This window comes from Mesorhizobium sp. WSM4312 (genome assembly GCF_002294875.1).
In the GTDB taxonomy this organism is placed as follows: domain Bacteria; phylum Pseudomonadota; class Alphaproteobacteria; order Rhizobiales; family Rhizobiaceae; genus Mesorhizobium.
Genome location: NZ_NSFU01000001.1, coordinates 230,687 through 341,104 on the forward strand (window position 1 = coordinate 230,687; position 110,418 = coordinate 341,104).

The window sequence follows — 110,418 nt, forward strand, 5'->3', positions numbered from 1 at the left end:
GCCTGCAGCGGCAAGAGCTCGATGACGGCCTTGCGGCCAAGCGCGCTTTCCAGCGCCTCGACATAGGCGGTCAGCCTCACCGGATTGTTGTTGCCGATGTTGAAGATACGCCAGGGCGCGGTGCTCGTTGCCGGATCCGGATGGCCGGAATCCCAGGCGGGATTGCTGGCTGCAGGGCTGTCGCTGGTCCGGACCACGCCTTCGGCGATGTCGTCGATATAGGTGAAGTCGCGCGTGTGGTTGCCATTGTTGAACAGCTTGATCGGCTCGCCGGCCAGGATGCTCCTGGTGAACAGGAACAGCGCCATGTCGGGGCGCCCCCAAGGCCCGTACACGGTGAAGAACCGCAGCCCGGTCGTCGGCAACCCGAACAGATGGCTGTAACTGTGCGCCATCAGCTCGTTGGCGCGCTTGGTCGCGGCGTAGAACTGCAGCGGATGATCGGCCGGGCGGTGCTCGGAAAACGGCATGTCGGTGTTGGCGCCGTAAACGCTCGAGGTGCTGGCATAGGTCAGGTGCGCAATGCCGGCATTGCGGCAGGCCTCCAGCATGTTGGTGAAAGCAACGATGTTGCTTTCGACATAGGCGCGCGGGTTTTCCAGGCTGTATCGCACTCCCGCCTGGGCGGCGAGATGGATCACCCGGTCGAAGCCATGATCGGCAAAGCAGCCGTCCACGATTTCTCTGTCGGCAAGATTGCCATGGATGAAATGATAGCCGGCATTGGTGCCTTGGCTGGCTTCGGCCAGCAGCCGCAGCCGCGCCTGCTTGATCCGCGGATCATAATAGTCGTTGACGCTGTCGATGCCGACAACCTCGTCGCCACGCTCCAGGAGCCGCCTGGCGACATGATAGCCTATGAAGCCGGCGGCGCCGGTGACCAGAACCTTCATCGGAAGCGCCCATCCTCGGGAATGGATCCCTGACGTCTATGGCACGCCAATCTTCCTACAGGCCTCAGGAGCGCTTCAGCAGCGACCAGACGGCCGGCACAAGGCTTGCCGCCAGCGCAACCTTGATCAGATCACCAACGATGAACGGCACGACGCCGAACTGCCAGGATTTTTCCGGGCCGATCAGCAGCGCCAGCCAGGCAAAGCCCATCGCCATCATCACCACTTCGGCGACCAGCATAGCGTTGAAAAGCTTGATCGGGTGGCGATCCCAGCCGCGATCCGCGGCCCAGCCGACAATCGCCGCCATGACGACAAAGCCCGCGAGATAGCCACCCGTCGGACCAACCATGTAGGCAAGGCCAATGCCCTTCTCCGGTGTGCCCTGGAAGACCGGGAAGCCCATCGCGCCCTCCGCCATATAGAGCAGCAGCGTGGCGACGCCGAGGCGCAGCCCGAAGGTGGCGGCGATCAGCAAGACGGCCAGCGTCTGCATCGAGATGTCGACCGGCCCCAGCACAACCTTGGTCTTGGCCGACAGGGTCAGCAGTAGCGTTCCGGCGATCGCCAGGAAAAGCTGTGTTGCCAGCCGCGCCGCGCCTTCCTGCGGCAAAGCCAGAGAAACAAGCGGGCGCATCGTGGTTGCAGTTGCCATGGTCTTCCCCAATCCGGTCCAGCGCGATCCGATAATCGCGATCCTGCGTTTTCCTATATTGGCTTGCGTGCTATGCGGCAATCGGTTTTGCCGTTCCGGGAACAATGTGCCGACATGGCTCTCAAATTCGATACCAGCTTCGATCCGCACTACGGCCAGGGCGTGAACGTCGGCCCGGACGTGCAGCGCGTCACGGTCCGGAACCCCAGCCCCTTCACCTTTCATGGCACCAACAGTTATGTCGTCGGGCGCGACACGCTGGCGGTAATCGATCCCGGGCCAGATGACGAGGCGCATCTTCAGACCTTGCTCGGCGTGATCGCCGGCAGGCCGGTCAGCCATATCTTCGTCAGCCACACGCATCGCGACCATTCCCCGCTGGCGGCCCGACTGAAGGAGCGCACCGGCGCCTTGGTGATGGCGGAAGGGCCGCACCGGCCGGCGAGGCCACTGCATATCGGCGAGACCAATGCGCTAGACGCCAGCGCCGACACCGCTTTCATTCCCGACATCGCACTGCCGGACGGCGCGTTGGTGGCCGGCGACGGGTGGGCGATCCGTACGGTTCTGACCCCCGGCCACACCGCCAATCACGCGGTGTTCGCGCTGGAAGAAACCGGCATCCTGTTTTCGGCCGATCATGTCATGGCGTGGGCGACATCGATTGTCGCGCCGCCGGACGGGGCCATGGCCGACTACATGGCATCGCTGGACCGCCTGATCGAGCGCGACGACCGCCTGCTGCTGCCTGGGCACGGCGGGCCGGTCGCCAAGCCGCGCGCTTTCATGCGGGGATTGAAGACGCATCGCAAAATGCGCGAGCGGGCCATATTGGAGCGGGTCAGAGCCGGGGACCGGACGGTTCCCGACATGGTCAAGGCGATCTACAGGGATACAGATCCCCGGTTGCATGGCGCCGCAGGACTGTCGGTGCTTGCCCATCTCGAGGACCTGGTGGCGCGCGGCGTGGTGTCGACGGATGCCGCCCCCGCCATCGACGGTATTTTCACGCCGGCTGGCTAATCCAAGACCTCGCCACGACCTTGCAATTGCCCTGCCTCAGAACCGGCTGGACCGTTCTTCTGGCTGAGGCGACTTCAAACCTTGGCAAGAGCATTCCGGATTGGCCGGGAGTCGTGCGGCGGTTTCCAGCGCGACCCGCGAGGCCGTCATGGACAGGTTCGGCAACACGTCTTCCTGCAGCAATTGCTGGCGATTGCGGTCCATATAGTCGTTGAAGCCTGCCGTCACGAACGCCAAAGGCACAAAACACGCGCCGATCTCGCGGGACAAAGTGGCCTCGGGCGCTATCGAATGGTTGAGCACGTCCGCCCCCATGCCGCGGAACGCCAGGGCCTCGGCCGGGGTCGTCAGCCGCGGCCCGTAACAGTGGCCAGCAACCAGTTGCTGTTCGATGCCATGAACACGGCATCCGGCCGGCCAATGACGGCGGGCGGTTTCGACCAACAATGCCGCGCATCTCGGGCAAACGATCTGCTTGCCCGAACAGTCGAAGCTCTGTCGGCCGGGAAGCAGCGAAAACGGCGTCTGCGTCAGTTCGATGATATCAGCGTTCACCACCATGTCGCCGGGCTTGATCGCCTTGTTGACGGCGCCAATGGTCGAACAGGACAGGACTTGCCTTACACCCGCGCTCATCAACACCCAGAACGCGCGGCGATGAAAGGAATGGTCGATATGGTCGCGGGGATTGCCGTGCGAATACATGCACAAGGCACGTTTCGGCTTGCCTTCGACGGTGATCGACGCATCGAACTCGAGCAGCTTCCAGTTGTCGGTGCGGCCGAAAGGCGTTTCAAAACTCATGTCGCGCTGCAAGGTGCGCACGCCATCGACCTGGACATCTTCAGGGAAGGCAAGCCCCCAGTTTGCCGACCCGGTGATGATCGCCAACCCCACCTGGGGTATGTCCGTTGATTGATCCGCAGCAGCACCGGCTGCTTGACGATCTGTAGGCATGTTTCCAGTCTCTGTCAGGATTTTTGGCGAAGGCTCACGATCAGGACGGCGACCAGGACGATGACGGTCCACAAGGTCGAGATCGCCGCAATGGTCGGATCGATCTGGTCGCGCAGCGACAGGAACATGAGCTTCGGCAGGGTGCTGTTGCGACCACTGGCGACGAAGATCGAAATCACAGACTCGTCGAGCGACGTCAGGAAGGCCATCAGTGTTGCCGACAACAGACTGATCTGAAGTTGCGGGACGATTATCCCGCCAATAGCTCTCGCCCAGTTTGCGCCGAGGCTGCGCGCCGCCTGAACCTGGTTCCAGTCAAAGCGGGCCAGAGCGGGCAACAACACAATGCAGGCGACTGGAATGGCCAGCACCACATGCCCGACCAGCACGCCGAACAGCGTTCCGACCAGACGTTGCGCCGCCAGCACAAAGAAGAGACCGATCGCAAGCAGGATGCCCGGCACGATGGACGGGGTGAGCAGAGCGCCCTGAATGGCCAAGGCGGTCCTTCCTCCGAGCCGGTTGATCGAGATGCAGGCCAGCAGCGCCAGGGGCACTGCGAGCGTCGCCGTCAACGTCCCAAGGATCAGGCTCGTCCTGAGCCCGGCCATCCATGTCGCCGAACCGAAGAAATTCTCGTACCAGCGCAACGAGTATGCGCGCGGCGGAAACTCGAGGAGATCGGACGCTGAAAAGGAGAGCGGCACTACCACCAGCGTCGGCAGCATCAGGAACGCCAATACGAGCGCGCAAAAGCTCCATAGGAGAATGCGGGCCAGCCTGTTGTCTGGATAGGCTTCAAGCATGGGCCGTACCGAATTTGTTGCGCGCCATCAGTCGGCGCGCCACCAGGAACATCACGCCGATCAGCGCCATAAGAACGAGGAGCAGAATGCCCAGGACGCTCGCCGACCCCCAGTCCTGAAAGGTCGACAGCGTGCGCTCGATGCGGATGGAGAGAGGATTTACCTTGCCGCCGCCCAGCACCGCCGGCGTGATGAAGAAGCCTATGGTGTAGATGAAAACGATCATCGAACCCGAGAAGATGCCGCCGGCCGAAAGGGGCAGGATGACGGTGCGGATCGTTTGCGCAAGTGTGGCTCCCATGCTGGCCGAGGCGCGAACAAGGTTGGCGTCGATATCGCGCATGGCGGCATAAACGGGCAGCAGAAAGAGCGGCAGCATATAGTGAACCATGCCGATCAGCGTTCCGGTGAAATTGTAGACCAGCGGCAATGGCTCCGCTGTCAGGCCCGAACCTGTCAAGGCCGTGTTGATCAGGCCTTCGCGGCGCAACAGCACCAGCCAGCCATAGGTGCGGACCAGAATGGAGGTCCACAACGGCAGCATGACGAAGGCCATCAGCAAATTGGCGACCCTTGGTCTGGCGCTGGCCAGAGCGAGCGCCAGGGGGGTGCCGAGAAGAATGCAGAACGCCAGCGTGCCAAAGGACAGCTCAACGGTTGTCACGAGTGCCGCCCATGTCAACCCGCTGGACAGCACCTTCTCGTAATTGCCGACGCTGTATTCGCCCCCTGTGGTCAGGAAGGATTGCCGGATGATCCAAACGATGGGCAGTATTGCCGCCAGTCCTACGATGAAAAGCGCAGGCAGTGAAAGCGAGAGGAAGAACCGCCGCTCGCGTCGAGCGTCTGCCGCCAGCGCAGGATCGGCAAGGACGGTCACGCTACCGCTCCCGGTATCGCGTGAACTTTCGCTGCTGGCGCATAGGCGGTCACCCGCTGACCGGTGGCGAGTTCGGCGCAGCCGCCGGCAAGTGCGGACGGTATGCAGACCAGGACCTCCTGGCCGCCATCAAGCGCCAGCGTCAAAAGCCAGTTCTCGCCGCGAAACGCCTTGGAGCGCAGCGTTCCCTCAAGCGCCACACCGTCTCGTCCGACGATTTTCGCATCAAGATGGAAGCTTTCCGCGCGAATCATCAGGGTCTCGCGTGACGCATCGGCGCCGTCGATTCTGCGTGCTGCTCCTGGGGCCACAATGTTGGCCTCGCCCATGAACTCCGCGACGAAGCGGGTCGATGGACGATCATAGATCTGCTGTGGCGTATCGATCTGCTGAATGCGGCCGGAGTTCATCACCGCAACCCGGTCTGACATGATCAGTGCTTCGCGCTGGTCATGCGTCACATAAATGGTGGTGATCCCGAGATCATCGTGCAGACGCCTGATTTCGTACTGCATGGTTTCGCGCAGATTCTTGTCGAGCGCCGACAGCGGCTCGTCCATCAGCATCACGCGTGGCTCAAAGACGATCGCCCGCGCCAACGCTACCCGCTGGCGCTGTCCGCCGGACAATGCGGCAATGTCGCGCTCCGCCAGACCGTCCAGCTTGACGCGGGCCAAGGCGTCAAGCGCTCGCCGACGCGCCTCCGCTTTCGGTGTCTTGCGCAGTGCCAACGGATATTCGACGTTCGCCAGGACGTTCATGTGTGGAAACAGGGCATAGTTCTGAAAGACTATGCCGATGTCGCGCTTGTTGGGAGCCAGGCGGGTGATGTCCCGATCCCCCAACAGAAGCTTGCCGGAATCGGGCCGGACAAACCCGGCCAGAGCCATGAGCAAAGTGGTCTTGCCCGACCCGGATGGCCCCAGCAATGTGAGGAATTCGCCAGCCCGAATGTCGAGTGAGACATCATCCAGCGCGACGTAAGACCCATAGGCCTTGCGCACGCTGTCGATGGTGATCGGGAGCGACTTCATCATGTGCTGCAACCCTGGAGTTGACGAATTCGAGGCTCAGCGGTTCATCATTTCATCGAAGGCTTTTTGGGCGGCCTCGCCGTTCTTGACCCACCAATCCGCGTTCGAGAACACCGAAGTTCCGGCATTTTCAGGCGCGGTCGCCAAGGTCTTCAGACGGTCCTGAGGAATAAGGCCACCCTCATAGCCGGCAGGATTGACCGGGCCATAGGCGATGAAGTCGGTCAGCTTCGCCACGCGCGCGGGCTGCGTCATCGCCGCGATGAGCTTCATGGCTGCTTCCTTGTTCGGCGCTCCCTTCGGCACCGCCAGGCAGTCCGTGCCGATAACCGAACCCTTGAACGTGTAGTCAACCGTGCCGCCATCGGCCTTCACGGTCTGCGCCCGGCCGTTCCAAGTCACGACCAGATCCGCCTCGCCGTCTTTCAGCAACTGCGCCGACTGCGCTCCGGAGGTCCACCACACGGAGACATTCGGCTTGATCGCCTCAAGCCGCTTGATGGCGCGATCCAGACCCTCTGGCGTGCTGAGCACGGGATAGACGTCCGCCGGCGCCACGCCGTCGGACAGCAGCGCGATCTCTATCAGATCCTGCGCATTGGCGCGCAGGGCGCGACGGCCCGGGAATTTGGCGACGTCCCAGAACTCAGCCCAGGTCTTCGGCGGGTTCTCGCCATAGGTCTTGGTGTTCCACGACATGACGGTGCCATAGGAGTCGAACGGATAGCAGTAGTCGGACTTTGCGCCGTCCGGCACGGACTTTGGATCGATGATCTTGTAGTCGAGCGGCTCCAGCAGAGACTGTGCGGCCGCCTGCGCGCCTTCCGGTGAGCCCAGGTGAATGATGTCTGTCGAGACCGCACCCGAGGTGACCTGCATCTTCAGGGCAGCCAGGCCGTCGCTCTGCGTCTCCTCGCGGACGTCGTAGCCAAGCTCCTTTGCAGCGGGGCCCCACATAGCCGTTTTCACGGCGTTGCCATAATCGCCGCCCGCGGTCGTGATGGTTACCGTCTGAGCACAGACGGGCAAGGCAGCGGTGACTGCGATTGCGGCCAAGGAAATGCGTAGCCAGGACATAGGTTCTCCTCCTAGGATTCATCGAAATGTCGCTCAAAAGAGCTATTTTCTTTTAATCGTAACGTTACGATTGCATCCAAAGGCGCCAGAGTCAAGGCGCTTTAGCAAGAGCTTGGATTGACCGTGAGGTGGAATCCGGTAACGTTGCGACGGTCAGCAAAATCAGCCGGCGCATTCGCAAATGAAGTCAGGCGACAATGGCCAATCTAAAACAGCTCGCGGCGGAACTTTCCCTTTCGGTGACCACGGTGTCGCGCGCTCTCAAGGACGGGCCGGAAGTGCATCCCTCGACCATGGCGCGCGTCAAGGAGGTGGCAAGGCGGGTCGGCTATGTCCCAAATCATCACGGTCGCGCGCTCAAAACCGGACGAACCCTGACGCTGACGGCAGTGCTGCCGATGGAAACGCGCGACTACCTCTCCGACCTGGCGAAGCTTCCCTTGATCGAGGGCATGACGCTGGCGACGAGGAGAGCGGGTTATAGTCTATCCATCTATTCCACCACGCCCGACGACGATCCCGTCGAAAGCGTGCAGCGTCTGCTTCAGGCGCGCAGCGCGGACGGCCTGATCATCACGCGCATGGTCTCGGACGATCCGCGCGTCAAGCTACTGCTGGATGAACGCATCCCGTTCGTGGCGTTTGGAAGAACCGACCTGGACATCGCGTATCCCTACGTCGATATCGACAATGAACAGATTGCCTACGAGGCCACCCGACGGCTCATGGACAAGGGCTGTCAACGCATTGCGCTGCAGCTTCTCGTTCCGGAGGATCAGGCGAGTGTCATGCGTCTTGCAGGCTATGCAAGGGCGATGGCCGAGGCCGGTATTCCGCTCGACCCATCGCTGATCGGTCATGGCACGCTCACGATGGAATCGAGCGCTGCATGGTTCGATCACCTGCTGGCGTCGTCAGATCCGCCGACCGGCCTGGCATGCGCCAACGAACTGGGCCTGCTGGGAGCATTGCACGCTCTCGGCAGGCGCGGTCTTGAGCCTGGCCGCGACGTCCACATCGTCACGCGCGACAACACCCGGCTGGCGCGCTTCCTGCCGGCGAAGATCGGCGTTCATTCCGTAGACATGGCAGACGTCGGGCACAAACTTATCGAAGTCCTCGAGAGCCGGATCGCCAATCCGCTTGGTCCAGTCGCGACGATCTTGCTGCAAGGCAGGTTCGAGCCGGCCGAATAGTCCATTCGCAGACTGAAGCCACATTTGTGCGGCACGGCGCAAATCCGCCTGGCCCAAGATGTTCTGGACTTCACTCGGCAGGCGCCGCCCCGACCTGGCCGGCGACTTCCTGATCCAGTTCCGCCAGGAAATCGGTGATGCGCGAGGCATTGTCGCCGAGGTCGTAGCGGCCGTAACGCGAAGCCGACCGCATATCGACGATCACGCTATCGCCATTGTCCGTCACGCGGATCGCCACATCGGCCGGAAGTCCGAGCACGAAGCCCTTGGCGACAGCGGTAATGGTCACGTCGCTTTGCCCGGCAAGGTCGGGATAGGGTTCGGAAAGATCCCAGCTGCGCCGGTCGAGCACGGTTTCGACGGCATTGACGATGGTCTCGAATGGCAGGTCGTAGCTGCGCGCGGTGACCAGCGGATAGCTGTCGGCCTGCAGCCTCTGTTCGCCCGGCGTCGATGGGGACAGCACATTCATGTCCTTGGTCCGCTCGCTGACGTCGAGCGCGGGCGGCTCATCGAAATCAGTCGAAATGTCCCTGAGCGGCGGGTAGATCGTCGCCCAGTAGGCGGCAACGCCATAGGGAACCAGCACCAGCATTGCCAGCAAGGCGCCGACGGTCAGGTCGCGGCCGCCGCGATCCCCGAATTTCCATAGTCTCGAAAAGGCGAAGGCGGCGAACAGCAGCGCCAGCGCCGCCAGCAACGCGACGATGCCGAGCACCCACAGGAACACCGGCGTTTCGACGAGATCGAAGCGGTGGCCGACGAAGTCGGTCAGCAAAAGCACCGCTGAAAACGCGGCCGTGCGGCGCGACCAGCCGGCAGCCTTCGACGTTCGCCGTTCGGGAATGCTAACCATGGTTCTCTGCGTTGCCCCAGCCCGGACGGAGGTTTAGTGCCTTTTCGCGGCGGCTTGAAGCCGAAACACGCAACATCCCCTCAATCCGTCGGCAGGCGGTAGTCCCTGAACTGCTGGCGCAAGGTGATCTTCTGGATCTTGCCGGTCGCGGTATGCGGTATTTCGCCGACGAAAGCGACATCGTCGGGCATCCACCACTTGGCCACCTTGCCGTCCATGAAGCCGAGAATATCCGCCTTGGTCGGCTCCTTGCCCGGCTTGGCGACGACGACCAGCAAGGGCCGCTCGCCCCATTTCGAATGATGGACGCCGATGGCCGCGGCTTCCGCGACGTCCGGGTGGCCGACGGCCAGGTTCTCGAGCTCGATGGTCGAAATCCATTCGCCGCCGGACTTGATGACGTCCTTGGCGCGATCGGTGATCTGCATGTAGCCGCCGGCGTCGATGTGAGCGACGTCGCCAGTGTCGAACCACCCGTCCTCGTCGAACTGCCCGGAGCCAACACCGCCATAGTAGGCGCGGGCAACGGCCGGTCCGCGCACTTTCAAACGGCCAAATGTCTTTCCATCCCAGGGCTGCGCGTTGCCGTCGTCGTCGGTCACCTTCATTTCGACGCCGAAGGGCGGATAGCCCTGTTTCTGCTGCACATCGAGCCGGGCTTCACCCTGGAGACCGGCATAGTCCGGCTTCAAGGTACACAATGTGCCGAGCGGCGACATTTCGGTCATGCCCCAGGCGTGGATGACCTGGACGTCGTAGTTCTCCTGAAACTTGGTCATGATCGCGCGTGGACAGGCAGAACCGCCGATGACGACCTTGTTCAGATAGGGAAGCTTCTTGCCGGTCTCCTCCAGATATTGCAGCAGCATCATCCAGACGGTCGGCACGGCGGCGCTGAAGGTCACCTTCTCGGTGTCGAGCAATTCATAGATCGAGGCGCCGTCCATCTTGCAGCCGGGCATGACCAGCTTGGCGCCGATCATCGGCCCGCTCTGGCCAAGGCCCCAGGCATTGGCGTGGAACATCGGCACAACCGGCAGGATCGTGTCGCGCGACGACAGGCCCATCGCGTCGGGCATGGCGGCGATCATGGCGTGCAGCACGTTCGAGCGGTGGCTGTAGACGACGCCCTTGGGATCGCCTGTGGTGCCTGATGTATAGCACATGCCGGCTGCGGTGCCTTCGTCGAAAGTCTTCCAGGCGAAGTCGCCATCGACCTCGTCAAGCCAGTCCTCATAGGCGACGGCATTGGGCAAGGTCGTCTGCGGCATGTGCGCCTTGTCGGTCAGCACGATCACCTTCTTCAGCGATTTGACGGCACCGACGATCTTCTCCAGCAGCGGTATGAAGGTGAGGTCGACGAAGACGGCCTTGTCCTCGGCATGGTTCATGATCCAGACGATCTGCTCGGGAAACAGGCGCGGATTGAGCGTGTGATAGATCGCGCCGACCCCCATGATGCCGTACCAGGCCTCGAGGTGGCGCGCCGTGTTCCAGGCCAGCGTGGCGATGCGGTCGCCCAACCCGTAACCGTCCCGCTCCAGCCGCTGGGCGACCTTGAGAGAACGACGATGGAGGTCGGCATAGGTGGTGCGCACGATCGGCCCCTCGATCGAGCGCGACACGATCTCGCGCACTCCATGCTGCCGTTCGGCGTTGTCGATAAGCTTGTGGCACAGCAGCGGCCATTCCTGCATCAGCCCCAGCATCCGGTTTCCTCCCTCGCGCATTTTGCGTCGTAGCTTTGGCGCATTGTGAAGCGAACCGGCGGATTGTCCAGTCACCCGCTCGCGCGGGACACGAATTTCGGGACCCGTGCCGCAACGGCAAGCGGTTGAATTTTGACATGTTTTGGATTTTGGACTGCTGGGCATTCGTGCCACCGCGATGGCAGGAGGGTCAAAAACATGTCAGCCGCGACGGTGTCCTATGCCACGAAATGACCGGGAAATCCGCCACAATCCGGCCATCGTCGGCGTTAAGCTTCGTTAACGGGTAAAGGGGGCGATTGGCGACTGAAAGAGGTTCGCATGGACACGCAGCTCGACGAAAAAGCCCTTGAGAGCACACTTGCCGAAAGCCTGGCCGATCTGGTGCCGGACGAAAAGACTGTTTCCGAAGACGAATTTGTTGAAGTTGTCGGCGGCGCGCTTGAAGCGGTCGGCGGCACGCTGCTGTTCAAGATGTGCGTCCAGAACGAAGGGGAAGGCCAGCACGTCGCGGCCGCATCCGTCGGCGCTGGAGGCAATCGCCAGTTCCTGCTGCTCACCTTGCCGACCGGCGGCGGCTCGCTGAAAGTCGAGACCGTTTCCAGAAGCAGCAACCCGGTTGCGGGCATCGCGGCCGCCTATGCCGGACTGATGGACGCATTCAAGACCGCGGCCTGAGCCTCGGCTGACGCTCGAAAGCCCTGTCGTGCCACGCCTCGGCGATTGGCGCGCCTGTTTTCGTGATCCGAACCCACCTTGCGCAACAGCTGTGCCCGCCACACTTTAAGGGGCCACGCAAGGAGAACCAGCATGGACAAGATCGCCAATCCGGCCCCCGGCTTCCAGCGCAACCCCGACAAGATCATCACCATCGAGCCCTATATCGGCACCGTCACGGTGCGCGCCGGCGATACGGTCATCGCGTCGTCCACCAAGGCCAAGGTGCTGACCGAAGCGCCCTATCCCGCCGTCTTCTACATTCCGTTCGCCGACATCGATTTCGACAGGCTGAGCGGCACCGAACACTCGACCCATTGCCCCTACAAGGGCGATGCCAGCTATTGGAGCGTGCTGCCTGCCGGCGAAACCGGTCAGAATGCGATGTGGGCTTACGAGCGGCCTTTCGACGAAATGACCGAAATCCGCGACCACGGTGCGTTCTACGCCAGCAAGGTCACGATCGAAGCCAAGCCGGGTTGAGCAAGAGTCAGCTCCAGCACGTGCTGCGGGATCAGTCCGTGGTACCGTGATTGCCCGTGCCGTCGGCGTCGTCGAGGCGCACGAAGGTCACGCCTTTGGCCTTCAGCGCCAGCAGACCCTGCACCACGCCCTCGCCGGCGGCGTGGGTCGGCTGGTTGATGTGTGAGATGATGACGTCGCCGTCCTTGGCCGCGGCGATGCGCCTGGCGGTTTCCTTGGCGCCGAGCAGCGAACCGCCATCGCCATTGATCGAGAAGCCGGCAATCTTGAAGCCGAGCTTGCGGATCATCGCGATCGCCGAGGGGCTATATTCGGCGGTTGCACCGCGGAACCATTTGGGCGCCGGCTCACCGGTCCTGGCAAGCGCCGCGGCCCCTGACTCGACTTCGGCCAGCACGGCATCCGGGCTTCCGGCGCTCTTTATGCCATAGATTTTTTGCGGCGAGTCGACCGCCGGAATGTGGCGGCCGCCGTGATTTTCCAGTTCGAAAAGGTCAGGATGCGCCCGCATGATCTCGACGGCCGCCGCATTGCGCTTCAGCCAGATTCCGGTGACGAAAATGGTGGCGGGGATCTTGTTTTCCACCAGCGCCGAGAGAATGCGCGTGTCGGTCTGTCCGTCGCAGGCGTCGAGCGTGAGCGCAACGCGGCCCACTCCGCTCGCCGCGGGCTTGATGTGCAGCGTGGGCTCGACCAGCGTCGCGGCATGGGCACTGCATACAGCCACCAACGACATGGCGATCGTGCAGAGATGTCTTTGCAGCAGACGCATCAAACCGAATTCCTGATTGGCGATTTCAAGCCGGCATCCAAAGACCCGCATAAAGGCGGAAATCGGACGATGGATAGCAGAAAAATGCATGGCGCGGCAATTTGACCGCACTGGTGCAAGCGCCATTCGGTAGCCTGACGATCAGTCGTCCTTCAGACAGCACGCTCCCGCTTCATCTCGGTGCGATTGCGCAATGCCTTGATCTCCCTATCCGCGCTCCGCTTTCGCCACCTGTACCGCGGCCTGCGCGGCCGCCAGCCTGGCGATCGGCACGCGATAGGGTGAGCACGACACATAGTCGAGCCCGACCTCCTCGCAGAAGCGGATCGATGCCGGGTCGCCGCCATGTTCGCCGCAGATGCCGAGCTTGATGTCGGGGCGTGTCGCCCTGCCCTTCTGCGCGGCCATGCGCACCAGTTCGCCGACGCCATCGATGTCGAGCGAGACGAACGGATCCTGCTCGATGATGCCTTTCTGGCGGTAGGTCTCCAGGAACGAGGCCGCATCGTCGCGAGAGATGCCGAACGTGGTCTGCGTGAGGTCGTTGGTGCCGAAGGAGAAGAACTCGGCTGTAGCGGCAATGACATGGGCACGGATCGCCGCGCGCGGCAGCTCAATCATGGTGCCGGTCAGGTAATCGATCTTGACGCCGCTCTCATCCATGACGCTCTTGGCGACCGCATCGATGCGCGCCTTGACGTAGTCGAGTTCCTTCACCAGGCCGACCAGCGGCACCATGATCTCGGGCACAACCAGCGCGCCGGCCTTCTGGCCGGCCTCGACTGCAGCCTCGAAAATGGCGCGTGCCTGCATCTCGGCGATCTCGGGATAGGAGACGGCCAGCCTGCAGCCGCGATGGCCAAGCATCGGATTGAATTCGTGCAAGGCCTCGGTGCGCTGCCTGAGCTTGTCGGGCGACACATTCATGACGGCCGCGACCTCGGCGATTTCGGCCTCGGTCTTGGGCAGGAATTCGTGCAGCGGCGGATCGAGCAGGCGGATCGTCACCGGCAGGCCGGCCATGATCTCGAACAGTTCCAGGAAATCCGAGCGCTGCATGGGCAGAAGCTTGGCAAGGGCGGCACGCCGGTCCTTCTCGGTGTCGGCCAGGATCATCTCGCGCATGGCGACGATGCGGGCACCGTCGAAGAACATGTGCTCGGTGCGGCAAAGTCCGATGCCCTCGGCGCCGAAGGAACGCGCCATGCGGGCATCGAGCGGCGTTTCGGCGTTGGTGCGCACCTTCATGCGCCGCACCGCGTCGGCCCATTCCATGATCGCGGCGAAATCGCCCGACAGTTCGGGCTGCAGCATCGCCACGGCGCCCTTCAACACCTGGCCGTTGCCGCCGTCGATGGTGATGATGTCGCCCTTGCGAAAGGTCTGTCCCATCGAGAGCAGCGTGCCGGCCTTGTAGTCGACGCGCAGGGACCCGGCGCCCGAGACGCAAGGCTTGCCCATGCCGCGCGCGACGACGGCGGCGTGGCTTGTCATGCCGCCGCGCGTGGTCAGGATGCCCTCGGCCGCATGCATGCCGTGGATATCCTCGGGGCTGGTCTCGATGCGCACCAGGATCGCCTTGCGGCCCTGTGCCTTCAGGTCCTCCGCATCGCCGGAGGAAAAGACGATCTCGCCGGTGGCAGCGCCCGGCGATGCCGGCAGGCCGACGCCGATGACGTCGCGCGCGGCCTTCGGGTCGATGGTCGGGTGCAGCAATTGGTCGAGCGAGGCCGGGTCGATGCGCGCGACGGCTTCCTCCTTCGTGATCAGGCCGTCCCTTGCCATTTCGACGGCAATCTTCAGTGCCGCCTTGGCGGTGCGCTTGCCCGAGCGGGTCTGCAACATCCACAACTTGCCGCGCTCGATGGTGAATTCGAGGTCCTGCATGTCGCGATAGTGCTTTTCCAGGCTGTCGGAGATGGTGACGAAGGACTGGAAGGCATCCGGCATCAGCTTCTGCAGCGACGGCTTGTCGGAGCCGGCGGCGATGCGGGCGGCCTCGGTGATGTTCTGCGGCGTGCGGATGCCGGCGACGACATCCTCACCCTGTGCGTTCACCAGGAATTCGCCATAGAGCTGCTTTTCGCCGGTCGATGGGTTGCGGGTGAAGGCGACGCCGGTGGCCGAAGTCTCGCCCATATTGCCGAACACCATGGCCTGGACGTTGACCGCCGTGCCCCAGCTTTCGGGGATGTCGTGCAGGCGCCGGTAGGTGATGGCGCGGTTGTTCATCCAGCTCGAGAACACCGCGCCGATGGCGCCCCAGAGCTGCTCCTGCGGATCCTGCGGGAACGGCCTGCCGAGCTCTTCCTCGACCTTGGCCTTGTAGAGCGCGATCACGCCTTGCCATTCGATGGCCGTCAGCTCGGTGTCGAGCTCATGGCCGAGGCTTGCCTTCTGGTCTTCGAGGATTTCCTCGAACACCTCGTGATCGAGGCCCATGACGACATCGGAATACATCTGGATGAAGCGGCGGTAGCTGTCATAGGCAAAGCGCGCATCGCCGGAATCGGTGGCCAGCGCCTCGACCGTTTCGTCGTTGAGGCCAAGATTGAGCACAGTGTCCATCATGCCCGGCATCGAGGCGCGAGCCCCGGAGCGCACCGACACCAGCAGCAGCTTCGACGGATCGCCGAACCGGCGCCCGCTCAGCCGGCCGATGTGATCGAGCGCGACCGCGACGTCGCCTTCCAGCCCCGCCGGATAGGCGCGCCCATTGGCATAGTAGGCATTGCAGACCTCGGTGGTGATGGTGAAGCCTGGCGGCACCGGCAGGCCCAGGCTGCACATCTCGGCCAGGTTGGCGCCCTTGCCGCCCAGCAGATTCTTGTCGCCGGCACGGCCTTCCGCCGCACCATCGCCAAAGGTGAAAACCCATTTGGTCATGCTTTGCTCTCCGGTTGCAGGAGATTGGAAAGATTGGCGAAACGGAAGGTTCCACCCTGATCCGACTTTGGAGCGATATGATGCTGCAGTGCGAAAGGCAAGCGCCGGCAGAGCCGTCCCGCCGCTACAATCGATTAAGAAAAAGCCTCGCTTGGGCATGCGTCAAAAAGACTTGCCACCTCACGACTTGATGACTAGAACATAAAGGGAACAAAAAGGTGCCCCATGAAGCTGACCGGAAAACTCGACTATCTGGAAATGCCGGCGACCGGCGGCACGCTGGACCGGTTGAAGGCTTTCTACAGTGCCGCCTTTGCCTGGTCGTTCACCGATTACGGGCCAACCTATTCGGCCTTTGCCGAGGGCCTGGATGGCGGTTTTCAGGCCGATGCCGCGGAAGCACCAGCCAAGCCGCTGCCCGTGCTCTATAGCGACGACCTCGAGGAAACCCTCGGCGCCGTCGAAAGTGCAGGCGGCACGATCATCAAGCCGATCTTCCCGTTTCCCGGCGGCCGGCGCTTCCACTTCGTCGATCCGGCCGGCAATGAGCTGGCTGTCTGGGGGCAATAGCCTACCCGAATGGGATCCGGCTGCCTTGTGGATTGCTCGATCGGGGCGTTCCTGCCCTCGCTCATAAGCATTGTGCTTTTCGGCTGCTCTGCTAATAACGCGCCGCACAAGCGACTCTGACGGCTATTGGGGCGTCGCCAAGTGGTAAGGCATCGGTTTTTGGTACCGACATTCCCAGGTTCGAATCCTGGCGCCCCAGCCAAGCGCACAAGGTCCGTTCTGGACAGATGAGGGCCGGCAAATCGGGGCCGCCATGTTGCACATGGCCTGAACAGTATCGCCTTGAACATCTCCCCCTTTCCATACAAGGTCATCGAAGGGGTGGCGGTCCAACGTGGAATTTCAATGAACCTTCCTATCTTCGCCATCAACCTCGATCGCCAAACCGGTCGCTGGAGCGAATTGTGCGCCAGCGCCGAGGCGGCCGGGCTGACCTTGCAGCGCGTTGCCGCCATCGACGGCCGGGCGCTCGCCAAGGAGGACTGGACGGAGATCGATCTTCCAACGGCGCGCAAGCTGAGCGGGCGCGACATCCTGCCCGGCGAATATGCCTGTTATCGCAGCCATATCCAAGCGCTGGAAACGTTCCTGGCCGGCGGCGGCGCCCATGGCCTGATTGTCGAGGACGACGTCTCCTTCGGCGAAAACACCATACGGCGCATCGAGGCCATCATTGCCGCGGTGCCGGATTTCGACGTCATAAAGCTGACCAACCATCGCATGAGCTTCTTCATGCGTGCCGTGGCGACGACGCAAGGCGACGAGATTGGTCGAGCGCTGCATGGCCCACAAGGCTCGGCCGCCGCCTATCTGGTGACACGGGAGGGGGCACAGGGGCTGTTGTCGGCGCTCGCGGTGATGAAAATGCCGTGGGACGTCGCACTCGAACGATTTTGGGATACCGGCCTGAAAGTCTATTCGGCTCGCCAAAACGTGCTTGGCTTTGCCAGGAGCAGCGCGATTTCCGACATAGCCGGCCCTTCGGGCAGCTATAAATCCGCAAGGCTTCGCGGGCCGAGTCGGCTAAGTGCCGGGGCATTGCGAGCCATCGACGAGCTGCGCCGCCTGCACCACGTGCTGCTGCGGCCGCCCTTGCCGCGGGAAACCGTGGACTACGCCAGGGAGGACACGCCGCGCAACACCCTGCTTCTGTTGCTTGCGGCACTCGCCATTCTGGCTTTGGTCTCGGCGGTCTGGCGCGAAGGCCACACCTATCGCTATGCGGGCCTGGCCCTGGCCTTGGTCGCGCTCATCCGCTGGTTCAGGGTGGATTTGTGGACCTACAGCAAGCCACTGATCGGTTGGGTCGGCGGTCTGTGCATGGGTTGGTCGCTCTATGCCTTCATCCGACTGGCGATCGTCTATTTAGGCACCCACCAGTTGGGCAGCGCCGAAGGCATCTATCTGTTTCCGCTGTTTTATGCGACGACCGGCTTCGCCCTCCTGCTGTTTGTCAGGCGGCCGGCGCGGCTCGTCCTCTGGTTCATGATCCTCAGCCTTGTCTTCCTGGCGGCTGACACCGGCTATTCGGACATGCTTCACGGCACCAGACCGGAGCCGTGGCTTTTCAACAATCCCATCCATGCGTCGGTGTCGGCTGGTTTCATCTTCTTGTGCACGCTGCAGTTCATGGCTTACACGGCCCAAAGAACCGACCTGGACAAAGTGACCAAAAGCCTGCACTGGGCGCTGTCGACAGCCGTCCTTGTGTTTGCTCTCGTCAACATCATTGCGCTGCGATCAAAGGGGGTCTGGCTCGCGTTGGCGCTCGCCCTGCTCGTGTTGGCAGTCATGACGCTGGCGAGAGGCCATCGCCGCGAGCTGATGGTCGGGGGCGGTGTGCTGGCAATCGTGGCAGCCGGCGTTGTCGCCGCACACGACATCTTCTGGTCCACGGCCGGCGACACCATGATCTTCGTCAGGGGGCTGGTTTCGGATGTTTTGAGCCATGGCGTCTTGCCGGCCTTCGACCGCGCCATCGCAAGCAGTACGGTCCCGCTCGCGGCCAGGGAAAGGCTCATGCTGTGGTACGACGCGATCGAGGTCTGGAAACGCCACCCGATCTTCGGAGCCAGTTCCAGCTGGCTCACCGAATGGCAGAACAGAACCTATCATCCGATGATCTTTAACGTCTTCCACAACGGTTATCTGGAGATAGCCGTGCGCTATGGCGTGGTCGGGCTGGCCTTCTTTGCCTTTCTCTACATCTGGTCGGCCAGGCAGGTCCTGCTGGCCGTGCGGGCCAGGCTCATCGCGCCGGCCGCCTGGCCCTGCTATATCTCAACGCTGGTCTTCTTTGCCCTCACCATCCTCAGCAATTCGAACAACCGGCTGGCGATGGGCGAGGCCTTCATGTGGTTTGCTGCCGCATTCGGCTTCTATTGTTTCTATCTGCGCCAGCAGAACAACCTTATCGCGCCGAGAACCTATTTCTAGGCGGCCGGCATGCCGCGTGTGCGGCGGTTCCAGATTGTCGTTGGAGCAGGATGAGATTTTTTTGTCGCCGGACGAATCCTGCCAGCGGCGATCCGGCAGCCCGGATGGATCAGCTCGCCTCGCGCATCGCCTCGGCGGCCTGAAGGTCGACCGAAACGAGCTGGCTGACGCCCTGCTCGGCCATGGTCACGCCGAACAGCCGGTCCATGCGCGCCATGGTGATCGGGTTGTGGGTGATGATGACGAATCGCGTCTCGGTGGTCTTGGCCATCTCGTCCATGAGATTGCAGAAGCGCTCGACATTGTGATCGTCCAGCGGCGCGTCGACTTCGTCGAGCACGCAGATCGGCGCCGGGTTGGTCAGGAAGACGGCGAAGATCAGCGACATCGCCGTCAGCGCCTGCTCGCCGCCGGACAGCAGCGTCATGGTCTGCGGCTTCTTGCCGGGCGGGCGGGCAAGGATTTCGAGGCCTGCCTCGAGCGGATCGTCGGATTCGATCAGTTGCAATTCCGCCGTGCCGCCGCCGAACAGATGCGAGAACAGACGCTGGAAGTGGCTGTTGACGACGTCGAAGGCGGCCAGAAGCCGCTCGCGGCCTTCGCGATTGAGGCTCTGGATCGCCTGCCGAAGCTTGCGGATCGCCTCGATGATGTCCTCGCGCTCGGTAACGATCGCTTCGAGCCGGTCGGAGAGCTCCTTCTGCTCTTCCTCGGCGCGCAGATTGACGGCGCCGAGCCGTTCGCGCTCGATCTTCAGCCGGTCGAGCTGGCGCTCAATCTCTGCCATTTCGGGTATTGGGTCGTCGGCTTCCAGGCCGGTGTGGCGGATGACCAGATGCGGCGGCGTGTTCAGCGTTTCCTGGATACGCGCCTCGACCTCCAGCCGGCGCTCGTCGGCCGCCGTCAGCCTTTCCTCGGCACGGGCACGGGTCTCGCGCGCCTCGGCCAGTGACTGGATGGCTGATGTGGCCAGCTTGTCCAGATCGGCCTGCCTGTTTTCCGCTTCCTGCAGCCGGTCGGCGGCCGCCTTGCGCAAGGTCTCGGCCTCGGTCAATTGCGACAGCAGCGCGCGCCGCTTGGCGTCGATCTCATCGGGCGCGTCGGCCAGCCGTTCGCGCTCGGCCTCGGCCTCGGCCTTGCGTTCACCGAGCGAGGCGATCTGGGTCGAGGCATTTTCGGCGCGTACCAGCCAGTTGCTGCGCTCGGCGCCGATGGCATCGAGCCGGCGCGTCCGCGCCTCGGCCTCGCGCCGCAGCCCTTCATGGACGGCCCGCGCGTCGGCAAGCGTGGCGCGGTCGCGGGAGACATTGGCCGAGGACTGTTCGAGCTGCAATTGCAGGTCGCCGAGATCCGGCGCGTCCTGCAGCAGCATTTCGGCCTCGACGAAAGCCGCCGAGGTTTCCTCATGGCTGTCGACGATGCGCGCGCGCCCCTCATCCAGCGCCGCGCGCCGGCTCGCCAGCTCGCCACCGGCCTTTTCGGCCTCGGCCAGCGCATTGCGGGCCGCGTCCAGCCGGTGCTGGGCATCGCGTCCGGCCTGGCGTGTGTTGCGTTCGGCCTCGCTCGCCTGGCGAAGCGCCTGCTCGGCCCGTGCCAGCGCTTCCTCGGCCTGGCGCAGGACAAGCGTCGCCTGCACCGCTTCGGCGTCAAGTTCGGCAAGCCGGTTCTTCTGCGCCAGCCTTTGTGCGGCGGCCGTCGGCGCATCGGCGCTGGCGGTCAGGCCATCCCAGCGCCACAGCGCGCCTTCGCGGCTGACCAGCCTCTGGCCAGGCGCAAGCAGCGCCTGCAGCCGGCGGCCGTCCGCGGCCTCGACAATGCCGATCTGCGCCAGGCGGCGGGCAAGCTGCGCCGGGGCACGAACCACGCTGGCGAGGCTCTTGATGCCTTCCGGTAGGGCCGCGTCGCCGGGTTGGATCTGGCTTTCGCCCCAATGCGCCGGCGCGCTGCGGTCGAGCGGCACGTCGAGGTCTTCGCCAAGGGCAGCACCCAGCGCCGTCTCGAAGCCGCGCTCGACGCTGATCTGCTCCAGCACCGAAGGGAAGAGATCGCCACTGGCGGCATTGAGTATCTTGGCCAGCGTGCGTGCTTCGGTCTCGATCCGCGCCAGTTCGGCCCTTGCATCCTGAAGCGGCGGGCGGGCAGCACTTTCGGCGGCGCGGGCATCGATGACCGATTGTTCGGCCTGCGCCACGGCGGCCTCGGATTCTTCTAGCAGTGCCATGGCCTGCTCGACCAGGACGCGCTTTTCAGCCGGATCCGGCAGGCCGGCGACCTTGGAGAGGATATCCGACAATTCGCGGTCGACCTCGGCGAGCTGGCGGGTGAAGCGATCGCGGCGCTCGGCGGTCTCGCGCAGCGTGCGCTCGATCTGATGGCGCGAAGCGGCGGCCTCGGCGCGTTCGGCGGTCAGCGTGGCGAGCCTGGCTTCGCTTTGCGCCAGCGTCGATGCCGCCTGTTCGAACACCGCGCGGGTGGTGGTCTCGCGCTCGGCCGCACCAGCGTTTTCGGAATTCAGCGTGGCTTCCTCGGTGCGCAACCGTTCGAGGACATCGGCATTGTCGCGCACCATCCGCTCTTCGCGGGCGATGTCTCCGTCGAGCTGCTGCAGGCGGCGCTCGATTTCAGCCTGGCGGTTGCGAATGCGGCCGGCCTCCTCCTCGATCTGCGACCTGGCGATCGACAGGCGCTGGAAGGCGGCGGCGGCGGCGGCTTCCGCATCGCGCAGATCGGGCAGGCGATGAGCGCTGATGCCCTGTTCCTTGGCCGCGTTCATCTGCGCGGCGGCGCGGTCGCCGACCAGTGCCGTGGCAACAGCCAGCGCAGAACGTGCCTCGCCTTCCTGCGTCTTGGCCAGCGTCCAGCGCAGATGCAGCAACGTCGCTTCGGCCTTGCGGATATCGGCCGACAGGTTCTTGAAGCGCGAGGCCTGGCGCGCCTGGCGCTTCAGGCTTTCGATCTGGCTTTCCAGTTCACCGACGACGTCGTCCAGGCGTTCCAGATTCTGTTCGGCCGCCTTCAGCCGAAGTTCCGCCTCGTGGCGGCGGGTGTGCAGGCCGGAAATGCCGGCCGCCTCTTCGAGCAGGGCGCGGCGCGCCTGCGGCTTGGCCTGGATCAGTTCGCCGATACGGCCCTGCCCGACCATCGAGGGCGAGCGCGCGCCGGTCGACTGGTCGGCGAACAGAAGCTGCACATCCTTGGCGCGCGCTTCCTTGCCGTTGATACGGTAGAGCGAGCCCGCCTCGCGCTCGATGCGGCGCGACACCTGCAACTCGTCGGCGTCGTTGAAGGCAGCGGGCGCCGAACGATCACTGTTGTCGAGGAAAAGCGTGACTTCGGCGGTGTTGCGGGCGGGCCGTGTGCCTGAACCGGAAAAGATGACATCGTCCATGCCGGACGCGCGCATGTTCTTGTAGGAGCTTTCGCCCATCACCCAGCGCAGCGCCTCGACAAGGTTCGACTTGCCGCAGCCGTTTGGCCCGACAATACCCGTCAGGCCGCGTTCGATGACGAACTCGCCGGGCTCGACGAAGGACTTGAAACCGAGGAGGCGAAGGCGCGAAAACCTCATTCGCGCGCCTCATAGGCGTGTTCAGCAAAAGTGTTCCGCGGCTTTGCGGAGAGAGCCCGCGGCAAGACAAAAGGCAGGGCAGCGCCGGAGCACTGCCGCTTCAGCGCTGAACTGATGTCAGAGCAGAGGGTCGATGATGGCCGACATTTCCTCAATCGACATCGCCCCTTTGTAGGTCTTACCGTTGATGAAGAAGGTCGGTGTCGAGTCGACCTTGAATTCATTGGCGCCGCGCTTCTGGACCGATCTCACATCGTCCAGAAGTTTCTGGTCCGTCAAGCAGGCCTCGAAGGACTCCTGTGTAAAACCGGCGAGCTTCGAGATTTGCAGCAGCGCATCCTTGGTGTTCGACACGCCAACCCAGTTCGCCTGCTGCCTGAACAGCACGTCCACCATCGGGAAATAGTTATCCTTGGCGCAGCGCGCCAGCATGAAACCGGCTTCCGCGCTCGGATCGAACGGGAATTCGCGCAGGATATAGCGCGCCTTGCCGGTGTCGATGTACTTCGTCTTCAGGTCCGGGAAGGTGGTTTCGGCGAAATGCGCGCAATGCGGGCAGGTCATCGAGGCGTATTCGACGATGGTGACCTTGGCGTCATCCTTGCCAAGCTGCTTGTCGGGCAGTGCGCCCGGCTTCAGCAGTTCCGCCATGTCGACATTGCCCTGGGACTCGGGAACCTGAGCGGCAGCCGGCGTGGCCGGCTTTGCGGGGGCGGCCGGATCCGCGGGCTTCACATCCGCCGCCTTGGCCTGTTCGCCGGAGTCGCTGCAGGCGGCGAGCAGGGCCACCGCCGGAATGGCGGCCAGCGAAGACAGGACGTTTCTGCGAGACAGACTTTTGCCGAACGGAGGACGGTTCATACGAATCACCTGACAAGGGTTGGATTTTGCAATGCAAAGGCACGAAAAGGCGAGAGTTGGCGCGAATTAAGGCATCTCCATCCCCAATCCAATCGCGAAACCTGACAAAGGTGATCACGAATGCGAGATGTTGACGACAAATCCATGACTGTCTTCAAGGGGTTTTTGGCTTCCTTTCACCCAAAATGGTTGCGCCAAGCCTTTCCAGCGAGGCACGCAGCCCGTCATCCTCGATCAGCTCGACCGTATTGGACAATCTGGTCTGCTCCGCCGCCGTCAACGGCCTGAAGGTCGGTTTAGGCCGTCCCTTGTCCGTCGTCACCGGTTTTTGCACGATCCTGATGCGGCCTATCGCCGTAAAGCCGAGGAAGGCGTTGACCCGGTTGATGATCTCGCCGGTTTCGTGCTGCAGATGAAGTGCCGCCATGCCTTCGCAGGCAATGACCAATACCGCCGGCTCGAACGGATCGTCCTCATGCAGGCGGCGCGGCCACTGAATTTTCTCAGGCCGCGAGCGGCTGGCGAGGCGCGGCCCGGCGATCTCTTCCCAGGACTGAACGAGACCAATCGAGATGCCTGCCCGCTTGCGCAGCACCGGGTCGAGGATTTTGGTGGCAAGATCGCTCACCGGGACGGGATTGCCGTAGGGCGTTCTCCCTGCCATGTACGTTCTCCAGCCACGACCCCAGCAGATTACCGGCCAGGCCAATACACGATCAATGGCACCAGCAGACCAGACCCGCAAGGCCCAGACACGCAAGCCAATGCCGGACGATACCGCGTCGCGCCTGCTCGCCTGGTACGACATGCATCATCGTGAATTGCCGTGGCGGGTGAGCCCGCGCGAGCATGCACGCGGTGTGCGGCCCGACCCCTACCGCATCTGGCTGTCCGAAGTCATGCTGCAGCAGACCACGGTCGAGGCGGTGAAATCCTATTTCCGCGTCTTTGTCGAGAAATGGCCCGATGTCGAGGCACTGGCAGCGGCACCGACCGAGGACGTCATGAAGGCCTGGGCGGGGCTCGGCTATTACTCCCGCGCCCGCAACCTCAAGGCCTGCGCCGATCTGGTGGCGGCGCGTGGCGGCCGGTTTCCCGACACCGAGGCCGGTTTGAGAGACTTGCCCGGCATCGGCGCCTACACCTCGGCGGCAATCACGGCGATCGCTTTCGACTGCCCCGCCGCCGTGGTCGACGGCAATGTCGAACGCGTCATATCGAGGCTGTTTTCGATCACCACGCTGCTCAGCGAAGCCAAGACCGAGATACGCGCCCATGTCGAGGCCATGGTGCCGACGGCGAGGCCGGGCGATTTCGCCCAGGCGATGATGGATCTCGGCGCCACGATCTGCACCCCGCGCCGGCCGCGCTGCATGCTGTGCCCGCTGCGCAAGAGCTGTAGTGCCGTCGTTTCGGGCGACCCTGAAAACTTCCCGGTGCGGCTGCCCAAAGCCGACAAGCCGCAGCGACGCGGCGCTGCTTTCGTCGCCATGCGCGAGGATGGTGCCATTCTTCTGCGCAAACGGCCGGAGAAAGGGTTGCTTGGCGGCATGACCGAGGTGCCGACAACGGGCTGGACCGCGCGGGTGGACGGAGCCACCACGCAGGCGGCGGCGCCCTTTCCCGGCGACTGGCGGCGCGCCGGGACAATCACGCATGTCTTCACCCATTTCGCGCTCGAGCTCGAAGTCTTTCACGCCCACATCAAAGGTGATGCGCCGGCAGGGCATTTCTGGTCGCACGCCCACGAGATTTCCGGCGAGGCACTGCCCACTGTCATGAAAAAGGCAATCGAGGCTGCGATACCCGGCGCGACGAAAAAGCAACGCCCGCATTGAAAGAGGCTTCATGACCGAGATCCGCCACATCGTTTTCGACATCGGCCGTGTGCTGATCCACTACGACCCGAACATTCCGTTCAGCCGCCTCATTCCCGATGCCGAAGAGAGGAAGTGGTTCTTCGACAATGTCTGCACGCATGACTGGAACATCGAGCAGGATCGCGGCCGGAGCTGGGAGGAGGCAGAGGCGCTGCTGATTGCCGAGCATCCCGACCATGCGGAAAACATCCGCAACTTCCGCCGCCACTGGCACGACATGGTGCCGCACGCCTATGACGACAGCGTCGCAATCATGCTTGGCCTGATCGAAAGCGGCCACGACGTGACCATGCTGACCAATTTTGCCTCCGACACTTTGGCGGAAGCCCGCGAACGCTTCGATTTCCTCAATCGGCCACGCGGGGTGACCATCTCGGGCGAGATCGGCAAGATCAAGCCGGATCGGGATATTTATGACCATCACGTGGCTGCGTTCGGGCTAGAGCCCTCCGCGACGCTGTTCATCGACGACAGCCAGAAGAATGTCGACGGCGCCAAGGCCGCGGGCTGGCAAGCCGTGCTGTTCACCGATGCCAGGACACTTCAAGCAGATCTTGAACGCTTGGGAATCAAGGCGCGATCTGAATCGCTTGCGGCGATCCGCTGAGATTTTGATTCAACGCGATACGCGATAATTCGGCAGGGGGTCAGCCCCCTGCCCGCTCCATGCCGAGACGGGCGATGCGGCGCAGTTCGTCGATCGGGGTCAGTCCGCCGCTGCGCTCATAATGCCAGAAGGTCCAGCCATTGCAGGCGTCCAGGCCTTGCACTTCGGCGCCGATCTTGTGGATCGAGCCGGCGCTGTCGCCGATCGCCACCGTGCCGTCGGCGCGCACCTTGGCCGCCCAGCGCTTCTTGGCGTCGTAAAGCGTGGCGCCCGGCGTCATCAGCCCGGTATCGATGAGGCTGACGAAGGCAACGCGCGGCTCGGCGCGCTTGCCGGTCAATACCGTCAAATCGGCATCCTCCAGCGGCCGCACCGCATCGATGCGTTCGTTGGCGGCATCGATATAGGCCTGCTCGCGCTCGATGCCGACGAAATGGCGACCGAGTCGTTTGGCGACCGCACCCGTCGTGCCGGAGCCGAAGAAAGGGTCGAGCACGATGTCGCCCGGCTTGGTCGAGGCCATCATGATGCGGGCGAGCAGCGCCTCCGGCTTCTGCGTCGGGTGCAATTTGTCGCCATTGTCGTTCTTCAGCCGCTCGCCACCGGTGCAGATCGGGAACAGCCAGTCCGAACGCATCTGGATATCGTCGTTGGACGCCTTCAGCGCCTCGTAGTTGAAGGTGTAGCCCTTGCCCTTCTGGTCCCGGGAAGCCCAGATCATCGTTTCATGCGCATTCTGGAAACGGCGACCACGGAAATTCGGCATCGGGTTGGTCTTGCGCCAGACCACGTCGTTGAGGATCCAGAAGCCCAGATCCTGCATCTTGGCGCCGACCCGGAAGATGTTGTGATAGGAGCCGATGACCCAGATCGTGCCGTTGGGCTTCAGCACGCGGCGCGCCGCCAAAAGCCAGGCGCGGGTGAAGGCATCGTAGGCCTCGAAATTCTCGAACTGGTCCCAGTGATCGTCGACCGCGTCGACCTTGGACTGGTCGGGCCGGTGCAGATCGCCGTCGAGTTGCAGATTGTAGGGGGGATCGGCGAAGATGACGTCGACCGACTTTTCCGGCAGCCGGTCGAGGGCCGCCACGCAGTCGCCCTTGAGGATCGTGTCCAGCCATTCGGATTGCTGGGGAGCGTGGGACAACTCGTGGAGAAGACGCACGGCAGACATTTTTACACCCAAGGCACGCGTTACTGTTTACTCCCCGTTATGGTTACCGATCAGCGTAAATATTCGGTGAAGGCTCGCGGATAGGCCTGCCAGGTTTGCGAAGGCCGGGCCATTGGTGTATGCCGCGCCGCCCGAGGCCCTCACGGCCGCTTCATCCTTTCCTTGTCCGGATCACCATGCCCCAGCCAGACCTTGTCATCTTCGATTGCGACGGCGTGCTCGTCGATTCCGAAATCATCGCCGCGCGGGTCGAGGCCGAGCTGATAACGCTCGCCGGATATGAAATCTCGGCCGAGGAGATTGCCGAAAGTTATGCGGGCCTGACGTTCAAGGACATACTGATGCGGATCGAGGAGAAGTCCAAGATTCCGTTCCAGGCGTCGCTGATCGACCGCGCCGAAGAACTCGTCGACCGCAAACTGCGCAGCGATGTGCGTGCCATCGAGGGCGTGCGCGAAGCGGTCGTATCGGTCACTGCGCAACGCTGTATTTGCTCCAACTCACGCTCGGAGCGGATAGAATTCATGCTGGAGAAAGTGCATCTGCTGCCGTTCTTCGCCGGCCGCATCTTCTCGGCACTGGAAATACCGAGCAAAAAGACCAAACCTGCGCCGGACGTGTTCCTGTTCGCGGCGGAAAGACTCGGCGCGAACCCGGCCAACACTTTCGTCATCGAGGATTCCGTGCACGGCGTCGCTGGCGCCAGGGCAGCCGGCATGCGGGTGATCGGCTTCACCGGCGCCAGTCACACCTATCCCGGCCATGCCGACGCGCTGACCGAGGCCGGCGCCGAAACGGTGATCCGCCGCTGGGCAGAGCTGAAAAGCGTGATCGCGGCGCTGTCGGAATGGTCGGCCGACGCCTGAGACGCGCGCCCGGCCGGGCGCACGCTGTATCGATGACCGCTCAGTTCGTCGCAGCGGCCTTCTTCCTGCGAGTCTTCTTCGGCTTGTCCGTCGTCGCCTTCGGCGCGGTTTCGTCATAGCCGGCATAGACCTGATAATCCTGCGCCGTCGGTGCTGGCACGACGACATTGGAATCGGTGAAGACGAACTGGGTGGCGACCGACGGATCGGTTACCTGGACCTGGTACTGGTGAATCTGCGAGTAAAGCACGTCGGTGCCGTGCATCACCGCGGTGCGGATCGGCATGGTGATGGTGCCGGGCGTAAACTTCGCTCCCGGCACGATCTTGCCGGCAACCGCGATCTTCATCGTCAGCTGTCCGTCGGCGCGGCTGCAATCGCGGGTCACGTCGGAAATCGACGCCTGGTAGATGATCCTCGCGGAATCATCGGGCGGCGTGGCGGCGACGGCGTCAGCCGCAGCCTGGGCTGCGGCATCTGCAGCGGCATCGCCGGTCTTCTTGAGCTTCGGCTTGGCCTTCTTGACCTCGTTGGCATAGGTGTTGAAAAAGGCCGTGCCGTCGCGCACCGTCACCCGCGGGCAATAGGCGTTCAGCTGGCTGGCCAGAATCTTGGGATCCTGCGGAGGCGGAGGCGCCGTCGGGTCCTTCTTGCCGAAACCGAGGTTGAGGATGCCATTGTCGCCCGATTGGCAGCCGGCGGCGGCGAGCATAAAGCCGGTGAGCGCAAGACCCGCCAAAAAGCGGCCACGTGATGAACGAAACGCCATGAAACTGCACTTCCCTCTCGTAAAGCTGGTGACGTATATCAACGGCGCGGCAAAAATGCGACTGGAGCCGGCACAGAAATTAACCACCTTGTGGTGAACGCAAAAGCCAAGCGGCAACGGGACTGAGACATGCAATATGTGAGTACGCGCGGGGAAGCACCCGCGCTTGGATTTTCCGATGCCGTGCTGGCGGGGCTGGCGCGCGATGGCGGGCTTTACGTGCCGCGCGAGTGGCCGCAGTTTTCAGCTTCCGAGATCCGCGCCATGCGTGGCCTTGCCTATCCCGATCTCGCGATCCGCGTGCTGTCGCCGTTCCTTGACGGCGAAATTCCGGCGCCGGTTTTCGAGCGCCTGATGCGCGAAGCCTATGCCACGTTCCGCCACGAGGCGGTCTGCCCGCTTGTCCAGACCGGCCCCAACACGTTTGTCCTCGAACTCTTCCATGGGCCGACGCTGGCATTCAAGGATGTGGCGATGCAGCTGCTCGCCCGGCTGATGGACCATGTGCTTGCCGAACGCGACCAGCATGCCACCATCGTCGGCGCCACGTCAGGCGACACCGGCGGCGCGGCGATCGACGCCTTTGCCGGGCGCAGCCGCACCGACATCTTCATCCTGTTCCCGCATGGCCGCGTTTCACCGGTGCAGCAGCGCCAGATGACGACGTCGAAGGCCAAAAACGTCCACGCGCTGGCGATCGAAGGCAATTTCGACGACTGCCAGGGCCTGCTCAAGGACATGTTCAACGACCACGCTTTCCGCGACCGGGTGGCGCTGTCGGGGGTCAATTCGATCAACTGGGCGCGCATCATGGCCCAGATCGTCTACTATTTCTCCTCGGCCCTGTCGCTCGGCGCGCCGGACAGGCCGGTGTCGTTCACCGTGCCGACGGGCAATTTCGGCGATATCTTCGCCGGCTATGCCGCCAAGAAGATGGGCCTGCCGATCGAACGGCTGGTCATCGCCACCAACGACAACGACATATTGGCGCGCACCTTCGCCACCGGCGAGTACCGCACCAAGGGTGTCTTTGCGACCACCTCACCGTCGATGGACATCCAGGTTTCGTCGAATTTCGAACGCCTGCTGTTCGAAGCCTCCAACCGCGACGCGGCGACCGTGCGACGCTACATGGACGGCCTGAAACAGTCCGGGGCCTTCACCATAGAAGCCAGCGAAATCAATGGGATGCGGTCCGAATTCGACGCCGGCCGCGCCACCATGGACGAAGTCGCCGCCACCATCCGTTCGACGCTCGCGGCCAGCAATTATCTTCTGGATCCGCATACCGCGGCGGCCATGCATGTCGCGGCCGGCAAGGCATCGGGCGCCGTGCCGATGGTGGTGCTGGGCACCGCCCATCCGGCAAAATTTCCGGCCGCCGTCGAGGCCGCCAGCGGTGTCTCGCCGGCCCTGCCCGCATGGCTAGGTGGATTGATGACATTTGAGGAAAAATACACGGTACTTCCATCCGACCTGAAAATGGTGGAAGATTACGTCAGCCGCCGTGCGCGAGCGGCGCGTTAGGGAGTACGAGCCATATGGGTGTTGAGGTAAGCCGTCTGTCGAACGGCCTGACAGTCGCCACCGAAACCCTTCCAAGTATCGAATCGGTTGCCTTGGGTGCCTGGGTCAAGTCCGGTGCCCGCAATGAGCGTGATGAAGAGCATGGCATGGCCCATCTGCTCGAGCACATGGCGTTCAAGGGCACGAAGCGGCGGACGGCCTTCGAAATCGCCTCGGAAATCGAGGATGTCGGCGGTGAGATCAACGCCGCCACCAGTGTCGAGACCACCTCCTACTACGCCAGGGTGCTGTCCGACGACGTGCCGCTGGCCGTCGACATCCTCGCCGACATCCTGCAGGAGTCCGAATTCGACCCGCAGGAGCTCGAGCGCGAGCAGCACGTCATCCTGCAGGAGATCGGCGCCGCGCACGATACGCCAGACGATATCGTCTTCGACCGTTTCACCGAGACGGCCTTTCGCCACCAGACCATCGGCCGCTCGATCCTGGGCACGCCGGAAACCGTCAAATCCTTTACTTCCAAGCAGTTGCACGATTTCATCGAACGCCAATATGGCGCCGAGCGGATGGTGATCGTGGCCGCCGGCGACATCAAGCACGACAATTTCGTGCGCGAGGTGGAGAAGCAGCTTGGCGGCTTCCGCAGCAAGGCCGACAGCACCATCCCGCAATATGCACAATATGTCGGCGGCGATTTTCGCGAGGACCGCGACCTGATGGATGCACAGATCGTGCTGGGCTTCGAAGGCCGCGCCTACCATGTGCGCGACTTCTACGCTTCGCAGGTGCTGTCGATGATCCTCGGCGGCGGCATGTCGTCGCGCCTGTTCCAGGAAGTCCGCGAGAAACGCGGCCTGTGTTATTCGGTCTATGCCTTCCACTGGGGCTTTTCCGACACCGGCGTCTTCGGCGTCCATGCCGCGACCGGCCAGAGCGACATCGCCGAACTCGTGCCTGTCATCATCGACGAGTTACAGAAGGCGGGCGAGAACATCCTGCAGGAAGAACTCGACCGCGCCCGCGCCCAGTATCGCGCCGGGCTGATCATGTCCGCCGAAAGCCCGGCCAGCCGCGCCTCGCAGATCGCAAGGCAACTGCTTTTGTTCGGCAGGCCGATCGCCAAGGAGGAATTGATGGAGCGCCTGTCGGCGCTGACGGTGGAGCGGCTGACCGACCTGTCGTCGCGGATGTTCTCGACCAAGCCGACGCTTACCGCTGTCGGGCCCGTGGGTACGCTGGCACCATATGAGGCGATCCTCGATTCGCTTCCGGGCACGCAGACCACGGCCCGCAGACTCGCCGTCTGAGTCCCCAAAGCGCCGTGTTCGCGCTCGCTTTCTTTCGCCGTGATCTGCCGGCGCTGAAGGGCAATCTCGTCACGCTGCGCGTGCCATACACCAACGACTATCGGGAATGGTCGACATTGCGCGGCGAAAGCCGGGCCTTCCTGGAGCCGTGGGAGCCGCGCTGGACCCCCGACGAGCTCGACCGCACGGCATGGCGGCTGCGCATCAGCCGCTATCGCGAAGACTATGCGCAGGGAACCGCGATCGCCTTCTTCATCTTCGAGAAGTCGAGCGGCAAGCTGGCCGGCGGCATCACGCTCGGCAACATACGCCACGGTGTCTCGCAAAGCGGCCATGTCGGCTACTGGATCGGCGAGCGCTTCGGCGGCCGTGGCCTGATGACGGACGCGGTCAAGGTCGTGGCCCGCTTCGCCTTCGATACGCTGAGGTTGCACCGGATCGAGGCGGCCTGTATTCCCGACAACATCCGGTCGATCCGCGTGCTTGAAAAAGCCGGATTCCGGCGCGAAGGACTGTTAAGATCCTATCTCAGGATCAACGGCATCTGGCAGGACCATTACCTCTACGCCCGGATCGCGGACGATCCGCTGGACGCAGGAACGAAGGACTGATTTTTGACGAATTTCCTGCGAAACGGGCCGCTGTTCGCCTTTGTCCTCGCGGCAATCCTGACGCTGTGCGCGGCTTCGTCGGCCCTTGCCGTCGAACCGATCAAGATTGCCCGCGACGACGTCGCGCTCGACCTGTCGCGCGCCTTCGAGATCTACCGCAACCAGGGTGAGAACTTCCAGGTGTCGACCGCGCCCGGGCCTGACGGCATCGTGCGGCGCATCGAGGTCGAGGCCAATGACGCGCGCTCGACCGGCGACTGGGCGGTGTTCGCGCTGGCCAACACCACGGACCAGCAGCTCGACAGGCTGATCGTGGCGCCGCATTTCCGGCTGGTCAATTCCGGCATCTTCTGGCCCGATCTCGGCGCCACCCGCATTGCGGCGATCACGCCCAGCGAGGGCTTCGCGCTCGACCGCCAGACCAGCCCCGACGCCGATGTGTTCCGGGTGACGCTGAACCCGGGAACGGTGATCACCTTCATCGCCGAACTCGCCTCGCCCAAGCTGCCGCAGGTCTATCTGTGGGAGCCCGAGGCCTACAAGGACTCGGTCAACTCCTACACGCTGTTTCGCGGCATCGTCATCGGCATTGCAGGCCTTCTGGCACTGTTCCTGACCATCCTGTTCGTGGTCAAGGGAACCTCGATGTTCCCGGCGACCGCGGCCCTCGCCTGGGCGGTGCTTGCCTATATCTGCGTCGATTTCGGCTTCCTCAACAAGGTCATCGAGATCTCGCCCGGCAACGAGCAGATGTGGCGGGCGGGAACGGAGGTGGCGCTTGCAGCGACCTTCGTGGTCTTCCTGTTCGCCTATCTCAACCTCAACCGCTGGCACGGCCATTTCAGCTACGGCGCGCTGGTCTGGATCCTCGGGCTGGTGCTGATTGCAGGCGTGGCCATCGTCGATCCGGCGGTCGCCGCCGGCATCGCCCGCATCTCCTTTGCCGCCACCGCGTTGACCGGGCTCGGCCTGATCATCTTCCTCGGCATTCGTGGTTATGACCGCGCCATCATGCTGGTGCCCAGTTGGGTCATGGTGCTGTTGTGGCTATGCGGGTCGTGGATGGCGATCACCGGCATGCTCGACAACGACATCGCCCAGCCGGCGCTCGGCGGCGGGCTGATCCTGATCATCCTGCTGATCGGCTTCACCGTCATGCAGCACGCCTTTGCCGGCGGTGCACTGCATCAGGGGCTGTTCTCCGACCTCGAACGCCAGGCGCTGGCCGTTGCCGGGTCGGGCGACACGGTGTGGGACTGGGACGTGCTGCGCGACCGCGTCGTCACCAAACCCGACGTGAGCATCCAGCTCGGCCTGGCGCCCAACAGCCTTGGTGGTGCGGCGCGCAACTGGCTGCCGGTGCTGCATGCCGACGACCGCGACACGTTCCGCACGACGCTCGACGTGGTGCTGGAGCACCGCCGCGGCCGGGTGGCGCAGAATTTCCGCCTGCGCGGCGCCGACGGGCATTATCACTGGTTCGCCTTGCGGGCACGGCCGGTCATCGGATCGGACGGCGAGGTCATCCGCTGCGTCGGCACCATGGTCGACGTCACCGAGCAGAAGAAGTCAGAGGAGCGGCTGCTGCACGACGCCGTGCACGACAATCTGACCGGCCTGCCGAACCGCGAATTGTTCATGAACCGGCTGGAAGCGATCATCTCGATCGCCCGCACCGAAGAGAAGGTGCGTCCGACCGTCTTCGTGATCGACATCGACCGCTTCAAGCAGGTTAATGACGGGCTCGGCATCTCGGCAGGCGACACCATCCTGCTCACCATAGCGCGCCGCCTGCACCGGCTGTTGAAGCCGAAGGATTCGCTGTCGCGCTTTGCCGGCGACCAGTTCGCGCTGATGCTTTTGTCCGAACAGGACCCTGCCCGCATTGCCGGCGTGGCGGACGCCATCAAGCATGCGATCAACAACCCGATCACCTTCGCCAAGCGCGAGATCGTGCTGACCGCCTCGATCGGCCTGATCACATGGACCTCGGCGCAGACTTCGGCCGAGGACATGGTCAAGGACGCCGAGCTTGCCATGCACCAGGCCAAGCGTTTTGGTGGCGACAGGATCGAGCCGTTCCGCCCGGCCTTCCGTACCGTCGGCACCGACCGGCTGCAGTTCGAATCCGACCTGCGGCGCGCCATCGAGCGGCGCGAATTCACGCTGGCTTACCAGCCGATCGTGCGGCTGGAGGACGGCAGCGTCGCCGGCTTCGAGGCCTTGCTGCGCTGGGACCATCCGCGCCGCGGCATGATCCCGCCGGCAGATTTCATTCCGGTCGCCGAAAGCTGCGGGCTGATCGTGCAGCTCGGCCTGTTCGCCATGCAGCAGGCGGCGGAAGACCTCGCCGGATGGCAGAAGCAGATCGGCGACGCACCACTGTCGGTCTCGGTCAATTTGTCCAGCCGCCAGCTGATCCGCCGCGACCTTGTCAGCGATGTCCGCTCGGTCATCGCACGGGCCAATCTGAAGCCGCGTTGCTTCCGGCTCGAGCTCACCGAGTCGCTGGTGATGGACAATCCCGAGCAGACCGCCCATGTGCTGACCAAGCTGAAACAGCTCGGCATCGGCCTGTCGCTGGACGATTTCGGCACGGGCTATTCATCGCTCGCCTATCTGACACGGTTCCCGTTCGACACGATCAAGATCGACAAGAGCTTTGTCGACGACAGCACGCCGAAGCGCGCCGTGCTGCTCAAATCCATGGTCAACATGGCGCATGAGCTCGGCCTGTCGGTGGTCGCGGAGGGCATCTCGGACGAACGCGATGCGCTGGAACTGCGCCAGATGGGCTGCGAATATGTGCAGAGCTTCATGTTCGGCGCGCCGATGCCGGGCGACCAGGTGCTGAAGACGTTGAAGGAACAGTATCCGCTGACTCAGGCTTAGAGCGCCTCCGATGCTCACAGACGTTAAGTACGCTCCGCTCCGGTTCTCGAAATCACCGTCAAATGACTCACATGAGCGAGTTTCGAAACGGCCTCTGGGGTCCGCGTGATAGGCTAGGCGTGTCCTGCGGCCAGGCTGAGATGGGCGAGGTCGATGCCGATCGAGGCGAGGATGCGATCGTATTTGCGCTCGATGTCGGCGTCGAAGAGAAGTTCGGGACTGGCCGGACAGGTCAGCCAGCCATTCTCGGCGATCTCGGTTTCCAGTTGGCCGGCGCCCCATCCGGAATAGCCGAGCGCCATCAGCGCGTGACGCGGGCCGCGGCCCGAGGATATGGCGCGCAATATATCGACCGTCGCGGTCAGGCAGATGTCGTCGGAAACGGTCAGCGACGATTCCACGCGGTAGTCGCCAGAATGCAGGACGAACCCCCGGCTGCGATCGACAGGTCCGCCATTGCGCACGACGAAATCGCGCGCCTGCGCCGGCAGGCGGATCGCCTCCTGCTCGTTCATGATGCCGAGCTGCACCAACAGATCCGGAAACAGCATCTGCTGTGTCTGGTTGATGATCAGGCCCATCGCGCCTTCGTCGCTGTGCGCGCAGATGTAGATGACCGAGCGCGTGAAACGGTCGTCCTTCATGCCAGGCATGGCAATCAGGAACTGATCGTCGAGAAAGCCGCGTCCAGCAGCCGTCTTTTTGTGGCGCAACAAATCCATGGCAGGAGGGTACCGTGTTTCCCGGGCGCCGAAAAGATGCGCCGCGCCGGATTCGACCAAAGCCCATGGTGCCAGGCCGCCACGGCTTGCCACCATGGGTCACGCAAATATGATGGCGGCAGGGCCACGAAATCATTGCACCGCCACGAACGGACGATCAAATCACCGCCATGCAAAGCTTGAAAATCCTGCTGCTCGGCACCGCCATCGGGTCGGCGAGCGTTCTCCCCGCCACCGCCTCCTCGTCCGCCTGGTACAACAGCGAGGGCGGCAAGGTGCGGCTGGTGACATCAGGCAAACCCGACGAGGCCGGCCGCATCCAGGGCGTTCTCGACATCGCGCTCAAGCCGGGCTGGAAGACCTATTGGCGTGATCCGGGCGACGCCGGCGTGCCGCCGCAGCTCAATGTTTCGGCCAGCACCAATATTGCCGATGCCACACTCTCGTTTCCGGCACCGCAACGCCACGACGATGGTTATGGCAAATGGGCAGGCTACAACTATCCGGTTTCGCTGCCGGTGGTGTTCAAATTGTCGGCAGCGAAGGATTCGGCCGTCATCGACGCCGACGTCTTCCTCGGCATTTGCGAAACGATCTGCATACCGGTGCAGACGCGGCTGACGGTCGACCCTGGTTCCGACCCCGACAATGCGGACGATGCAGCGCTGGTGAAGGCCAGTTTCGCGGCGTTGCCGGCGCCCGCGAGATCGGATTTCGGCATCAATGTCCTGCCGGGCGATCATGAGACGCTGGTTGTCGAGGCGAGTTTTCCCGGTGACCCCGACGCGGCGGATTTCTTCGTCGCCGGCGAGCAGGATTACATGTTCGGCGCTCCTTCCCGCAGCGAAAAGGACGGCAAGCTGATCTTCACCGTGCCGATCCTCGACCGCCCCTCGGCAACGCCAACGGATGGCGGACTTCACTACACGCTGACGAGCTCGGCCGGTGCCGTCGAAGGGCTGCTGCCTTTCCCTTGATCCAGCTTGCCCGAACGGTTGCAGGACGCCGCCGAGTTCGCTACGCAAGCATGCATCCTTCCCATTCTCCAAGCGAGGAACTCATGACCATTTCCGTCGGCGACAAGCTGCCCGAGGTAACGTTCAAGACGATGACCGATGACGGCGCCAAGACGATCACCTCAGCCGAGATTTTTCCGGGCAAGAAAGTGGTCCTGTTCGGTGTTCCCGGCGCCTTCACGCCGACCTGCAGCAACAACCATCTGCCCGGCTATCTCGAAAACCATGACGCCATCCTGGCCCGCGGCGTCGACACCATCGCCGTCGTGTCGGTCAACGACGTCCATGTCATGGGCGCCTGGGCGCGCTTCACCGGCGGTGAGGGCAAGATCCTGTTCCTCGCCGACGGCAGCGGCGATTTCGCCAAGGCGGTCGGCCTCGACAACGACCTTTCCGCCGCCGGCATGGGCCTGCGCTCGAAGCGGTTTTCGATGATCGTCGACGACGGCAAGGTCACCGCGATCAATGTCGAGACCAAGCCCGGCGTCGACGAGTCGGGCGCGGCTCATATTCTCGGACAGCTCTAGGCTTCAACGGTCGCGTCGGGCGGGCCGCAAGGCTGACCTCGCCCGAGGACCGCTTGCACCCCAGAACTGCCGGCTTTCGGGGGGACCCCAAGGATGTTTGACGTCTTCTGGCGCGCCGTCGTGATCGGCATCGGCGCCACGGTGCTGATGGATCTCTGGGCCATCCTGCTCCACAAGGCGTTTGGCCAGCCACGGCCGAACTGGGGACCGGTCGGTCGCTGGGTCTGGCATCTCACCGACAAGGTCTTTCACGATGATATCGGCGACGCGGCAGCCTACGCGCACGAAGTGGCGCTGGGCTGGGCGTTTCACTATTTCGTCGGCATCGTCTACGCCATCATCCTGGTAGTGCTGGCTGGAACGGACTGGCTTGCCGCGCCGACCTTCCTGCCGGCCTTTATCCTTGGGATCGTCACCGTCGGCGCCGGCTGGTTCCTGCTGGCGCCCGGCATGGGTGCCGGATGGGCAGCCTCGAGGCGGCCCAATCCGATGCGGATCCGGGCGCTGAACCTGGTGGCGCACACGGTCTTCGCGCTCGGACTTTGGGGAACGGCGCTGCTGATACGCTGAGAGTCTAGGGCTGTTCCAGCCTGTCGATCGGCCGCCATCCATGGATGACGCGGCGGGCGCCGATATCGTAGGCAAAATAGTTGCCGCCGCCGGCCGGTTGGTCCGCCTCGCGGCTGATCTCCCGCCCGCTAAGAGACAGCAGCAGGAGCGTTCCAACGCCTCCATGGCCCACAAACGCAATGTCATCGGCGTCATTGCCGTCGAGCACGACCGCGACCTCGCTCACGATACGGTTCTGAGCATCGATGGCCCGCTCCCACCCGCGAATGCTTTCGCGCGGGTGGGCGAAGAACTGGTCGGCGACCGCTTCGAACTCCGGCGGCGGCAGGAAGCCGGTCGCGGACCGGTCATTCTCATGCGTCCGCTCCCTGACCTCGACCGCAAGGCGGCGATGGCTTGCCAGGATTTCGGCCGTTTCTATTGCCTTGCGTTCGCCCGACGACACGATGCGCCGGGCTGCACCGACCCATGGCTGATCGAGCATGGCAACGGCTCTCGCCCGCCCGACGTCGGACAGCCCCCATTCCGGCACGGGAATGGCGGCATCAATCTGAACCTGGGGATGCGTGACATAGTAGAGGATCGGCACGATCGAGGTTCCTGCCTGAAAGTGGACCGGCTGCCGGAACTCAATAGCTCTGGGTCGACCGACGCGCCCTCGCGGCCATCGGCTGCTTCGGCTGGGCATCCGGCTTCGGCGCTGATACCGCCGGCTTGAAGGAGCCCTTCTTGAACGGCGCCATGCCTTCCCGCGCGAGCTCGTCGGCGCGCTCGTTCTCGGTGTGGCCGGCATGGCCCTTCACCCAGTTCCAGGTGACCTTGTGGCGTCGGTTGGCTTCATCCAGCGCCTGCCACAGCTCGCCGTTCTTGACCGGCTTCTTGTCGGCGGTCTTCCAGCCGTTCTTCTTCCAGCCATGGATCCATTTGGAAATGCCGTCCATGACATATTTGCTGTCGGTGTGAAGCTCGACCGTGCAGGGTTCCTTCAGCGCATTCAGCGCCGATATGGCCGCCAACAACTCCATGCGGTTGTTAGTCGTTTCGGCCTCGCCACCGGAAAGCTCCTTGGTGGTGCCGTTGAAGCGCAGGATGGCACCCCAGCCACCAGGGCCGGGATTGCCCGAACAGGCGCCGTCGGTGAAGATTTCAACCTGTTTGCTCATGACACCCATATCAGGCCAATCCATATTCCGAAGCAGATCTGATCGCCCGATGGAACCGCATCCGCCTGATATATTCGGTCGGGTCGCGTTTCATGACCAGGCCGCCATCGGGAACGGTCAGCCAGTCGTAGAGCCGGGTCAGCATGAAACGCAGCGCCGAACCGCGAGCCAGCATGGGCAGTGCCGCCTTTTCCTCTTCGCTCAGCGGGCGCACGCTCTGATAGCCGGCGAGCAGTGCCTTGCCCTTGGTGAGGTTGAAGGAGAAATCCTTCTCGAAACACCAGGCGTTGAGGCAGGTGGCGACGTCGTAGGCATAGAGGTCGTCACAGGCGAAATAGAAGTCGATCAGGCCGGACAGTTTTTCGCCCAGGAAGAAGACGTTGTCCGGAAAAAGATCGGCATGGATGATGCCTGCCGGAAGGCCTTTGGGCCAGTTGCGCGCGAAGTCGGCGAAGTCGGCGTCGACCTCGGCCGCCAGGCCTGGCTCGACCTCGTCGGCCCGGTCGCGGGCCGCGTTCCACAGCTTGCGCCAACCGTCGATGGCGAGCGCATTCGGGCGGGTCATCGGAAAATCGGCACCGGCCAGGTGCAAGGCGGCCAGCGCCTTGCCGACCTCGGCGCAGTGCGTCGCCGTCGGCCGCCGCAGTGAGAGGCCTTCGAGAAAGGTGATGATGACCGCCGGCCGGCCAGCCAGCGTGCCGATGACGCTGCCGTCATGCGCGGTCACCGGCAGCGGGCAGGACACGCCCTTGTGGGCGAGATGGCCCATAAGCCCGAGGAAAAACGGCAGATCCGCCTTGTCGACCCGCTTCTCATAGAGCGTCAGTATGTAGGAGCCGCTGGAGGTGTGCAGCAGGAAGTTGGAGTTTTCAGTGCCTTCGGCGATGCCCTTGTAGGACAGCAGATCGCCGACCGGATAGTGCTTCAGGAAAGCGCCGAGTTCGCCCTCCGCAACGTCGGTATAGACCGCCATCTGCCTTACGCGGCCCCATTGACGAAGGCCATGTCGGCCGGCGTCAGTTCGACATCGCGCAATACCCGCATGACCGGAAAATCCTCTGTTTCGGTGGCCGTGATGGCCAGGTCGATGGTGACATCGAAACGCTGGCGGAACGCGTCGACGATCTCGTCGACGATGATCTCCGGCGCCGATGCCCCGGCCGACAGGCCAAGCGTTGAAATGGTGCCGATGTCATTCCACGGAATTTCGGCGGCGCGCTGCACGAGAAGCGACATTGTGGCGCCGGCACGCTCGGCCACTTCGACAAGGCGCCGCGAATTGGAGGAATTGGGAGCGCCGACGATCAGATAGAGATCAGCGCCCGGGGCGGTGTCCTTGACCGCCTCCTGGCGGTTGGTGGTGGCGTAGCAGATCGATTCCGCCGCCGGCGCCTGCAGATCGGGAAAGCGCTCCCGCAACGCACGGATGATGCCGGCGGTGTCCTCGACCGACAGCGTGGTCTGGGTGACGAAGCCAAGCGCCTTCGGATCAGCGGGCACGAGCCTGGCGGCATCGGCCTCGGTCTCGACCAGCGTGACAGCGCCGTCCGGCAATTGCCCCATCGTGCCGATCACCTCGGGGTGCCCGGCGTGACCGATCAACAGCACATGGCGGCCAAGCCGCTGATGGCGCATCGCCTGTTTGTGGACCTTGGAGACCAGCGGGCAGGTAGCGTCGAGATAGAACAGGTTGCGCGCCTGCGCGTCCGCCGGCACCGATTTCGGCACACCATGCGCCGAGAAGACGACCGGCGACTGCCGGTGTTCGGCCGGGATCTCGGAGAGTTCTTCGATGAAGACGGCGCCAAGGCTCTGCAGCCCTTCGACAACGTAACGGTTGTGCACGATCTCGTGGCGGACATAGACCGGTGCGCCGTATTTCTTCAGCGCCAGCACAACGATCTGGATGGCACGGTCAACGCCGGCGCAGAAACCGCGCGGCTGGCAGAGCCGGATCGTCAGCGGAGGCTTGTTGGTTGTCTTATGCATTAAATCCTGGCCGGTTCGTCATCGCCGAAATGAGGTGCCTAGCCCTGCCCTGTCAAGGGCGTCGGTAGAAAGGCGGCGTCGGTAGAAAGGCGGCGTCGGTAGAAAGGGGGCATCGCGCGCGGTCATTCTTCTTTCGCGGGACGGCGAAGCCGCAGGATGAGCACTGCGGCGAGTGCCGCGGCAAGCCCATACCAGGTGACGGCATATTGCAGATGGCTGTTCGGCAGGTCGATGATGGTGACGCCGCCGATCGGCAGGCCGCCGGGATTCGACGTCTTGTCGGCATCGATGAAGATCGGCACCAGCGTGAACCCGGCCGGCAGGCCGGCGCTCGCCGCCATGGCGTCGCGGTCCTTCCAGTAGAAGATGTTCTTCGCCACGTCATTGTCGGGAAGCATCATCGAGGGCTTTGCGGGCAGCGGATTGCGGGCAAGCCCGGTGATGGTCACCTTGCCTGGGATCTGCCCCTTGGCGCGCTTGGCCGGGTCTTTCAGATCATAGGGTATGAAACCACGATTGATCAGCACGAAGCGGCCATCGTCGAGGGCAAGCGGCGTGTAGACGTTGAAGCCGGCGTCACCTTCCCAGGTCGCGTAGAAATGCCGTTCGCCCGAATGCAGGAACGTGCCGGAGACCGTGACCGGCGTGTAGTCGACGTCGCCGGTCGAGGCGAATTCCTTCTCGACTTCGGCCAGCGGCAGCGGCGCCGAATGCGTGCGCTGGTCGATGGTCTGCAGGAGACCTTCCTTCCAGTGCAGGCGCTTGACCTGCCATGTGCCGAGCGCCAGCAGGATCAAAAGCAGCACCAGACCAAGGCCGAGCAGCAATGCCGATCGCGACCGCGAACGGCCGCCACCTTTGACGGTTGCTTCGCTCATTCGCCGCGGTCCAGCCGGCCTTCGGCCGCCTTGTTGCGGTATTGCAGGGTCAGCAGCACACCCTTGATCAGCCGCAGCGCCGTCAGGCACAGCACCAGGGCCAGCGGGATCCAGACCAGCAGATGCAGCCACAGCGGCGGGCTCAGCGTCACCTCGACCCAGAGCGCCAGGCCGACGATGATGAAGCCGATGATCAGGATGACGAAGACCGCCGGTCCATCGCCCGCATCGGCGAAGGAATAATCGAGGCCGCAATTGACGCAGCGCTTGCCGACGGTGAGAAAACCGGAAAACAGCCGCCCTTCGCCGCAGCGCGGGCAGCGGCCGTGCAGGCCGGCCGAAATCGGTTCGATCGGAGGCCAGATCGCCTTGTCTTCACTCATCGCTACCGCTCGATCTCTATCGGTGTCCCATCGGCCACCAATGCCCAGATTTCGTCCATGTCGGAGTCCGTAACGGCAATGCAGCCATCAGTCCAGTCGACCAATTGAAGCAGCCAGCCCCACCAGCCTAAACCATTCGGCAATCATTGCGCCGAAAAGAAGAAGGCGGCCACGTCGCCGCGGCCGCCCTCCCTGAAATCCAAATCGCAAAGGCCGGATCAGTGGCCTTCGATCACCGCACCAGCCGATCCCCAGACATAGATCGCCGAGAACAGGAACAGCCAGACCACGTCGACGAAGTGCCAGTACCAGGCAGCCGCCTCGAAGCCGAAATGCTGCTTGGGGGTGAAATCGCCCTTCATCGCGCGGATCAGGCAAACCAGCAGGAAGATGGTGCCGATGATGACATGGAAGCCGTGGAAGCCGGTCGCCATGAAGAAGGTAGCGCCGTAGATGGAATCCTTGAAGCCGAACGGAGCGTGTATGTACTCATAGGCCTGCACCATGGTGAACAGCATGCCGAGGCCGACGGTCAGCACCAAGCCGTTGACAAGGCCCTTGCGATCGCCATGGATCAGCGAATGGTGCGCCCAGGTGACCGTGGTTCCCGACAGGAGCAGGATGATGGTGTTGTAGAGCGGCAGGTGGAAGGGATCGAGAACCTCCATGCCCTTCGGCGGCCAGACACCACCGGTAAATGTGTGGCGCGCATAGTTCTGCACCTCGCCTGCAAAAAGGCTGGCATCGAAATAGGCCCAGAACCAGGCAACGAAGAACATCACCTCCGAGGCGATGAACATGATCATGCCGTAGCGCAGATGCAGCGACACGACGCGCGTGTGATGACCCTCATGCGCTTCCTTGATCGTGTCCGACCACCAGGCGAACATGGTGTAGAGCACGATCACCAGGCCGATGAAGAACAGCCACGGATTGGCGATGTTGTGGCCGAAGATCGGGAAGGAGCCGCCCTTCAAATACTCCATGAGGCAGACACCGCCGAAGGCCATGACGAGCGCCCCGATCGAGCCCAGGAAAGGCCATGGGCTCGGGTTGACGAGATGATAGTCATGCTGTGGTTTTGCGTGCGCGTCTGCCATATCAACCCCCGAGATTTGCTTCGGTATCTGAAATTGTCTTGCTGGTGCCTTGGACCGGCTCCGAAGAGGCAACCGGCTTGTTCTTCTCGACCGGGAACATCGTATAGGACAGGGTGATCGTCTTCACGTCCTTCAGTTCCGGCACATTCACGATATCGGGGTCCACGTAGAACAGGACCGGCATGTCCAGCGTCTCGCCCGGCTTCAGCGACGTATCGGTGAAGCAGAAACACTCGACCTTGTTGAAATACGGGCCCGCCAGTTCCGGCTGCACGTTGAAGGTGGCGCGGCCGGTTACGGCGCGATCGAACTTGTTGGTCGCCTGATAATGCGCCTGCACGGTCTCGCCGATCTTCATCGTCATCGAGCGCTGGACCGGCTGGAATTCCCACGGCACGCCGGCAATGTTGGCATCGAAGCGCACGGTGATCTCACGATCGAGCACACGGCCGGCATATTGCTTCTCGACACGTTGCGTCGTGCCGCCATAGCCGGTCGCCTGGCAGAACATCTTGTAGAGCGGCACGGCGGCATAGGCCATGCCGATCATGCCGGTGAAGAAGGCAAGGCAGACAGCCGCGACGATGCGGTTGCTGTTCTTGCCGGCCGGCTTTTTGGACGTCTCGACGCTCATCACATCGTGCCCAGATTGTGGCCGAACTTGACGATCGTGGCGATGTAGAAAATGACGACCAGCACCGCCAGCGCCACGCCTATGGCGATGGACCGGCTGCGCTGGGCCTTCCTCTGACGCTCGGTCAAGGTGACCGTCTCGAGCTTTTCCCCGACCATGATCATGCCCCACCCATGGCAAGTGCGCGTTCGACAACGCTGTCGGCCAGATAGGCAGCGAAGATGGCGAAGAGATAAAGGAGCGAATAGGCAAACAGCGCCTTGGCCGGCTTCATGATGCGGTCGTCATCGGTCATGCCGAGCACTTTCCAGGCGTACCAGACGAAGCCAATACCAAGCAGGATGGCGGCTATGCCATAGAAAGGCGTCGTATAGCCGAGCAGCCACGGCGCCACGCCGACCGGGGCCAGCACCAGCGCATAGGCGAAGATCTGACGGCGGGTCGAAGCGTGGCCGGCGACATTGGGCATCATCGGGACGCCGGCACGCTCATAATCCCCGGACTTGAACAGCGCGAGCGCCCAGAAATGCGGCGGCGTCCAAAGGAAGATGATCAGGAACAGGACGATGCTCTCCAGGCTGACCGATCCGGTCACCGCCGCCCAGCCGATGACCGGCGGAATGGCGCCGGCCGCGCCGCCGATGACGATGTTCTGCGGGGTCCAGCGCTTCAGCCACATCGTGTAGACGACGGCATAGAAGAAGATGGTGAAGGCCAGCAGCGTCGCCGACAGCCAGTTGACCAGCACGCCGAGCGTCATCACCGACAGCACCGACAGCACTAGGCCGAAGCTGAGCGCCTCGTGCGGCTGGATGCGGCCGGACGGCACTGGACGGCTTGCGGTCCTGGTCATCACCGCGTCGATGTCGGCGTCGTACCACATGTTGAGCGCGCCCGAGGCGCCGGCCCCAATGGCGATGGACAGGATGGCGATCACCGCCAGCAGCGGGTTGATGGTCACCGGGGCGGCGACCAGCCCGACAAAGGCGGTGAACACCACCAGCGACATGACGCGCGGCTTCAGCAGGGCGAAGAAATCGCCCGCCGTCGCTTCCGACATGCGGAAGCCCGCTTCGTCAATGCTGGTTTCGTCGACTAGGGCCATGCGTACTCAGTCCATCATTCCGTTGGCCGAAACCGCCGGCGTGCCGGCGGTTTCGTATTCGGGCGGGAGCCGCCTTACTTGATCTTCGGCAACTGCTCCCACTGGTGGAACGGCGGCGGCGAAGGCAGCTGCCATTCGAGCGTGGTGGCGCCCTCGCCCCATGGGTTGGCACCGGCGATCCGCTTCTTCTGGAAGGCTTCGAACACGCAGTAGAGGAAGATCACCACACCGACGGCCGAGATGTAGGAGCCGATCGACGAGACATAGTTCCAGCCGGCAAACGCGTCCGGATAGTCGATGGTGCGGCGCGGCATGCCGGCCAGGCCAAGGAAATGCTGCGGGAAGAAGATCAGGTTGACGCCGACGAAGGTGACCCAGAAGTGGGTGTTGGCGATGACGGGCGAATACATGTAGCCGGTCATCTTGGGGAACCAGTAGTACCAGCCGGCGAAGATGGCGAACACCGCGCCCAGCGACAGCACGTAGTGGAAGTGGGCGATGACGAAATAGGTGTCGTGCAGCGAGCGGTCGAGGCCGGCATTGGCCAGCTGAACGCCGGTGACGCCACCGATGGTGAACAGGAAGATGAAGCCCAGCGCCCACAGCATCGGCGTCTTGAACGAGATCGACCCGCCCCACATCGTGGCGATCCACGAGAAGATCTTAACGCCCGTCGGCACCGCGATGACCATGGTGGCGAAGACGAAATAGCGCTGCGTGTCCAGCGACAGGCCGGTCGTATACATGTGGTGCGCCCAGACGATGAAGCCGACGGCGCCGATCGCGACCATGGCGTAGGCCATGCCGAGATAACCGAACACCGGCTTCTTCGAGAAAGTCGAGACGATGTGGCTGATGATGCCGAAGCCCGGCAGGATCAGGATGTACACTTCCGGGTGACCGAAGAACCAGAACAGGTGCTGGAACAGCAGCGGATCGCCGCCGCCATCGGGCGCAAAGAAGGTGGTGCCGAAATTGCGGTCGGTGAGCAGCATGGTGATGCCGCCGGCCAGGACCGGCAGGGACAACAGCAGCAGGAAGGCGGTGACCAGTACCGACCAGGCGAACAGCGGCATCTTGTGCAGCGTCATGCCCGGAGCGCGCATGTTGAAGATGGTTGTGATGAAGTTGATGGCGCCGAGGATCGACGAGGCACCGGCGATGTGGATCGACAGGATCGCCAGATCCATGGCCGGTCCGGGCTGACCCGAGGTCGACAACGGCGGATAGAGCGTCCAGCCGCCGCCGACGCCGAAGGCGCCCGGCGCGCTCGGCACGAACATCGAGGTGAGCAGCAGGATGAAGGCCGGTGGCAGCAGCCAGAAGGAGATGTTGTTCATGCGCGGGAACGCCATGTCGGGCGCGCCGATCATGATCGGCACCATCCAGTTGGCGAAGCCGCCGATCAGCGCCGGCATGACCATGAAGAAGATCATGATCAGCGCATGCGCGGTGGCAAAGGCATTGTACATGCTCTTGCCGCCGTCGACCGCGGCGTCGCCGTTCATGCCGTAGACCATCTGCGCCAGACCGCTGAAGATCTGGATGCCAGGCTCCTGCAGCTCCATGCGGATGGCGACCGATAGCGCGCCGCCGATGATGCCGGCCATGATCGCGAAGATCAGGTAGAGCGTGCCGATGTCCTTGTGGTTGGTCGAATAGACCCAGCGCACCCAGCCATGATAAGGCTTGTGGTCGTGGCTGTCGTGAGCTGCAGCGTCTGCCATGTTCCGCTCCGTTCCCTAAATCTTGCTAACCCGCGGCATCAATTGCCGGCGGCCGCTACCTTGTTCTGGCCATCGACCTCGGCCATCAGCGTCTTGTTGGCGCCGGGCAGATCGGTCTTGGCCGCAGCCAGCCAGGTCTTGAACTGCGCGTCGGAGACGACGCGGATGGCGATCGGCATGAAGGCGTGGTCCTTGCCGCAAAGCTGCGAGCACTGGCCGTAATAAAGACCTTCCTTCTCCGCCTTGAACCAGGTCTCGTTGGTGCGCCCCGGAATGGCGTCGATCTTGATGCCGAAGGACGGCATGGCGAAGGAGTGGATCACGTCAGTCGCGGTGACGAGAACGCGCGTCATCGTGTTGACCGGCACCACCAGCTCATTGTCGACGGCGAGCAGGCGCGGATAGACCTTGCGATCCTCCTTGCCGGCCTTGGCGCGATCGCCATCCTGGAGGATGGCCGAATTGAAGGAGAGCGTGTTGTCGGTCTGGTATTCGTAATCCCAGTTCCACTGGTTGCCGGTCGCCTTGACGGTGAGCTTGGCTTCTTCCGGCGGAGTGTACTGCGCGGTCAGGAGCTGGAACGAGGGAATGGCGAGGCAGAGCAGGACCACGACCGGGCCGACGGTCCAGATCACCTCGATCAGCGTGTTGTGGCTGGTCTTGGAGGGAACCGGGTTTGCGCTCGCGCGGAACCTGACGATGCAGTAGGCGAGGAGAAGCAGCACCAGAATGGTGATCGGGACGATGAACCACATCGTATAATTTCCGAACCATTCGATCTGCCGCATCATGTCGGTCGCCGGCGCCTGGAAGGTCGTCTCCCACGCCACGGGCTGATCGGCATGGGCGGACGTACCGGCGAAAAGCGCGGTGGCAGCCCCAGCACTGGCTAGAAACTTGGCGTCTGCTAGGAAATTTCTCATCGCCCTCTTCGTCTCCCAGTCCCTCGCGGCGGCGCCAACGAGAATAACGAACAATGCCGGGACGGGAATCCCGACAGTCTCAAGCTGGTTCAAACCATACTCTTTTTCCCTCCGCAAGAAAGGAGCGGGGGAAACTGTGCGGCATTTTTGCGCGCAAGCCGAGACGGCTCTTCCGGGGCAGCGGCGATGGCGGCGAATCGCGTATGTTCGGCCGGTTGCCCGGCTCATGTTGGCAAGGTGCGCGATGCGTCGTAATTCAGGCGAATTTGGCAGGGAAAAGCGCTGGATTGCCTGTTTCGGGACAGTTCGGCAGCGGTCTCGTCCTTTACTTGGCATTGGCGCGGCTTAAAGTGCCGTGATTCGCAATGGAGCCGTCATGAACTCTTGGCTTTCGAGACTGGGGCATACGAGACCGGGGCTTTCGAGCATCTTGGTCAAGGCCATGTTTCTTGCCGCCCTGTCCGCGGCCAGCCTGTTCGTCGCCGGTCAGGCCAATGCCGCCCAGCCGAGCGGCACGGTGCGCTCGACGCATGGCGCATGGTCGATCATCTGCGACACGCCTGCCGGCGCCACCTCCGAACAATGCGTGATGATGCAGAATGTCGTCGCCGAGGACCGTCCGGAGATGGGGCTGTCGGTGGTCGTGCTGCGCACCGCCGACAACAAGGCCGAGATCCTGCGCGTGCTGGCGCCGCTCGGCGTGCTTTTGCCGAACGGGCTCGGCCTCAATGTCGACGGCAAGGACATCGGCCGCGCCTATTTCGTGCGCTGCTTCCAGGACGGCTGCTATGCCGAGGTCATCCTCGAAAAGCCGCTGCTCGACACGTTGAAGACCGGTACGTCGGCGACGTTCATCGTCTTCCAGACGCCTGAAGAAGGCATCGGCATCCCCGTCGACCTCAAGGGTTTTGCCGACGGCTTCGCCGCCCTCCCCTGATCGCGTGCTTTGCGCGGAACCCGGTTCTGACTCAGCTTTCGTGAATGCCGCATGGGCCGGCCGTTGCCATTCGTCGACGCTGATCCTCATTGCCGATTGTGCGGGCGCGGCTTCGCGCCTACATCGGGGGAAAGCAATCTTCCCACGGACGGACGCGCCATGAACAGCCTGATCGGCCAATTCGATATTTCCGACGATCGCATCAAGCGGATCGTCGCCGATACCATCAACGGCGCCGATGACGGCGAACTGTTTCTCGAATACAGCGAGAGCGAGGCGCTGATGTTCGACAATGGCCGGCTGAAGACCGCCAATTTCAACACCGACCAGGGTTTTGGCCTGCGTGCGGTCGCGGGTGAAGCCAGCGGCTACGCACATTCGAGCGACCTCTCCGAAGCCTCGCTGCTGCGCGCGGCCGCTGCCGTCTCGACGGTCAAGGGTGGTTACTCCGGTACGCTTGCCGCCGCGCCCGCCCGCACCAACCGCCATCTCTACGGCGACGAGAACCCGATCCCCTCGCCCTCCTTCGAGGCCAAGGCAAAGCTGCTGCAGGAAATCGACGCCTGGCTGCGCGCCGAGGACCCACGCGTGCGCCAGGTGACGGCCTCGCTCGCCGCGTCCTGGCAGCATGTCGAGATCGTGCGCGCCGACGGCCAGGTGGTGCGCGATGTCAGGCCGCTGGTCCGTATCAACGTCACGGTCGTGGTCGGCGATGGCGACCGCCAGGAAAGCGGCTCCTACGGCATGGGCGGACGCAAGGCATTCGGCGACTTCCTGATCGAGGACAGTTGGAGGCATGCCGCCAAGGAAGCGCTGAGGCAGGCGCTGGTCAATCTCGAGGCCATCCCCGCCCCGGCCGGCACCTTCGACATCGTGCTGTCCAGCGGCTGGCCGGGCGTCATGCTGCACGAGGCCGTCGGGCACGGGCTGGAAGGCGATTTCAACCGCAAGAAGACGTCGGCCTTCGCCGGGCTGCTGGGCCAGCAGGTCGCTGCCAAGGGCGTCACCGTCGTCGACGACGGCACCATCCCGGAGCGGCGCGGCTCGCTCACCGTCGACGATGAGGGCACGCCTACGGCCCGCAATGTGCTGATCGAGGACGGCAAACTGGTCGGCTACATGCAGGACCGGCAGAACGCCCGGCTGATGGGCATGAAGGCCACCGGCAACGGCCGGCGCGAAGGCTATGCGCACCAGCCGATGCCGCGCATGACCAACACCTACATGACGTCGGGCGACATGGAGCCGGACGAGATCATCGCCTCGGTCAAGAACGGCATCTACGCCGTCTCCTTCGGCGGCGGCCAGGTCGACATCACGTCGGGCAAATTCGTGTTCGGCTGCACCGAGGCCTACATGATCGAGAACGGCAAGGTGACGCAGCCGATCAAGGGCGCGATGCTGATCGGCAATGGGCCGGACGCCATGCACCGCGTCTCGATGGTCGGCAACGACATGAAGCTCGACAATGGCATCGGCATGTGCGGCAAGGCCGGACAGGGCGTGCCGGTCGGCGTCGGCCAGCCGCATCTGAGGATGAACCAGATGACGGTGGGCGGCACCAGGGTTTGATGGGGACCTTATAGCCTTGAAATCAGCATCACCTCCGACTATCTTACGTTTGTCTTACATTGAGGCAAGCGACAATGGCCGGCTCCGAAAAGCTCACCACCACCGTCTCAACCAAGGGGCAAGTGATCCTGCCGAGCGCCATCCGCAAACGCAAGGAGTGGGGCGCCGGCACTCGGCTGGTGGTCGAAGACTCGCCTGAAGGCATTCTCTTGAAGTCGGCACCTGCCTTCGCCGCTACCCGGCCTCAAGACGTCTTTGGTTTGCTGCCCCATAACGGCAGGCCGAAGACGCTTGAAGACATGGATGCGGGCGTTCTCGCCGAAGCACGGCGGCGGCATGCTCGCGATTGATACCAATGTCGTCGTTCGGTACCTGACGAACGACCATCCCGAGCAATCCCCGCGCGCCCGGCGCGTGATCGATGACCGACCCGTATTTGTCGCCGTGACGGTCATGCTGGAAGCCGAATGGGTGCTGCGAAGCGCTTACGGCTATGATCAGGCCGCTATCGTCAGAGCTTTGCGGGCGTTCGGCGGTCTTCCCACGGTTGAAATCGAAGACGCGGCAATTGTCTCTTCCGCGCTCGATCTGGTCGAGACCGGTGTGGATTTCGCAGATGCGCTGCACCTCCGCAAGTCCGCGCATTGCACGGGATTTGCGACCTTCGACCGCAAAGTGATCAGGGCCGCGCAGGCAGCGGGGCTCGGGGACGTGCAAGAAGCATAGCGCGATGCGTGGCGAAGTGCGCCACGCCGCGTTGCGCGCCGCGAACACGAACATGTTAACGCCTTCTTAAATGTTTAATTGATCGAGCACGATCGCCACATTACTTTTGATCGGACCTCTCGTGCGGTGGTGTTGCCAGTGCTGCGTTCCCTCGGCGTCCTGACTTCCTCCTTCCTGCTTGGCTGTGTTTCGCTGTTTGGCGCAACGTCGCTGAATGTCGGTTCGGCGTCAGCGCAATCCACCGTGCCCAAGCAGTCGACATTGTTCGGGAAGACGCAATCATCCTCGGGCGCCTCACTCTCCGCCGCGGTTGGCGGCCCCACCAGCGTCCCCTACGGGTGGGTCGATTTCTGCCATCGCCGACCAAAAGAGTGCAAGGTGCCCGCACTGCCGGCCACGAACGTCAAGCTGACCGCGCAGACCCTGCGCATCCTCAAGCGGATAAATCAGAAGGCGAACAGTTCCATCAAACCGGTCAGCAATTTCGATCACTGGGGCACGATGATGGACCACTGGGACTATCCGGTGGACGGCAAGGGCGACTGCAAGATCTACGCGCTCTACAAGCGCAAGCTTCTCATGGAGGCGGGATTTCCCCGGCAGGCGCTGCTGATGACCGTGGTGCACGACCTCGACAATGAAGGCCACACCATCCTGACGGTGAAAACCGACAAGGGCGATCTGGTCCTCGACAATCTGGTCGACGAAATCAGGCCCTGGAACGCGACCGGCTACTACTTCGTGAAACGCCAGTCGCAGCAGAACCCGAATATCTGGGTGTCGATCAACCGGCGAGGCGGCACGCCGCAGACCTCACGAACGTTGCCAAGCTCGTAGACTGAGCAACCTTTCACCGCAGCGGTCCAAGCGCCACAGACTGTCGACGCGTTTTCAGCGCTCGGGATGGTGGATTCCGCGACCGTCCGGGCTCGCGCGCCTTGCCGTCCAGCTTCTTGGCGTGCGCGAGCGGAACATTGCTTGGAGATCGCGGTCTTCTCCGGCGTGATGGCAGACGCCGCGACCAGCGACGCGTTTCAAGCCTTTGTCTCATGCATGTCCCGACCCAAGCCGAACCACCTCTGGCCGACATGTGCTATTTCTTGCAAGCGGGCTCATTGGGGTGCCCGCAAGACGGCTGCTTGCCGGCCGGCGGCTGGGGCGGCCTTGGCTGTGCCGGCCGCTGCTGCTGCATTTGCTGCTTAGGCTGGGCGTGGAACTCCGGTCTCTGCGCCTTAGGCTGAGCCTGCACCTTCAGCTGCGTGTTGCCGTTGTTGACCTTGAATTTCTGCTGGACACTGCCACCACTGTTTCCGTTGGCAGGCAAACTGTGGAATTTCGGCCCATTGCCATTGACCTGGGCCCCACCATTGCCTTGCCCATTGGCCTGGCCGTTCAGCTGGCCGCCGCCTTGATTGTGAAGCTTCTTGAACTTGCCGTTGGGTGGGTTCTGGCCTGAATTCTGGCCATTGAACGCCGATGGGCTGTTCATCCCATTCGCCGCAGACGTGCCGTTGGCGCCCGGAATCTTGCGCAACTTGGCATTCTTGCCGGTACCGTTCTGGCCTTGGCCGTTGCCCTGGCCGTTGGCGCCGTTTTGCCCATTCGCCACCGGGTTGCCGGTCACGGCGCTTCCACCGGCCGTGGCCTGCTTGTTCAGGAGCTTGCCGGACTTGTTCTTGGGCAGGTTCGGGTTGTTGGGCAGGTTCTGTCCATTGAGCACCGGCTTGCCATTGACGAGTGGCAGCATCTTGCCGTCGGCGCCGGGCAAAGCATGACCCGTCAGCTTCTTGGCAGGCAATGTCTTCGACAGCGGCGTGACACCGCCCGGCTGCTGGCCGCCCTGCCCCGGCTTCAGCGGGATGCCGCCCGGGTTCTGCTTAGGCAGATTCGGCTTGTTGGGCAGGTTCTGTCCATTCAGCACCGGCTTGCCATTGACGAGCGGCAGCGTCTTGCCGTTGGCGCCGGGCAAGGCATGACCCGTCAGCTTGTTGGCGGGCAATGTCTTCGACAGCGGCGTGACACCGCCCGGCTGCTGGCCACCCTGCCGCGGCTTCAGCGGGAGGCCGCCCGGGTTCTGCTTGGACAGCACGGTTTCCTTTTTCTGCAGGAAAGCCGGCAACGCCACCTTCGTTGCCAGCGCCGCCGCACCCAGGCCCACGGCGCCAGCAGTCAGTTTCTGGCCGGTGGTGAGGCCACCACCCTGGTTGTTGTTCTCGTTGATCGTCGTGTTGTTGATGATGGTGGTGTTGTGGATGTTGTTGAAGATGACGTCGTTCGGCGGCGGGGAGATGTCACGCGGCGGGTTCACCCAGGCGGGCACCGGCACGAAAACAGGCGTCGGCAGAAGGAAGATTCCGACCGGCGGCGGCGGTGGTGCCAGTTCAATGAAGTCGCGCGGCCGCGGCGGCAGGAAGATGACCGCCACGGGTGGCGGTGGCGCGAAATCGAATTCCGGGTCGTCGAAGTAGAGCACGGGCCGGTCGACATAGACGATCTCATCGGGCGGTGGCGGCGGCACGTCGTAGGCGTAGACGGCAAAACCCTGCGGCGGTTCGAGCGCGGCATCGAAATGCTCAAGCCTGCGCCTTGCGTCCCAGGCGTGCGGACCGTGCGGATAGCGATCGAGATAGGACCAATAGGCTTCGGGCGTGTCCCTCAGCCAGGTCTGGCTCCAGGTGATCGCCTCGCGCCGCGCCGCCAGGATCGCGCGCACCCGCCTGGCCATCGGATCGTGGGGATAGGCGACCAGAAAATCCTCGTAGCCGCGCATCGTGTCGCGATCGAGAGCCGCGATATAGGCATCATGCGCATCGAAGTCGCGGATTTCCTTGGTCCGCATGGCGCCCACCTCGGCTAACGACATCTGCTGCGGCGGGGCATCCGGCCCGCGGTCGAAGAAGACGAAAGGCTCCGTGATCTTGGAGGCGTTCCAGGGCAATTCCGCACCCTGCGTCACCTCGTTGACGCGCAGCCGCGTGCGGTCGAAGACATCACCAAGCTGCAGGCCGCCATCCCTGATCATCTCGGCAAGCGCCTGCGCATAGGCGCCGTAAGGCCCTTCGCCTTCCGGCGCGATCGTGCCCGGGGCGGCGTTGAAGGCGATCAGCATGTTCGGCTCGGGATCGACCAGTGCAAGGCCGCCGGCCAGCGGCTGGTTCGACTTGGCGAAGGAGTTTGGCCGCGCCGCGTCGAGCACGACGATGTTGACTTTGGTCGGCAGCGCTGCAAGCGGCTTGGTGAGGTCGGAGATCCGCACCGCGGCCATCGGCACATCAGCGGCATTGGCGATCTGGGCATCGACGGGCGCGAAGTAGTTCTCGCCCTCGAACTGCAGGCCCTGGCCAGCCAGATAGACAAACACCACCGCGTCGGGACCGGCTGCCGTCACCTTGGCGAGGAAATCGCGATAGGCGCCGCGCAGCGATTCCTGGTCGACGTCGCGCGCGCCGACCACGTCGAACCCCGCCGCTTGCAAAGTCTGGGCAATCAGGCCGGCATCGTTGGCCGGCGTCGTCAGCGCGCCCGCCGGATAGGCGGCGTTGCCGATGACGAAGGCAAGGCGCTTTTGGCTTTGCGCCAGCGCCGCTGCTGTCGACCCGAACGCGAAAATGGAGAGGGCAAGGAAGAAAGCGAGAAGTTTCGAGACCGTCCGCATTACGATCATCCGTCAGGTGAGAGTGCCTATGCTTCCGCCCCAGCCAGACTAGGCTGGTACAAGAAGGCAGCTTTGCGGCGTCAATCCGTCCGCTTTGGGCCGGGCGGGGCTGAGGTGGCTGGTCTCAACGAAACGTGATCACGGGTCGGCGTCAGCCGCGCCTTCTCCTGGGCTTTTCCAGCAGGGCGACAGCCTCGACATGGGGCGACCACAGGAACTGGTCGATCGGCGTCACGCTTTTCAGGGTGTAGCCGCCGTCGATGAGGATGCGCAGGTCGCGACCCAGCGTCACGGGATTGCAGGACACCGCGGCAACGTAGGGAACATCCGAGCGGGCGATCTGCTTCGACTGGTCCTCGGCGCCGGCACGCGGCGGATCGAAGACAAGGCCGTCGAAGGCGTTCAACTCCTTGAATGTCAGGGGCCGGCGGAACAGGTCGCGGCGCTCGGCCGTCACCCGCTTCAGGCCGGTCGCGAATCGTGCCCCCCGGTCGAGCGCCGAAAGGGCCGCCGCATCGCCCTCCACCGCATGAACTTCCGACTTCGCGGCCAACCGCAAGGCAAAGCTGCCGCAACCGGCGAAAAGATCGGCGACCTTCTTGGCGCGCTTCAGATGTGAGCCGACGATCTCGGCCATGGTGCGTTCGGCGGCCTCGGTCGCCTGCAGGAAGGCGCCGGGCGGCACGGCGACAGCGATGCTGCCGAACATGACCACGGGCTTCCTCGGTTCGATGATGATCTCGTCATCGATGGACAGCCTGGCAAAGCCTTGCGCCAGGACAAAGTTGGAAGCGGTGCGGCGCTGGTGCTCGCCAAGCTTGCCGGACTCATGCACAGCGACGTCGAGGCCCGAACCCGTCACGGTGACCGCCATCCGGAACGATTTGGTGGTCGCGCATATCAAGTCGGCGAGCGCCCTCAACCGGTCGAGTGCTGCGACGATCTCGGGCAGCGAGATCGGGCATTCCGATATGGCAATGATTTCCGGCGAGAGGTGACGGTTGAAGCCGAGCAGCATGCCCGTCTCGGCGCGCCGGGCGGCGAGCACGACACGGCGGCGCGTGTGCGGCGCGCAGGCGACCAGTTCGTCGATGCCGCAATCGATGCCCTTCAGGGCGTACACCACCTTGTCGCGTTTCCACTGGCGATAGGCTTCGGCCTCGAAATGCTGGAGGGCGCAGCCGCCGCATTCGGTGAAATGGCGGCAGGCGGGTTCGATGCGCAGCGGCGAGGCCTCGAGCACCGCCATCAGCGCGGCACGATCCCGTTCGCGCGCGGCGGTGACGGTCTCGCCGGGCAGCGTAAAGGGGATGAACAGGTCGCCGCTTTCGATTTCGGCAATGCCGTCACCCTGGGCGCCAAGCTTTTTTATGGTGAAGCGCGCGCTCATCGATCCTTGATCCCACCAAGCAGGAATTCGCGATTGCCGTCGCCGCCTTCGATCGGCGACAGATGCAGGCCGAGCGAACGCCAGCCCGGAACGGCGTCCAGCCAATCCTGCAACAGGCCGGCGACACGGGCGGCATCGAAGGGGTCTTTCAACAGGCCGCCCTTGCCGATCGCCTCGCGACCCGCTTCGAATTGCGGCTTGACCAGAAAGACCGCGGCAGCACCAGGCTTCGCGACGGCGAGCGCCGGCGGCAGCGCCAATCTCAGCGAGATGAAGCTTACGTCGGAGACGATGAAATCCGGAATGCGGCCGGCAAGATCCGCGGCGGTGAGGTCACGGGCATTCAGTCCCTCGATGACCGTCACGCGCGGGTCCTTGCCGACATCGGGATGCATCTGGCCGTGCCCGACATCGATGGCGGTGACATGGGAGGCACCACGCTCCAGCAGCACCTGGGTGAAGCCGCCGGTCGAGGCGCCGATGTCGAGGGCCTCGCGGCCGGCCGGATCGAGGCTGAAGTGATCGAGCCCGCCGAGGAGCTTCAGCGCCGCGCGCGAGACATAGCCTTGCGCCGGATCATCGATGGCAACAAGGCATTGCGGCGAAACGTTCTGGCCGGGTTTGCGGGCAAGGACGCCGTCAACCATCACCGTGCCACGCTCGACCGCGTCGCGGGCACGCGAGCGGCTGGCAAACAGCCCGCGCTGGACGAGCAAGTCGTCGAGCCGCTGGCGGGTGCTGGCTGGGGGAGGCGAGTTCATCGGCCTTCATGGCGAAAGCCGGCAGCGAAGGCAAGGACATTGGGGCGGGATCAGGAACATCGTCGAAAAGCGAGCGAACGCACCAAGCCGCCGCACCGCTTGCGGGTATCGCATCAACCCGGCACAATGTTGAGGAGGGGCGCCGTTTATCCGAATGCGAGTGCACGGATGCTAACAGGAACCTGCCACTGTGGTGCAGCCCACTGGACCCTGGAGGGCGATCCCGGGCCGATCACCGCCTGCAGCTGCACGCTTTGCCGTCGCTATGGCGTGCTCTGGGCTTATGACTATGTCGACGAACGCATCCGCGTTGCGGGACCGATGGGCAGCTACACGCGCGCCGGAAAGGACAGCCCGTCGCTCGAAATCCTGTTCTGCCCGACCTGCGCCTGCGTGCTCGCCTGGCGTGGTTTGCGCGCAGAGGCGTCTGGCCAAACGCGCATCGCCGTCAATGTAAGGCTGGCGCCACCCGAGGCGGTCGCCGATCTGCCGATCGACCATTTCGATGGCCTCGACACATATGACGACCTGCCCCGCGACGGCCGTTGCGTGCGCGATATGTGGTTCTAGAAGATGGTGCGCGGAACCTGGCGCTCGATGGCCGGGGACAAACCGTCGTCGCGATCCCCTGAGGCTTGCACGGCAGGATGCTCGGTGGCAGTGGCGGGCGGCGGAACAGGATCCGGCAGGACGACCAGTTGCGGCACCTGCTTGTAGGAAAAGCCGCCGCGGATATCGCCCATCTTGCCGGCGATGATGCCCATCGCCGCCTTTTCAAGGCTGCGATCATAGCGCGTTTCGGCGACGGCCGGCGCGACGATGACCGCTGAAAGCGCCACGCCGCACAGAAGCGTTCTCATTGTTGTTTGTCTCCCTGCCTGATCACCGATCTAGCAGGGCGCCGTTGAAAAACGGCCAAGGGACACGGTAAGCAGAATGCCAAACGGCAGCGTTAACAATGCGTTAAGACGTCAAGCCGGCAAACTGATTGAAGCCCCTGAGACTTTGGTTCAGGCGCGCTGGGCGCGGGCTGTATGGCCGAGGGCGACAAATACCGTGCGCACGATGCCGGCCGCATCGAGACCGGCATCGGCATACATCTTCTCCGGCTTGGCGTGGTCGGTGAAAATGTCGGGCAGCACCAGCGGGCGCACCTTCAGGCCGCCTTCCAGCAGTCCTTCATGGGCAAGGAACTGCAGCACATGGCTGGCAAAGCCGCCGATGGCGCCCTCCTCCACCGTGACCAAAACCTCGTGCGAGCGGGCGAGCCGGCGGATCAGATCCTCGTCGAGCGGCTTGGCGAAGCGGGCATCGGCAACTGTGGTTGAAAGCCCGGCCGCACCGAGTTCCTCGGCGGCGATCAGGCAATCCTGGAGGCGCGTCCCGAACGACAGCAGCGCCACCTTTGTGCCTTCCCTGACGATGCGGCCCTTGCCGAGTTCGAGCACCGAGCCGCGCTCCGGCATGTCGACGCCGACGCCGTTGCCGCGCGGATAGCGGAAGGCGATCGGGCCATCATCGTAACTCGCGGCGGTGCGCACCATGTGGCGCAGCTCCGCCTCGTCGGCGGCCGCCATCACGACAAAGCCCGGCAGGCTTGCCAGGAAGGTGGTGTCGAACGCGCCGCAATGGGTGGCGCCATCGGCGCCAACGAAGCCGGCGCGGTCGATCGGGAAACGCACCGGCAGCTTCTGGATGGCGACGTCATGGACGACCTGGTCGTAGGCGCGCTGCAGGAAGGTCGAATAGATCGCCGCGAACGGCTTGTAGCCTTCGGTCGCGAGACCGGCGGCAAAGGTCACCGCATGCTGTTCGGCAATGCCGACATCGAAGGTCCGTGACGGGAACACTTCGCCGAACAGATCAAGCCCCGTGCCGCTCGGCATGGCGGCGGTGACGGCGACGATGCGGTCGTCCTCGCGGGCTTCCCCAATCAGGCTTTCGGCGAACACCTTGGTGTAGGCCGGTGCGTTGGCCGGCGCCTTGGCCTGCGCGCCGGTGATGACGTCGAACTTGTTGACGCCGTGGTACTTGTCGGCGGCGGCCTCCGCCGGCGCGTAGCCCTTGCCCTTCTGGGTGACGATATGGATCAGCACCGGGCCTTCGCCATTGTCGCGGACGTTTTTGAGCACCGGGATCAGATGTTCGAGATTGTGGCCGTCGATCGGGCCGATATGGTAGAAACCGAGCTCCTCGAACAGCGTGCCGCCGGTGACATAGCCGCGCGCATGCTCGACAGCCCTCGTGATCGCACGATCGGCACGCTTGCCGAGGTAAGAGGTCAGCTTCTTGCCGAAGTCGCGCAGGCCGGCATAGGCCCTGCCCGAGGCGAGACGCGCCAGATAGGCGCTCATGGCGCCGGTGGGCGGCGCGATCGACATGTCATTGTCGTTGAGGATGACGATGAGCCGGGCATCGAGCGCGCCGGCATTGTTCATCGCCTCGTAGGCCATGCCGGCCGACATGGCGCCGTCGCCGATGACGGCGATGACGTTGTTGCGGCCGCCGGAAAGGTCGCGGGCGGCTGCCATGCCAAGGCCGGCCGATATCGATGTCGAGGAGTGCGCGGCGCCGAAGGGATCGTATTCGCTCTCGGCGCGGCGGGTGAAGCCGGACAGGCCGCCTTCCTGGCGCAGCGTGCGGATGCGATCGCGGCGGCCGGTCAGGATCTTGTGAGGATAGGCCTGGTGGCCGACATCCCAGATCAGGCGATCGTCCGGGGTGTTGAAGACATAATGCAGCGCCACCGTCAGTTCGACCACGCCGAGGCCGGCGCCGAGATGGCCGCCGGTGCGCGACACGGCGTCGACCAGTTCGAGGCGAAGCTCGGATGCCAGTTGCGGCAGCTCGCTCTCGTCAAGCGCGCGCAGATCCGCCGGGATGCGGACCTTGTCGAGAAGCGGCGTATGCGGCGTTGCGTTCACGGGAGCTCAGGCTTTCTGTTCAACGGCGGGATAAGCCGCCGGCCGGCGAAAGTAAATGCGTGTCGGTGACGCGGATCTATCAGGTCCCCTCGCCGATTTCCTCAGCTTTCCGGCAGCGGGATGAACTCTTTCTCATCTCCAGGAACGATATCGAAGCGTCCCGTCTTCCATTCCTGCTTGGCCTGTTCGATGCGCTCCTTCGACGAGGAGACGAAATTCCACCAGATGTAGCGCTGCGAGCCGAGCGAGGCGCCGCCGAAAAGCATGAAATGCGCACCGGTTTGCGACGATATGATGATCTCGTCACCGGGCCGGAACACCAGGAGCCGCTCTGCCGGAAAGACGTCGCCCGAAATCGCGACCTCGCCTTCCAGCGTGTAGATGGCGCGCTCTTCCGCGTCGGCCGGAATCTTTATGCTGGCGCCCGGAGCCAGCCTAAGGTCGGCGTAAAGTGTCTCGGAATCGGCCCTTACCGGGGAGCGCTGCCCCTGGAAATCGCCGATGACGATGCGGCCGCGGACGCCTTCGGCATCGATCTCGGGCAGCCGCAAGGCAGCGGTGTTCTCGAACACCGGCGCCACTTCCTCCTTGCCATCGGGCAAGGCGAGCCATGTCTGCAGGCCTGAGATCGACATCGGCGCGCCGCGCAATTCCTCCGGCGTGCGCTCGGAATGCACGATGCCGCGGCCGGCGGTCATCAAATTCACGTCGCCGGGCTGGATCACCATTTCGGTGCCCAGCGAATCCCGATGCCTGATCCTGCCGTCGAACAGATACGTCACCGTCGACAGGCCGATATGCGGGTGAGGACGGACATCGAGAGCCTGGCCTGCCCGCAGGATCGCCGGACCCATGCGATCGAAGAAAATGAACGGCCCGACCAGCCGCCGCCTGGCGGTCGGCAGCGCGCGACGCACCTCGAAGCCGCCAATGTCCTTGGCGTTCGGGATGACCATCAACTCGATCTGGTCGCTGGCAAAGGCGTCGCCGGCTTCAGGGTCTTTCCCGGGAAAGAAGCTCATGGACTCTCCTTGTTAGCGGTCAAGGGCCACTTGGCGGCATCAGGCAAAACGGATCGCCGCCTTTGCCCGCAGCTTGGCCGCCACCTCTTCGCGATTGCGCGGATGCTGGTTGGTTTCGAGCGAATCGAGGAGTTCACGCGCCGATGCCGCGATGGCTTCGACCGCATGATCGAACGCATGCTGGTTCTGTTTCGACGGCCGTGTCGTTCCGCTCAGCTTGCGGACGAACTGAAGGGCTGCGTCGCGCACTTCGTCATTGGTTGCGGGCGGGTCAAAATTGAACAGGGTCTTGATGTTTCTGCACATCGCTTCCGTATCTCCTCTTGTCCTGGAGCCGTTTCAATCGGGACGAGCTTAATCCTCAACCATGATCGTGTCCAAAACCGGTAAGGCTGCTCCGTGCCTCAGTCCGCGTCGAGCGGCTCGGTTCCGACCGGCTTGCCGTCGCGCGACAGCCTGATCTTTTCGACCTTGTCCTCGGCCGCCTTCAGCAGCCGGTCGCAATGCGCCTTCAGCGCCTCGCCGCGCTCGTAGATCTTGATCGACTGGTCGAGCGGCACGTCGCCACGCTCGAGATCATCGACGATCTTCTCCAGCGCGTCGAGTGCCTGCTCGAAGCTCATCGCCTTGACGTCTTCGTTGGTTTCACCAGCCATCATTCATCCTTTCATCAGTCGCCCGACATGGGCGGCGACCGAAAATGCCAGTCCCTGCAGATCGTAACCGCCCTCGAGCAGGCTGACGAGCCGGTTGCCGCTGTGGCGCGCGGCGCGCTGCATCAGCTGGCCGGTCGCCCAGTCGAAATCGTCCTCGGTCAGGTTGATCTCGGCCAGCGGATCGCGGTGATGCGCGTCGAAACCGGCCGAGATGATGATCAGGTCAGGCGCGAAATTGTCGAGCGACGGCAGCACCCGCGACAGGAAGGCATCGCGAAACACCTCGCTGCCGGTCTGCGGCGCCAAGGGCGCGTTGACGATGTTGCCGGCGCCGGTCTCGGTCTTCGCGCCAGTGCCGGGATAAAGCGGCATCTGGTGCGTCGAGCAATAGAGAACCGAGGGATCGTCCCAGAAAATGTCCTGCGTGCCGTTGCCGTGATGCACATCCCAGTCGACGACGGCGACGCGCTCGGCGCCATGCTTCTTCTGCGCATAGCGCGCGGCGATCGCCGCCGTGTTGAAGAAGCAGAAGCCCATCGCGGTGGTCTTTTCGGCATGGTGGCCGGGCGGCCTTGCGGCGACGAAGACATTGTCGGCGCGGCCTGCAAAGACGTCGTCGACGGCGGCGTTGGCCGCGCCGATCGCGGCGATCACCGCCTGCCAGCTCTTCGGGCTGGCGGTGGTGTCGGCATCGATGCGGGCAATACCCTCCTCGGGAATGGCGGCACGCACACGGGCGACGAAATCGGCGGGGTGCGCGTAGAGGATGGTGGCCTCGTCGCCCTCCGGCGCCTTGGCACGATCGAGCGCGGCAAAAGCCTCGTCGTCGAGCACGCGCTCGATGGCGCGCAAGCGGTCCGGCCGCTCGGGGTGGCCGGGCGGCGTGATGTGTTCGAGGAAGATCGGGTGCGTGTAGAGACGGGTTGTCATGCTCCCTATCTAGTGCCCCGGCGCCGCGATGGCCATGCATTGCGGCTCGATCACTGGGGAAAATCGCGCCTGCGTCCATTGGCGCCGCTGCGGGGATTGGCGCGGCCGAGGCTTCGGCGTAAGGTCGCGCCACTGCCTGGTGCTCGCCGCGAGCGGGAGAATCGGGAACACGGTTGAATTCCGTGGCGTGCCCAACGCTGTGAGGGGGACCGCGCCGGTAAATGCCACTGTCGATGACGGGAAGGCACCGGACGCGGGTTGATCCCGAGCCAGAAGACCGGCCTGGCAGGCATCGTCATCCGCATGGTCAGGCGGCTGGCATCGGAGCAACGCGCGTCCAGTTGGATGCACAAAGTGCTCTGACGGTGTGGAACTATTGCAATCGCAAGGGGACGAGCGATGCCGGAACACATGACCGCTCCTGTGGGCGACGGATTTGACCAGACGGCGCGCGATGCGGTCTATCGCGCCATGTTCACGCGGCGCGACGTGCGCAGCCATTTCCTGCCCGACGCGCTCGACGACGAGGTGTTGGCCCGGCTTCTGCTTGCCGCCCATCATGCGCCATCGGTCGGCTTTATGCAGCCATGGAATTTCATCGTCATCCGCGACGCCGCGCGACGGGCAGAGGTGCGCGACCTGTTCCTGGCCGCGCGCGAACAGGAACTGCCTGAAATCGAGGAGGAACGACAGGCGCTCTACCGCAAGCTGAAGCTCGAAGGTATCTGCGAAAGCGCCCTCAACATCTGCATCACCTGTGACCGTCGGCGCTCGCAAGGTTCGCCACTGGGCCGCTGGCACAATCCGGAAATGGATCTCTACAGCACGGTCTGCGCGGTGCAGAATTTCTGGCTGGCCGCGCGTGCCGAAGGCGTCGGCGTCGGCTGGGTCAGCATCATCGAGCCGCAAGCGTTGAAGAGCCTGCTGGCCATTCCCGAGCATGTGACGCCCGTCGCCTATCTCTGCGTCGGCCGGGTTTCCGAGTTCGCATCCAAACCAGACCTGGAAACGCATGGCTGGGGCCGGCGGCTGCCGCTGCCCGACCTGATCATGAGCGAGACTTTTTGCGGGCAAGGCGAGGCGCCACTGAAATCGACCGTGGCCCGCCTCAACGCCTCCGATGTCGCGCCGGCGACGACCTGCCCAGCCGATCAGTTCGTCGCGCCGGCCGTGCCCCAGCGCGAGCCACCAAAGGAGGCCAGCGCCTTGTCCTTCAGCTCCCTGAACTTCGACGACGCCTCGGCCAGCCTGATATCCCAGGCCGGATCGGGCACCTGGCCGGCGATGGTCTTGAAATAGACCTGCATCAGGCAAGCGATGGCGAAGGGCTCGATGAAGGCCGCCTTGAAGGCCCAGGCAAAGACGATGGCAAGCACGAAGGCCCAGCCGGCGAGTTGTCCGGGCATGATGAAGAGAACGGCGCTGGCCGGAGCCAGCATCAGCAGGAAGATGACGAAAGACACGCCCCACATGATGACCGCCAGCCAGACGGCGTTCTTGACCATGGTCTTGCCGTTCTGGGCGTAGAGCACGACGCCTTGCCGCGCCGTCTCGAAGGGTGAGGACGAGTTGATGCGGATGTTGTAGCCGAGGATGATCTCGTCGACATAGGTGAGCGACAGGCGGATCACCGTGTTGATGAAGGAGACCAGACCGCTCAGGCCCGGAATGGGCAGGAAAGCAGCGATGCCGCCGAGCAGGCCGGTGATGGCGCGGATGGCGCCCTTGACCAGCTGGTCGACGACGAAAAGGATGTTGGCCTCGGCGAAACGCTCGGTCACGACCTGCCTGGCATAGGCGATCTGGTTCTGGCCGTCGGGGACATCCCGGCCGTCGATCAGATGGACCATCACGGCGATATGGCCGGCCTTGACGACGTAGAGGATATATTCGCGGATCCAATAGACGGCGATCGAAACCACGCCGAAGCCGACCACGCCGCCCCACAGGGCAAAGGACATCGGCCCGTCGGGATCCGTGGAGATATGGCCGACGCCATAGCCGACCGACGCTCCCGTGCCGGTCGCCACGATATAGGCAAGCGTGATGCCGAAATAGACGATCATGCGAAAGACAATGAAAGGCCAGGTCCGCATCATGATGGACACCGACCTGCCGATATCGAAATCCCACATGCCCGAATCTCCCCTCAGAGATGGCTGGGAAGGATGCGCTCACCCCGAGGATTGTCAATCATGAGCGGTGGACAGCGGTGCGCAACGGGGATTTAGCTCTGTTTCGACGCTGGTTTTCTGAGCAGTCCCTCGAGCAATTGCTTGAACGCCGCAACCACGATCTTCGACGTCGCTTCGGGGTCGTTCGAATTGGCGATCCGCTGCGCCGCCTGGCTGCTCGCCCCGTTGATCAGCCGCGCGGCGGTCTCGGGGTCGACGCCCGGGACGACCACCCCTTCCCCCTGCAGCGCGGTCAGATGATCGGTCATTGAACCGACGCAGGCATTGGCATTCGACCATTGCGCGGGATCGCCCAGTACGGCCGGACCGTCGCGGAACATGATGCGCTGGATTTCCGGCTCCAGCGCCATTTCGATATAGGTCGTGCACTCGTCGACGAAATGCTGCCAGCGGGTCGGCGCTCTCGACGCGACCTCATTGACCCGAGCAGCCATCTCGCTGTCGATTTCGGCGATAACCGCCTCCAGCAGTCCCTTTTTGTCGCCGAAATGGTGGTAGAGGGCGCCGCGCGTCAGCCCGGCCGATGCCGTGAAATCATCCATCGACGCTTCGGCATATCCGATCGTGCCAAAGGCCTGGCGGGCCGCGGCGATCAGCTTGGCGCGCGTCTCGGCGATCATTTCCTTGCGGGGTCTGTGCATTTCCGTCTGGTCCTATTCACATACGTTCCGTATGCCAATTGACATACGTCGCGTATGCTCTATCTAATGATCATACGCTTCGTATGTAATTGTCGAACCGCCCTTTGTCGAGGAACCCCATGCAAAACCCCTATTCGGAAATCTTCCGCGCCCCTGGAGCGAGGGGCTTTGCGGCCGCCGGCTTCATGGCGCGCCTGCCGATCGCCATGGCGCCGATCGGCATCGTGGCGATGCTGTCGCAGACGCGTGGCGAATACTGGCTGGCGGGTGCTGTCTCGGCGACATTCGCGCTGGCCAACGCATTCCTGGCGCCGCAAATATCAAGACTGGTCGACCGCCTTGGCCAGACGCGGATCGTCGTGCCCACGACAGTCATCTCCGTGCTCGCCTTCATCACGCTGGTCGCGGCCGCCAATCAGGACTGGCCGGTCTGGACGCTGTTCGTGTCGGCGCTGCTGGCGGCGGCCATGCCCAGCATGCCGGCCATGGTGCGCGCGCGCTGGACCGAGCTTTTCCGGGGTCGGCCCGAGATGAACACCGCCTTCGCCTTCGAATCGGCGGCGGATGAACTGGTCTATATCGCCGGCGCATCGCTGTCGGTCGGCCTCAGCGCCGCCCTGTTTCCGGAAGCGGGCATGCTGGCGAGCACTCTGTTCCTCGCCTTGGGCTCGACCGCGTTCATCCTGCAGCGATCGACCGAGCCACAGGTGCGCCCGGTAGACCATGGCTCGAGCGGCTCGGCGATCCGCCTGCGGCCGGTACAGGTCATCACCTTTGCCCTGATCTTCGTCGGCGCGACCTTCGCGACGACGGAAGTGAGCACGGTGGCCATCACCAAGGAGCTCGGCCAGCCCGGCGCCGCCAGCCTCGTCATCGGCGTCTACGCGCTGGGGTCGTTCATGCTCGGCATCATTGTCGGCGCGCTCAACCTGAAGGCACCACTGCAACGCCAGCTCGCCATCGCGGTCGCCCTGGTCGCGCTCGGCACCTTGCTGCCGCTCACCGCCAACAGCGTGCCGCTTCTGGCGCTGACCGTCTTCATCAGCGGCGTGGCGATCTCGCCGACCTTCATCACGGCCTTTGGCCTGATTGAGCGGCATGTCCCCGAAGCGATGCTGACCGAAGGCATCACCTGGGTGACCACCGGGATCGGCATCGGCATGGCGCTTGGCTCCTTCGCCGCCGGCGCCGTGGTGGATGCGTTCGGCGCCCAGAACGGGTTCTGGGTCTCGGTGGCATCGGGCACGATTGCGCTCGCCACCGTGCTGCTCGGCCAACGCATCCTGGCCACGCATAAATGCGAGTTGGACGGATGCGAAGCAGCCGCCGTTCCGGCCGAGTGATAGCCAGAATATGTCGAGATTCAGGTCAGGCCGACCTGACCTGAGTCTCGAATATATTTTAGAGGATCTCGGTCTTGGCGATGTGGATGCCAAACCCTTCGAGGCCGACATAGTGGCGCTCGCGCGAGGCGATCAGGTTGATCGAGGAAATGCCGAGATCCTTCAGGATCTGTGCGCCGAGGCCGATTTCGCGCCATTCATTCTCACGGCGGCGGGCCTCTTCGTGATCCTCGCGGTCACCGCTCAGCGGGCGCTTGCGCTCCTGGTGCGCGACGCCGACGGAGCCCTCTCTGAGATAGACGATGACGCCGCGTTTGCGCTCGCCTATCGCCTTCATGATGCCGTCCAGGCGATGGCTGGTGCCGAAGACGTCGGTCACCACATCCTCGGAATGCAGACGCACCGGCACTTCCTCGCCATCGCGTATATCGCCGAACACGACTGCGACGTGATGCATCGTGTCCCAGGGCAGCGTGTAGGTGAAGACCTGCGCCTTGCCGCCAAGCGTGTCGATATCGGAGCAAGCGACGCGCTCGACCAGCGTTTCCTTGCGTTGGCGGTAAGCGATGAGGTCGGCGACCGACACCTGCTTCAGGCCATGCTCTTCGGCGAAAGCCTGCACCTGCGGACCGCGCTTGACGGTGCCGTCGTCGTTGACCAGTTCGGAAATGACGCCGATCGGCGGCAGGCCGGCGAGCTTGCAGAGATCGACCGCCGCTTCGGTATGGCCCGAACGCATCAGCACGCCGCCTTCGCGGGCGATCAGCGGGAAGATGTGGCCGGGGCGGACGAAATCGGAGGCGCCGACATTGCCGTTGGCGAGGTTGCGCACGGTCAGCGTTCGGTCGTCAGCCGAAATGCCCGTCGTCGTGCCATGCTTGAAATCGACGCTGACGGTGAAGGCGGTGGTGTGGGCGGAATCATTGTCGGCGACCATCGGCTGCAGGTTGAGCCGCTTGGCTTCCTCGCGCGGCATCGGCGTGCAGACGATGCCCGAGGTGTTGCGCACGATGAAGGCCATCTTTTCCGGCGTGCAGTGAACGGCGGCGACGATCAGGTCGCCCTCGTTCTCGCGCCCGTCATCGTCCATGACGACGACGATCTCGCCGCGTTCGAAAGCGCGAATGGCTTCGACAATCTTCTTCTGATCGTAAGGCATGGGGTGCTCGCTTCGCTCGCAGGGATTAGTGAATAGGCAGTAGGGAAATGAAAAGGCTGTGTCGGGCGGCCAAATGCCTATTCCCTACTGCCTATTCCCTTCCCCGTCTGTCCCCTGTGCCGCAGATAGTGATCGGCAATGGCGCAGGCAACCATTGCCTCGCCGATCGGCACGGCGCGGATGCCGACGCAGGGGTCGTGCCGGCCCTTGGTCATCACCTCGACGTCGTTGCCGTCCTTGTCGATCGACTTTCGCGGCGTCAGGATCGATGAGGTCGGCTTGACGGCGAAACGGGCCACGATCGCCTGGCCGGTCGAGATGCCGCCAAGGATGCCGCCGGCATTGTTGGACAGGAACACCGGCTTGCCGTCATTGCCGATGCGCATCTCGTCGGCATTCTGCTCGCCGGTGATCTGGGCGGCCTCGAAGCCGTTGCCAATCTCGACGCCCTTGACGGCGTTGATCGACATCAGGCCCGACGCAATGTCCTGGTCGAGCTTGGCATAGATCGGCGCGCCAAGCCCTGGCGGCACGCCGTCGGCGACGATCTCGATCACGGCGCCGACCGAGGATCCGGCCTTGCGGATACCGTCGAGATACTGCGTGAAGACGGGAACCGAAGCGGGATCGGGTGTGAAGAACGGATTCTGCGCGTCGCCGATGAAATTCCAGTTCCAGTTGGCGCGGTCGATCGATTTTTCACCCATCGAAACCAGGGCGCCGCGCACCACCATGCCGGGCACCACCTTGCGGGCGAGCGCGCCGGCGGCGACCCTGGCCGCGGTCTCGCGGGCCGAGGAGCGGCCGCCGCCGCGATGGTCGCGTATGCCGTATTTGACGTCATAGGTGTAGTCGGCATGGCCCGGCCGGTATTGGCGGGCGATCTCGCCATAGTCCTTGGAACGCTGGTCGACATTCTCGATCAACATGGAGACCGGCGTGCCGGTGGTGATCATCGTCTGGCCGTCCTCGTCGAGGACGAAACCAGACAGCACCTTCACCTCGTCGGGTTCGCGGCGCTGGGTGACGAAGCGCGACTGGCCCGGCCGGCGCTTGTCGAGTTCGGCCTGGATTTCATCACGCGTGAAGCGGATGCCGGGCGGGCAGCCGTCGACCACGCAGCCAAGTGCTGCGCCATGGCTTTCGCCCCAGGTGGTGACGCGGAAAAGGTGGCCGAACGTGTTATGAGACATTGATAAAGTGCCCTGCCGGCAGCGGAGCCGGTTGAAGCCTGCCTTCTATTGGCGTTTCTTGCGGTGGTCAAACTGTCATCCCTGCCGTTTAAGTTTTGACACATTCGGCTGGTTTCTGCTTTCTTCCATCCGCCGTTGAGGACCCGCCGCCGCAGTGCCGGCGCAATGACCAAAGAGGACGATCATGCGTACCCTGATTGGCGCTGTTGCCGCAGCCCTGCTCTATTCCACCGCCGCCTTCGCCGGACAGACCGAAGGCCTGATCAAGAAGATCGACAAGGACGCGCTGACCCTGACGCTGGATGACGGCAAATCCTACAAGCTGAACGCCGAAACCGATCTCGACTCGCTGAAGCCGGGCATGGACATCGTCATCGCTTACGACGTGACCAATGGCGAGAATGTCGTGACCGATATGCAGTTGCCGGACAGCGACACGAACTAGGTCAGGCGGCTTAAACCCACTCCAGGCTCCGGCCTTCAAGTTTGAGCACGCGATCGTGCGGTATTTCCAGGTTCGCGGCCTCGTCCTCCGCCATATTGAGCACGAAACGGAACAGGGTGCGCATGACGCCGCCATGCGTCACGCAGACCGTCTTGCGGTCAATCTCGTCGAACCGGGGCTTCACCCGTTCGAGCAGTATCTGGTAGCTCTCGGCACCTTCGCCGGGCGGCCGGAAGTTCCATTTATCCAAAGCGCGAGTCCTCTTCGCACGAGGATAGCGTGTCTCGAGTTCGGCAAACGTGAACCCCTGCCAATCGCCGAAATTGACTTCAACGAGATCGGGATCGGTTCGATAGACGAGCGGATCGAGCTTCATCGCGACGCGGATGCGCTCCATCGTTTCGCGCGTCCGCTTCATCGGGCTGGCGATGAAATCGAAATCCTCCGGCTTGTTGACGAGGCCGGCCAGCCGATTCCCGTTTCCGGTTGCCTGTTGGCGGCCGAGCTCATTGAGATCGGTGTCGGCCTGGCCCTGAAGCCGGGCCTCGGCGTTCCACGCGGTCTCGCCGTGGCGCACGATATAAACCAGCGGGTACATCAAGTCTTCCCAAGGTCGGGCAAGGGCCTGGACTGAGGATAGGGGACGGAATTAATCCTTGACCGTCGAAATATCAGGCGCGTCGACCGCCTTCATGCCGACCACGTGATAGCCGGAATCGACATGGTGCACCTCACCGGTGACGCCACGCGACAGGTCGGACAGGAAATAGACGCCGGAATCGCCGACCTCCTCCTGCGTGACCGTCTGCTTCAGCGGCGAATTGTATTCGTTCCACTTCAGTATGTACCGGAAATCGCCGATGCCCGAGGCGGCCAGTGTCTTGATCGGGCCGGCCGAGATCGCGTTGACGCGGATCTTCTTGCCGCCGAGATCGACGGCGAGGTAACGCACGCTGGCTTCGAGCGCGGCCTTGGCGACACCCATGACGTTGTAGTGCGGCATCACCTTCTCGGCGCCGTAGTAGGTTAGCGTGAGCAGTGAACCGCCCTCGGTCATCAGCGCCTCGGCGCGCTTGGCGATGGTGGTGAAGGAAAACACCGAAATGTCCATGGTGCGCAGGAAGTTGTCGCGCGTCGTCTCGACATAGCGGCCGGTCAGCTCATCCTTGTCGGAGAAGGCGATGGCATGGACGAGGAAGTCGATTTTGCCCCAATGCCTGGCGACATTGGCGAAAACCTCATCGAGGCTAGCCGGATCGGTGACGTCGCAATGGCCGGCGACAAAGGCGCCCAGTTCCGCCGCCAACGGCTCGACGCGCTTCTTGAACGCCTCGCCCTGATAGGTCAGCGCGATCTCTGCGCCATGGTCGACGCATGCCTTGGCGATGCCGTAGGCAATCGACCTGTTGTTCGCGACGCCAAGAATAAGGCCGCGCTTGCCGGCCATCAGGCCCTGTCCACCCGCCATGTGAGCGCTCTCCGCAAGGTTTGTTCTTTGTGGAGTGCCTATCGCACAGGCACACAGCCCCTTCAAGCGCTCAAACCGGACAGTTCGGGGGACAAGAGCGATGGATCAGCCTTTTTGACCACGTAGCAACGCTTCGAGCGCGCCGTCGCCGCCTTCCGGCAGCATGATGCGGACATGCGCGTAGAGGTCGCCATGGCCGCCGGCCTTTTCCGGCAGGCCCCTGCCCTTGAGCCGCAGGACCTTGTCCGAGCTCGACCAGGCGGGAACGTTGACCGCCAGCCTGCCTGTCGGCGTCTCGACCGGCACCTTGGCGCCCAGCACCGCATCCGCCAGCGACACCGGCAGATCGGCATGCAGGTCGCGGCCCTCGATGCGGTAGCGCGGATGCCGGCGGATATGGATCTTGACCAGCGCGTCGCCGGGCTGGCCCGGTCCCTGCTCGCCCTGTCCCTTCAGCCGGATGGTCTGGCCATCCTCGACAAAGGCCGGCAGTTTAACCGCCACCTTGCGGCCATCCGGGAACATCGCCGTCACCTTTTCGGCGGTCGCCGCTTCCTCGATGGTGACGTCGAGCGTGACGTTCAAATCAGCCGCCGTCGCGGGCTGGCGGCGGTCGCCCATGCCGGCACCGCGCGCGCCGGAAAAGGCGTCGCCGAAGATCTGGCTGAAAATATCGCTGTTGCCGTCGAACGGATCCCCGCCCGGGCGCCCCGAACGGAATTCGAATCGCGAACCGCCGGCGCCTTGCTGGCGGCGAAACCCGGCAAAGGGATCGCCGCCACCGGCGGCGCCCTCAAAGCCCTGGAAGCGCGGCTTGCCGTCGGCGTCGATCTCGCCGCGATCGAAAGCAGCACGATTCTTCTCGTCGCCGACGATCTCATAGGCCTGATTGGCCGCGGCAAAACGGTCCTTCGCCTTGGGATCATTCGGATTCTGGTCCGGATGATGTTTCTTGGCGAGTTTCCGGTACGCCGATTTTATGTCCTTGGCCGATGCGTTCTTTGCAACGCCCAGGACCTCATACGGGTCGCGCATGCTTCCTGCCCTGGAAATGAGTTGAGTCCATACTTGCCTCCTATATGCGCTCGGATAGGAAGAAATTCCAGTAGCTGATGGCCATATTGAAAGCGGAAATCAGAGCGCCTTGAAGCCCTGCATGCGCCAGCCGCCGGCACTGGCCAGGCAGAGTTCGCCTTCGAACATGGCAACGCCGTCAAAGCTTTCGCGCGAGGCCTTGAAGCGGCGGCAGGTCTGGCCCCTGTCCTTCAATTCCGCCAGTTCGGTGATGGAGCCGCGCGAGCCGGTGCCGGCATTGGCCCACGGCACGGCCTGGCCGCCGAGCTGTTCGATGTCGGCGGAGGACACCGCATTGCCGATCGTCGTCTGGTCGGAGTCGCGATCCGAATCGGCAGGCGCCGGTGAAGCCTGCGTGCTGCTGGTCAGGATCGAGCGGTCGACTTCGGCCTTTTCCAGGCTGAAGCCACCCGCGCCGCAGGCGGCAAGCGGCAAGGCCGCCGCCACGATCGCCGCTTTCGCGCTGGCCGAAGCGATAACGCCCCATTGCCTGCTGTCAAAAGCTTGCGCGATGCGCGACAATCGGCAACCTCCCTGATTTCGTGACAATTTGAGAAAAACTATGAGCGACATAGAGTTAACAACCAGTGACTTTACCGAAGCGGCCGAGCCATTTCGCCTCTTTGCCGCATGGCTGGACGACGCCACCAAGAACGAAATCAACGATGCCAACGGCGTGGCGCTGGCGACCGTCGATTCCGAAGGCATGCCGGATGTGCGGATGGTGCTGCTGAAGGGGTTCGATGAAGGCGGCTTTGTTTTCTACACGAATTTCGAGAGCGCGAAGGGCCAGGAGATTCTAGGTAGCATGAAGGCGGCGATGTGTTTCCATTGGAAATCGCTGCGCCGGCAGGTGCGCATTCGCGGCCCGGTGGAGATCGTCAGCGATGCCGAGGCCGACGCCTATTACGCGACGCGCCCACGCGGCAGCCGCATCGGCGCCTGGGCGTCGAAGCAGTCACGGCCGCTGGAAAGCCGCTTCGCGCTGGAGAAAGCTGTCGCCGAATACACGGCGCGCTACGCCATCGGCGAGATTCCGCGCCCGAAGCACTGGTCGGGTTTCCGCATCGTGCCGAAGACGATCGAGTTCTGGCACGACCGTCCGTTCCGGCTGCATGACCGGGTGGTCTTTACCCGCAATGCCAAAGGCGATTGGGACAAGACGCGGCTTTATCCCTGAGAGGGCAAGGCCTCAGCTCTTCTTCCTGGTCATGAACGCGGTGAGCGCGGCGCGGGCCTCGTCCGACTTCAGCCGCTCGCGAAAATGCTGGCTTTCCTCGCCGATGCGGGCGACGAGATCGTCGCGCGAGCCACGCATGAGGTCGCGCGCGATCTTCAGCGCCTGCGGTGGCTTGGCGGCGATCTGGCCGGCGGCCGCCAGCACCGAGGCCTCCAGCGCGCCCTCCTCGACCACGTCGTAGATCAGGCCGGAGGCCTTCGCGCGCTCGGCGGAAAAACCTTCGCCAAGGCCGAGCAGCGCGAAGGCGCCTTGTTGACCCAGGATGCGCGGCGCCAGCAGACTGGAGCCGGCCTCGGGCACCAGGCCAAGATCGACGAAAGGCGTCCTGAACACGGTGCGCGGCGTGGCGAAGGTCAGGTCGCAATGCAGGTTGATCGTCGTACCGATGCCGACCGCGATGCCGTCGACCCCGGAGACGATGGGTTTTTCGACCCTGGCCAGCGCCATCAGGAAATCCCAGACTTCCGTGCCGCCGTCACCGCCGGTGGCGACAACCATGAAATCGGCAAGATCGTTGCCGGAGGAGAAGGCACCGGGCACGCCGAGGAAGACATGGACGCGGATCGCCGGATCGGCATCGCCTTCGGCAAGCGCCGCCGACATCTTTGCGTACATGGCACGCGTCAGCGCGTTCTTCTTGTCCGGACGGTTCATGCGGATGATCTGGATGGCGCCCTGGCGCTCGACGAGGATATGGTCTGTCACGGTCTTCTTCCCTGATGGAGCGCTATGAGAATTCAAGCTGATATCAGCGCCTTGCCGGCGGCAGCGAGGCTCTCCGCGCCGTCGATGACGCGTTCCTTCAAGGCGTGTGCCTCGCCGAGCAGGTTTTCGGCGAAGAAGCGGCACAGGGCGATGCGGTCCTGATCGGCAAGCGCGCCGCGCGCCAGATAGGCGCCGCCAGCGGCAAGCGAGATCAGCCTGAGATACGGCGTCGCTCCCGCCAGCGCCTCGTCTGACCGGCCGTCGGCCGACAGTTTCTGCAGGAAGCGCGTCGCTTGCGTCAGGTCGCCAAGGGCTGCGTCGAGCGCATCGGCTGTTCGGCCGAAACCCTGCAGGTTGGAAGTACGCACGGCATTGGCGACGGCGGCCAGTTCGCCGATGAAGCCATGCACGTGTTCGCCGCCGCCGAGCGGCAGCTTGCGGGTGACCAGATCGATCGCCTGGATGCCGTTGGTACCCTCGTAGATCGGCGCGATGCGGGCGTCGCGGTAGAAGGCTGCAGCACCGGTTTCCTCGATGAAGCCCATGCCGCCATGCACCTGCACGCCGAGCGAAGCAACTTCGACGCCGACATCGGTCGAAAACGCCTTGGCAAGCGGTGTCAAAAGATTGGCGCGGTCGCGCCAGTGTGACGCCTGATCGCCATCCGAGACCCGCGCCATGTCGATGGCGTGGGCGCAGGAATAGCTGATCGCCCGCGCCGTCTGCGTCAGCGCCTTCATGGTCAGGAGATTGCGTTGCACGTCGGGGTGATGGACGATCGGCGCCATGCCGGCGCCGGCATAATCCGCCGCCTTGCCCTGGCGGCGCTCATTGGCGTATGCGATCGCCTTCTGGGTGGCGGCTTCCGCGACCGCGACACCCTGCATGCCGACGGCCAGGCGGGCATTGTTCATCATGGTGAACATGCAGGCGAGACCCTTGTTCTCCTCGCCGATCAGCCAGCCGACGGCGCCGGGTCTGGCGCCCTGGAAACCGTCGCCATAAATCATGGTGCAGGTCGGCGAAGCATGGATGCCGAGCTTGTGCTCGAGGCCGGAACAGAAGACGTCGTTGCGGGCGCCGAGCGAGCCATCGTCGTTGACGAAAAATTTCGGCACCAGGAACAGCGAGATGCCGCGCGTGCCGGCGGGCGCGTCCGGCAACCGTGCCAGCACCAGATGGATGATGTTGTCGGTGAAATCGTGCTCGCCATAGGTGATGAAGATCTTCTGGCCGAAGATGCGGTAGGTGCCGTCGCCGGCGGGCTCGGCGCGGGAGCGCAAGGCGGCGAGATCGGAGCCGGCCTGCGGCTCGGTCAGGTTCATCGTGCCCATCCATTCGCCCGACACGAGCTTGGCGAGATACGTCGCCTTGAGCGCTTCGGAAGCGTGCTTGTCGAGCGCTTCGACCGCGCCCATGGTCAGCGTCGGGCCGATGCCGAAGGCCATGGCGGCGGAGTTCCACATTTCGAGCGCCGCGACGCCCAGCATGGTGGGCAGCGCCTGGCCGCCATGGTCTTCAGGCCCCGACAGCGCGTTCCAGCCGCCATCGATCCAGCGGCGATAAAGCTCCTTCCAGCCGGGCGGCATGGTGACGGCGGCATCCTTGAGCACCGCACCCTGCTCGTCTCCGATCTTGTAGAGCGGTGCCACCTCCTCTGTGGCGAAACGGCCGGCCTCGCCAAGGACGGCGTCGACCAGGTCCTCGCCGAGATCGCCGAACCTACCGGCGTCGAGGGCGGATTTCATGCCGGCAACATGCTTCAGCGTGAACGCGATATCCTCGACCGGTGCCCGATACATGCCGCTCGATCCTCCTGATGCACCAGCCTCGCCAACCCTAGAGCCGGCGCGGCCGCAAAACCATCCGCCTTTGGGCGGTCTCCCCATTTCTTTTACGTAAACGTCAAACTTTGTCACGCGGATTTTGCAATCGCGCCGGCCCGTATTAAATTCAATAGGCGCCGCATCAAGCCGACCGGCGACGGACCAGAAGCAGCCGACCGGAACAAGCCCATGCTCGCCAGACCCGACGCCTATCGCTGCATCGAATGTGGCTTGCCCTATCGCGCAACGGGGTTCTGGCATCATGGCGGCCAGTTGGAGCATGGCGCCGCCTACTGGTCGGATCGCGGCATATTGTGCTCGCCGCAATGTTCTCTTGCCCACCACCGCAAGCGCGCCGCCGAAGGCACGCTGCAGCAGGAGCCCGCGCCCGATCCATTTGAATTCCAGCCGTTCAGCCGGCGCTAGCTCCCCACGGCCCTGCTTCGAGAAGCATTCCTTAACCATAGCGGTTCACCATCGGTGTTTGATCAACGGGGATCCCCTGTTTGAAAACGCCGGCGCACCTTCTTCGCCGCTCAGCGATCGCTCTTGCGGCGATGATGGCGCTGATATCGGCGGCAAAGGCCTCGGATTTCTCCGAGCCGTGGAAGAACGCCGACCGCGCGCTGGTCGTCGACGCCTACGAGTACAATTCGATCGACTGGGCGCAGCTCGCCACCGACAAGCGCATCGTCGCCTTCATCAACAAGGCCTCCGACGGCATGCCGCCGCCCTATTTCTGTTTCGGCAGCGACGCCGACGTGAAGCTGTGCAAGGCGCTGTGGAAGCGCCATGCGGTGACGCGCGAACTGTTTCAGACGCGACGGGTCGTCGCCAAGGCACTCGGCATGAAATGGGGCGCCTATCACCTCGCCCGACCTGGCAACCCGGTCGAGCAGGCCAATAATTTCCTCGATTTCGCCGATCCCGCGCCGGACGATCTCATGGCGCTCGACATCGAGGGCATCGATCCCTCGCAATGGATGTCGCTCGACGATGCCGAGGAGTTCGTGCGCCAGGTGCATCGGCGCATCGGCCGCTTCCCGGTGCTCTACACCAACGGCAAGACCGCGCAGTACATCGCCGACAACCGCTACAAATACCGGCTCTTGTCGCGGCTGCCGCTTTGGTACGCACGCTACAAGCCTGATATCGACGTGCATTTCCCGATGGGCAACTGGCAAGGCTACGCGCTCTGGCAATTTTCCGCGCAAGCCAATTGCGGCCGCTTCCGCTGCCCCTACAGGGTGGCCGGCACGCCCGATAATATCGACGTCAACGTCGTGCCGGCGGATGCCGCCACGCTGCGCCAGCAATGGCCCTTTGGCGGGCTCATCGACGTGCCATCCGACTACCTTGCCAGCGTGCCGGTGCCGCTCTCGCGCCAAGCAGCGCTCGCCGGCAAGACCACCCTCATCTATGCGGATGTGGCAACGCCGCCGACCTTCGAGGAAATGGTCGCGGTGCTCGGTTCGCGCTGGTCCAAATTCCGCGACGGGTTCCGCATGCCGGTGGTGAAGACGGTGCCGCAAAGGCAGGGCTTCGGCATCGTTCAATATGTCGCCTGGAAGCGGACCGGGCAACGCCCAGCCGAGCAGTTGGACGCCGCCCTTGCCGCGGCCGACCCGGTCAGCACCGGTTCGACCGAAATCGATCGCGGCCAGCCGTAGGCCGCCGCTCCCAAATCTCAGCTCGCCCGCTCGCGCGCCACGGCCTGCCAGCCGATGTCGCGACGGCAGAATCCGTCCGGCCAGTCGATCCGGCCGAGCGCGGCATAGGCTCGCGCCTGCGCCTCGCCGACCGTGGCGCCGGTCGCGGTGACATTGAGGACGCGGCCGCCATTGGCGACCAGCGCGCCGCCATTGATGGCGGTGCCGGCGTGGAAGATCTGGACGCCTTCGCCCGCCGCCTGCTCGACGCCGCGGATGACCGACCCCTTTTCCGGCGTGCCGGGATAACCCCGCGCCGCCATCACCACGGTGAGTGCCGTCTCATCGCGCCAGCGTATGGACGTGTGCGCCAGCTGACCGTCGACGGCGGCATTGAGCAGCACCAGAAGGTCGTCCTTCAGCCGCATCATCAGCACCTGACACTCGGGATCGCCGAAGCGGGTGTTGTATTCGATCAGCTTCGGTCCCTTGTCGGTGATCATCAGCCCGGCAAAGAGAATGCCGGCGAAGGGCGCGCCAAGCTCGGCCATGCCGCGCATGGTCGGCTCGATGATCTCGCGCATGGTGCGTTCGACCATCTCAGGCGTCATCACCGGCGCCGGCGAATAGGCGCCCATGCCGCCGGTGTTGGGGCCGACATCGCCGTCGCCGACACGCTTGTGGTCCTGTGCCGTGCCGAAAGGAAGTGCAGTGGTTCCGTCGCAGAGGCAGAAGAAGCTCGCCTCCTCGCCGGTCATGAATTCCTCGATCACCACCTCCGCGCCGGCGGCACCGAAGGAGCCTTCAAAGCAGGCATCGAGCGCCGCCCGTGCCTCGTCCAGCGTCATGGCGACGGTGACGCCCTTGCCGGCGGCGAGCCCATCGGCCTTGATGACGATCGGCGCACCGGTCTTTTCGACATAGGCCTTGGCCGAGGCCAGATCGTTGAAACGGCCATAGGCGGCGGTGGGGATATCGTATCGGGCGCAGAGGTCCTTGGTGAAACCCTTAGAGCCTTCCAACCGCGCGGCGGCCTTCGAAGGCCCGAAGACGCGGATGTTTTCGGCGCGCAAATCGTCAGCGATACCGGCGACAAGCGGCCCTTCCGGTCCGACGACGACGAGGTCGATTTTCTTCTCCCGGCAGTAGGCGGTCACGGCGGCGTGGTCGGTGATGTCAAGCTTCACCAGTTCAGCCTCAGCACCGATGCCCGGATTGCCGGGGGCCGCGTAGAGCTTGGTCAGCAGCGGCGAGGCGGCAATCTTCCAGGCAAGCGCGTGTTCGCGGCCGCCGGAGCCCAGAAGAAGAACGTTCATGGCCACCTCTCGATGCAAACCCTGGAGAGCACCCGCTATTGCTCTCCGGGCGACGGGTCAAGGCATCAGGGTGTTTTGATCCGAATTGCGCACGGGAACGTTATCCCAGCCGAATATGGGCGGCGAATTCCGGCGCCCCTATTCTGGCCCGCTTCAGCCGGGAAAGAGCACCGGGAACCAGTCCTCGCGCAATTTCTGGCCGGGCTGCATGCCGTGGCCGTGATAGGGCGGCGAAGTACGGCCCGGCCGCTCGACATAATGGGCATCGTCGCCGACCCAGCGCAGCGACAGCGCCCGGCGCCGCGCCGAGGTCAAATTGCCGCGCGCGCCATGCGCGGTGCGGAAGTCGAACAGAATGGCGTCGCCCGGCTCCATCTTCCATTCGAGCACCTTCATCGACGGGTCGTTGTCGGGATCGGGCACCGGCAGGTAGTCGCCCTCGCCGGCATAGAAATTGCTGTCGTCGAGCCAGCGCACCGGCAGGATCATCTTGTCCCATTTGTGCGAGCCGGCGATCAGGCGCAGCGTCGCCTCCTTCACCGGGTCGATGGGGATCCAGAAGCTCACCGTCTGCCGGCCATCGACGAAATAATAGGGGATGTCCTGGTGCCAGGGTGTCGGCTTCTGCGTGCCGGGTTCCTTGACCAGAACGTGATCGTGGAAGAACTGCGCGGTGCGCGACCGCATCACCGCCGCCGCCAGTTCGGCGGCCGGCGATTTCCGCACCAGCTCGACGAATTCGGGGATGCGCTCCCAGTTGCAGTAATCGTCGAAGAAGCTGCCGCGGCCATTGGCGATGTCGGACGCGGTGGCGCTGCGGTTCTGCATGTTGCGCTCGATGCCTGCGGCAATCGTGTCGACCCAGCCTTTGAAAGCGCCGCGGATGCAAACCGCGCCGTCACGCTGGTAGTCGGCAATCGTCTCCGCATCGATCAGGCCGCAGTCGATGGCGCGGGCAGCAGTCTGGGAAGCCATGGTGTCCTCCTTTCAGGATCGGGACGACTATCGCAACCCGGATTCATTCAGTAAAATAATAACTTCTCATCTGACACATAGAACAAGACTATGGGCCTCAGCCTCACCCAATTGCGTTATCTGGTCGCTGTCGCCCGCCTCGGCAGCGTCACCGGGGCGGCCAGAGCACTGAACATTTCCCAGCCCTCGATTTCGGTGGCGATCGACGCGGTCGAGAAGGATTTTGGCCAGAAACTGTTCGTGCGCCAGCGCGGCAGCGGCGTTTCGCTGACCTCCTTCGGCCGCGTCGTCGTGGCCAAGGCAAAACAGGTTCTTGCCGAGACCGACGAACTCATGAGTCTGGGTTCGGGCAATTCCGCCATCGGCGGCGAGCTGGTGCTTGGATGTTTCGAGGATCTGGCGCCCTATTTCGCGCCAGGTCTGATCCGCGCCTTTTCCGAACGCCATCCAAACGTCACGGTGATCGTTCGCGACGAAACGTTCGAAACGCTCGGGCGGCGTCTGGCGGATGCCGCCATCGATCTCGGCCTCAGCTACGACCTTGGCCTGCCCGCGCATTTCGCCCGCATCCTGCTGCACGAGCTGCGGCCGCACGCATTGCTGCCGGCAGGTCATGCGCTGGTGGACTATCCCGAGGTCAGCCTGGCGGATCTGGCGGCCTATCCGCTGATCACGACGGACCAGCCGCACAGCTGGCAGCACATGCTCGACCTGTTCCGTGGCCGTGGCCTCTCGCCGGTGGCCGACAGGGCGACAAGCTCGTTCGAACTCCAGCGCAGCATGGTGGCGAACGGATTTGGCGTCGCCGTCAGCTACACCCGCCCGCATGGCGACCGCAGCTATGATGGACTGCCCCTGATCTGCAAGCCGCTGTCGGATCCGCTGCCGATGCAACGCATCATCCTCACCTATGACACGCATCAACGCGTGTCGCATGCGGCACTGGCATTCGTCGAGACGGCGAAAGACTGGTTTTCCACGCGCGACATCTTCACCTCCTGACAGGCTGACGGTCGCTGCTCATCCGCTTGACGCTTGACGGTTTCCGCGGCTGCTGCCACTCCATGGACATGGAACCTATCCAGTCGAAAGCGGCCCAGGGCCGTGTTGCCGATGCGCCGAACGGCCATTGGGTCTATCGCGTGCTGCCGCGCGCGGTTTGGCCCTATGCGCAGCTTGCGCGATGGGACAGGCCGATCGGTTGGCAATTGCTTTTGTGGCCATGCTGGTGGTCGGCGGCGCTCGCGGCAAGCGCCTATCCGCGCCCCGGCGACCCGCTGCTCTCACTGCTGCCGGCGCCGTTGTACCTCGTGCTGTTCCTGGTCGGCGCCATCGCCATGCGCGGCGCCGGCTGCACCTATAACGACATCGTCGACGAGAACATCGACAACCAGGTCGAACGCACCCGCTCGCGTCCGCTGCCATCGGGTCAGACCACGCGCCGGCGGGCCTGGCTGTTTCTCGTGCTGCAGGCCCTGGTCGGCCTTGTCGTGCTCCTGCAGTTCAACAGCTTCGCCATTCTGCTCGGCATCTGCTCGCTGGTGATCGTCGCCATCTATCCATTCATGAAGCGGATAACCAACTGGCCGCAATTGTTTCTCGGCCTTGCCTTTTCCTGGGGCGCGCTGATGGGATGGGCGGTCGAGTTCGGTGATCTCGATGGCCCCGCGATCATGCTCTATATCGGCTCGATCCTGTGGGTGATCGGCTACGACACGATCTATGCGCACCAGGACAAGGAAGACGATGCCATTGTCGGCGTGCGCTCGACGGCGCGCCTGTTCGGCGACAACACAAAATCGTGGCTGGCCGGACTTTACGGCGGCACACTGGTCTGCTTCGCCATCGCCTTCGCCTCGGCGCAGGCGCCCGTGGTGGCGCTCGCCGGACTGATCGCCGCCGGCGCCCATATGGCGCGGCAGATCGCGGTTCTGGACATCAACGATCCGGACCAATGCCTGCGGCTGTTCCGGTCGAACAACCAGGTCGGCTGGCTGATCTTCCTCGGCCTGATCGGCGGCGCATTGTGGGTGGCGCTGAAGCCGCTGGTTTAGTCGCGTGAAATGATCTCCTGGCCGCCGATGACCAGCCTGAGACCGAGGTTGCCGGCTCTGCGGCGGGCAAGGAAGCGAGGGCGGCGCGTGTTGGAAACGCGACCCTTGCGGCGATCCTGCGGCGGCAGCGTCTTGATGGCGGCGCCGAGCGATTCCTCCAGGGTGCGGGCGACGCCGTCCGATTCGATCAGCAGCATAGGCAGGCGGTAGGCATCGGCCCAGGCGCGCCAGTCGGCGGCGACATCGTCGAGATCGTCGGCGACCAGCAGGGGCACCGACAGCATCGGATCATTGTGCAGGAGTTCCAAGGTCACCGTGACGTTGCCTTCCGGATCCTCCATCGCGCGGGCGGCAACGCCGCGGAACGCATTGGCCGGCAGGGCGATGATCGCCGGCACGCCGCTCATCTCGAGCATGCGGCGGATCACGGCGCCACGGTGGTCGATGGTGAACGTCACGTCGCCATAATCGTCGCGGGTGGCGTAGCTGACCATCTGGGGCAGTCGGAATGGGTCGAGGCGCATGTTGCGTCCCGCCCAGACTGGCTTCAGTCCGGTGTTCATAGAGTGCCTTCCTGTCTGTCTCCTGAGAGCCGGTGTCCGGTTCTCTCCGGGCCAGTTTTCCCGGCCTCGTTATGGGGAAACAGTAGCGCGGGCTCCTTACCGCCGCGCTTAAGAAAGTCGGTTAAATTTTGCTGATCTCAGGGATGGTTATCGGAATGCCACCGGCCACTAGATGTTGAAAGGATCAGATAACCTTACCGGGATTCATGATGCCGGCCGGATCGAAGGCGGCTTTCACCCGGCGCATCAGATCGATGGCCATCGGCGGTGCCGTGGCGATCAGTTCGTCGCGCTTCAACTGGCCGATGCCGTGCTCGGCCGAGATCGAACCGTGGAAGGCGCGCACGACATCGTGCACGGCCTTGTTCATGGGATGGTAGAGGGCGAGAAACGCCTCATCGTCGCCATCGACGGGCCGCGAGATGTTATAGTGGAGGTTGCCGTCGCCCATATGGCCGAAGCAGACCACGCGGGCGCCGGCACTGACCGACGCCACCGCGCCGGCGGCCTCTGCGATGAAGCGTGGGATCGATGCGATCGGCACCGAAATATCGTGCTTGATCGAGGCGCCCTCCGGCTTCTGGCATTCGGGCAGCGTCTCGCGGAAATTCCAGAAAGCGTCGCCCTGGGCAAGGCTGGCCGCGACCACCGCATCGCCAACGATGCCTTGCTCGAGGCCATCCGCCAGCACCTCCTCGATCAGCGCCCGGCCATCGGCTTCCGAGCGGCCGGAGGAAACCTGCATCAAGACATACCAGGGCCAGTCGTCGGCCAGCGGCCGCACGATACCTTGACCATGCCTGAGCGTGAAATCGTAGGGCCTCTTGCCGATCAATTCGAAGGCGGTGAGCGAAGCGCCGGCGCGGTCCATCGCCAGGCTGAACAAAGATAGCGCCGCCTCGGGCGACGACAGGCCGGCGAATGCGACCTCACGCCCCTTCGGCTTCGGGAACAGCTTCAGCACGGCGGCGGTGATGACGCCGAGCGTGCCTTCAGCACCGACGAACAGGTCCTTCAAATCGTAGCCAGTATTGTCCTTCTTCAGCTTGCGCAGATCGTCGAAGACCTCGCCCGTCGGCAGTACCACTTCGACGCCGAGACAGAGTTCGCGGGCATTGCCGTAGGCCAGCACGCCGGTGCCACCGGCATTGGAAGAAAGATTGCCGCCGATCTGGCAGGAGCCTTGCGCGGCGAGCGACAGCGGAAACAGCCGGTCGGCGGCATCGGCCGCCTCCTGCAGCGTCTGCAGGATGACGCCGGCCTCCGCCGTCACCGTGTTGGACAGGACGTCGATCTCGCGGATGCGGTTCAGCCGCGACAAGGACAGGATGATCTCGCGACCGGATTTGTCCGGCACCTGGGCGCCGACCAGCCCGGTGTTGCCGCTTTGCGGCACGATCGGCGTTGCCGTCTCGGTCGCCAGCCGCATGATGCGGCTGACCTCGTCGACGCCACCCGGCCGCAGCACCAGCGACGTCGCGCCATGCCAGAGCCCGCGCCGCTCGACGAGATAAGGCGCAATGTCCTGCTCGTCGCGCAGCGCGTATTTGTCACCCACGATCGCTGCAAAGCGGTCGATGAGGGCGGGATCGAGTGTCTTTGCGATTTCGGTCATGCGGCAAAACTATGTTGTGGGCTGTGCATTGTCACGAGGGGCGGCAGCACGAGCGAGCCGGTCATTGATGGCCTCGCCAAGACCATCAACGGGAATCTTCTCGACAGCGATGGTGCGTGCGCCGCTGCGATCGAGTTCCTGCATATAGGCAAAAAGATTGCTCGCCGCTTCGCGCAGGTCACCCGATACGGACAGGTTGAGGAACGCGGCTGCATTGCGCCAGCCTTCGGCTCGCTGGCCGCCGAAGGCCAGCAGCGCCTCGCCCTCGCCAACCATTCCGGCATTGAGCCGCATCTCAGCACCCGGCGCATAGTGCGAGGCAAGCATGCCTGGCGCCTCGACGCCGACTGCACCGCCGCGCAACAGTTCCATGCCGATGGCCGCCTCGATCTCCCCGGCGGCGATGCCGCCAGGCCGGAGCAGGCGCACTCCTGCCCCTTCGGCCTTGACGATGGTCGATTCCAGTCCGACCGGCGTCGCGCCGCCATCGACCACCAGCTTGATGCGGGCGCCGAGATCGGCCGCCACCGCTTGCGCCGTCGTCGCGCTGATCTTGCCGGAGGAATTGGCGCTGGGCGCGGCCAGCGGCCGGCCGAGCTTTGCGATGAGGTCGCCGCCAAAGCCCCTCGGCATGCGCAAGGCGATCGTGTCGAGCCCGGCTGTGACCAGTGGATGGATGCCGTTGCCGGGCCGCTGCGACAGCACCAGCGTCAGCGGACCCGGCCAGAAGGCCTGTGCGAGTTTCTTCGACAGCGGATCGAACACGGCGATGCGCTCGGCCATGGCCATGTCGGCGACATGGGCGATCAGCGGATTGAAGCGCGGCCGCCCCTTGGCCTCGAAGATGCGCGCCACGCCGATGCCGTTGGTGGCATCGCCGGCAAGCCCGTAGACGGTTTCCGTCGGAATGGCGACGACGTCGCCGCCCTGAAGCAAAGCCAGCGCCCGCTCCAGCGCCTCGCCGACGGCAAGTATCTCAGCCACTCTCGTCACCTCGCAGATGCCGGCTGCGTAGTACGATGGCGGCTGTTGGGCAAGAGAGGGTCTTGGCGATTTATCAATCCCTAAAATGCTATGTTTGTGCGAAAGCCGGCATCAATTCTGGCCTGCTATTGAGCAGCTTCGGGGCAAAGGGGAGCTATATCAGTGTCTGTGCGCGTACTGCTGGGAATAACTCTGGCCACGATGGCCAGCGGAGTTCAGGCCTCGTCCCTGGTCTTTCCCGGCCCGCCGGTCGCGACGCCCTCCATCCTGACCCTGAAGGCGGCCGATATCAAGGCAAGCGATGTGGTGTCCGTCGTCGCACTCGGCGAGCCCGACGTCACCTATGAGAAGGTGGCGGCGATCCCCAACCCGCCCGAGGCACAGCACGGCTTCATGCCAAGCCCGATGATCATTCGCGGCGGCATCGTCGGCGGCGATTTCTCGACACCGACACAAACCAAGGCACCGGCCGCCACCACCGCCGCGGCTCCTGCCCCGGCCCAGGCGACCGCCTCGGCGGCTCCGGCGTCGGGCACGCAGAAGAAGCCGGCCGCACCGGCAGCCGCATCGGCGCCCGCTTCCAAGGTCGGCAAGGTCAAGTAGCCGGCCGGCAAACTGCTGGACTGGGCCAGCTCGTTGACAGCTTGATGGGGCCTTGCGCACCATTGCCGCGCGAGTTCGTGCCGGCATATCTTGCCGCTCGAAGCCGCCGCCTGAATTTGGTCGAGCGATTCAGGGAAAGGGGCGGCTCTGGCAGCCGGGTTTTATTTCAAAGGGGGTTGATCATGAGACTATGCAAGATCGTTACCGTGGCCGGACTTCTGCTGGCATCGCTGCTGGGCGCCAGTGCAGCGCAAGCCGATGACATGCTGGGATCCTATGTCGCGCGTATTTCCGATCGGGACCATCAGGCGAGCGACGGCTATGCGCTGGACAACGCCGCGCAGATGGTGCGGCAGGACCGCGCCAACTGGCACAAATTCCATCGCCGCGACAGCGACGATGAGGGTGATGCCTGGTTCAGGACCAACGACCAGCGCGCGGACCTGCAGCGCATGCTGGAGCGTCCCGGCGCGATGAGTTCGTCGACCAAGCGCGCCATCGTCAATGGAGAACCGCTGATCCAGGTCGACGTCTACGAGGACAGCGTGCGCGTCCGCATCCTGGAGAACTGACAAGCGTCCGGGAAGATGACAAAGGGCGGCGCCGATGTGCCGCCCGCTTCTCGACAGAGCCGGATTGAAATCTCAGGCCGCTTCTTCCTTGTCGTCCTCGTCTTCTTCGGACTCGCCGCCTTCGGATTCTTCTTCGTCTTCGGCGTCGTCGCCTTCTTCTACGTCGCCATCCTCGTCATCAGAGTGATCGGCGGCTTCGACCGCCGTGGCAGCGGCATGATCGAGGGCGGTTTCGGAAGCGGATTCAAGCGCCTCGGCGGCGGCCGAGGTTTCTTCAGTCACTTCGATGTCGTGATCGGAATTCCTGGAAGCCTCCGTTGGGTTGGGGAACATGTCCCTTTTGCCACGCAGAGATCATCGTCATATGACTGTAAGCCGGCTCGAACGGCCGGCTCGCAGATATTTTTCCTGAGCGTTCAGCCGGCGATTTTCGAGAAATCCGCGACCTGACCGGTGGCCGCGCGGATGCGCGTGAGCAGCGCCAGACGGTTGGCTCGCACCGCCAGGTCTTCATCATTCACGAGAACACCTTCAAAGAATGAATCAACCGGTTCGCGTAACGCGCTAAGCGCCAGCATGGCGGCGGAAAAGTCTCCGTTTTGAATCGCTTCGCCGGCTTGCTTCTCGGCCTGATTCACCGCCACAAACAGCAATTTTTCGGCATTTTCCTTGAACAAGGCCGGCTCAACGGTTTCGGCAACAGCTGTTTTCTTCTTCTCCTCGGCGGCCAGGATGTTGGCCGCGCGCTTGGTGCCGGCGAGCAGGTTCTTGCCGTCCTCGGTGTCGAGGAAGGTGCCGAGTGCCTCGACACGACGAACGATCTGCAGGAGATCGTCGGACTGCGGGGTGATGACGGCGTCGATCAGATCGTGGCGGGCGCCCTGGTCGCGGAGGTAGACCTTGAGGCGGTCGTGGAAGAAGGCGAGGAGGTCGGCGGTAAACGGAGCCAAGGAGGCCTGCATTTCCATCATACGCTGCCCATCGAAGAATTCGCTCTCCGGATCGGTGGCCTCGAATGTTTCGGATATGGCCTTGTCGAGGCCGTTCCTCACCAGGTCGGCAATAAGTCCCGCTTCCGGCAACAGTCGGCTCTCGCCCCTGTAGTCTTTAATCCGGGCATCCAGCATTGCCACGGCGCCCCGGCTCTCAGCGCTTTCGCCCATGCTCTCATAGGCATCAAGTGCGGCCGCGACCGTCGCGGCAATCGCGGTACTGAAGGCGAGCTTGATCTTGTTTTCGAGGACAATCCTCACCACGCCCAGCGCGGCCCTTCGCAGCGCGTAGGGGTCCTTCGACCCCGTCGGCTTTTCGTCAATCGCCCAGAAGCCGACCAGCGTATCGAGCTTGTCGGCAAGCGCGACGGCGACCGACACCGGGTCGCTCGGCACATAGTCGGACGGGCCCTGCGGCTTGTAATGTTCCTCGATGGCTGCTGCAACGGATGGGTGCTCGCCCTGGAGCAACGCATATTTGCGGCCCATGGCGCCCTGCAATTCGGGGAACTCGCCGACGACTTCAGTGGTGAGATCGGCCTTGGCGAGAACCGCCGCGCGTGCGGCGAGCGCCGGGTCAGCACTGACGGTCGGTGCCAGGTCTTCAGCCAGCTGGGCAATCCGCTCCACCCGCTCGCCCTGGGTGCCGAGCTTGGCGTGGAAGGTGACGCCGAGATGGTCGAGGCGGGCCATGCGTTGGTCGAGCGGCCTTTTCAGATCGAGGCCAAACTTTTTCGCCGAGGCTTCGAGTTGTCCGAGGTCCGGCAGATCGCCCTGGTCCGTGGTCCAGAAATAAAGCGCATCGGAGAGGCGGGCGCGCACCACCTTGCCGTTGCCGTGGGCGATCTCCTTGCCGCCGTCCCTGGCCTCGATGTTGGCGGTGAGAATGAAGCGGCTGGACAGCGCCTCGCCTTCACCTTGCGGTCGCGTGACGAAGCACTTCTGGTTGGCGCGGATGGTCAGCCGGATCACTTCGGCCGGAATGGCGAGGAAATCCTGCTCGAACTCGCCCATCAGCACGACAGGCCATTCGACGAGACCGGACACTTCCTCCAGCAGCCCTTCGTCCTCGACCAGGTCGAGCCCGTTGGCGAAAGCGAGGTTGCGGGCGTCGGCAAGGATGATCTCCTTGCGCCGGTCGGCGTCGAGCACGACCTTTGCCGCTTCCAGCTTGCTCACATAATCCTCGAAGCGGCGCACGGTGATTTCGCCCGGGGCGAGGAAACGGTGGCCATATGTGACGTTGCCGGAGCGGATGCCGTCGATCTCGAAATCGACCACGACAGGCTCCTCGGTTTCCGGGCCGAAGGTGCACAGGATCGATTGCAGCGGCCGCACCCAGCGCAGCGAGCCTGGCTTGGCCGAGGCCGGTCCCCAGCGCATCGATTTCGGCCAGGGGAAATTGCGGATAATGCCCGGCACCAGTTCCGCGATGATCTCTTCGGCCGCCCTGCCCGGCTTCGAAATGTGGGCGACGTAGAAGTCGCCCTTCTTCGGGTCGGAATGGACATGCGCCTCGGCGACCGAGGACAGCCCTGCCTTGCGCAGGAACCCCTGGACCGCCTGCTCGGGTGCCGTCGTCGATGGTCCCTTGATCTCTTCGCGGATATCCTTCGAGCGCGCCGTCAGGCCCCTGATGTCGAGCGTCAGGCGCCGCGGCGTCCAGTATTCGCGCGCCGCCTCATAGGTCAGACCGGCTTCGACCAGACCGTCGGTCAGCATCTTCTTGAGATCACCCGCCGCCTTGCGCTGCATGCGCGCGGGGATTTCCTCGGAGCGAAGTTCTAGAAGCAGGTCAGGCATTGGGGTCAGCTCATGCGGGAGAGTGGTCCGGGCGGGGCATAGCAACTCGGCTGGCCGCTGTCACCCTTTCCAGAAATTTTGGCTGCCTTGTCGGGACGCGGCGCCCCAGTCCGTCCTTGGATCAAAGATTTCCGTGAACCGAACGCAGCGCTGAAGCGACCCACGCTCAGGCAGGGAACTATTGGCTGAACGACCATGAAAACGGCATCCAGACTTCTGCAGATCCTCGCGCTCAGCGCCTGCTTCACCGCGCAGGTCCATGGCGCTTTCTCGATGCCGGGTGTTCGGCAGGCATTGCGGACAATGGCTGGCTCGAGCGGCCAGATCCTGTCACCGATCAACGCTACCCTCGAGACGATGAGGTCTGCCTGAAGCAGAGCTTTGTTTGGCGCAACTCTCCCGGGAAAAAGCTACGCGCTTTTCCTGGAATTGCTCAGGCCGCCAATCCACCCGCCTGTGTCTTCAAAAACGCCTCGCCGCAGGCCTTCGCCAGATTGCGCACGCGCAGGATGTAGCTCTGCCGCTCGGTAACCGAGATCACGCCGCGCGCGTCGAGCAGGTTGAAGACATGGCTGGCCTTGATGCACTGGTCGTAGGCCGGAAAGACCATCTTGTGCATCGGCAGATTGTCGTTCGACGCCGGCGCGCCGGCCTCGAGCAGCGCCTTGCACTCGGCCTCGGCGTCTTCGAAATGCCTGAGCAGCATCGCCGTGTTGGCGTATTCGAAATTGTGGCGCGAATATTCCTGCTCGGCCTGCAGGAAGACATCGCCATAGGTCACCTTGTCGGCGCCTTCGCGGCCGTTGAAGTTGAGGTCGTAGACATTGTCGACGCCCTGCACATACATGGCGAGCCGCTCCAGCCCGTAGGTCAGTTCGCCCGCCACCGGCGCGCATTCGATGCCGCAGACCTGCTGGAAATAGGTGAACTGCGAGACTTCCATGCCGTCGCACCAGCATTCCCAGCCAAGCCCCCAGGCGCCGAGCGTCGGGCTTTCCCAGTCGTCCTCGACGAAGCGGATGTCATGCAGCAGCGGATCGACGCCGATCGCCGCCAGCGAGCCGAGATAGAGCTCCTGCAGGTTCGGCGGATTCGGCTTCAGGATCACCTGGTACTGGTAATAATGCTGCAGCCGGTTCGGGTTCTCGCCATAGCGGCCATCCTTGGGGCGGCGCGAGGGCTGGACATAGGCGGCGTTCCAGCGCTTCGGCCCGAGCGCGCGCAGCGTCGTTGCCGGATGAAACGTGCCGGCGCCGACCTCCATGTCGTAGGGCTGCAGGATGACGCAACCATAAGCCGCCCAGTAATTGTGCAAGGTCAGGATCAGCCCCTGGAACGAGCGGCTGGGGTGCATATGGGCAGGGATTTCAATCGTCACGGGTGGCCTCGACATCAAAGGCTGGAGCCTGTCCTCGAGCATGATCTTTTCCGAAAACCGGTATCCACTTTTCGGGATCGTGCTCTTGCCGGCCCGTCCTAGAGACACGGCGGCGAAGCGTCAAGCAAGGGGCGCGCCGGATGCGAGCCGCCGTGAGTATGCCGGGCGGTGTTGAAGACTTTGCCGGGGACTGGCCCATTGCCGGGCTCGGGAGCCTGCGGTCTGTTTCGTCCCTACAGCCCAAATCAACGACCACAGGTCCAGCCATGCCCAGCTCCATCATCGTCCGCCCGGTCACGCGACAGGATTACGAGCAATGGCTGCCTCTCTGGGACGGCTACAACGCATTTTATGGCCGGGCCGGCGAGACGGCGCTGGCAAGCGAGATCACCGCGATGACGTGGTCGCGCTTCTTCGACGCCTATGAACCGGTCCATGCGCTGGTGGCTGAAAGCCAGGGACAGCTCCTCGGCCTCGTGCACTATCTGTTCCACCGCAGCACGACGGCGATCGCACCGAACTGCTATCTGCAGGATCTTTTCACCACGCAGGCTTCGCGTGGCAAAGGCATCGCCCGGGCGCTGATCGAAGGCGTCTATGAGCGCGCGCAGGCCGCCGGCTCCGGACGGGTGTATTGGCTGACGCACGAAACCAATCAGACCGCGATGAGACTCTATGACAAGGTCGGCGAACGCTCCGGTTTCGTCGTCTACCGGAAGCTGTTTTGAGGGCTGCGCGCCTCCAAACGAAAACGGGGCTCCCAAAGAAGCCCCGTTCGCATTCAAAAGTAGCCGATCTCACCCCTTCGGGACAGGCACCGGCTCGGGCTTGACCTTGGGCGTTTCCTGCGCCGTGTTGGATTCGATCGGCGGCAGGCCCTTCATCAGCTTCTGCTGCAAGGTGGCCAGCACGTCGGGATCGGGCTTCAGGTCACGCGCCTGATTCCACTGGAAGGTGGCTTCCAGCTTGCGGCCGACGCGCCAGTAGGCGTCGCCGAGATGGTCGTTGAGAACCGGATCTTCGGGCTTCAGCGATACGGCGCGTTCCATCTCGCGCACCGCGTCATCGAAGCGGCCGAGGCGGAAATAGGCCCAGCCCAGCGAATCCACGATGTAACCGTCGCTCGGCCTGAGGTCGACGGCCTTCTGGATCATCGCCAGGCCTTCCTTGAGGTTGGTGTTCATGTCGACCCAGGAATAGCCGAGATAGTTCAGCACCTGCGGCTGGTCCGGCTGCAGTTCCAGCGCCTTGCGGAAATTCGGTTCGGCCTTAGGCCATTCCTTCAGCCGCTCGTAGGCGATGCCACGCTGGTAGAAGATGTTCCAGTTGGCAGCGGTCGGCGTCTTCAGCGCCTCGACGGCCTTGTCGTAGAGGTTGGCGGCCGAGCGGAAATCGTCCTTGGAGGAATAGACCCCGCCAAGCGCCAGATAGGCGCGCATGTCGTTGGGATGAGCCTCGACGAAGGCCTTCAGATGGGTGATCGCCTCGTCATGGCGGTCGAGATCGGCAAGGTTGAGGCCAAGCTGCAGGTCAGAAAGCTCCTTCAGCGGCGAAGAATCGGGAATCCGCCGATAGAGCGCGATGGCGCCCTCGCCGTCCTTCAGCTGCTCGGCGACGGCGGCGAGTTGCACGAGAGCCGCGTCGCTGTCGGGCCGCAGGGCGAGCGCATATTGCAGGTAAAGGCGAACGAACGGCTCGCCGCCGCCCCGGTTGAGCGCCGTGGCGAGGTCGAGCAGGATTTCGGAAGCACCGTCGGACGGACCGGACACGAAGGGCGCGATCTTGTCGCCCTTGCTGATCCTGTCGCGCAAGGCGACGATTTCGAGCTTACCCGGCGAAAACGCCTCGGCCTGGTCGAGCACCGAGATCGCCTTGGCCTTGTCGCCCTTGCGGGCCAGAAACGAGGCATAGGCCTGCGCGTTGCGCATCCAGGTTTCGGGCGCGGCTCCGCCGGCGGCGGTATCCTGCATCGTCGCGGCGTAGATCGCCTCGGCCTTTTCGGGCATGTTGGAGGCATCGGCGACCAGGGCGCGGTGGAAGGATTTGAAAAGGCCGAACCAGTCCGGGCCCTGCAGCTTGTCGATCGAAGCCATCGCGTCGCCGGCTTGGCCAGCACCCTGTTCGGCCCAGCCGGACATCACGCCGGAAATCAGCCGGTCAAGGTCGGACTCCAGTGACAGCTTCAGCCAGTACTGGGCCTTGGTGAAATCCTTCTTGTGGAACGAATCAACGGCCAGCGCCAGGCGCGAGAAGCGCTCGACATCGGACACTTCCTTGAGCTTGTCGGCATAGACCAGGGATTCGTCGAAGCGACCTTGCGCGATCAGCGACAGCATCAGGCTCTGCTGCAGGCCGGTGTCGCTCGGATCGAAGGCCAGGGCCTGCTTGTAGTAGGCGATGGCGCTGTCGAGGTCGTTGTCGCCTTCGGCGATCCGCGCTGCCAGATAGGCGCCCGAGAACGACGAGATCTTGACCGGTTCGGTGGATTGCTTGGCATAGGCCGGCAAAGCCGAAATCGCCATGCCCGTCACAATTGCCAGCCTTGTCAGCCAGCGCGCACGTCCTTGCTGCATCGTATCCCTTTCAGCCAGGCGCCATCTCCGCTTCAGCGGGATCGACGTAGACTCGATCTTTCCGGGCAAAGCATGGCCTTTTTGGGGTCGCGCTTCAATCCGCCTGAAATTCACAATCGGGTCAGCCGATTAACAAACCATGGCTGGAGGAGATTTTCGGCCGTGGAAAAGCCGGCGTCAAGGTCAGCGCTGCACGACGGATCGCTGCACTTTCGTCTCGGGAAAGCCGCCGGCCGCAATCGCGCCGCACAGCTCGTTCCATTCGCAACCGCCGCAAGCCTTGCGCACGCCACCAATCGAGAACGCCTGTCGCAGCCGCGCCAGGATTGCCGCGTCGAGATCGAGGCGGACGCCGGGCTCGATTGGTCGGGCCAGAAGATCCCCGACATCGCGTGCGGCAAGCCGGTCCCGCTCGATGACGCTCTCGTTGCGGCAATGCGGGTCCGGCCCTTCGAGCAAAGGCGCGCAGACATCATCCGGGCCGGAAACAAGGAGGATGTCCTCGCCCCGGCTCAGGCGCTCCGCGATCGCGTCATAATTGACGGTGAAGGCGGGGCTGTATCCCTTGCCCACATAGGTGAGCAGGCAAAGGAGATGATGGGCGCGCAGCCTGATCGTCACGGATTGGCCGGCTTCGCCTTGCCACGGGGGAGCGCCATGAGTGTCGCGGCACCAAGCGCCGACTTCAGCAAGCCGCCGACAATGAACGGCAGGAAGCCGAAGGTAATGGCCTTCTCAGTGCCGATCATGACGGCGAGCCATGCCGTGCCGAGCACCAGGCAGGCAAGATTGCCGAGCAGCATGGCGGCGAAGGCAAGCACCACCCTGTTGCCGTTCCAGCCGCGTTCGGCCAGCCAGCCGACAAGCGCGCCGGTGATCGGGAAAGCGAAGAGATAGCCACCGGTCGGCCCGACGAAATGCGCGACGCCGGCAGCGCCCCCGGCCAGCACCGGAAAGCCGGCAGCACCCTCGACCAGCCATGCCGCAATGGTGACCGCGCCAAGCCGCCAGCCATAGAGCGCGCCGATCAGCGTGACCGCGAAGGTCTGCATGGTCACGGGAACCGGTACCATCGGCACTTCGATGTAGGAGGACAGCGCCAGGAACAGCGTGCCGAGCACCACGGCTCCGACTTGCCAGGCGAGCGAGCGGTCTTGAAGCCGGAGCGGGCTGAAGGACGGCTTGCTGGACGTGAATGCGATGTCTGTCATGAGGGTCCCTTCGGTCGATTTGAAATTATAGATAATTTCTGTTTTCGATCTATTATCGAATCCACATTTCTCGCAACATAGCAAGCCTTCCCACGACAAAGAGCGTCTGAACTGCGTCGCGATGCGCTTCAGGTCATTGCTTTATGGATGGCGCCCCAAATTGAGGGCCGCTTTTGGGTGAGGGGCATCAACCCACGATCGCGAAGGCTTCGCGCGTCGCGCCGGACGCCGTCCTGACCGGCTTGCGGCCGATCCATTGGACATGCCGCCCCAGCGTCGCCGCGGCCGATTCGGTGTTCCCCTGCCGCAAGGCGGTCAGGATCGCCCTATGGTCCTGGTCGGTGCGCGCCTCCCACTCCGAGCGCCATGCCGCAAACAGGAAACGGGCGCTGGCGGCATGCAGATCGTCGATGGTGGCGAGCAGGCGCGGCATGCCGCATGGCGCCAGGATCAGCCGGTGGAAGGCGCGGTTGGCTTCCTCCCAGGATCGGACGTCGCGGGATTTGTCGCCGGCCTTGGTCGCCTCCTCGGCAAGATCGAGAATGGCCGACGTCAGATGCGGCGCGGCGTGGCGCAGCGCCAGCACTTCGAGCGCGGCCCGCATTTCGGCGACCTCCTTGACCTCGCCGAGATCAAAAGCCGCGACGCGCACGCCACGGCGCGGTTCGCTGACGGCCAGGCCTTGCGCCTCCAGACGGCGGAAGGCCTCGCGCACCGGAACATGACTTGTGTTGAATTCCTCGGCGACATGATCCTGGCGCAGCCGCGCTCCAGGCTCGATCGCGCCCGAGATGATGCGGTCCGCCAGCGCCTTGCTGATGCGCACCGCGATGGTGTCGTCCGTGCCCTTTGCCATGTTTTATAGATAATTTGCCGTAAGGCCGCTTGTCGAGACGACGAGGCCGTGTTCGCCATCGTTCTCCCCAGTACAAAGCGACGGGAAATTCGGAGAAAAGACGGCCTTCTCAGTTCACCCGGCTGATGCAGAAATCGATGACGTCGATCAGCGCCGATTTCTGTGGCGTTTCTTCCAGCGGTGCCAGCGCGTCGCGGGCGATCTCGCCGAAATGGCGGGCGCGGCCGATCGTGTCGGCGATGGCGCCGTGACGGGTCATCAGGCCGATCGCCTTTTCCAGGCCCGCGTCGTCGACGACATTGTCCTCGATGGCGCGCTTCCAGAAGGTGCGCTCGGCCTTGGTGCCGCGCCGGTAGGCCAGGATGACCGGCAAGGTCACCTTGCCCTCGCGGAAATCGTCGCCGACATTCTTGCCCAGGTCCTTGCTGGTGCCGCCATAATCCAGCGCATCGTCGATGAGTTGGAAGGCAAGCCCGAGATTCATGCCGTAGGAGCGTAGTGCCGCGCGATCATTGCGGGTCGCCTGGGCGATGACCGGTCCAACTTCGGCGGCAGCCGAAAACAGTGCGGCTGTCTTGGCCTTGATGACGGCGAAGTGCTCGTCCTCGGTGGTTTCAAGGTTCTTGGCGGCTGCGAGTTGCATGACCTCGCCCTCGGCGATGATCGAGGCGGCGCTCGACAGGATGTCGAGCGCTTCGAGCGAGCCGACATCGACCATCATGCGGAAGGCCTGGCCAAGCAGGAAATCGCCGACCAGCACGCTTGCCTGGTTGCCCCAGATCATGCGGGCGGTCTTCTTGCCACGGCGCATGCCGCTCTCGTCGACGACGTCGTCGTGCAGCAAAGTCGCGGTATGCATGAACTCGACTGAGGTGGCCAGCTTGACATGGCCTTCGCCGGCATAGCCGAACATCTGCGCGGCGGCGAGCGTCAGCATCGGCCTGAGCCGCTTGCCGCCCGACGAGATCAGATGGTTGGCGACCTCCGGAATCATCTCGACGTCGGAGCCGGCCTTGGACAGGATCAATTCGTTGACGCGTCCCATGTCGGCCGCCGTCAGATCGATCAGATCCTTGATGGAGGCGGGCTCCCGCTTCCCGTTTTCGATGTTGAGAACGACACCCACGACAATAACTCCCGTCTTGTTACAACGCGTGCGACGGCACCCTTAGTCCCGATACGGACTCTAGGGCGGCGGACACGGCCACGGCAAGTGGCGAATTGGCGCGGCGGCGGTGACAGCCTGTTAACGATCCTGGATGGAGTCAAGGCTCTGCCGCCGAATCCCCTGCCCGTTTACATCAATGGCGCAAACTGCGAGTTTCATACGATGATAGAGCTTGTCCGCACCAACGATGCCGTGATCATCTCCTTCGTCGAATCGCTGATGCGCGACGCCGGTATCGCCTGCTTTGTCGCCGATCAGAATATGAGCATTCTCGAAGGGTCGATCGGGCTTTTGCAGAAGCGCGTCATGGTCGACGCCGACCAGGCCGATGCCGCTCGTCGCATCCTCAGGGATGCCGGCATCGCCAACGAGATCCGCACAAAATAATGTCGGCCGCGCCAGCCGCCCCTGCCCTTGACACCCTTGGCCCGGACACGCCGGCCCATACGGTCGATGCCTTCCATCGCGGCCGGTTCTGGCTCGTCCAGCCCAAGCATGGCGGCCACCGCGCCGGCATGGATGCGATGATGCTGGCGGCGTCCGTGCCGTCCGTCTTTGGCGGACGTCTCGCCGATTTCGGCGCCGGCGCCGGCGCTGCCGGCCTGGCGGTGCTGTCGCGCTGCCCGGCTGCCCGGGCCGTTCTGGTCGAACGCGCACCGGAAATGGCCGCCTTCGCATCGGCTACCCTTGCTCACCCCGGCAATGCGCATCTCAGCGATCGCGCATCCGTGCTCGTCGCCGACGTCACGGTTTCAGGCCAGGCCCGGGTGGCGGCAGGTCTGGCCGACAACGACTTCGACTATGTCATCATGAACCCGCCCTTCAACGCAGCCAGGGACCGCGCCACGCCTGACCGGCTGCGAAAGGAAGCCCATGTCATGCAGGACGGGCTGTTCGAAAGCTGGATCCGCAGCGCGGCAGCGGTGGTCAGGCCGCGCGGCGGGCTTGCCGTCATCGCGCGGCCCGAACAGCTCGGCGCCATTCTCGACGCGATGTCAGGTCGCTTCGGCGATGCCGAGCTGCTCGCCGTGCACCCTCGCCCCGACGCAGCGGCGATCCGTATCATTGTGCGGGCAGCGCTCGGCGCGCGCGGAAAACTTGCCATCCGTCCGCCTTTGATGCTTCACGCGCAATCGGGCAATGGCCCCGACGAGCGCAGCGAAATGATTGCCAACGGTCTCGCCTCGCTGTTTGGAGATTGAGCTATTCCTCGCCGCCGCATTGCCGTTGGCCGGGAAATCCCTACATGCCTGCAACCTATCGACCGGAGACCGCGCCCTCGTGAAACGCTTTTTCAACCGCCTGCTGCCGAAATCCTGGCGCTCCACCGTCGTCACCATTCCGGTCATCCGGCTGCACGGCACGATCATGGCCGGCGGCCAGTTCCGGCAGAATCTGTCGCTGGCCTCGACAGCCGGCCTTATCGAGAAGGCATTTTCCTTCGATGCGCCGGCGGTTGCCATCTCGATCAATTCGCCTGGCGGCTCGCCGGTGCAGTCGCGCCTGATCTTCAGGCGCATCCGCGACCTGGCGGTTGAAAAGAACAAGAAGGTGCTGATCTTCGTCGAAGATGTCGCGGCCTCGGGCGGCTACATGATCGCGGTCGCCGGCGACGAGATTTTTGCCGATCCCTCCTCCATCGTCGGCTCCATCGGTGTGGTCTCGGCCTCGTTCGGCTTTCCCGAACTGATGAAGAAGATCGGCGTCGAACGCCGCGTCCACACCGCAGGCCAGAACAAGGCGGTGCTCGATCCGTTCAAGCCCGAGAAAAAGGAAGACGTGGAACGGCTGAAGGCGCTGCAGCTCGAGGTGCACGAAACCTTCATCGATCTGGTCAAGGAGCGGCGCGGCACGAAGCTGAAGGACGATCCGGATCTGTTCACCGGTCTGTTCTGGACCGGCAAGAAAGGCGTGGAGCTCGGCCTCGTCGATGCACTCGGCGACATGCGCACGGTGCTGAAGACCCGGTTTGGCGCGAAGACCCAGCTCAGGCTGATCACCGCGCCGCGCGGTTTCCTCGGTCGTTTCGGCCTGTTCGGCTCAAGCAAGGGCTTTTCAGCGCCCGATATTGCCGCCGCCGCCGCCAGCGGCGTCATCGATGCGGCGGAAGAGCGCGCATTGTGGGCCCGCTTCGGGCTTTGAAAACCGCGCAAAACCGTCTAGCATGAAGGCTTGAAGTCCATGCATGCCGTTTTTCCAAAACCGGACACAGTTTTGGGCGACATGCATCAACCGACCCGACCGGCCGCCTTCGCCGGCCCAGCGTGGTAGGAGTTGTGACATGCCGCAGATCATCTTCTTCGCCGTCGTTGGCGCCGCCGCCTATTTTGGCTACCGCACTTTCATCCGGGAAGCCGAGCGTGTGACGGCCAAGGTGCGGCGCACCGAAAAGCAGGCGGCCAATGGCGCGATGGGAACGCTGGTCAAGGACCCGAAGACCGGCGAATACCGGCTGGCCAAGGACTGAGCATCATCCCCTATACGACTGACGCCGTGGACACCGAGATCGGTTCGTGTATCTGGCACGCGCATGCCAAGATCAATCTGGCGCTGCACGTCACCGGCAGGCGTGCTGACGGCTACCATCTGATCGACAGTCTGGCGGTGTTCACACGCTTTGGCGACCGGGTCGAGATCGCGCTCGCCGATAACGATGATTTCACCGTGTCGGGCCGTTATGCGCCGGCGGTTCCGCTCGACGCCAGCAATCTTGTGCTCAAGGCCCGCGATGCCTTGCGACGGGAGGCTGACCCCTCACGGACCCCGCCCATCTCCATAAAACTCGAAAAGAACCTGCCGGTTGCCTCCGGCGTCGGCGGCGGGTCGAGCGATGCGGCGGCCGTGTTGCGCGGACTGGCGCAGGCATGGGCCTTGGATCTGGACGACGCCGGCTTGGCGCGGATCGGCCTTTCGCTTGGCGCCGACGTACCGATGTGCCTGGCGGCAAAGCCACTGGTGGCGCGCGGCATCGGTGACGAGCTGTCGATCGTACCGGACTTTTCGGCGCTGGGACTGGTGCTGGTCAATCCAGGCACGCCGGTGTCGACGGCGGATGTCTTCGCGGCCCTGTCCCGCCGCGACAACGAGCCCCTGCCGCCGCTGCCGCGCAGCATCGATTTTCACAGCCTGCGCAACTGGCTGGAGATTACCCGCAACGATCTGGAGCCGGCAGCCCTTGCGCTGCAGCCCGCAATAGGCAGGGCGCTGTCATGGCTCAACAAGGCCGGGTCGGGGTTTTCACGCATGTCGGGATCGGGCGCGACATGTTTCGGCCTGTTCGAGACCGGTAATGTCGCCAAGCGCGCGGCTGCCGAGATCCGCGGCCGCCAGCCCGACTGGTTCGTCGCGGCGACGCGCAGCATGCCATCGGAGGCTGAGTGACATGGCTGGTATCAACGAGAGCCGTTCCTTCATTCCGGTGCGTATCGCGGTGCTGACGGTTTCGGACACGCGCGGCCTTGCAGACGACAAATCCGGACAGACGCTGGCCGACCGCATCACCGAGGCCGGTCACATCCTGGCCGCTCGCGACATCGTCACCGACGACCGCGACAAGATCCGCGACACGGTGCTGGCATGGTCGCGGGACAAGGCCATCGATGTCGTCATCACCACCGGCGGCACCGGCTTTACCGGGCGCGACGTGACACCGGAGGCGCTGGAGCCAATCTTCGAAAAGCGGATGGACGGCTTTTCGGAAGTGTTCCACCGCATTTCCTACGACAAGATCGGCACCTCGACGATCCAGAGCCGGGCGACCGGCGGCGTCGTCAACGCCACCTTCGTCTTCGTGCTGCCGGGCTCGCCCGGCGCCTGCAAGGATGCCTGGGATGCCATCCTCAAGGGGCAGCTCGACTACCGCCACATGCCCTGCAACTTCGTCGAGATCATGCCGCGCCTGGACGAACATCTGCAGCGCGGGAAGTCGGCTCCGTAAGAGCTGAGGGCAAAGCCCGGGTTTCACGCCGCGCTTGGAAGGCAGAACGGCGTCAGTGCCTTCGAAAAGCCATTCCAAACCGGATGCCGGAGAAAGTACCTTCTCGTGGAAGGCCGATCACGACCCAGGAAGATACGATGAACGAGCATGCCGGCGGGTGCCATTGCGGCAACATACGACTTCGATTTTCAACCAATATCGACCCCTCGCAAATCGAGGTCCGCGCCTGCCAATGTTCGTTCTGCACCAAACATGGCTCGCGCGCCGTCGCCGATCCGGACGGCAGGCTGACCGTCTTGATCAAGGACGAAGCCCAATTGCACAGATATCGGTTCGGCCTGCGTACAGCCGACTATTTGATCTGCCGGGACTGCGGTGTCTACGTCGCGGCGATCACCACCGATGACGGTGATTCAAGGGCGATCGCCATCGTCAATGCCCTGGACGACCGGTTGAAGTTCAGCCGCGAACCAGTCGCCATGGACTATGATGCCGAGAGCAGGGAAAGCCGCATTGCCCGGCGACAGGTGCGGTGGATGCAGGTGGAGATCCGGTTCGCCTTTACCGAATAACCGGTTCGCCATGAAAGCGCCGGCGCGAGGGGCGTGAGACGCCGAAGCCGACTTCCATCATCAGCCGCGGCGTGCGCGTCGGCACGGTGCCCATGTGAAAGCCGAACGGATCCTCGACGAAGCCGAGGCCGGCTTCGCCGGTCAGCGTCACCGGGCTGTGCTCGCCATAGACGTCCAGCACCTCCTGGGCGGGATGGCCGACCAGCAGGGTCAACTGATGCTTGATGGCGCGGCGCCTGTGGCTGCCCCTGACATAGACATGCGGACCGGTGTCGGCATCGACCGGGTTGAGGTAGAAGAAGAACTTCAGCATGCGCCAGTCGTCGAGGTCGAAATGATACTTGCCGAGCGAGGCAAGGTTCTTGTCGGCGTCCGAGGCCTTGCCGGTCGGAAAGCTCCACCAGACGCGCGTCGTGATCAGTTTCGCCTGAGCGCCGAGATAGTGCGCTGCAATGTCGAGAAGCAGCGGATCGCGCTGTATGGCGAGTGCCGCCGGGCAGTCGAGGATGCGTTCGAAATAGTGCCCGCTGAGCAGAGAGCGGCCCAGGCGTTTCTCGGCCTGCGCATGGTCGCCCGGCATGAATTCGAGACGGCGGTCGAAATTGCCGAAGCAAGGGGTGTGCCCGGCGAAATCCGCGATCTCTTCATGGATCTCCGGCGGCAGGACGAGGCCTGAAAACAGGCCGTCGGAACGCAGCGCATCGACCACCGCCGCCCGCTCGACACCGGAAAACATCGTATCCCCGACATTGTCGGCAGGACGGGCGCGTTTTGCGGCCAGCCAATGCATCCGACGCCCGGGCATGGTGCGCGCCAGCATGAACATCGGCAGCCAGGCCGGGTTTTCGCGCAGGTCCGTGAGATAGGTCGGAATGCGCACGGCAATACGCCGCAGCAGGCTGCCATTGCGCGCAATGGCTTCGAGACTGTCAGCACCGGAATTGTCAGGGGTTGAAAGCGTCATCGGGTCCTCTTCTTTGAGGGTGACACCGATGCCGCATCGGTGCCCACCACTCGCATGACCCAAACCCAATTCACCCACCTCGGGAAAGGCTAACCGTGCGTCAGATTTTGTGCAATGCACAATGAGCAGAGCAGGTGCAAAAAATCACTTCGGCGCGCGGTGTTGCTGCTTCGGCGGCGCCACCCAGATCTCGGCCTCGAGCTTCTTCGTCGCAAGGCCCCGCGCCAGCGCCTCGGCGCTGCTGGCACTCTTTGACAGCGATGCGGCCTGGCGCTTGCTGATCACCAGCCCGTCGGCGAGCGCACGGTTTCCCGAAAAGACCCTGGCCAGGAAAGGCGTGCGGCTGCCCCGCGCGCGCGAAAACCGCGCCGCCATGGTTTGCCTCGCCGTGTGGGCGACGACCGCGTCGGTCCAGCCCTCCACCAGCCGCGCGCCCGGCTCCAGCAGCAACAGCCAATCACCCTTGGCCTGCCTTATCCCGGCGGCGATACCGCCGCTTGCCACATAGTGGCAGCCGGCATGGTCGGCGACATGATGCGTCTGGTCGTTGGAGCCGGTGTCGCAGACGACAACTTCGCGCACCACGCCCTCGACCGCGCCGCCAATCAGCGAGCCAAGCGTGCGGGCGAGAGCCTCCTCGTCATTGCGGGTTTCGATGAGAACACTGAGCATATTTAGCCGAATAGCGGAAAGCCGCGCACAGCGCCAGTTTTTGCGGCGCAGCATAAAAAGTTCTTGCTTTGTTCTCGTCGGCAAAATAGGAATAATTTCATGAACAGAGCGATTCGACACAACATGGACAGTCCCTGGGAGCGGGCCAAGATGGAACCGATCGTGCGTGCCGACATTGCAGCCTTCGGGGCAGGACGAGCCGAAATGGCCAATGCGATGATCGAGCAGAGTGGAATGCGCATCCGTCCGGACCGCAATCGCGGACGGTCGGCGGGCATCAATCCGTCCGGCCGCTTCGAACCGGTCAGCCGGCATGTCTTCGACGATGGCTGGAGTTCGCTGGAGGAACTGCCGCCGTTCAAGACCGAAGTGCAGGTGGAAAAGCCGCGCACCATCATCACCCGCAACGAATCGCCCGACATCTCCTTCGACCGGTCGATCAACCCCTATCGCGGCTGCGAACATGGCTGTGTCTATTGTTTCGCGCGGCCGACGCACGCCTTCATGGGCCTGTCGCCGGGACTGGATTTCGAATCCAAGCTGTTCGCCAAGCCGGATGCGGCGCGGCTGCTCGACAAGGAACTGTCCAAGGACGGCTACCAGCCGCGCACCATCGCCATCGGCACCAACACCGATCCCTACCAGCCGATCGAGAAACAGTACCGGATCATGCGCGAGATCCTCGAAGTGCTGGAAGCGCGCGGCCATCCGGTCGGCATCGTCACCAAATCCGCCCTGGTGACGCGCGACATCGACATATTGTCGCGCATGGCCGAACGCGGACTGGCCAAGGTGGCGCTGTCGGTGACGACCATGGACCGCATGCTGGCCAGGACGATGGAGCCCCGCGCGTCGACGCCGACCAAGCGGCTCGAAGCGATCCGGCAACTCTCTGACGCCGGCATTCCGGCTTCGGTCATGGTGGCGCCGATCATCCCCGGCCTCACCGACCAGGAGATGGAGCGGATCCTCGATTCGGCCTACGCCGCCGGTGCGCGCGAGGCGGGTTATGTCGTGCTGCGCCTGCCGCTGGAGGTCAGCCCAATCTTCAAGGATTGGCTGCTGCGCCACTATCCCGACCGCTATCGCCACGTGATGTCGCTGATCCGGTCGATGCGTGACGGCAAGGATTACGATTCGGAATGGGGTAAGCGCATGAAGGGCGCCGGACCCTACGCCTGGCAGATCGGCCGGCGATTCGAGATCACCGCCAAGCGGCTCGGCCTCAATATCGAACGGCGCACGCTGCGCACCGACCAGTTTATCGCCGCCGGAAAGGACCAGGAGCAGTTGATGCTGCTCTAAGACTGCAATTCGCGGCGGCGGTTTGAGCTGCCACGGCGCACAAAATCCCGTCCGGCCTGCCCCGGCCTGCAGACGGTGCCCTCCCGGTCCGGCGCCCCACCCGACCCGGAGGGACTTGCGGAGAATCGGAGCCGATGCGAACCTCGCCGCAACATGGCTCGCGCGCGTTCCGATTCTCCGCTTCTCTTCGAAATCGTCGAGAAACCCGATTTCTCCTTCGAAACGAAGGCGATGGCCGACGGGTTGTGGCCGGTCGCCGGGATGGACGAGGCTGGCCGCGGTCCTTTGGCCGGACCGGTGGTCGCGGCAGCGGTGGTGCTCGATCCCGCCAACATCCCTGAAGGCCTAGACGATTCCAAACGTCTCAGCCATTTGCAGCGCGAGGCGCTGTTCCTGCGCATTCTCGGCTCCGCGCAGGCGGTTTCGATGGCGTCGATCAGCGCCGAAGGCATCGACGGCAGCAATATCCTCAAGGCCAGCCTCGAGGCGATGCGCCGCGCTTTGGTCGGGCTGTCGGTTCGCCCGAAGCTCGCGCTTGCAGACGGCCGCGACGTGCCGCCCGGACTGCCATGCGATGGACGCGCGCTGATCAGGGGCGACCAGCGCTCGCAGTCGATCGCCGCCGCCTCCATCGTTGCCAAGGTGATGCGCGACCGCATGATGTGCGGCTGCGGCAGCCACCACGACCGCTACGGCTTCGAGGTCCATATGGGCTACGCCACGGCCCGGCACCGCACGGCGATCGAGACGCATGGCCCGGTGGCACGGCTGCACCGCGTTTCGTTCGCGCCGTTCAGGCTGGGCGGGGCTGAGGTGGTTGAGGAAGAGAGCCTTGCCGGGCTGGATTGAGCCGACAGCGACATAGCTGATCTCCCCCCTTGTGGGGGAGATGTCCGGCAGGACAGAGGGGGGCGCTGTCCCGCCGGGATATCGATCGATCCTACTCGGCTTCCTGAACATCTCCAGCCTAAGGCGGATTCAAAGTTGGCCAGAGGCAACCAAGGCCGGCATTCTTTGGCGCCCCCCTCTGCCCTGCCGGGCATCTCCCCCACAAGGGGGGAGATCGGCAGCGTTGGCCTCGGCGCTGAAACAAAAAAGGCCGCCAGGTTGCCCGGGCGGCCTTTTGATATCGAAATGTCAGCTCAGTTCAGCTTGGCCTTCACATCCGCGAGCGAAGCCTTGAACAGGTCGGCTCCGGCCTTGACGTCGACCTTGGCGGCGAGCAGCGCGCGGGCGGCTTCGACGGCGATGTCGACGGCGCTTGCGCGCACCTCGGCGACCGCGTCACGCTCGGCCTGACCGATCTTCTGCTCGGCAAGTGCCGTGCGCCGGGCGACATAGTCTTCGGTCTTCTTGTGCGCTTCGGTGGCGAGCATTTCGGCTTCGCGCTTGGCGGCCGCGACAATGTCGGCTGCCTCCTGCTCGGCTTCCTTGCGCTTCTTCTTGTACTGGCCGAGCAGTTGCTGGGCCTCGTCGCGCAGCTTGCGTGCCTCGTCGAGTTCGCTGCTGATCCTGGCAGCGCGGGCGTCGAGCGCCTTGGCGATAAGACCGGGCACCTTGATGTAGATGGCGACGCCCAGGAAGATGATCAGGGCAATCGTGGCCCAAAGCGTTGCGAGAGATGTAGCGTCCATGATGCGCTCCTCACCGGGCCACGGATTTGACCGCGGCCGCGATCTCGGCCTTGCTGGCCTTGCCGCCGACCAGGGCCTCGACGATCGCCGAGGCAGTGTCCTCGGCGATGCCGCCGACTTCCTTCATGGCGTTGGCCTTGATGGATGAAATGCGCGCCTCGGCCTCGCCAAGCTTCTCGTCTAGCGCGGCCTCGATCTTCTTGCGCGCGGTCTCGGCTTCCGCCTTGGCCGCATCCGCGGCCTGCTGGCCGATCGAGTTGGCGTTCTTCTTGGCTTCGGCCAGTTCCTGCTCGTAGGCAGCAACGGCGGCGTCGGCCTCGCCCTTCAACTTCGATGCCTGATCGAGGTCCTGGCTGATGCGATCGTTACGGACATCGATGATGCCGCCGACGCGCGGCACCACGACCCGCTTCAGGAAGAGGTAGAACAGCCCAAAAGTGATTGCCAGCCATAGAAGCTGCGACGGGAAGGTCGCAGGATCGAAGGGCGGAAATGCGCCATGCGCTTCGGCAGGCACGCTGGTAGCGGAGTTCGTATCGGCTCCGGTCGCGGCATGGCTGGTATCGGCTGATGGCGCGGACTCTTGCGCGAAGGCAGATGTCACGAACATGGACTATCCCCAGATATCAGGCCCGCCGCTTGCGCGGCCGGCCTGTCCAATCTTCCCAAAGCCTGGCTCAGCCGAACAGGGCCAGCAGCGCGATGAGAAGCGAGAAGATGCCCAGAGCTTCGGTCACGGCGAAGCCGAAGATCAGGCGGCCGAACTGGCCATCAGCAGCCGACGGGTTGCGCAGCGCGCCCGACAGGTAGCTGCCGAAGATGTTGCCCAGGCCAATGCCCGCGCCACCCATGCCCAGGCAAGCGATGCCGGCGCCGATGTACTTTGCTGCTTCTGCGTCCATTTGTTCAACTCCTTTGGATCTGAAATTCCGTTGCGTTTCCATCCGGCGCCAATGTCCTTGGGCCGGAAACTCTTCCTCAATGCCCGGGATGCAGGGCGTCGTTGAGATACATGCAGGTCAACACCGCGAAGACGTAGGCCTGCAGGAAGGCGACCAGCAATTCAAGCGCCGTCAGCGCCACCGCCATGGCCAGCGGCAGGACCGAGCCCGCGACGCCGACCGCGCCGAGCGCGGAGAGGCTGACGACGAAGCCTGAAAACACCTTCAGGGTGATGTGACCGGCAAGCATGTTGGCAAACAGACGAACCGAGAGGCTGACGGGGCGCGAGACGAAGGAGATGACTTCGATCAGTACCACCAGCGGCAGCAGGAACACCGGCACGCCATGCGGCACGAACAGTTTCAGAAAGCCGAGGCCGTGCTTCATGAAGCCGTAGACCACCACGGTTCCGATCACCAAGGCGGCGAGGCCGAAGGTGACGATGATGTGGCTGGTGACGGTGAAGAAATAAGGAAACAGGCCCAGCAGATTGGCGACCAGCACGAACATGAACAGCGAGAACACGAAGGGGAAGAACTTCATGCCCTGCGTGCCGGCGGCATCGCGCAACATGTTGCCGACGAATTCATAGGCCATCTCGGAGATCGACTGCAGCCGGCCGGGAACCAGGCTGCGGCTCGATGTCGTGAGGAACAGGAACGCGGCTGCGACGACCACGGTCGCGACCATGAACAGTGCCGAATTCGTGAAGGACAGGTCGTAGCCGCCGATGTTAATCGGAACCAGCTTGATGATATGGAACTGGTGGATCGGATCGACCTTGTCAGCTGCCACGTTCTAACCCCGTCAATGCCGCGTACGGCCAAATTACCATTGCCGCGTGAGGGCGGCTATTTCCGAATGCCGCCTGAAAGGCGGTCATTTGCTGTCGTCCCGGCCAGAGCGTGATTTGTCGCCCTGTCCGAATTCTGCCACAACGCCTGCCGAACGCATGACATTGAGCACGCCGGCGCCAAAACCAAGCAGCAGGAAAACGATCAGACCCCACGGCGATGTCCCCGCCATACGGTCGATGATCCAGCCGATGCCGGCGCCCACCACCACGCCAGCGATAAATTCACTGGAGAGTTTGACCGCCTGGCCATATCCGGCCGCACTGCCCGCTTTCGCGTCGTCTTTCCCCTCGAGCCGGTTCGGCAGCCTTGTCGCAAGCGATGCTTCAAGTTCACGCCGACGTCGCTCAAGATCGTCGTCGCGGATGTCAGGTTCATGCTGCTTGCCGCGGCCGGTTTCTCCGGTTCCGTCTGGCCTGTTTTTATCGGCCATCGCAACCCCCCTGCCCGGTCAGACCGTCACCGTCCGTCCGCTTCTAAAGTCGCCGGCAACATAGTTAGAGGGTTTGCGCCCGTCAAGCCACGGGCGGAAGATCATTGCCATGTATTTTAAGCAATAAAATCAATTAATTAGCGAGGTGCGACATCGTGCCCGCCGCGATGATGGGGATGCGCTGCGCGAATCCTCCCGGCAATGGCTGCCTGGTCGAGCCTGCGGCCGATGGAAAAGACCATCGGCCGGCGAGCTCTCAACTCCAGCCGCCGCCATAGGTGCGGTAGAAGATGTGCAGGCCGATCTTCGTCATCTTCTGCATGGTGCGCGCCCAGCCCGGATGGACATATTGGGCATAGTAATGCGTCGACGATCCGACCTCGGCAATGAATATCTTGCCGGCGGTGACGGCCATGGCGATATCCTGCGCGGTCTTGTAGGCGGCCGGGCTGTCGATGCGCTTCTTCCTGCCGTCGCAGGCGAAGGAGAACTGGCAGCGGTTGAACCAGCTGTCGTTCTGATAGACGACGCCGCAGATCGAATTGGGATAGGCCGGATTGCGCACGCGGTTGAGGATGACCTGGGCAACGGCGGCCTGGCCGCGAACGGATTCGCTGCGCGCCTCGAAATAGATGCCGTTGGCCAGGCACTTTTGCTCAGGCTTGGAGAAGACGCTGGCCGGCAGCGGGTTCTGGATCCACCAATGGTCGCCCTTGGCCATCGGCGGAATGAAGCGGCCGCTGTTGGGCTGTTCGTCCTGCAGCAGGGCTTCGAAGGGCGAGGCCTTGGCATAGTCTGGCTCGGATTGCGCATAGGCCGTCGCCAGAACATCGGGATGTTCGTTGTTGACCAGGGCGGCAAGCATGGCCGGCACGCCGGGATCCGGCTTCTTGTCCTCACGCGCATGGAATTCCGCGGCGATCTGGATTTCCTTGCCTTTGATCTGCGGCTTGGCAAAGGCCATTTTCAGGCCGCCGTCCATGCTCGGCCGCATCAAGGAGGAGGTCCGCTGGAAGATCGAACCGGCGTTGAAGTTCTTCGGCGGCGCAACGGGCGACACCTGGACGATGCGGCCCTTCTTGTCGGCGCGCACCACGCGGTCCTCGTCGGGCGAGCCGCTGACCTTGCCGCCCTTGCCGCGAAACGAAACGTTGCCGACGCCAGCCAGGTGAATACCCGATCCGGAGATCGAGCCGGTGACGTCGGAATCGACGAAGGGCATCTCGGCGGCATGGGTCGAACCTGCGACGGATCTCTCGACATAGGAATTCCAGCGCGCGGTCGGCGATTCGAGGCCGGAAACGAGGCTCGTCATGTCCTGGTAGGCGGCGACGGTCGGGAAGCCGATCCAGATGCCGAGGCCGATGATGAAAGGAGACACAAAATTGCGTTTCTTCTCACCGGCGGCGGCAGCAAGCCGCTTCAAGACGCGTCGATGCACGGAACTCTCTCCAGGAACGCTACTGACCCCACTGGAGAGCAAAATGATGCATTAACCTTGATGGGACGTTAACGGGATCGATCGGGTTTTCTCAGTCGGCTCAAGGTCGTGATTTGGAAGTCGGGCGGTTTTGCGGCCGGACGTTCAGGCCGGCCGCAGGAAGACCGGCCAGGCGACCAGCGCGCAGATGGCGGCCGACAACCATACGCCTGACCATGACCAGAGGTGCAGCAGCCCGGGGATGGCCACCGGCACCAGGAAGAAGCCGACGAAGACGAAGGTGTTGGCCAAGCTGAGCGCGGTTCCGACATGGCCGGCGCCGGCCAGCGTGGCAAGCTCGGTATAGGCGACGCCGTGCCAGGCGGAAACCGAGATACCCGCGACAATCAGCACCAAGGGAAGGACGGCAATCAGCAAGGACTGGCCGCCCGGCAATGTGGGGCTGGCCATGACCATCAGCCAAAGCACAGAGAAGGCCAACCCGCTGAGCGCACTGCATGCGCGCAGAAGCTGGCGGCGGTTGCCATGGCGATCGGTGAAGCGGCCGCTCCAGACGCGCATGACCATGGCGCCGATCTGCACGGCGGCGAGGCTCGCGCTGATCGCCGCCGTCCCCAGCCCGACGAAGTCGTGCAGGAAGACCGATGCGAAGGTGAGCACGGCCACCTGCGGGAAGCAGAGCAGGCCGATGGCGGTGGCGATGCGCCAGACCTCGATGTTGCGTAGCGGCGCCGGTCCAGCCACAGCCGACGCGACGACGTGCCCCGCCGTCGGCGGCTCATGCAGCCAGCGCCAGGCAAACAGCGCCGAGAGAGCGGAGGCGCCGGCCAGCAGCGCGAACACCGCGGCAAAGCCGAAAGCCAAGGCGAGCGAAGGCAGGACAAGCGCGCCCAGGCCGCCGCCGAGCGGCACCGCCGTCTGCCTTATGCTCATGGCGAAACCGCGCTCGTCTTCCTGGAACCAGCCCATAATGGCACGGCCGCTCGAGCCATTGACGCTGCCGCCGAGCAGGCCGGTGAGGAGCAGGCTTGCCGGCAGGAGCATGACATCGGGAACGCCTGACCTTGTCGGCACGACGAGCATGGCCATGGCAAGGAGCCAGGCCGCCGTCGCGCCAAGCCCGATCAGCAGCACGCGGCGGTCGCCCCAGCGATCGGTGAGCAAGCCCCAGGGCAATTCGCTGAGCGCAACCCCCAGGCCGAGAAGGCCGAGTGCCAGGCCAAGTTCGGCATTGCTCAGGTGATAGCCCTGACGAAGCACGACCGCCGTTGCCGGTATGCCGGAAAAGGTGGCCGAGAAGCTGGCGTTCGCAGCGACACCGATGCCCAGGACCTTCCAGCGGTGGCCAGGGCTGAATACCCTTCCGGCAGGGCCGGCACCACTGCCTCCCAAGCGTTTTTGCGTGTCTTGGTCGGTGCAGTCGACGATGGCGGACATGGTTTCATTCCCGTGGTGGTCCAGTCGCGTGGATCTTGACGGCATTTCCCTAGCGCCATAAGTTCATCCTTAAAATCAGGAAGTTTTTGATTATTGATCCTGAAAAACAGGACGTTTCCATGCGACGCGTGACCTTCGACCTCGACGTTCTCCGCAGTTTCGTCACCGGCATGGAGCTGGGCAGCTTTGCCAAGGCGGCCGACCGGCTTGGCCGGTCGACCTCGGCGGTCAGCGCGCAATTGAAGAAACTGGAGGAGCAGGCAGCGACGCCGATCTTCCGCAAATCGGGGCGTGGGCTGGCCTT

Annotated in this window: 113 protein-coding genes, 1 tRNA gene, 2 pseudogenes and 1 riboswitch (2 of these 117 only partly in view); of the genes and pseudogenes, 45 read left to right on the top strand and 71 right to left on the bottom strand. The window is 63.7% G+C overall.

All coding sequences use genetic code 11. The features are described 5' to 3' along the window. Nucleotides 1-893 carry the 5' portion of an NAD-dependent epimerase gene (locus tag CK228_RS01050; RefSeq protein WP_095786584.1) on the bottom strand. The gene continues 127 nt to the left of window position 1, outside the view, so 893 of the gene's 1,020 nt are visible here — the first part of the coding sequence; it begins with the start codon at nt 891-893; its stop codon lies off the left edge, out of view. 64 nt (nt 894-957) lie between these two features. Next, on the bottom strand, nt 958-1,548 hold the full coding sequence (locus CK228_RS01055; RefSeq protein ID WP_095786585.1) for a biotin transporter BioY: 591 nt from the start codon (nt 1,546-1,548) through the stop codon (nt 958-960). A gap of 114 nt (nt 1,549-1,662) precedes the next feature. Here CK228_RS01055 and CK228_RS01060 point away from each other — a divergent pair, with 114 nt between their 5' ends. Then, nucleotides 1,663-2,571, top strand: a complete 909-nt coding sequence (locus CK228_RS01060; protein WP_095786586.1) for an MBL fold metallo-hydrolase — start codon at nt 1,663-1,665, stop codon at nt 2,569-2,571. Between the two features lie 36 nt (nt 2,572-2,607). On the opposite strand, the gene CK228_RS01065 is transcribed toward CK228_RS01060, so the two are convergent. From CK228_RS01065 to CK228_RS01085, 5 genes are all read right to left on the bottom strand, one after another. Continuing rightward, the gene (locus CK228_RS01065; protein ID WP_245437957.1) at nt 2,608-3,468 is read right to left on the bottom strand and encodes a 5'-methylthioadenosine phosphorylase; all 861 of its coding nucleotides are present in this window, start codon (nt 3,466-3,468) and stop codon (nt 2,608-2,610) included. A gap of 74 nt (nt 3,469-3,542) precedes the next feature. Beyond that, nucleotides 3,543-4,334: an ABC transporter permease gene (locus CK228_RS01070; protein WP_095786588.1), complete on the bottom strand. Its 792-nt coding sequence runs from the start codon at nt 4,332-4,334 to the stop codon at nt 3,543-3,545. After that, a complete protein-coding gene (locus tag CK228_RS01075; RefSeq protein ID WP_095786589.1) occupies nt 4,327-5,214 on the bottom strand; it encodes an ABC transporter permease in 888 nt (295 codons plus the stop codon). Before CK228_RS01075 ends, CK228_RS01070 begins: the two co-directional genes overlap by 8 nt. After that, nucleotides 5,211-6,248 (bottom strand): ABC transporter ATP-binding protein, encoded by a 1,038-nt coding sequence (locus CK228_RS01080; RefSeq protein WP_095786882.1) that lies wholly within the window; start codon nt 6,246-6,248, stop codon nt 5,211-5,213. Before CK228_RS01080 ends, CK228_RS01075 begins: the two co-directional genes overlap by 4 nt. Nucleotides 6,249-6,284: 36 nt before the next feature. Next, nucleotides 6,285-7,325 (bottom strand): ABC transporter substrate-binding protein, encoded by a 1,041-nt coding sequence (locus CK228_RS01085; protein WP_095786590.1) that lies wholly within the window; start codon nt 7,323-7,325, stop codon nt 6,285-6,287. A gap of 239 nt (nt 7,326-7,564) precedes the next feature. Here CK228_RS01085 and CK228_RS01090 point away from each other — a divergent pair, with 239 nt between their 5' ends. Next, nucleotides 7,565-8,521, top strand: coding sequence for a LacI family DNA-binding transcriptional regulator (locus CK228_RS01090; protein WP_245437668.1), 957 nt, complete (start codon nt 7,565-7,567; stop codon nt 8,519-8,521). A gap of 70 nt (nt 8,522-8,591) precedes the next feature. Here CK228_RS01090 and CK228_RS01095 read toward each other — a convergent pair whose 3' ends face one another. Together CK228_RS01095 and CK228_RS01100 are read right to left on the bottom strand one after the other, a co-directional pair. Further along, a complete protein-coding gene (locus tag CK228_RS01095) occupies nt 8,592-9,377 on the bottom strand; it encodes a DUF1499 domain-containing protein (protein ID WP_095786592.1) in 786 nt (261 codons plus the stop codon). A gap of 80 nt (nt 9,378-9,457) precedes the next feature. Next, nucleotides 9,458-11,086 (bottom strand): fatty-acid--CoA ligase, encoded by a 1,629-nt coding sequence (locus CK228_RS01100; protein WP_095770959.1) that lies wholly within the window; start codon nt 11,084-11,086, stop codon nt 9,458-9,460. 321 nt (nt 11,087-11,407) lie between these two features. On the opposite strand from CK228_RS01100, the gene CK228_RS01105 reads away from it, so the two are divergent. Further along, complete coding sequence (locus CK228_RS01105; RefSeq protein ID WP_095770960.1) at nt 11,408-11,764, top strand: hypothetical protein; 357 nt, start codon at nt 11,408-11,410, stop codon at nt 11,762-11,764. 132 nt (nt 11,765-11,896) lie between these two features. Next, nucleotides 11,897-12,286 carry a DUF427 domain-containing protein gene (locus tag CK228_RS01110; RefSeq protein ID WP_095770961.1) on the top strand — a complete coding sequence of 130 codons (390 nt, stop codon included), beginning with the start codon at nt 11,897-11,899 and terminating at the stop codon, nt 12,284-12,286. 31 nt (nt 12,287-12,317) lie between these two features. On the opposite strand, the gene CK228_RS01115 is transcribed toward CK228_RS01110, so the two are convergent. Next, nucleotides 12,318-13,058: a polysaccharide deacetylase family protein gene (locus CK228_RS01115; RefSeq protein WP_095786883.1), complete on the bottom strand. Its 741-nt coding sequence runs from the start codon at nt 13,056-13,058 to the stop codon at nt 12,318-12,320. Nucleotides 13,059-13,265: 207 nt separating this feature from the next. After that, nucleotides 13,266-15,944, bottom strand: coding sequence for a pyruvate, phosphate dikinase (gene ppdK / locus CK228_RS01120; protein ID WP_095786593.1), 2,679 nt, complete (start codon nt 15,942-15,944; stop codon nt 13,266-13,268). Between the two features lie 225 nt (nt 15,945-16,169). Between ppdK and CK228_RS01125 the strand changes: the two genes are divergently transcribed. The 3 genes from CK228_RS01125 (at nt 16,170) to CK228_RS01135 (ending at nt 18,950) form a co-directional block, all read left to right on the top strand. Continuing rightward, nucleotides 16,170-16,514 carry a VOC family protein gene (locus CK228_RS01125; protein WP_032929385.1) on the top strand — a complete coding sequence of 115 codons (345 nt, stop codon included), beginning with the start codon at nt 16,170-16,172 and terminating at the stop codon, nt 16,512-16,514. Nucleotides 16,515-16,641: 127 nt separating this feature from the next. Continuing rightward, nucleotides 16,642-16,716 (top strand) — tRNA-Gln (locus CK228_RS01130). Between the two features lie 143 nt (nt 16,717-16,859). After that, complete coding sequence (locus CK228_RS01135; protein WP_095786594.1) at nt 16,860-18,950, top strand: O-antigen ligase family protein; 2,091 nt, start codon at nt 16,860-16,862, stop codon at nt 18,948-18,950. A gap of 109 nt (nt 18,951-19,059) precedes the next feature. Here the strand turns inward: CK228_RS01135 and smc are convergent, their stop codons facing one another. The 3 genes from smc to CK228_RS01150 form a co-directional block, all read right to left on the bottom strand. Continuing rightward, nucleotides 19,060-22,518 (bottom strand): chromosome segregation protein SMC, encoded by a 3,459-nt coding sequence (gene smc / locus CK228_RS01140; protein WP_095786595.1) that lies wholly within the window; start codon nt 22,516-22,518, stop codon nt 19,060-19,062. Between the two features lie 117 nt (nt 22,519-22,635). Next, entirely contained in the window at nt 22,636-23,379 is a 744-nt protein-coding gene (locus tag CK228_RS01145; RefSeq protein ID WP_095786596.1) for a DsbA family protein, read from the bottom strand. A gap of 154 nt (nt 23,380-23,533) precedes the next feature. After that, nucleotides 23,534-24,043: a DUF721 domain-containing protein gene (locus tag CK228_RS01150; protein WP_095786597.1), complete on the bottom strand. Its 510-nt coding sequence runs from the start codon at nt 24,041-24,043 to the stop codon at nt 23,534-23,536. Nucleotides 24,044-24,098: 55 nt separating this feature from the next. Between CK228_RS01150 and mutY the strand changes: the two genes are divergently transcribed. Further along, nucleotides 24,099-25,217 carry an A/G-specific adenine glycosylase gene (mutY, locus tag CK228_RS01155; RefSeq protein ID WP_179295763.1) on the top strand — a complete coding sequence of 373 codons (1,119 nt, stop codon included), beginning with the start codon at nt 24,099-24,101 and terminating at the stop codon, nt 25,215-25,217. 10 nt (nt 25,218-25,227) lie between these two features. After that, on the top strand, nt 25,228-25,866 hold the full coding sequence (locus tag CK228_RS01160; protein WP_095786599.1) for an HAD family phosphatase: 639 nt from the start codon (nt 25,228-25,230) through the stop codon (nt 25,864-25,866). A gap of 40 nt (nt 25,867-25,906) precedes the next feature. On the opposite strand, the gene CK228_RS01165 is transcribed toward CK228_RS01160, so the two are convergent. Further along, complete coding sequence (locus CK228_RS01165) at nt 25,907-27,040, bottom strand: site-specific DNA-methyltransferase (protein ID WP_095771013.1); 1,134 nt, start codon at nt 27,038-27,040, stop codon at nt 25,907-25,909. A 176-nt stretch (nt 27,041-27,216) separates the two neighbouring features. Between CK228_RS01165 and CK228_RS01170 the strand changes: the two genes are divergently transcribed. Further along, nucleotides 27,217-27,906: an HAD family phosphatase gene (locus CK228_RS01170; RefSeq protein ID WP_095771425.1), complete on the top strand. Its 690-nt coding sequence runs from the start codon at nt 27,217-27,219 to the stop codon at nt 27,904-27,906. Nucleotides 27,907-27,946: 40 nt separating this feature from the next. Here CK228_RS01170 and CK228_RS01175 read toward each other — a convergent pair whose 3' ends face one another. Then, the gene (locus CK228_RS01175) at nt 27,947-28,675 is read right to left on the bottom strand and encodes a hypothetical protein (RefSeq protein ID WP_095786600.1); all 729 of its coding nucleotides are present in this window, start codon (nt 28,673-28,675) and stop codon (nt 27,947-27,949) included. A gap of 129 nt (nt 28,676-28,804) precedes the next feature. Between CK228_RS01175 and thrC the strand changes: the two genes are divergently transcribed. From thrC to CK228_RS01195, 4 genes are read left to right on the top strand one after another with little or no spacing between them, the layout of a single operon-like run. Continuing rightward, nucleotides 28,805-30,202: a threonine synthase gene (gene thrC / locus CK228_RS01180; protein WP_095786601.1), complete on the top strand. Its 1,398-nt coding sequence runs from the start codon at nt 28,805-28,807 to the stop codon at nt 30,200-30,202. A 14-nt stretch (nt 30,203-30,216) separates the two neighbouring features. Then, complete coding sequence (locus tag CK228_RS01185) at nt 30,217-31,509, top strand: pitrilysin family protein (protein ID WP_095771016.1); 1,293 nt, start codon at nt 30,217-30,219, stop codon at nt 31,507-31,509. A gap of 14 nt (nt 31,510-31,523) precedes the next feature. Beyond that, entirely contained in the window at nt 31,524-32,120 is a 597-nt protein-coding gene (locus CK228_RS01190; protein ID WP_095771017.1) for a GNAT family protein, read from the top strand. A gap of 3 nt (nt 32,121-32,123) precedes the next feature. Then, nucleotides 32,124-35,012, top strand: coding sequence for an EAL domain-containing protein (locus CK228_RS01195; protein WP_095771018.1), 2,889 nt, complete (start codon nt 32,124-32,126; stop codon nt 35,010-35,012). Nucleotides 35,013-35,125: 113 nt separating this feature from the next. On the opposite strand, the gene CK228_RS01200 is transcribed toward CK228_RS01195, so the two are convergent. Beyond that, nucleotides 35,126-35,734, bottom strand: a complete 609-nt coding sequence (locus CK228_RS01200; protein WP_027046619.1) for a YqgE/AlgH family protein — start codon at nt 35,732-35,734, stop codon at nt 35,126-35,128. 170 nt (nt 35,735-35,904) lie between these two features. Between CK228_RS01200 and CK228_RS01205 the strand changes: the two genes are divergently transcribed. From CK228_RS01205 to CK228_RS01215, 3 genes are all read left to right on the top strand, one after another. Continuing rightward, nucleotides 35,905-36,711: a protein-disulfide reductase DsbD domain-containing protein gene (locus CK228_RS01205; RefSeq protein ID WP_095771021.1), complete on the top strand. Its 807-nt coding sequence runs from the start codon at nt 35,905-35,907 to the stop codon at nt 36,709-36,711. 83 nt (nt 36,712-36,794) lie between these two features. Then, the gene (locus CK228_RS01210) at nt 36,795-37,277 is read left to right on the top strand and encodes a peroxiredoxin (protein WP_038645430.1); all 483 of its coding nucleotides are present in this window, start codon (nt 36,795-36,797) and stop codon (nt 37,275-37,277) included. A gap of 93 nt (nt 37,278-37,370) precedes the next feature. Beyond that, a complete protein-coding gene (locus tag CK228_RS01215; RefSeq protein ID WP_095786602.1) occupies nt 37,371-37,847 on the top strand; it encodes a DUF2938 domain-containing protein in 477 nt (158 codons plus the stop codon). Between the two features lie 4 nt (nt 37,848-37,851). Here CK228_RS01215 and CK228_RS01220 read toward each other — a convergent pair whose 3' ends face one another. The 13 genes and pseudogenes from CK228_RS01220 to coxB form a co-directional block, all read right to left on the bottom strand. Then, nucleotides 37,852-38,436, bottom strand: coding sequence for a histidine phosphatase family protein (locus CK228_RS01220; protein WP_095786603.1), 585 nt, complete (start codon nt 38,434-38,436; stop codon nt 37,852-37,854). Nucleotides 38,437-38,476: 40 nt separating this feature from the next. Then, nucleotides 38,477-39,010 (bottom strand): ribonuclease HI, encoded by a 534-nt coding sequence (gene rnhA / locus CK228_RS01225; protein WP_095786884.1) that lies wholly within the window; start codon nt 39,008-39,010, stop codon nt 38,477-38,479. A 10-nt stretch (nt 39,011-39,020) separates the two neighbouring features. Then, nucleotides 39,021-39,983 carry a homoserine kinase gene (locus CK228_RS01230; RefSeq protein ID WP_095786604.1) on the bottom strand — a complete coding sequence of 321 codons (963 nt, stop codon included), beginning with the start codon at nt 39,981-39,983 and terminating at the stop codon, nt 39,021-39,023. Nucleotides 39,984-39,988: 5 nt separating this feature from the next. Beyond that, nucleotides 39,989-40,999, bottom strand: a complete 1,011-nt coding sequence (gene ispH / locus CK228_RS01235) for a 4-hydroxy-3-methylbut-2-enyl diphosphate reductase (protein WP_095786605.1) — start codon at nt 40,997-40,999, stop codon at nt 39,989-39,991. A 122-nt stretch (nt 41,000-41,121) separates the two neighbouring features. After that, on the bottom strand, nt 41,122-41,877 hold the full coding sequence (locus tag CK228_RS01240) for an SURF1 family protein (protein WP_179295764.1): 756 nt from the start codon (nt 41,875-41,877) through the stop codon (nt 41,122-41,124). Next, nucleotides 41,874-42,260 carry a DUF983 domain-containing protein gene (locus tag CK228_RS01245; protein WP_095786606.1) on the bottom strand — a complete coding sequence of 129 codons (387 nt, stop codon included), beginning with the start codon at nt 42,258-42,260 and terminating at the stop codon, nt 41,874-41,876. The genes CK228_RS01240 and CK228_RS01245 overlap by 4 nt, the downstream gene beginning before the upstream one ends. Nucleotides 42,261-42,262: 2 nt before the next feature. Continuing rightward, nucleotides 42,263-42,400 (bottom strand): annotated as a pseudogene (locus tag CK228_RS01250) (L,D-transpeptidase family protein); the annotation flags it as partial. Nucleotides 42,401-42,478: 78 nt separating this feature from the next. Further along, nucleotides 42,479-43,360, bottom strand: a complete 882-nt coding sequence (locus CK228_RS01255) for a cytochrome c oxidase subunit 3 (RefSeq protein ID WP_095771027.1) — start codon at nt 43,358-43,360, stop codon at nt 42,479-42,481. Nucleotide 43,361: 1 nt separating this feature from the next. After that, nucleotides 43,362-43,994 carry a cytochrome c oxidase assembly protein gene (locus tag CK228_RS01260; RefSeq protein WP_095771028.1) on the bottom strand — a complete coding sequence of 211 codons (633 nt, stop codon included), beginning with the start codon at nt 43,992-43,994 and terminating at the stop codon, nt 43,362-43,364. After that, nucleotides 43,994-44,158, bottom strand: a complete 165-nt coding sequence (locus tag CK228_RS01265) for a hypothetical protein (RefSeq protein WP_179295765.1) — start codon at nt 44,156-44,158, stop codon at nt 43,994-43,996. The genes CK228_RS01260 and CK228_RS01265 overlap by 1 nt, the downstream gene beginning before the upstream one ends. After that, a complete protein-coding gene (locus tag CK228_RS01270) occupies nt 44,155-45,099 on the bottom strand; it encodes a heme o synthase (RefSeq protein ID WP_095786607.1) in 945 nt (314 codons plus the stop codon). The genes CK228_RS01265 and CK228_RS01270 overlap by 4 nt, the downstream gene beginning before the upstream one ends. A gap of 74 nt (nt 45,100-45,173) precedes the next feature. Then, the gene (gene ctaD / locus CK228_RS01275) at nt 45,174-46,826 is read right to left on the bottom strand and encodes a cytochrome c oxidase subunit I (protein ID WP_095786608.1); all 1,653 of its coding nucleotides are present in this window, start codon (nt 46,824-46,826) and stop codon (nt 45,174-45,176) included. Nucleotides 46,827-46,864: 38 nt separating this feature from the next. After that, nucleotides 46,865-47,749 (bottom strand): cytochrome c oxidase subunit II, encoded by an 885-nt coding sequence (gene coxB, locus CK228_RS01280; RefSeq protein ID WP_095786887.1) that lies wholly within the window; start codon nt 47,747-47,749, stop codon nt 46,865-46,867. A gap of 376 nt (nt 47,750-48,125) precedes the next feature. On the opposite strand from coxB, the gene CK228_RS01285 reads away from it, so the two are divergent. The 5 genes from CK228_RS01285 to CK228_RS01305 all read left to right on the top strand — a co-directional run bounded on the left by CK228_RS01285 (nt 48,126) and on the right by CK228_RS01305 (nt 51,821). Continuing rightward, nucleotides 48,126-48,686 (top strand): invasion associated locus B family protein, encoded by a 561-nt coding sequence (locus tag CK228_RS01285; RefSeq protein WP_095786609.1) that lies wholly within the window; start codon nt 48,126-48,128, stop codon nt 48,684-48,686. A gap of 159 nt (nt 48,687-48,845) precedes the next feature. Then, complete coding sequence (gene tldD / locus CK228_RS01290; RefSeq protein ID WP_095786610.1) at nt 48,846-50,258, top strand: metalloprotease TldD; 1,413 nt, start codon at nt 48,846-48,848, stop codon at nt 50,256-50,258. Between the two features lie 74 nt (nt 50,259-50,332). Further along, a complete protein-coding gene (locus CK228_RS01295) occupies nt 50,333-50,608 on the top strand; it encodes an AbrB/MazE/SpoVT family DNA-binding domain-containing protein (protein ID WP_095786611.1) in 276 nt (91 codons plus the stop codon). Next, nucleotides 50,595-50,984, top strand: a complete 390-nt coding sequence (locus CK228_RS01300; RefSeq protein ID WP_095786612.1) for a type II toxin-antitoxin system VapC family toxin — start codon at nt 50,595-50,597, stop codon at nt 50,982-50,984. The genes CK228_RS01295 and CK228_RS01300 overlap by 14 nt, the downstream gene beginning before the upstream one ends. Nucleotides 50,985-51,062: 78 nt before the next feature. Next, nucleotides 51,063-51,821 carry a transglutaminase-like cysteine peptidase gene (locus CK228_RS01305; protein WP_348629229.1) on the top strand — a complete coding sequence of 253 codons (759 nt, stop codon included), beginning with the start codon at nt 51,063-51,065 and terminating at the stop codon, nt 51,819-51,821. A 256-nt stretch (nt 51,822-52,077) separates the two neighbouring features. Here the strand turns inward: CK228_RS01305 and CK228_RS01310 are convergent, their stop codons facing one another. The 3 genes from CK228_RS01310 to CK228_RS01320 all read right to left on the bottom strand — a co-directional run bounded on the left by CK228_RS01310 (nt 52,078) and on the right by CK228_RS01320 (nt 56,790). Then, entirely contained in the window at nt 52,078-54,648 is a 2,571-nt protein-coding gene (locus CK228_RS01310; protein WP_095786613.1) for a caspase domain-containing protein, read from the bottom strand. Nucleotides 54,649-54,790: 142 nt separating this feature from the next. Further along, complete coding sequence (locus tag CK228_RS01315; RefSeq protein ID WP_095786614.1) at nt 54,791-56,029, bottom strand: class I SAM-dependent RNA methyltransferase; 1,239 nt, start codon at nt 56,027-56,029, stop codon at nt 54,791-54,793. Next, nucleotides 56,026-56,790, bottom strand: coding sequence for a TlyA family RNA methyltransferase (locus tag CK228_RS01320; protein ID WP_095786615.1), 765 nt, complete (start codon nt 56,788-56,790; stop codon nt 56,026-56,028). The genes CK228_RS01315 and CK228_RS01320 overlap by 4 nt, the downstream gene beginning before the upstream one ends. Before the next feature lie 168 nt (nt 56,791-56,958). Here CK228_RS01320 and CK228_RS01325 point away from each other — a divergent pair, with 168 nt between their 5' ends. Continuing rightward, entirely contained in the window at nt 56,959-57,360 is a 402-nt protein-coding gene (locus CK228_RS01325; RefSeq protein ID WP_095771039.1) for a GFA family protein, read from the top strand. Here CK228_RS01325 and CK228_RS01330 read toward each other — a convergent pair. The 6 genes from CK228_RS01330 to CK228_RS01355 all read right to left on the bottom strand — a co-directional run bounded on the left by CK228_RS01330 (nt 57,357) and on the right by CK228_RS01355 (nt 62,322). After that, nucleotides 57,357-57,650 carry a hypothetical protein gene (locus CK228_RS01330; protein ID WP_095786616.1) on the bottom strand — a complete coding sequence of 98 codons (294 nt, stop codon included), beginning with the start codon at nt 57,648-57,650 and terminating at the stop codon, nt 57,357-57,359. The two genes, CK228_RS01325 and CK228_RS01330, sit on opposite strands and share 4 nt — an antisense overlap. 150 nt (nt 57,651-57,800) lie before the next feature. After that, nucleotides 57,801-59,714, bottom strand: a complete 1,914-nt coding sequence (gene dxs, locus CK228_RS01335) for a 1-deoxy-D-xylulose-5-phosphate synthase (RefSeq protein ID WP_095786617.1) — start codon at nt 59,712-59,714, stop codon at nt 57,801-57,803. A gap of 101 nt (nt 59,715-59,815) precedes the next feature. Then, the gene (locus tag CK228_RS01340; RefSeq protein ID WP_095786618.1) at nt 59,816-60,736 is read right to left on the bottom strand and encodes a pirin family protein; all 921 of its coding nucleotides are present in this window, start codon (nt 60,734-60,736) and stop codon (nt 59,816-59,818) included. Nucleotides 60,737-60,775: 39 nt separating this feature from the next. Continuing rightward, nucleotides 60,776-61,042: a DUF2277 domain-containing protein gene (locus CK228_RS01345; protein ID WP_010914875.1), complete on the bottom strand. Its 267-nt coding sequence runs from the start codon at nt 61,040-61,042 to the stop codon at nt 60,776-60,778. Between the two features lie 98 nt (nt 61,043-61,140). Next, nucleotides 61,141-61,392, bottom strand: a complete 252-nt coding sequence (locus tag CK228_RS01350; RefSeq protein WP_027046614.1) for an exodeoxyribonuclease VII small subunit — start codon at nt 61,390-61,392, stop codon at nt 61,141-61,143. Between the two features lie 3 nt (nt 61,393-61,395). Then, on the bottom strand, nt 61,396-62,322 hold the full coding sequence (locus CK228_RS01355) for a histone deacetylase family protein (RefSeq protein WP_095786619.1): 927 nt from the start codon (nt 62,320-62,322) through the stop codon (nt 61,396-61,398). Between the two features lie 120 nt (nt 62,323-62,442). Then, nucleotides 62,443-62,623: riboswitch (cobalamin riboswitch) on the top strand. A 110-nt stretch (nt 62,624-62,733) separates the two neighbouring features. On the opposite strand from CK228_RS01355, the pseudogene bluB reads away from it, so the two are divergent. Then, a pseudogene (bluB, locus tag CK228_RS35670) lies at nt 62,734-63,348 on the top strand (5,6-dimethylbenzimidazole synthase); the annotation flags it as partial. Nucleotides 63,349-63,473: 125 nt separating this feature from the next. Here the strand turns inward: bluB and CK228_RS01365 are convergent. Both CK228_RS01365 and CK228_RS01370 read right to left on the bottom strand, forming a co-directional pair. Next, entirely contained in the window at nt 63,474-64,457 is a 984-nt protein-coding gene (locus CK228_RS01365) for a hypothetical protein (RefSeq protein WP_245318034.1), read from the bottom strand. Nucleotides 64,458-64,549: 92 nt separating this feature from the next. Continuing rightward, nucleotides 64,550-65,158: a TetR/AcrR family transcriptional regulator gene (locus CK228_RS01370; RefSeq protein WP_095786620.1), complete on the bottom strand. Its 609-nt coding sequence runs from the start codon at nt 65,156-65,158 to the stop codon at nt 64,550-64,552. A gap of 119 nt (nt 65,159-65,277) precedes the next feature. On the opposite strand from CK228_RS01370, the gene CK228_RS01375 reads away from it, so the two are divergent. Then, nucleotides 65,278-66,501, top strand: a complete 1,224-nt coding sequence (locus CK228_RS01375) for an MFS transporter (RefSeq protein ID WP_095786621.1) — start codon at nt 65,278-65,280, stop codon at nt 66,499-66,501. Between the two features lie 58 nt (nt 66,502-66,559). Here CK228_RS01375 and ribB read toward each other — a convergent pair whose 3' ends face one another. Together ribB and aroC are read right to left on the bottom strand one after the other, a co-directional pair. Beyond that, complete coding sequence (gene ribB, locus CK228_RS01380; protein ID WP_095786622.1) at nt 66,560-67,660, bottom strand: 3,4-dihydroxy-2-butanone-4-phosphate synthase; 1,101 nt, start codon at nt 67,658-67,660, stop codon at nt 66,560-66,562. Between the two features lie 77 nt (nt 67,661-67,737). After that, nucleotides 67,738-68,853: a chorismate synthase gene (aroC, locus tag CK228_RS01385; RefSeq protein WP_095771046.1), complete on the bottom strand. Its 1,116-nt coding sequence runs from the start codon at nt 68,851-68,853 to the stop codon at nt 67,738-67,740. A 184-nt stretch (nt 68,854-69,037) separates the two neighbouring features. On the opposite strand from aroC, the gene CK228_RS01390 reads away from it, so the two are divergent. Beyond that, the gene (locus CK228_RS01390) at nt 69,038-69,298 is read left to right on the top strand and encodes a DUF1344 domain-containing protein (protein WP_095771047.1); all 261 of its coding nucleotides are present in this window, start codon (nt 69,038-69,040) and stop codon (nt 69,296-69,298) included. A gap of 10 nt (nt 69,299-69,308) precedes the next feature. Here the strand turns inward: CK228_RS01390 and CK228_RS01395 are convergent, their stop codons facing one another. The 4 genes from CK228_RS01395 to CK228_RS01410 all read right to left on the bottom strand — a co-directional run bounded on the left by CK228_RS01395 (nt 69,309) and on the right by CK228_RS01410 (nt 72,362). Further along, complete coding sequence (locus CK228_RS01395; RefSeq protein ID WP_095786623.1) at nt 69,309-69,896, bottom strand: histidine phosphatase family protein; 588 nt, start codon at nt 69,894-69,896, stop codon at nt 69,309-69,311. Nucleotides 69,897-69,947: 51 nt separating this feature from the next. Continuing rightward, nucleotides 69,948-70,766, bottom strand: coding sequence for an enoyl-ACP reductase FabI (gene fabI / locus CK228_RS01400; protein ID WP_095771049.1), 819 nt, complete (start codon nt 70,764-70,766; stop codon nt 69,948-69,950). Nucleotides 70,767-70,871: 105 nt separating this feature from the next. Next, a complete protein-coding gene (locus CK228_RS01405; RefSeq protein WP_095771050.1) occupies nt 70,872-71,801 on the bottom strand; it encodes a DnaJ C-terminal domain-containing protein in 930 nt (309 codons plus the stop codon). 99 nt (nt 71,802-71,900) lie between these two features. Beyond that, nucleotides 71,901-72,362 (bottom strand): RT0821/Lpp0805 family surface protein, encoded by a 462-nt coding sequence (locus CK228_RS01410; protein ID WP_095771051.1) that lies wholly within the window; start codon nt 72,360-72,362, stop codon nt 71,901-71,903. Nucleotides 72,363-72,402: 40 nt separating this feature from the next. Between CK228_RS01410 and pdxH the strand changes: the two genes are divergently transcribed. Beyond that, nucleotides 72,403-73,020, top strand: coding sequence for a pyridoxamine 5'-phosphate oxidase (pdxH, locus tag CK228_RS01415; protein WP_095786624.1), 618 nt, complete (start codon nt 72,403-72,405; stop codon nt 73,018-73,020). 12 nt (nt 73,021-73,032) lie between these two features. Here pdxH and CK228_RS01420 read toward each other — a convergent pair whose 3' ends face one another. Continuing rightward, a complete protein-coding gene (locus tag CK228_RS01420; RefSeq protein WP_095786625.1) occupies nt 73,033-73,785 on the bottom strand; it encodes a crotonase/enoyl-CoA hydratase family protein in 753 nt (250 codons plus the stop codon). A gap of 32 nt (nt 73,786-73,817) precedes the next feature. Beyond that, on the bottom strand, nt 73,818-75,587 hold the full coding sequence (locus CK228_RS01425; RefSeq protein WP_095786626.1) for an acyl-CoA dehydrogenase: 1,770 nt from the start codon (nt 75,585-75,587) through the stop codon (nt 73,818-73,820). 213 nt (nt 75,588-75,800) lie between these two features. Between CK228_RS01425 and CK228_RS01430 the strand changes: the two genes are divergently transcribed. Together CK228_RS01430 and CK228_RS01435 are read left to right on the top strand one after the other, a co-directional pair. After that, nucleotides 75,801-76,037, top strand: coding sequence for a hypothetical protein (locus tag CK228_RS01430; protein WP_064983566.1), 237 nt, complete (start codon nt 75,801-75,803; stop codon nt 76,035-76,037). A 131-nt stretch (nt 76,038-76,168) separates the two neighbouring features. Continuing rightward, complete coding sequence (locus CK228_RS01435; protein WP_095786627.1) at nt 76,169-77,281, top strand: glycoside hydrolase family 25 protein; 1,113 nt, start codon at nt 76,169-76,171, stop codon at nt 77,279-77,281. Between the two features lie 17 nt (nt 77,282-77,298). On the opposite strand, the gene purD is transcribed toward CK228_RS01435, so the two are convergent. Beyond that, nucleotides 77,299-78,576, bottom strand: a complete 1,278-nt coding sequence (purD, locus tag CK228_RS01440; RefSeq protein WP_095786628.1) for a phosphoribosylamine--glycine ligase — start codon at nt 78,574-78,576, stop codon at nt 77,299-77,301. Between the two features lie 153 nt (nt 78,577-78,729). After that, entirely contained in the window at nt 78,730-79,551 is an 822-nt protein-coding gene (locus tag CK228_RS01445; RefSeq protein ID WP_095786629.1) for a phytanoyl-CoA dioxygenase family protein, read from the bottom strand. A 90-nt stretch (nt 79,552-79,641) separates the two neighbouring features. On the opposite strand from CK228_RS01445, the gene CK228_RS01450 reads away from it, so the two are divergent. Further along, the gene (locus CK228_RS01450) at nt 79,642-80,553 is read left to right on the top strand and encodes a LysR family transcriptional regulator (RefSeq protein WP_095786630.1); all 912 of its coding nucleotides are present in this window, start codon (nt 79,642-79,644) and stop codon (nt 80,551-80,553) included. Nucleotides 80,554-80,621: 68 nt separating this feature from the next. Next, entirely contained in the window at nt 80,622-81,605 is a 984-nt protein-coding gene (gene ubiA, locus CK228_RS01455) for a 4-hydroxybenzoate octaprenyltransferase (RefSeq protein WP_179295794.1), read from the top strand. Here the strand turns inward: ubiA and CK228_RS01460 are convergent. The 3 genes from CK228_RS01460 to CK228_RS01470 form a co-directional block, all read right to left on the bottom strand. Then, nucleotides 81,602-82,168 carry a DUF6101 family protein gene (locus tag CK228_RS01460; protein ID WP_095771060.1) on the bottom strand — a complete coding sequence of 189 codons (567 nt, stop codon included), beginning with the start codon at nt 82,166-82,168 and terminating at the stop codon, nt 81,602-81,604. The two genes, ubiA and CK228_RS01460, sit on opposite strands and share 4 nt — an antisense overlap. A 184-nt stretch (nt 82,169-82,352) precedes the next feature. Further along, nucleotides 82,353-83,783 (bottom strand): FAD-binding oxidoreductase, encoded by a 1,431-nt coding sequence (locus CK228_RS01465; protein ID WP_095786631.1) that lies wholly within the window; start codon nt 83,781-83,783, stop codon nt 82,353-82,355. Nucleotides 83,784-83,792: 9 nt separating this feature from the next. After that, nucleotides 83,793-84,767, bottom strand: a complete 975-nt coding sequence (locus CK228_RS01470; RefSeq protein WP_179295768.1) for an L-threonylcarbamoyladenylate synthase — start codon at nt 84,765-84,767, stop codon at nt 83,793-83,795. A 162-nt stretch (nt 84,768-84,929) separates the two neighbouring features. Between CK228_RS01470 and CK228_RS01475 the strand changes: the two genes are divergently transcribed. Together CK228_RS01475 and CK228_RS01480 are read left to right on the top strand one after the other, a co-directional pair. Then, on the top strand, nt 84,930-85,370 hold the full coding sequence (locus CK228_RS01475; RefSeq protein ID WP_245437942.1) for a hypothetical protein: 441 nt from the start codon (nt 84,930-84,932) through the stop codon (nt 85,368-85,370). Between the two features lie 182 nt (nt 85,371-85,552). Next, a complete protein-coding gene (locus tag CK228_RS01480) occupies nt 85,553-85,942 on the top strand; it encodes a hypothetical protein (protein WP_095771064.1) in 390 nt (129 codons plus the stop codon). A 72-nt stretch (nt 85,943-86,014) separates the two neighbouring features. Here CK228_RS01480 and CK228_RS01485 read toward each other — a convergent pair whose 3' ends face one another. Both CK228_RS01485 and glyS read right to left on the bottom strand, forming a co-directional pair. Further along, entirely contained in the window at nt 86,015-86,275 is a 261-nt protein-coding gene (locus CK228_RS01485; RefSeq protein ID WP_095786634.1) for an ATPase, read from the bottom strand. Nucleotides 86,276-86,358: 83 nt separating this feature from the next. Further along, entirely contained in the window at nt 86,359-88,737 is a 2,379-nt protein-coding gene (glyS, locus tag CK228_RS01490) for a glycine--tRNA ligase subunit beta (protein WP_095771066.1), read from the bottom strand. Nucleotides 88,738-88,932: 195 nt separating this feature from the next. Between glyS and CK228_RS35150 the strand changes: the two genes are divergently transcribed. Further along, nucleotides 88,933-89,109 carry a hypothetical protein gene (locus CK228_RS35150; RefSeq protein ID WP_179295769.1) on the top strand — a complete coding sequence of 59 codons (177 nt, stop codon included), beginning with the start codon at nt 88,933-88,935 and terminating at the stop codon, nt 89,107-89,109. A 61-nt stretch (nt 89,110-89,170) separates the two neighbouring features. On the opposite strand, the gene CK228_RS01495 is transcribed toward CK228_RS35150, so the two are convergent. Further along, nucleotides 89,171-90,115, bottom strand: a complete 945-nt coding sequence (locus CK228_RS01495; protein WP_038645360.1) for a glycine--tRNA ligase subunit alpha — start codon at nt 90,113-90,115, stop codon at nt 89,171-89,173. A gap of 266 nt (nt 90,116-90,381) precedes the next feature. Between CK228_RS01495 and CK228_RS01500 the strand changes: the two genes are divergently transcribed. Then, a complete protein-coding gene (locus CK228_RS01500) occupies nt 90,382-90,843 on the top strand; it encodes a GNAT family N-acetyltransferase (protein ID WP_095771067.1) in 462 nt (153 codons plus the stop codon). Between the two features lie 69 nt (nt 90,844-90,912). Here the strand turns inward: CK228_RS01500 and CK228_RS01505 are convergent, their stop codons facing one another. From CK228_RS01505 to CK228_RS01525, 5 genes are all read right to left on the bottom strand, one after another. Beyond that, the gene (locus CK228_RS01505) at nt 90,913-92,688 is read right to left on the bottom strand and encodes a tetratricopeptide repeat protein (protein WP_095786635.1); all 1,776 of its coding nucleotides are present in this window, start codon (nt 92,686-92,688) and stop codon (nt 90,913-90,915) included. 183 nt (nt 92,689-92,871) lie between these two features. Next, nucleotides 92,872-93,309 carry a DUF1284 domain-containing protein gene (locus CK228_RS01510; RefSeq protein WP_095771069.1) on the bottom strand — a complete coding sequence of 146 codons (438 nt, stop codon included), beginning with the start codon at nt 93,307-93,309 and terminating at the stop codon, nt 92,872-92,874. After that, entirely contained in the window at nt 93,306-93,899 is a 594-nt protein-coding gene (locus CK228_RS01515; protein ID WP_095771070.1) for a biotin transporter BioY, read from the bottom strand. The genes CK228_RS01510 and CK228_RS01515 overlap by 4 nt, the downstream gene beginning before the upstream one ends. A gap of 187 nt (nt 93,900-94,086) precedes the next feature. Further along, the gene (locus CK228_RS01520) at nt 94,087-94,755 is read right to left on the bottom strand and encodes a GntR family transcriptional regulator (RefSeq protein ID WP_095771071.1); all 669 of its coding nucleotides are present in this window, start codon (nt 94,753-94,755) and stop codon (nt 94,087-94,089) included. 109 nt (nt 94,756-94,864) lie between these two features. Continuing rightward, nucleotides 94,865-95,881 carry a polyprenyl synthetase family protein gene (locus CK228_RS01525; RefSeq protein ID WP_019856937.1) on the bottom strand — a complete coding sequence of 339 codons (1,017 nt, stop codon included), beginning with the start codon at nt 95,879-95,881 and terminating at the stop codon, nt 94,865-94,867. Nucleotides 95,882-96,085: 204 nt separating this feature from the next. Between CK228_RS01525 and CK228_RS01530 the strand changes: the two genes are divergently transcribed. From CK228_RS01530 to CK228_RS01560, 7 genes are all read left to right on the top strand, one after another. Further along, the gene (locus tag CK228_RS01530; protein ID WP_027041409.1) at nt 96,086-96,310 is read left to right on the top strand and encodes a DUF2007 domain-containing protein; all 225 of its coding nucleotides are present in this window, start codon (nt 96,086-96,088) and stop codon (nt 96,308-96,310) included. Beyond that, nucleotides 96,310-97,125 carry a tRNA1(Val) (adenine(37)-N6)-methyltransferase gene (locus CK228_RS01535; protein WP_095786636.1) on the top strand — a complete coding sequence of 272 codons (816 nt, stop codon included), beginning with the start codon at nt 96,310-96,312 and terminating at the stop codon, nt 97,123-97,125. Before CK228_RS01530 ends, CK228_RS01535 begins: the two co-directional genes overlap by 1 nt. Before the next feature lie 79 nt (nt 97,126-97,204). Continuing rightward, entirely contained in the window at nt 97,205-98,065 is an 861-nt protein-coding gene (locus tag CK228_RS01540) for a S49 family peptidase (RefSeq protein ID WP_095786637.1), read from the top strand. A 139-nt stretch (nt 98,066-98,204) separates the two neighbouring features. After that, nucleotides 98,205-98,390, top strand: coding sequence for a membrane protein (locus CK228_RS01545; RefSeq protein WP_019856933.1), 186 nt, complete (start codon nt 98,205-98,207; stop codon nt 98,388-98,390). Between the two features lie 26 nt (nt 98,391-98,416). Further along, the gene (locus tag CK228_RS01550) at nt 98,417-99,304 is read left to right on the top strand and encodes a 4-(cytidine 5'-diphospho)-2-C-methyl-D-erythritol kinase (protein WP_095786638.1); all 888 of its coding nucleotides are present in this window, start codon (nt 98,417-98,419) and stop codon (nt 99,302-99,304) included. A 1-nt stretch (nt 99,305) separates the two neighbouring features. After that, on the top strand, nt 99,306-99,860 hold the full coding sequence (moaB, locus tag CK228_RS01555; RefSeq protein WP_095786639.1) for a molybdenum cofactor biosynthesis protein B: 555 nt from the start codon (nt 99,306-99,308) through the stop codon (nt 99,858-99,860). A gap of 137 nt (nt 99,861-99,997) precedes the next feature. Then, nucleotides 99,998-100,432, top strand: coding sequence for an aldehyde-activating protein (locus CK228_RS01560; protein WP_095786640.1), 435 nt, complete (start codon nt 99,998-100,000; stop codon nt 100,430-100,432). Here the strand turns inward: CK228_RS01560 and CK228_RS01565 are convergent. Then, complete coding sequence (locus CK228_RS01565; protein ID WP_095786641.1) at nt 100,422-101,396, bottom strand: hypothetical protein; 975 nt, start codon at nt 101,394-101,396, stop codon at nt 100,422-100,424. The genes CK228_RS01560 and CK228_RS01565 overlap by 11 nt on opposite strands. A gap of 144 nt (nt 101,397-101,540) precedes the next feature. Continuing rightward, nucleotides 101,541-102,068 (bottom strand): glycosyltransferase, encoded by a 528-nt coding sequence (locus CK228_RS01570; protein WP_095771078.1) that lies wholly within the window; start codon nt 102,066-102,068, stop codon nt 101,541-101,543. Between the two features lie 150 nt (nt 102,069-102,218). Here CK228_RS01570 and CK228_RS01575 point away from each other — a divergent pair, with 150 nt between their 5' ends. Both CK228_RS01575 and CK228_RS01580 read left to right on the top strand, forming a co-directional pair. Beyond that, nucleotides 102,219-103,373, top strand: coding sequence for a PA0069 family radical SAM protein (locus CK228_RS01575; RefSeq protein ID WP_140888035.1), 1,155 nt, complete (start codon nt 102,219-102,221; stop codon nt 103,371-103,373). A gap of 153 nt (nt 103,374-103,526) precedes the next feature. Then, the gene (locus CK228_RS01580) at nt 103,527-104,222 is read left to right on the top strand and encodes a ribonuclease HII (RefSeq protein WP_095786643.1); all 696 of its coding nucleotides are present in this window, start codon (nt 103,527-103,529) and stop codon (nt 104,220-104,222) included. 293 nt (nt 104,223-104,515) lie between these two features. Here CK228_RS01580 and CK228_RS01585 read toward each other — a convergent pair whose 3' ends face one another. The 7 genes from CK228_RS01585 to CK228_RS01615 form a co-directional block, all read right to left on the bottom strand. Next, entirely contained in the window at nt 104,516-105,007 is a 492-nt protein-coding gene (locus CK228_RS01585; RefSeq protein ID WP_019856926.1) for a F0F1 ATP synthase subunit B, read from the bottom strand. Nucleotides 105,008-105,017: 10 nt separating this feature from the next. After that, on the bottom strand, nt 105,018-105,617 hold the full coding sequence (locus CK228_RS01590; protein WP_095786644.1) for a F0F1 ATP synthase subunit B: 600 nt from the start codon (nt 105,615-105,617) through the stop codon (nt 105,018-105,020). Nucleotides 105,618-105,684: 67 nt separating this feature from the next. Beyond that, on the bottom strand, nt 105,685-105,909 hold the full coding sequence (locus CK228_RS01595) for a F0F1 ATP synthase subunit C (protein WP_013896722.1): 225 nt from the start codon (nt 105,907-105,909) through the stop codon (nt 105,685-105,687). Between the two features lie 76 nt (nt 105,910-105,985). Continuing rightward, nucleotides 105,986-106,744, bottom strand: a complete 759-nt coding sequence (locus tag CK228_RS01600; RefSeq protein ID WP_019856924.1) for a F0F1 ATP synthase subunit A — start codon at nt 106,742-106,744, stop codon at nt 105,986-105,988. A gap of 84 nt (nt 106,745-106,828) precedes the next feature. After that, nucleotides 106,829-107,236, bottom strand: coding sequence for an AtpZ/AtpI family protein (locus CK228_RS01605; protein WP_095786645.1), 408 nt, complete (start codon nt 107,234-107,236; stop codon nt 106,829-106,831). A 256-nt stretch (nt 107,237-107,492) separates the two neighbouring features. After that, the gene (locus CK228_RS01610) at nt 107,493-108,677 is read right to left on the bottom strand and encodes a cell wall hydrolase (protein WP_095786646.1); all 1,185 of its coding nucleotides are present in this window, start codon (nt 108,675-108,677) and stop codon (nt 107,493-107,495) included. A 144-nt stretch (nt 108,678-108,821) separates the two neighbouring features. Beyond that, nucleotides 108,822-110,114 carry an MFS transporter gene (locus CK228_RS01615; protein ID WP_095786647.1) on the bottom strand — a complete coding sequence of 431 codons (1,293 nt, stop codon included), beginning with the start codon at nt 110,112-110,114 and terminating at the stop codon, nt 108,822-108,824. Nucleotides 110,115-110,233: 119 nt separating this feature from the next. Here CK228_RS01615 and CK228_RS01620 point away from each other — a divergent pair, with 119 nt between their 5' ends. Further along, a protein-coding gene (locus tag CK228_RS01620) for a LysR substrate-binding domain-containing protein (RefSeq protein ID WP_095786648.1) crosses the window boundary here: on the top strand, nt 110,234-110,418 show its 5' end (the start). 733 nt of this gene lie beyond the right edge of the window; the window shows 185 of its 918 coding nt (coding positions 1-185); the start codon lies at nt 110,234-110,236; its stop codon lies off the right edge, out of view.

What these genes read in the sequence shown, in the direction of transcription:
- CK228_RS01055 (WP_095786585.1), bottom strand. Translation starts at nt 1,548, where the DNA reads ATGGCAACTGCAACCACGATGCGCCCGCTTGTTTCTCTGGCTTTGCCG.
- CK228_RS01060 (WP_095786586.1), top strand. Translation starts at nt 1,663, where the DNA reads ATGGCTCTCAAATTCGATACCAGCTTCGATCCGCACTACGGCCAGGGC.
- CK228_RS01070 (WP_095786588.1), bottom strand. Translation starts at nt 4,334, where the DNA reads ATGCTTGAAGCCTATCCAGACAACAGGCTGGCCCGCATTCTCCTATGG.
- CK228_RS01080 (WP_095786882.1), bottom strand. Translation starts at nt 6,248, where the DNA reads ATGAAGTCGCTCCCGATCACCATCGACAGCGTGCGCAAGGCCTATGGG.
- CK228_RS01085 (WP_095786590.1), bottom strand. Translation starts at nt 7,325, where the DNA reads ATGTCCTGGCTACGCATTTCCTTGGCCGCAATCGCAGTCACCGCTGCC.
- CK228_RS01095 (WP_095786592.1), bottom strand. Translation starts at nt 9,377, where the DNA reads ATGGTTAGCATTCCCGAACGGCGAACGTCGAAGGCTGCCGGCTGGTCG.
- CK228_RS01100 (WP_095770959.1), bottom strand. Translation starts at nt 11,086, where the DNA reads ATGCTGGGGCTGATGCAGGAATGGCCGCTGCTGTGCCACAAGCTTATC.
- CK228_RS01105 (WP_095770960.1), top strand. Translation starts at nt 11,408, where the DNA reads ATGGACACGCAGCTCGACGAAAAAGCCCTTGAGAGCACACTTGCCGAA.
- CK228_RS01110 (WP_095770961.1), top strand. Translation starts at nt 11,897, where the DNA reads ATGGACAAGATCGCCAATCCGGCCCCCGGCTTCCAGCGCAACCCCGAC.
- CK228_RS01115 (WP_095786883.1), bottom strand. Translation starts at nt 13,058, where the DNA reads ATGCGTCTGCTGCAAAGACATCTCTGCACGATCGCCATGTCGTTGGTG.
- ppdK (WP_095786593.1), bottom strand. Translation starts at nt 15,944, where the DNA reads ATGACCAAATGGGTTTTCACCTTTGGCGATGGTGCGGCGGAAGGCCGT.
- CK228_RS01125 (WP_032929385.1), top strand. Translation starts at nt 16,170, where the DNA reads ATGAAGCTGACCGGAAAACTCGACTATCTGGAAATGCCGGCGACCGGC.
- CK228_RS01135 (WP_095786594.1), top strand. Translation starts at nt 16,860, where the DNA reads ATGAACCTTCCTATCTTCGCCATCAACCTCGATCGCCAAACCGGTCGC.
- smc (WP_095786595.1), bottom strand. Translation starts at nt 22,518, where the DNA reads ATGAGGTTTTCGCGCCTTCGCCTCCTCGGTTTCAAGTCCTTCGTCGAG.
- CK228_RS01145 (WP_095786596.1), bottom strand. Translation starts at nt 23,379, where the DNA reads ATGAACCGTCCTCCGTTCGGCAAAAGTCTGTCTCGCAGAAACGTCCTG.
- CK228_RS01150 (WP_095786597.1), bottom strand. Translation starts at nt 24,043, where the DNA reads ATGGCAGGGAGAACGCCCTACGGCAATCCCGTCCCGGTGAGCGATCTT.
- mutY (WP_179295763.1), top strand. Translation starts at nt 24,099, where the DNA reads ATGGCACCAGCAGACCAGACCCGCAAGGCCCAGACACGCAAGCCAATG.
- CK228_RS01160 (WP_095786599.1), top strand. Translation starts at nt 25,228, where the DNA reads ATGACCGAGATCCGCCACATCGTTTTCGACATCGGCCGTGTGCTGATC.
- CK228_RS01165 (WP_095771013.1), bottom strand. Translation starts at nt 27,040, where the DNA reads ATGTCTGCCGTGCGTCTTCTCCACGAGTTGTCCCACGCTCCCCAGCAA.
- CK228_RS01170 (WP_095771425.1), top strand. Translation starts at nt 27,217, where the DNA reads ATGCCCCAGCCAGACCTTGTCATCTTCGATTGCGACGGCGTGCTCGTC.
- CK228_RS01175 (WP_095786600.1), bottom strand. Translation starts at nt 28,675, where the DNA reads ATGGCGTTTCGTTCATCACGTGGCCGCTTTTTGGCGGGTCTTGCGCTC.
- thrC (WP_095786601.1), top strand. Translation starts at nt 28,805, where the DNA reads ATGCAATATGTGAGTACGCGCGGGGAAGCACCCGCGCTTGGATTTTCC.
- CK228_RS01185 (WP_095771016.1), top strand. Translation starts at nt 30,217, where the DNA reads ATGGGTGTTGAGGTAAGCCGTCTGTCGAACGGCCTGACAGTCGCCACC.
- CK228_RS01200 (WP_027046619.1), bottom strand. Translation starts at nt 35,734, where the DNA reads ATGGATTTGTTGCGCCACAAAAAGACGGCTGCTGGACGCGGCTTTCTC.
- CK228_RS01205 (WP_095771021.1), top strand. Translation starts at nt 35,905, where the DNA reads ATGCAAAGCTTGAAAATCCTGCTGCTCGGCACCGCCATCGGGTCGGCG.
- CK228_RS01210 (WP_038645430.1), top strand. Translation starts at nt 36,795, where the DNA reads ATGACCATTTCCGTCGGCGACAAGCTGCCCGAGGTAACGTTCAAGACG.
- CK228_RS01215 (WP_095786602.1), top strand. Translation starts at nt 37,371, where the DNA reads ATGTTTGACGTCTTCTGGCGCGCCGTCGTGATCGGCATCGGCGCCACG.
- rnhA (WP_095786884.1), bottom strand. Translation starts at nt 39,010, where the DNA reads ATGAGCAAACAGGTTGAAATCTTCACCGACGGCGCCTGTTCGGGCAAT.
- CK228_RS01230 (WP_095786604.1), bottom strand. Translation starts at nt 39,983, where the DNA reads ATGGCGGTCTATACCGACGTTGCGGAGGGCGAACTCGGCGCTTTCCTG.
- ispH (WP_095786605.1), bottom strand. Translation starts at nt 40,999, where the DNA reads ATGCATAAGACAACCAACAAGCCTCCGCTGACGATCCGGCTCTGCCAG.
- CK228_RS01240 (WP_179295764.1), bottom strand. Translation starts at nt 41,877, where the DNA reads ATGAGCGAAGCAACCGTCAAAGGTGGCGGCCGTTCGCGGTCGCGATCG.
- CK228_RS01245 (WP_095786606.1), bottom strand. Translation starts at nt 42,260, where the DNA reads ATGAGTGAAGACAAGGCGATCTGGCCTCCGATCGAACCGATTTCGGCC.
- CK228_RS01255 (WP_095771027.1), bottom strand. Translation starts at nt 43,360, where the DNA reads ATGGCAGACGCGCACGCAAAACCACAGCATGACTATCATCTCGTCAAC.
- CK228_RS01260 (WP_095771028.1), bottom strand. Translation starts at nt 43,994, where the DNA reads ATGAGCGTCGAGACGTCCAAAAAGCCGGCCGGCAAGAACAGCAACCGC.
- CK228_RS01265 (WP_179295765.1), bottom strand. Translation starts at nt 44,158, where the DNA reads ATGATCATGGTCGGGGAAAAGCTCGAGACGGTCACCTTGACCGAGCGT.
- CK228_RS01270 (WP_095786607.1), bottom strand. Translation starts at nt 45,099, where the DNA reads ATGGCCCTAGTCGACGAAACCAGCATTGACGAAGCGGGCTTCCGCATG.
- ctaD (WP_095786608.1), bottom strand. Translation starts at nt 46,826, where the DNA reads ATGGCAGACGCTGCAGCTCACGACAGCCACGACCACAAGCCTTATCAT.
- coxB (WP_095786887.1), bottom strand. Translation starts at nt 47,749, where the DNA reads ATGAGAAATTTCCTAGCAGACGCCAAGTTTCTAGCCAGTGCTGGGGCT.
- CK228_RS01285 (WP_095786609.1), top strand. Translation starts at nt 48,126, where the DNA reads ATGAACTCTTGGCTTTCGAGACTGGGGCATACGAGACCGGGGCTTTCG.
- tldD (WP_095786610.1), top strand. Translation starts at nt 48,846, where the DNA reads ATGAACAGCCTGATCGGCCAATTCGATATTTCCGACGATCGCATCAAG.
- CK228_RS01295 (WP_095786611.1), top strand. Translation starts at nt 50,333, where the DNA reads ATGGCCGGCTCCGAAAAGCTCACCACCACCGTCTCAACCAAGGGGCAA.
- CK228_RS01300 (WP_095786612.1), top strand. Translation starts at nt 50,595, where the DNA reads ATGCTCGCGATTGATACCAATGTCGTCGTTCGGTACCTGACGAACGAC.
- CK228_RS01310 (WP_095786613.1), bottom strand. Translation starts at nt 54,648, where the DNA reads ATGATCGTAATGCGGACGGTCTCGAAACTTCTCGCTTTCTTCCTTGCC.
- CK228_RS01315 (WP_095786614.1), bottom strand. Translation starts at nt 56,029, where the DNA reads ATGAGCGCGCGCTTCACCATAAAAAAGCTTGGCGCCCAGGGTGACGGC.
- CK228_RS01320 (WP_095786615.1), bottom strand. Translation starts at nt 56,790, where the DNA reads ATGAACTCGCCTCCCCCAGCCAGCACCCGCCAGCGGCTCGACGACTTG.
- CK228_RS01325 (WP_095771039.1), top strand. Translation starts at nt 56,959, where the DNA reads ATGCTAACAGGAACCTGCCACTGTGGTGCAGCCCACTGGACCCTGGAG.
- CK228_RS01330 (WP_095786616.1), bottom strand. Translation starts at nt 57,650, where the DNA reads ATGAGAACGCTTCTGTGCGGCGTGGCGCTTTCAGCGGTCATCGTCGCG.
- CK228_RS01340 (WP_095786618.1), bottom strand. Translation starts at nt 60,736, where the DNA reads ATGAGCTTCTTTCCCGGGAAAGACCCTGAAGCCGGCGACGCCTTTGCC.
- CK228_RS01345 (WP_010914875.1), bottom strand. Translation starts at nt 61,042, where the DNA reads ATGTGCAGAAACATCAAGACCCTGTTCAATTTTGACCCGCCCGCAACC.
- CK228_RS01350 (WP_027046614.1), bottom strand. Translation starts at nt 61,392, where the DNA reads ATGGCTGGTGAAACCAACGAAGACGTCAAGGCGATGAGCTTCGAGCAG.
- CK228_RS01355 (WP_095786619.1), bottom strand. Translation starts at nt 62,322, where the DNA reads ATGACAACCCGTCTCTACACGCACCCGATCTTCCTCGAACACATCACG.
- CK228_RS01365 (WP_245318034.1), bottom strand. Translation starts at nt 64,457, where the DNA reads ATGTGGGATTTCGATATCGGCAGGTCGGTGTCCATCATGATGCGGACC.
- CK228_RS01370 (WP_095786620.1), bottom strand. Translation starts at nt 65,158, where the DNA reads ATGCACAGACCCCGCAAGGAAATGATCGCCGAGACGCGCGCCAAGCTG.
- CK228_RS01375 (WP_095786621.1), top strand. Translation starts at nt 65,278, where the DNA reads ATGCAAAACCCCTATTCGGAAATCTTCCGCGCCCCTGGAGCGAGGGGC.
- ribB (WP_095786622.1), bottom strand. Translation starts at nt 67,660, where the DNA reads ATGCCTTACGATCAGAAGAAGATTGTCGAAGCCATTCGCGCTTTCGAA.
- aroC (WP_095771046.1), bottom strand. Translation starts at nt 68,853, where the DNA reads ATGTCTCATAACACGTTCGGCCACCTTTTCCGCGTCACCACCTGGGGC.
- CK228_RS01390 (WP_095771047.1), top strand. Translation starts at nt 69,038, where the DNA reads ATGCGTACCCTGATTGGCGCTGTTGCCGCAGCCCTGCTCTATTCCACC.
- CK228_RS01395 (WP_095786623.1), bottom strand. Translation starts at nt 69,896, where the DNA reads ATGTACCCGCTGGTTTATATCGTGCGCCACGGCGAGACCGCGTGGAAC.
- fabI (WP_095771049.1), bottom strand. Translation starts at nt 70,766, where the DNA reads ATGGCGGGTGGACAGGGCCTGATGGCCGGCAAGCGCGGCCTTATTCTT.
- CK228_RS01405 (WP_095771050.1), bottom strand. Translation starts at nt 71,801, where the DNA reads ATGCGCGACCCGTATGAGGTCCTGGGCGTTGCAAAGAACGCATCGGCC.
- pdxH (WP_095786624.1), top strand. Translation starts at nt 72,403, where the DNA reads ATGAGCGACATAGAGTTAACAACCAGTGACTTTACCGAAGCGGCCGAG.
- CK228_RS01425 (WP_095786626.1), bottom strand. Translation starts at nt 75,587, where the DNA reads ATGTATCGGGCACCGGTCGAGGATATCGCGTTCACGCTGAAGCATGTT.
- CK228_RS01430 (WP_064983566.1), top strand. Translation starts at nt 75,801, where the DNA reads ATGCTCGCCAGACCCGACGCCTATCGCTGCATCGAATGTGGCTTGCCC.
- CK228_RS01435 (WP_095786627.1), top strand. Translation starts at nt 76,169, where the DNA reads ATGATGGCGCTGATATCGGCGGCAAAGGCCTCGGATTTCTCCGAGCCG.
- purD (WP_095786628.1), bottom strand. Translation starts at nt 78,576, where the DNA reads ATGAACGTTCTTCTTCTGGGCTCCGGCGGCCGCGAACACGCGCTTGCC.
- CK228_RS01445 (WP_095786629.1), bottom strand. Translation starts at nt 79,551, where the DNA reads ATGGCTTCCCAGACTGCTGCCCGCGCCATCGACTGCGGCCTGATCGAT.
- CK228_RS01450 (WP_095786630.1), top strand. Translation starts at nt 79,642, where the DNA reads ATGGGCCTCAGCCTCACCCAATTGCGTTATCTGGTCGCTGTCGCCCGC.
- ubiA (WP_179295794.1), top strand. Translation starts at nt 80,622, where the DNA reads ATGGAACCTATCCAGTCGAAAGCGGCCCAGGGCCGTGTTGCCGATGCG.
- CK228_RS01460 (WP_095771060.1), bottom strand. Translation starts at nt 82,168, where the DNA reads ATGAACACCGGACTGAAGCCAGTCTGGGCGGGACGCAACATGCGCCTC.
- CK228_RS01465 (WP_095786631.1), bottom strand. Translation starts at nt 83,783, where the DNA reads ATGACCGAAATCGCAAAGACACTCGATCCCGCCCTCATCGACCGCTTT.
- CK228_RS01480 (WP_095771064.1), top strand. Translation starts at nt 85,553, where the DNA reads ATGAGACTATGCAAGATCGTTACCGTGGCCGGACTTCTGCTGGCATCG.
- CK228_RS01485 (WP_095786634.1), bottom strand. Translation starts at nt 86,275, where the DNA reads ATGTTCCCCAACCCAACGGAGGCTTCCAGGAATTCCGATCACGACATC.
- glyS (WP_095771066.1), bottom strand. Translation starts at nt 88,737, where the DNA reads ATGCCTGACCTGCTTCTAGAACTTCGCTCCGAGGAAATCCCCGCGCGC.
- CK228_RS35150 (WP_179295769.1), top strand. Translation starts at nt 88,933, where the DNA reads ATGAAAACGGCATCCAGACTTCTGCAGATCCTCGCGCTCAGCGCCTGC.
- CK228_RS01500 (WP_095771067.1), top strand. Translation starts at nt 90,382, where the DNA reads ATGCCCAGCTCCATCATCGTCCGCCCGGTCACGCGACAGGATTACGAG.
- CK228_RS01505 (WP_095786635.1), bottom strand. Translation starts at nt 92,688, where the DNA reads ATGCAGCAAGGACGTGCGCGCTGGCTGACAAGGCTGGCAATTGTGACG.
- CK228_RS01515 (WP_095771070.1), bottom strand. Translation starts at nt 93,899, where the DNA reads ATGACAGACATCGCATTCACGTCCAGCAAGCCGTCCTTCAGCCCGCTC.
- CK228_RS01520 (WP_095771071.1), bottom strand. Translation starts at nt 94,755, where the DNA reads ATGGCAAAGGGCACGGACGACACCATCGCGGTGCGCATCAGCAAGGCG.
- CK228_RS01530 (WP_027041409.1), top strand. Translation starts at nt 96,086, where the DNA reads ATGATAGAGCTTGTCCGCACCAACGATGCCGTGATCATCTCCTTCGTC.
- CK228_RS01535 (WP_095786636.1), top strand. Translation starts at nt 96,310, where the DNA reads ATGTCGGCCGCGCCAGCCGCCCCTGCCCTTGACACCCTTGGCCCGGAC.
- CK228_RS01545 (WP_019856933.1), top strand. Translation starts at nt 98,205, where the DNA reads ATGCCGCAGATCATCTTCTTCGCCGTCGTTGGCGCCGCCGCCTATTTT.
- moaB (WP_095786639.1), top strand. Translation starts at nt 99,306, where the DNA reads ATGGCTGGTATCAACGAGAGCCGTTCCTTCATTCCGGTGCGTATCGCG.
- CK228_RS01560 (WP_095786640.1), top strand. Translation starts at nt 99,998, where the DNA reads ATGAACGAGCATGCCGGCGGGTGCCATTGCGGCAACATACGACTTCGA.
- CK228_RS01565 (WP_095786641.1), bottom strand. Translation starts at nt 101,396, where the DNA reads ATGACGCTTTCAACCCCTGACAATTCCGGTGCTGACAGTCTCGAAGCC.
- CK228_RS01570 (WP_095771078.1), bottom strand. Translation starts at nt 102,068, where the DNA reads ATGCTCAGTGTTCTCATCGAAACCCGCAATGACGAGGAGGCTCTCGCC.
- CK228_RS01575 (WP_140888035.1), top strand. Translation starts at nt 102,219, where the DNA reads ATGGAACCGATCGTGCGTGCCGACATTGCAGCCTTCGGGGCAGGACGA.
- CK228_RS01580 (WP_095786643.1), top strand. Translation starts at nt 103,527, where the DNA reads ATGGCTCGCGCGCGTTCCGATTCTCCGCTTCTCTTCGAAATCGTCGAG.
- CK228_RS01585 (WP_019856926.1), bottom strand. Translation starts at nt 105,007, where the DNA reads ATGGACGCTACATCTCTCGCAACGCTTTGGGCCACGATTGCCCTGATC.
- CK228_RS01590 (WP_095786644.1), bottom strand. Translation starts at nt 105,617, where the DNA reads ATGTTCGTGACATCTGCCTTCGCGCAAGAGTCCGCGCCATCAGCCGAT.
- CK228_RS01595 (WP_013896722.1), bottom strand. Translation starts at nt 105,909, where the DNA reads ATGGACGCAGAAGCAGCAAAGTACATCGGCGCCGGCATCGCTTGCCTG.
- CK228_RS01605 (WP_095786645.1), bottom strand. Translation starts at nt 107,236, where the DNA reads ATGGCCGATAAAAACAGGCCAGACGGAACCGGAGAAACCGGCCGCGGC.
- CK228_RS01615 (WP_095786647.1), bottom strand. Translation starts at nt 110,114, where the DNA reads ATGTCCGCCATCGTCGACTGCACCGACCAAGACACGCAAAAACGCTTG.